Source organism: Ensifer sp. GW101-20A05 (assembly GCF_059424735.1).
On sequence record NZ_JBWKZT010000015.1, the window covers coordinates 56,408 to 146,943 of the forward strand.

Genomic DNA, 90,536 nt, shown 5'->3' on the forward strand with positions numbered 1-90,536 from the left:
ATGCCCGTACCGTCCGTGCCCAGACGATCGTCGAGCGCGGCAAAGAGTATGTCCAGGCCGCGCGTCTTTTGAAAACGCCGGCGCGGCGCATCATGCTGAAGCACATCCTGCCGAACACGCTGACGCCGATCCTGGTCGCGGCGACCTTGAACTTCGGCATGGCGATCCTGACGGAGGCGACGCTTTCCTTCCTCGGCATCGGCATGCCGCCGAGCCAGCCGAGCCTTGGAACGCTCATCCGCCTCGGCAACCAGTTCCTGTTTTCGGGCGTATGGTGGGTCGTGCTCTTCCCCGTCGTCCAGCTTTGCCTTCTCGTGGTCTCCGTCAACCTGCTCGGTGACTGGCTGCGCGATGCGCTCAATCCGAAATTGAGGTGAATGATGTCCAATCTCCTGATACGTAACGTCAGGCCCAACGCCGGCGAAGCGACCGACATCCTCGTGCGCGACGGCAAGATCGCGGCCTTCGGCAAAGGTCTTTCCGCTGAAGGCGTAGTAACCGAGGACGGCAACGGCCATATCGTGATCTCTGGTCTCATCGAAGCCCATACGCATCTCGACAAGTCGGTCTGGGGCATGCCCTGGCATGTCAATGCCAAGTCTGCGACGCTGCGCGAACGCATCGACTTCGAGCGCGAGCAGCGGCTTGAAATCGGCATCGAGCCGCACCGCCAGTCCATGCGTCAGGCAATCATGCTCGCCGCCAACGGTGCGAGCCACATCCGCAGCCACGTCGACATCGATACGACCCACGGGATTAGGCTGATGGAAGGCATCGTCGAGACCCGCAAGGCGCTTGAGGGCATCATCGACATCGAGATCGTCGCCTTCCCGCAGTCGGGCCTCGTTACCCGTCCGGGCACGGTCGAGCTCCTCGACCAGGCTCTGAGCAATGGCGCCGAAGTCCTTGGCGGCATTGATCCCTGCGGCATCGACCGGGACCCGAAGGGACACCTCGACGCGATCTTCGGCCTTGCCGACAAACATGCAAAGCCAATCGATATTCACCTGCACGAGCAGGGCGAACTCGGTGCCTTCAGCATGGAGATGATGTTCGAGCGCATCCGCGCGCTCGGCATGCAGGGCAAGGTGGCGATCAGTCACGCCTTCGCGCTCGGAGCACCGGACTATCTGCGCGTCGCCGGCCTGATCGAACAGATTGCCGAGCTCGATATCCGCATCGTCACGACCGGCTCACCGTCTTCGACCGTGCCGTCGATCCTCCGTTTGAAGGACGCCGGCGTCAAGGTCGCGGCCGGCTGCGACGGCATCCGCGATACCTGGGGTCCGTGGGGACAGCCCGACATGATGGACCGCGCCCGCATCCTCGGCATGAAGAATGGCCTGCGCCGTGACGTCGATCTCGAACATGCGCTGCATGTCTGCTCCAAGGGGGGCGCCGAGGTCATGGACATTAGGGGATACGGCCTGGACGTTGGCTGCGACGCCGATTTCACCCTGCTCACCGGCGAGACGCTGGCCCATGCCGTCGTCGACGTCGCGCCGCGGCCGCTGGTCGTCAAGCGCGGAAGTGTCGTCGCTCGAAACGGTATTGCGGAGGTAGCAATCCCATGAACACCATCAAGGATTTGACACTTGGCCAACGTCCCGAGGGACGCACGCTTCTGACGGCGCAATGGGTGCTCGGTCACCGGGACGGTTCGCACCGGCTGATCCCGAACGGTGAGGTCGTCATTGAAGGCGGCACGCTTCTCTATGTCGGGCCACACTTCGAAGGCGACGTAGCTCGGCGGATCGATCTCGGGGCCGCGATGATCAGCCCCGGCCTGATCGACCTCGATGCACTTTCGGATCTCGACACGACGATCCTTTCGATCGACCATCAGCCCGGTTGGGCCAAGGGTCGCGTCTGGCCGCGCTCCTATATCGAGCGCGGGCCCTATGAGATGTACACGCAGGAGGAACTGGCGTTCCAGAAGCGCTTTGCCTTCGCTCAGCTTCTCCTGAACGGCATCACCACGGCAGCCCCGATCGCCTCGCTCTTCTACCGCGAGTGGGGCGAGACCGTCGCGGAGTTCGCCGCCGCTTCCGACGCGGCCGGCGATCTGGGTTTGCGCGTCTATCTGAGCCCGGCCTATCGCGCCGGCGGCATGATGGTGACGGCGCCGGGCCAGCTCGAAGCGATCTTCGACGAAGCAAGGGGCCTGAAGGGCCTCGAGGATGCCATCGGCTTCATCCGTGAGCATGAAGGGCGCCACGGTGGACTGGTCAAGGGTTTGCTGGCTCCGGACCGGGTGGAAACCTGCACCGAGAAGCTTCTGATCCGCACTGCCGACGCGGCGCGCGACCTTGATTGTCCGATCCGCCTGCATGCGGCGCAGGGCACCATGGAAGTCGATACCGTTCGCCGCTTGCACGACAAGACGGCGCCGGAGTGGTTGGCAAGCTTCGGCTTCCTCAGCGACCGGCTGATTGCGCCGCATGCGACTCAGGCGACCGACAACGATTTGCGTCTTTATGCCGAAAACGGCGTCAGCATCGTCCATTGCCCGCTGGTTTCGGCTCGCGGCGGCAGCACGCTGAACTCGTTCCGCTCCGTCAAGGCCCGCGGCGTCAACATCGCCATGGGCACCGACACGACACCGCCGGACATGCTGATGAACCTTCTGGTCGGCTTGATCACCTGCCGCGTGGTCGAAAACGATCCGGGCGCCGTCAGCTGTGCCGATCTCTTCGACGCCGCGACACTTGGCGGCGCCAAAGCCCTCGGCCGGTCGGATCTCGGCCGCCTGGAATCGGGTGCTCGCGCCGACATCGCCGTCTTCGATCTCATGGACCACCACATGGCCCCGGCGGTCGATCCGATCACCACGCTGGTGGTCGGCGGTTCGGGACGCGTCACCAAGGCGGTCTTCGTCGATGGCCGTCTGTCGATGCGTGACGGCGAAGTGGCGGGCTTCGATATGAACGAGGCGCGCGCAAAGGCGCAGGCGCAGTTCGATGGTCTGATCGCCAAATATCCCGAAAGAAGCTGGGGTCACCCGCCGGTCAGCGAGATCTTCCCGCCGAGCTACCCTCTGGAGGTGCCGCGATGACAGAAACTGCTTCATCGGCCGTGCTTGACGTTCGCGGCCTCTGCGTTGAATTCCCCGGGCGCCATGGCACGGTTTCGGCACTCTCAGACGTTTCGCTCAGCATTCGCCCGGGCGAGATCCTTGGCGTCGTCGGCGAATCCGGCGCCGGCAAGTCAATGACCGGTCTTGCGGTCCAGGGACTGCTGGAGCCGCCCGGCCGTATCTCCGGCGGAGAGGTCTGGCTCGCCGGCCGCCGCATCGACCAACTCGGCGACAAGGAGATGCAGAACGTGCGTGGCCGCCAGATCGGCGCGATCTTCCAGGATCCGCTGACCTCGCTCAACCCGCTCTTCACGATCGGCGCGCAACTTGTCGAGACCATTCGCCTCCACCTGAAGCTCTCCAAGGCCGACGCCAAGGCGCGCGCCATCCAGCTTCTGAAGGAGGTCGGCATTCCGGCGCCTGAAGCGCGCTACGACCACTACCCGCATCAGTTCTCGGGCGGCATGCGCCAGCGCGTCGTCATTGCGCTCGCGCTCGCCGCCGAGCCGAAGCTGATCATTGCAGACGAGCCAACGACGGCACTCGACGTCTCGATCCAGGCGCAGATCACCTCGCTGCTCCGCCGTCTTTGCGACGATCATGGAACCGCGGTCATGCTGGTCACCCACGACATGGGCGTCATCGCAGAGACCGCCGACCGTGTCGCGGTCATGTATGCCGGACGGCTGGTTGAGATCGGTCCGGTCGGCGACGTGCTGAAGAATGCGCGTCATCCCTATACCCGCGGTCTGATGGGCTCGATCCCGGCACTCGGCCGTCGCGTCGAGCGCCTGAACCAGATCGACGGTTCGATGCCGCGGCTGAACGCAATCCCGACCGGCTGCGCCTTCAACCCGCGTTGCCCGGAGGCGGGGCCGCGCTGCCGCAAGGATCGTCCCGAGCCGGCCCCGGTCGGCAGCGGCGTTGCTGCTTGCTGGCTCAATGCAGGAGGAGTTCTATGAGTGATGCCCTGACGGTCAACGACCTGACCTGCAATTTCGATGTTTCCGCGCCCTGGCTCAACCGGGTGATCGAGCGCAAGCCGCAGCAGTTCGTGCGGGCGGTGGACGACATCAGTTTCAGCGTGCCGATGGGCGGCTGCCTCAGCCTCGTCGGCGAATCCGGCTGCGGCAAGTCGACGGTCGCGCGGCTCGTCACCGGTCTCTACCGGGCGAGCGAAGGCGAAGTACGGTTTGCGCCCGGCAAGAACGGGCAACCGCTTTCGGCGCAGATGATCTTCCAGGATCCTTATGCCAGCCTCAATCCGCGCTGGCGCGTGCGCAACATCATCGCCGAGCCGTTGCGCGAGCTGAAGCTTCGCAATTCGGAAGCGGAGATCATGGAGCGTGTCGGCGAACTGCTGACGATCGTCGGCCTCGCGCCTTCGGACGGAACCAAGTTTCCGCATGAATTCTCCGGCGGCCAGCGCCAACGCATATCGATCGCACGGGCGCTTGCCGGCGAGCCGGAGTTCCTCGTTTGCGACGAGCCGACCTCGGCCCTTGACGTGTCGGTCCAGGCCCAGATCCTGAACCTCATGCGCAAGCTGCAGGACGAGATGGGGCTGACCTATCTCTTCATCAGCCACGACATGAGCGTGGTGCGCCACATGTCGGACCGTATCGCGGTGATGTATCTCGGGCGCATCGTCGAAGAGGCGGACACCGAAACGCTCTTCGCCAATCCACGGCATCCCTATACGCAGCTGCTGCTTGAGACGATCCCGGACATTACCCATCCGAAGCGTGGGCGCAGTATCGCTGCCAGCGAGGTGCCGAGCCCGCTCAATCCGCCGTCCGGCTGCACGTTCCATCCACGCTGCCCCTTTGCGGACCAGCGCTGCAAGAGCGAACGGCCGGAAATGCGCAACTTCGCCGACGGTTCGCGTGCCGCCTGCCACCGCATCGAAGAGACGGCGAAGGCGATCCACGCGGCCTGACACATCGAGTTCCCTGAAGCCTTGGGCTCCGTGTCGTAACAGTCGCGGAGCCTCTTTTTTGGGGGCGATGTTCAGGCGAACCGTATTGCGAGCGAACGTGTTTCGTATCCCTGTCGTCAGGCGAATGCTACGGTGCTAACCGGAATTCAACGAAATAGACCGATGACCATTTCCGGGCTTCGACACTCACGTTAGGGTAGGGGCCGAAAGCCGGGCTGCACTCCGCTTGGGGGGCTCGGTTGGGATCGAATGCGTTGATTTGAAGAGTTGGCTTATGAACACGACCTCCGACACCGATTTCCCCGTCCTCAATGCCGTTGAAGCCCGCATTCTCGGCTGCCTGATCGAGAAGAAGGAAACGACGCCCGACGTCTACCCGCTGACGCTCAATTCGGCGCATGCAGCCGCCAACCAGAAGACGGCCCGCGATCCCGTCATGGCGGTCGAACAGGTGGACGTCCACCGCGCGCTCTCGTCGCTGGCGCAGAAGGGGTTGGTCCGCCAGGCGTTTGCGTCCAGGGTCGAGCGCTACGAGCACCTGGTAGCCAACCGCTTCTCGCTGACCTCGCCGCAGATCGTCATGCTGGGTCTTCTGCTTCTTCGCGGTCCGCAGACCGCTTACGAGCTCTGGGCACGCAGCGAGCGCATGGCGCGGTTCTCTTCGATCGAGGAGCTGAAGGACAATCTCGATCTGATGATGGGCCGCCGGCCGCCACTGATCGTTCAATTGAACCGAGGCGCCGGTCAGCGCGAGGACCGCTTCGCGCATCTGCTGTGCGGTGAAGTCGAGCAGCCGGCTGCCGAGAGGGCTGTGGTGTCTTCGGCTCCGAGTGGCTCGGCGCTATCCGCCCTCGAAGAACGACTGGAAGCGCTCGAGCAGAAGGTGGCGACGCTGCAGGAGCAGCTTGACGCCTTGATGCGCTGATCTAGCCAATCGGCACCAGCGCGAGAGCTACCGGACGGGGTGCCGCCCGGTGGCCCGTAAAGGCTTAAGATTTAGCCGGCGACGTCAGCCAGCCTGCAGGCCGGGTTTTCCTTGGCACGGGGATAGTCATAGGCGCCGACCTTTGAGGTGGCATAGCCGCCGCCGACCAGGGCTTCGGCTAGCTTCACCGCAGCGGTCACGCCGTCGATGACAGGCATGCCGGTGCGCGCCTTCAGGCGGTCGCAGAGCTCTGACATGCCAGCGCAGCCGAGAATGATTGCTTCAGCACCATCTTCCTGCCGCGCCTTGAGGATCTCCTGCATCAGCATCTCCTCGGTATGGGCGAGGTCCTCTTCCAGCGCCAGCACCGGCATGTCCACCGAACGGACCTTGCGGCAGCGATGACCGGCACCATAGGCGTCAGCCAGATCCTCGATGATCGGCACGGAACGGGGCAGGGTGGTGATGATCGTAAAGCGGGTCGCGATGTTCATCGCCACTTGCACGGCCGCCTGACAGATGCCGATCACCGGACCACGTGCGATCTCACGCGCAGCACCAAGGCCCGGGTCATCGAAGCAGGCGATGACATAGGCGTCGACGCCGCGCATCTCGCCCTTACGAATCTCTGCGAGCATCGCCGGTACGGCCATGGCTTCGTCGGCATGCCCTTCAATGCTGGCCGGGCTTGACGTAGGGTTAATGGACTCCAGTAAGGTATGAGGTGCTGCGACGCGCTCCGCACTGCGATGCGCCTGTTCGGTCATGGAGCGAGTGGAATTCGGGTTGATGAGCAGGAGACGCATGGATCAGCTCGTTTTCCGAAGGACGGTTGCGAAGGGGACGTCGGCCGTGGTGTCCAGAGTGCGCATCACGCCCCTCTCCTGGTCCGGCAGTTCAGTGAAATTAAGGTCCATCGGGGCTCTCAAGTGGCATCGCGCCCCGGCTTCGGGCCGGTCGCGCGGTCGTGTTTAAGCAGTTGCCATTGCACATCAAGTTGCGGTACACAATATTGTCTACAATTTTGTAGTCAATATCTAACTGCAGCTGATGGAATTGACTTTGAGCGCCGCACGGCGAGAGTAAGCGAACGGCTAAGGGAGATTTCATGTACAACGCGGACGAAGCCGCCGGTGCTCCGACGGCGATCATTTGCGAGAAGATCTGGCTTGCGATTGCAGAGCGGCGGCTACGGCCGGGAACGCGCTTGAAAGAAGAGCAACTTGCCGAAATATTCTCCGTCAGCAGGGCCCGCATCCGACAGGCACTGACCGCGCTGGAGCGCGACGGCCTGGTGACGATCATGCCGAACCGCGGCGCCTTCGTTTCCGAGCCCTCCGTCGATGAGGCGCGCGATGTCTTCGTTGCCCGCCGGGCCATCGAGCAGCGCGTCGTCGAGCGCCTGTGCGAACGCGCCAACCCCAAGGATATCGTCCGGCTACGAGGGCATATCGAGGAAGAGCGCATTGCCGGCCGATCCGGCAATCTCTCTGATATCGTTCGGCTTTCGGGCGGTTTTCACCTTTTGCTCGCGGAACTCTCGGGGTCGGCCTTTCTCTTCGGCATTCTGCGCGACCTGGTCTCCCGTACCTCCTTGATCACCGCGATGTACCGTTCGAACCACCTTCACAATTGCGGGCCGGACGAACATCTGGCCGTAGTCGAACACATCGCAGCGCGCGATGTCGCGAGCGCCATCAAGGAAATGGCCGAACACCTGAACCATGTGGAAGCGGAACTGGATCTGGACGAGGAGAAGGATCAGCCCCGCGATCTTCGCACCGCCTTGCTTTGACGCTCAAACGAACCAATTGCACCGCTGATAAGAGGAGGCGGTGCCTGCCAGCAGACTGAAGGAAGATATGACCAACCGTAGTTACTATGCGCCGCATGGCGGCAACCCGCCGCAAACCCAACTCCTTTCGGATCGCGCGGTCTTCACCGAAGCCTATGCCGTGATTCCAAAGGGGACGATGATGGATATCGTCACCAGCTATCTGCCGTTCTGGGATAAAACCCGGCTGTGGATATTGTCCCGTCCGCTCTCCGGTTTTGCTGAAACATTTTCACAATATATCATGGAAATCGCTCCGGGCGGTGGCAGCGACAAGCCCGAACTGGACGAGGGAGCCGAGGGCGCGATCTTCGTCGTCGAAGGCGAACTGACCGTTACGCTCGACGGCAAGGCGCACAAGATGCAGCCGGGCGGCTTCGCCTTCATTCCACCGGCCAGCAACTGGAGCGTTCGCAATGGAAGCGAAGCGCCGGTTCGCTTCCATTGGGTGCGCAAGGCCTATGAGTATGTCGATGGCTTGCCTGTGCCGGAAGCCATCTTCACCAATGAAGCCGAAATCACCCCGTCGCCGATGCCTGGCACCGACGGCAAGTGGGCGACGACGCGCTTCGTCGATCCGGCGGACCTGCGCCACGACATGCACATGACAATCGTCACGTTCGAGCCCGGCGCGATCATTCCCTTCGCCGAGACACACGTCATGGAGCATGGCCTTTACGTGCTCGAAGGCAAGGCGGTCTACCGGCTCAATCAGGATTGGGTCGAGGTCGAGGCCGGCGACTACATGTGGCTTCGCGCCTTCTGCCCGCAGGCCTGCTACGCCGGTGGTCCGGGCAAGTTCCGCTATCTGCTCTACAAGGACGTGAACCGCCATATGAAGCTGCGGGCGCGCTAAGGAAACTTACGCTAGGTAAGGCAAAACCGCGCATTCGACGAATGCGCGGTTTTCTATTTTCCTCAATGCGTTACTGGCGCTTCCGAATGGCTCGCTTGCTTCAATCCACCAATTGCGGATCGGCGGGCTGAAGGCTCCTTGGCTGCAGTCGCCGCAGCGTATTGCCTGCCGGGTTCTTGTCGAGGTGCAGCACGCGGGTGAAGAAGTCATTGCCGCGTTCGGTGCGTCCGATATTGACGATCGCGACACCTTGGAGTTCTTCGTCCATGAATTTCAGAACGCGCTGGTAGGCGTCGTCCTCAAGCGTGTCGAGCGCCTCGTCTATGATCAGCCACCGCGGCTTGTGCAAGCTGAGCCGGGCAATCGCCAAAAGGCGCTGTTCCGCTTCGCTGAGGTTCATCTGCTTTCGCGCATCCTGGTCAAGCCGGCCGCTGAGGCGACCAAGCCCGACCTTGGAGAGCACCGATGCAAGTTCACCCTTGCTGTAGCTATCGGCTGGACCTGGATAGGCGAGAACTTCGCCCAGGGTCCCGGGCGGGAAGTAAGGTGACTTCGGAACGAAGGCGAGGCCATCATCGACCGGCAGTGCAATGCGGCCGTGACCCCAGGGCCAAAGGCCAGCGATCGCCCGGAAGAACGGCGCCTTCTCCACCTCGGGCGCACCGGTGACAAGCACCCGTTCGCCCGGATCGATTGTTACGCTTTGCTCCCGCAGCGTGATGCAGCCCGTCGGCGAGACGATTTCGATATTGTCGAAACTCATCTGCGACGTTTCCGACGTCTTGAAGTCGATACGTTTGTCGCCCTCGTGCCTTTCGTCGGTCATCAGCAATGCGGAACGGAAGGCGGCAACGCGTAGCAGCGTGGCACGCCAGTCGGCGATCGCGCCGATGTTGTCGACGAACCAGCGCAACGACGCATGCACCTGGTTGAAGGCACCGACCGCCATCATCAGCCCGCCGAAGCTCAGGTCGCCGGCAAAGTAAACCGGCGCCGCAATGACGATCGGGGCAACGACCGTGATCCAGCCATAACCGCCCGTCACCCAGGTCAGGCGTGTCACCGCGCGCAACAGGCCGTAGCTGATCTCGAGCACCGAGGCGAGATCGCGCTGTAAGCGCTTCTTTTCATTGGCCTCGCCTGAAGATAGAGACACCGCCTCGATATGCTCGTTAACGCGCATCAGCGAGAAACGCAGCGCCGCCTCGCGGGCATAGTGTTCACCGTTCAGCGCCACCAGCGGACGGCCGACCAGCCAGCTTAGCCACGAGGCCGTGCCTGCATAGAGAATGGCGGCCCAGACCATATAGCCGGGAATGGCGAAGGCGTAGCCAGAGACATGAAAGACGAAGCCGTCGGACAGCGACCACAACACGCCGATGAAGCTCACCAGCAAAATACCCGATTGGAAAAGGCCGATTGAAAGCCCGGCTGACAGATCGGTCAGGTGGCGTGCATCCTCATGGATGCGTTGATCCGGGTTGATACCGATCGCGCCGGCGTTCGCCAGACGAAACGCGCGCGAGGGGCGCATCCATTCGGTTATGAGATCTTCTGTCAGGCCCTCGCGCAGGCGCAGCTTGATGACCTGTCCGAGCCAGGTTTGCAGGACGTTGAGGACGAGAAGCACGCCAGCGATCTGGGCGAAGACGACCAACTGATGAAGAAAGGCGGGCAGGTCGCGTCGCTCGAGCGTGTCGTAGAACGGTTTGTACCATCGATTGAGGATGATCTGGCCGAAGGCTGTCACAACGATGACAACGACGATGGTTATGCTGAGCCAAATGATCTTGTTGCGTAGCGGCGAGGCCATGAAAGCCCGATGCATCATCCGCAATTGATCACCGAGGGATTGTTCGTCGCTGGGCTCTATCCGGCCGCTATTCTTGACGTTCGTCCGGTTCGACATCGGTGCGAATCTCTCCTTCCCGGTATCTTCAATTGGAATATAGCGTGCCTTACGCTCTCACCCTAGAGCGGATTGTCTAAGCTCACATGTAACCGCGGTCACAAAGGCCCTCGTATCCCGGCGCAAAATTGATTTGTACCATTCGAAAGCGGGTTCATAGTTTCGCCAGACGAGGTCGAAAAACGGCGCCAAGGGAGGAACCTGTATGTCCGCGCATCTCGATCAAATCCGCGATCAGCAAAGAGAAACCTGGGACCGCTTTTCCGCCGGCTGGAAGAAATGGGACGCTCTCGTTCTCGGCTGGCTTGCCCCCTTCGGCCAGGCGATGATCCGCCAAGCAGCGATCAAAGACGGCGATCAGGTGCTTGACGTCGCTGCCGGGACAGGCGAGCCGGGACTGACCGTCGCCGCCTCGATTCCGAACGGGCGCGTCACCGTCACGGATCTATCCGAGCGCATGCTTCAGGTGGCGAGCGAAAACGCCAGGAACCGCGGTCTGACGAATTTTGAAACCAGGATCTGCGACGCCGGTGCATTGCCTTTCACGGACGCGACGTTCGACGCTGTTCTTTGCCGGTTCGGCTTCATGTTTTTCCCTGATGTTGCGGCAGCAGCCGAACAATTGAAGCGGGTCGCGAAACCGGGTGCACGTGTTTGTGCCGCCGTCTGGGCCTCGCCTGACAAGAACATCTGGGCAACGACGATCATGTCGACCATTGCGCGCCACGTGGAAATGCCGAAACCGCCGGCGGGAGCCCCCGGCCTGTTCCGCTGTGCGCCCGAGGGCCTGATGACTGCCGTCTTTACCGACGCGGGCCTGCGAGACGTCCGCGAGGAAGAGGTCACGACCACGATGGTTCACGACACGCCCGAAGACTATTGGACCTTCATGACCGAAATCGCCGCACCCGTGGTCGCGGGGTTGGGCCAGGCGGATATTGCAACACGGGAGCGTATCAAGGCTGAGGTTCTGGATCTTGCCCGGCAGTCGATCCGGGCGGGCAAAGTCGAATTGCGCGCCACCGCAACAGTCGTCGCCGGTACGTGTTAGCCGTCAGGGCGCTTTGACAGGAGGCCTAGGCGTCACACGCATGATCATTGGCCGGATTAGCGTGTCAACGCCGGATCGAGTGGCGCCGAGGTCCTTCCGTTTTTGCCGGCGGCAAGCATCCGAGCCATCTCGTTGACCGCCGCCTCCCGCTGTGGATCCCTTCCTGCCGCATAGGCAAGCGGCGACGTCACCGAAATATCCGGCTCGATGCCCACAGCTTCGAGCCGAAGGTCGTTGTCGATCACCGCATCGGAAACCGCGAGTTCGAGCAGACTGTCATCCGGCAAGACATAGGCGCGGCCTGCGAGCAGGGCGCCCGCCGTCCGTTCACCGACCAGCGGGATGGCATTCTGCCTGAGGGCGTAGGCGAAGAGCTCCAGGCCGCTGCGCGTACCTTTATCGATCAGCGCGATCACCGGCTTTCGCCAACGGAAGTTTGCGAGTGTCGCATCCCCGCGGCGCGGCACCAACCGGAAGGACGGCGTGTCGCCAACGAAAAGCTCCGCCGCATCGGCAGGGCCACCACCCCAGCGCCCGCGCAAGTCAACGACAACACCCTCGGCGTTCTTGAGGCGGCCGGTCGCAAGGGCTTCCGCGACAATATCGAGGCCATTGCGCGTTGAGAGCGTCCACATCCGCACGTAACCGATCTTGTGGCCATCGCGTTCGCTGAGTGCAAGACTTTTGTCGATCGCCCGCTCGAACATCGGCAGCGGCCGCAAGCGCTCCACCTGGACTTTCGCCGAAATCGATGCGGCATCGCGATGGCGTCGAAGCCGGATCTCGACGCTTCTACCTACCTTATCGGCGAAAGAGCCGATTTCCCGGTAGGGAAGCCCGTCCACCGACAGGATCTCGTCACCAACGAGCAGGCCGGCCCTCTCGGCCGGCGATCCATCGTAGACATCGGCAACGAAGCGACGATCACCGTCAACGGTCGTCACCATGCCGATGCCGGGATAGCGGACCTCGCCATCCGGCGGAAAGAGGCGGCGGATGTCATTCCGGATTGCGAAACGGAAAATGTCGGAGAGTTCGAAATAGTCGATCGTATCGGGCTTGTAGCGTCCGGTATGCGAGACCCGAAGGCTGGAAAGGACCGATGTGATCGCGTCGTCGACGTCGCTGGGCGAACTCGCGGCCGCGATCGAGTGCAACCTCCCGTCGATTTGTGCCCGGGCAGCAGCGTTGAAGCGGACCAGCGCCGTTGTGTCGTAGAATTCTTCATCCACCAGTTCGACGACGCGGTCAAACACAGGCTGGCCCGAACGCGTGACGTCGGCTGCATGGGGAGCAGTCGGCTCCGACAGGAGCAACGAGAAGGTCAGCAACGTACCTGCGAAGCCAGGGCGCATAGCTCGTCCTCCGGTTTCCGATCGCTCGATTATCGGCCAAACACGGCTTCTTGGGAGGCGGTCTGCTTGCAAAATCGCGTGATCTCGGCAGCGGCCGCCGTTCGCCCTGTCTGGTTCCGATTGGTTTTCAGGTCGGAGTTCCCGGAGGCAGGCAAGGCATCGCAACGATCGTAGACTATCTGGGTACAATTGGTAATTGCAATATTATCGCTCGTTAAACGCGATGCGATTAATCGACACCTGAATGGCGGTCATGTGGCGTACGAACCGGCGCTGGGCAGATCGGGCTTCTGATCACTTTGGGTCATCAAAAGGAGGCGGCCGAATTAGCTCGTAGGGGCTATAAAAACCAGTCAAACCAATCCGTTAATGGCGACAGATCTATTATGAAATTTCTGTAACGCAGTTGTCATATGCTTTCCGGTTTAAGTAAAAATCTAGCGGATTATGAAGATTTATTGACTGCGAAAGATTACGGCTTGTCTTTCCGCATTAGAGTTTGTTAACATTCGAATATAGGGGTTTCATTACAGCTTTGAACGCGGGAGGGTGGCATGCCGCTGTCGTCGATGCTTGATTCCAAGAATTCCCGACACCTCCGCCGAAAGTCAGCCGCACAGGATGGGCCACCTCCCCAGGAAACGGCGATGATCGAACGCCTTTTCCGGTGGTTCGGTGGCAGGAAGGCACGAAGCTTCACACCGCGCTCGGAAACCAGCCACCTACCCGGGCTCGCGCTCGAGACGCTTGAGCCCCGTTATCTGTTGTCTGCCGATATCATGCCCTTTGCGGTGGACATGGTCGGTGATGGCGGCGCTGACTACAGCCTGCGCTATGACAACCTGATCCAGGCGGTCCAGGTTTACGACAACAGGTCGAGCCTCCTCGTTGCGCAGCGGAATGCCGCGGAAATCGACTATATCCGGGTGACCGGTACTGCTGCGAACGACACGCTGACAATCGATTTTGGCACGGATTTCCTTCAGGCGCTCGATATCGATTTTCAAGGCGGCGACGGCGACGACAGGCTCTCGCTGACCGGCGGCGTGTTCGATCTCGTCGAGTTCGCGGTCGATGGTGCAGGCTCCGGTGTGTTTACTGCCGTAGACGGCGAGATCAGCCATCAGATCGGTATCGGTGGCGTCTCGACTGTGACCGATGCGACGACCGCGCAGGAGCGGATCTTTGCCGACATAACGGGCGAGGGACAGACTCTGCGTCTCGGCGATGCCGGCACGCCGGGAGACGGGTTCTCGACGCTTGACAGCATCAACGGCGGCGCGCTGGTGTCCTACACCTTCGCTTCGCCCAATCTGAAGCTGACGATCGACACCGGCGCTGGCGACGACACCTTCGTCCATAATGGTTTCGACAACGCCGTTTCGGGAAAGGTCCTGCTGAGCGGTGGGGCCGGCAGCGACGCAGTGATTGGACCGCCGGAAGATACCGACTGGAACATAACCGGACTGAATTCCGGCAACGTTTCAGGGGTGTCCTTCGTCGAGGTTGAGAATCTCAGAGGTTCGGCCGACAACGAGGACACCTTCTTCGTTTCAGCTGGCGGCGGACTGACCGGCGTCATGGACGGTGGGGCCGACGGCTTCGACAGTCTCGTTCTCGATGGCGGCGTCTTCCATTCCGTCACCTACGTTGCGACCGGTCCCGCATCCGGCACGATCACCCGCGATGGTCAGGTTCTGCGCTACGATGGCCTGGAGCCGATCACAGATAATACGGTCGTCGCCGATCGTATTATCGCGACCAGCGATTTCGACGACGAAGCAAGGCTGAAGGATAACGGTGACGGCACTCTGACGCTCGAGTCGCTGTCGCTTGTCCCGACCTTCGAGAAGGTCACCTTCGCCAAGCCCACCAACAGCCTGACAATCAAACTTGGCGCCGACCTCGGGATCCCGCTGCTGTCGAAGGATGTCCTAACGGTTACCGGTGTCAATCTAGGGGCTGCAAGCTTTACAGTTTTTGGCGAGAACGCTGCCGATACGGCTGGCGATGACGGCAAGGACGAAGTCTTTATCGAGGGGACGAACACATTCGGCGCCTTGGCGGTTCATGCCGAAAAAATCACGGTTTCAGGTGGTGTTTCGGCGACGACGGTCACGCTTGTGGCGCTCGCCGAAGACGACGGCAAAATCACCGGCGGCGCCTATTTCGCGACACCCGAGGCGATCATCGACCTCAGCGGCGCAACCATCACCGCCTCTGGCGCCGTGCAGATCTCGGCGACGGCGGATGCGACCGTTTCGGCTTCGACCGCGGAGGTAGGGCCGCTCGAAGGCGTCATCGTCACCGTTCTGCCGGAGGCGAGGATCAGATTTGACAACAGCACGTTGACGGCCGCGAGCCTGACGGCCGTCAGTTCGGTCAGCGTTTCGCTGACCGCGGCCGACGAAGGCGATGCAAGCGAGAACGACACGACCAAGGATGCCGCGGTTTCCGTGACGGTTGTTCTCAGTGATTCAATCACAGAAGTGCTGGGCGGCAGCGCCCTCAACGTATCCGGCGCCGTTTCGCTGACCGCCGACACCCAGCTGGCACTGACGACAACCGCGGATGGCGGCTCGGGCTCCAAGGGCGCGAGCGTTGCCGTTTCGGAAGTGAACGCGACGACGCGCGCCTATATGGCGGGTAACTCGTCGCTCAACGCTAATGGCGGTAACTTGCCCGATTCCGTCGCCTTCAGCGCGACTTTGACCAGCAATGTCAGCACCACGGCGATCTCCAGCGCCGGTGGTTCGAACCAGGGCGATGGCACGACCGAATCCGAAAAGCGGCTCGCCGACCCGAACCAGGACAGCAATACCTCGGACAAGGCGGCGACCAGCGGCGGCGACATCACCTTCGCAGGTGCCGTCACGGTTTCCGATTACCGGACAACGACGGAAGCCTATCTCGACAGTTCCACCCTCGTTTCCGCAAGCACACTTGCCTTGACGGCGACCTCCACCGAGAGCGTCACGGCAGCCGCCGACGGCTCGGCTACGGGCAGCGCCGGGACCGGCGTCGGCGTGGCTGTCGCGCTTGGCATCGCCGATGTAACCACCCGTGCCTATGTCGCTGGAACGTCGGATCTGACGGCGAGCGCCGTCAACCTCAATGCCACGCTGAATGCCGGCGACAGCTTTGTCGTGACGGCGGAAGCCGGTGCGGGCGGCGCCGAAACCAACGTCGCCGGGGCTCTCGCGATCAACATCATCATGACCGACGTCGAAGCCGTGATCGAGGCCGGTGCGACGGTCGATCTCAATGGCGCGGATCTCAGCCTCACGGCCTCGTCGACCACTCACGCCGAGACGGCCGCCACCCCCAATGGCGATGATCTCGGTGAAGCCGGCGAGACCGGCATCGGCGGCTCGGTGGCTCTTGTCGTCATCGACAACAATTCCATCGCGGAGCTCGAAAACGGTGCGACGATCACGGCCGCAGACGAGGTGACGCTTTCGGCAACCGGCAGCCATGAATCCGAGACGACGGCGGAAGCCGGCGGCACCGGCGGCAGCACCGGCATCGGTGGCGCAGTGGCGATCGACGTGATCGACAACACCACCCGCGCCTCGCTCGGGACGGACGATGTCGAGCTCGACATAACCGGTGATTTCTTGGCAACGGCGACCCATCATGGGCTGAGCACAACCACGGCTGACGGCACGGCGATCGGTTCGACCGCGGTCGGCGCCGCGATTGCGCTTGCCTTCGTCGACAACCGCGCGATTTCGACCACGAACCGCAATCTGCGTGCCGACGGTTCGGTCAGCCTGTCGGCGCTCGGCGATGGCTCCAGCAAGGCGGACGCGAAAGCCAGCGCCAAAGGCGCCGACAAGAACGACGAATCCGCCGATGGCAACACCAAGGCCGATCAGCAGAAGCAGAAGCAGGTAGACTTCGCCAACAGCAAATCCGGCGATGCCGATAACACGAGCCAGACCGCCAACACCGGCGGTGGCAGCGGTGGCGATGTCGGCGTCGCGGCCGCCCTTGCGATCAACATCTCCGACAGCGAAGCGCTGGCCAGCATCGCCATTGGCCGCACCGTGACGGCTGGCGACGGCGCCGGAACCGGCGGCGTGAGCCTGCAGGCGAAGAACAACATGGATGCTTCGGCCATCGCCGATGGCAGCGCGACGCTCGAAAGCGAAACCTCGGGCACGGCGGTCGGCGCCGCCGTGGCGATCAACGTCGCAGACATGAGCAACAGGGCGATCATCGGCAACGGTGCGGTCGTCAACGCCGACGGCGGCGTCATCCTGTCTGCCACCATGAAGAATGTCGGCGGCGACCAGAAGAACGTCTTCGAAGCGCATTCGACCTCCGGCGCCAGCGGCGGCGACACCGGCGTTGCCGGATCGTTTGCGCTCAACGTGTCGGATGCCACGGCAGAATCGGCGATCCGGCCTTCCGCCAGCGTCACGCTCAGCAGCGACGTCGCTTCGCTGACGGTCTCCAATACTTCGGAAAGCAGCGCGGTCGCCGAGGCGGATGCCGAGAGTGCCAGCACCGGCGTCGGAGCCTCCTTCGCCATCAACGCAGCCGACAACACGGCATCGGCCAAGGTCGAAAATTCCGTGGTCCTCACCGGCCTCGACGACCTGACGCTCAACGCCACCGGTAGCCACAAGACCACTACGACGGCGGAATCCGGCGCGACAGCCGAAGATGGTACCGGTGTTGGCGGCGCCATCGCGATCACTGTTGCCGACAATGTGACGGAGGCAAAGCTCGGCACCGGAGGCCTTATCGACCTTGACGGCGCTTTCGCCGCGACCGCGACCCACCATGGCGACAGCGCGACTTCCGCACTCGGCGACGCAATCGCCGGGAATACGGCGGTCGGCGCCGCTATTGCGCTTGCGTTCGTCGATGACAGCGCGACTGCGAGCACTGCCCGCAACATCACTGCGGATGGCAATGTCAGCTTCTCAGCCCATGGCGATGGCGCGAGCAAGGCCGAGGCTACAGCCAGTGCCGCGGGTGCGGACAAGGATAAGGAAAGCGACAGCGGCAACACCACCGCTGACGACCAGAAGAATAAACAAAAGCAACTTGCCAACGAGAAATCGGGCAAGACGAATACGGGTGACAAGTCCGCAACGAGCCAGGGCGGTACCGGCGGGGGCCAGGTAAGCGTCGCCGCAGCGCTCGCCCTCAACGTTTCCTCGTCGCTCGCCGTCGCCTCGATCGGTGATGGCGTCACGATCATTGCCGGGCAAGGCGCGGGCACCGGAGCGCTTCAGCTCCAGTCCTCCAACAACATGAATGCCAGTGCGACGGGCGACGGCAAGGCGACGACCACGAGCAGTGGCACCGGTGTCGGTGTCGCCGTTGCCATCAACGTCGCGACCATGCGCAACGAAGCTTCGGTCGGCGCCGGCGCGCACATCACGGCCGACGGCCTCACCGCTTCGGCGACGATGAAGACGGTCGGCGGCAACGCCGAGCACAATTTCGGTGCGAAATCCACGTCAGGTGCGAGCGGCGGCGAAACCGGCGTGGCGGGCTCGTTTGCGTTGAGCGTTGCAACCACCAATACGCTCGGCACGATTGGGCTCGACCACGGCGGTGGCGGCACGACGTCTGTGACGCTGACTGGCGGCAACGTCAGCCTGCAGGCAACCAACACAACCAAATCGACGACAGAAGCGACGGCCCATGGTGCCGGCAGCGGCTCAGGAAGCACTGGCGTCGGCGCATCGATAGCGCTTGGTATTTCGCTCAACACGACCTTCGCCGGGATCGAAAACGGCGAAACGATCAGCGGCAACACCGGCAACTTTCAGGCACTTGCCACCTCGAACGATACGGTCACCACCACGGCGAAGGCGGGCGCAGCCGGCAACACTGCTGTCGGTGGCGCAATTGCAGTCGCCTACGTGGATAATGACACGGATGCACATATCGGCTCGGGTGCTGGCGGTGCGATCACGCTGACCGGCAATCTCGCCGCGCAGGCGAGCCATGCCAGCACGATCCACACGCTCGGCGACGGCGAAGCGGCCGGCAGCAATGTCGGCGTCGGCGTTTCGCTCGCTTTGAACATCGCCGAAGTGACCAACGATGCCTTTGTCGGCAGGAACTTCTCCGGCGCCAACAATGTCAGTGTCACCGCCACGTCGACTTTCGACACGAAGGCAGAGTCCAAGGCGAGCGCCAAGGGCAATGATACCTCGAAGGCGAATTCCGACCAGGAGAGCAGCAACCAGACGAACATGGCGCAGAACCAGAGTGGCGGCTCGAAGGCGCCGACCCAATCTGGCAGCAGCAGTCTCGGCACCGCCGATAGCAAGAGCACGAATGAGACCGGTAAGTCGACACAGGGCGGGACCAGCGTCGCCGCAACGATCGCCGTCAACTTCCTCGACGCCGACAACACCGCGACGATCGCAAGCAATGTCGTGATCGGGTCTTCGGGCGCGATGGAAATCGAAGCGACGATGACCACCGATGCGCGTGCGCTCGGCACGGCGACGGCGACCAACACGAGCGCCAATACCGGCGTTGCCGCCGCTGTCGGCCTCAATATCGCCTTGCTCGACAATACCGCGCAGGTCAATTCCGGCGCCGATCTTACCGCCGGCTCAATCAAGGTACGGGCAGTCACGGCCGATGGCGAAAGGAATACCTTCCAGGCGCGGGCACTGGCAGGCGCCGTCTCGAAGAACACCGCCGTCGGCGGCTCCGTCGCGATCAACTATCTCGACGTCAATTCGAGTGCCATCATCGGCAACAATGCCGATCTGGACGCCAACGCCGGCGGGATCGCTATCAATGCGGTCAGCGTCAACGAGATGCAGAGCATCGCTGGCGGCGCGGCGCTGAGCCTCAATGGTGGCACCGGTGTCGGCGTCGCGGTTTCCATCAATATCGTCAATGATCTCAACACCAAGGCCGACGTCGGGACCGGCGTCGATGCCGAGGCGAGCGGCGCGATTGGTGTCACGGCCCATGCCGAACTGCTGCCGATTACGGAGAGCATTCCTGTCATCGGCAATCTGGCGGTGACCAGCTTTGCTGCCGGCGTTGCGGCAAGCAACGGAACGGCGGTGGGCGGTTCCTCAAGCGTCAACGTCGTCTTCATGGAGACGCATGCCTTCATCAATGACGGCTCCGACTTCGACGGCAATGGTGGGGTGACCGTCGAAGCGACCGACATCTTGACCATAGTCAGTGGTGCTGGCGGCATCGGACTGTCCGGCGGCAGCAATGCCGGTGTCGGCATCGGCCTCGACGTGAATGTCATCATCCGCAATACCAGCGCCTGGGTCGGCGGAACTGCGGATCTTGGTGCCGTTGCCGGCAATATCCTCGTCAACGCCGATTCATTCGACACCATCACTTCGATTGCAGCCACCTTCGGATTGAGCCTCAGCGGCTCCGGTGTGGCGGCCTCGGTGGGTGTCGTCGTGCTCGACACCTCAACCGAAGCCTATCTCGAGACGGGAACCGCACTCGACAAATCCGAGCTTCATGCCGGCGGAAATGTCTCCCTCAAGGCAACCGGTGACGCCAAGATCTTTGCGCTCGCCGGCGGCATCGCCTTCGGCCAGGGTGCCGGCATCGGCATCGGCGGCACGGTCTTCGTTCACATCGACGATGTGAAGGCCGAGATCCGCGGCCACGCCGACGTTGAAACCGGCGGCCCGGCAGGCCTCGACGTCTCGGCCATTTCGACCGAGGACGTGACCACCATAGCAGCCGCTGGCGGCGTTTCGACCAGCAGCGCGGCCGTGGCTGGTTCTGTCGCTGTCACGGTGCTGACGGAAACGACGATCGCACGCATCGGCTCGAATACGGCAGTCACGGCCCAGTCCGGTGCAAACGATCCGGGTGTTGCCGTCTACGCCTATGGCGAGACGGATCTCCTGACGGTTGCGGGATCGCTGGCCGCCTCCGGCGGCAGCGCCGCTGTCGGCGCGGGCGTGAATATCGCGACATTGATCAAGACCACGCAGGCATCGATCGATTCCGGCATGGATATGGATGCCGATGGCAACATCAAGGTCGAAGCGACCAGCAACGAGGACGTCGGCTCCTTCTCGGTCGCAGCCGGCGGGGCCTCCTCAGCCGCGATCACGGTCTCGGCGGATGTGTTCATCTTCGACGTGAAGACTCGCGCCTTCATCGGTGACGATCCGATCGACGGCATTGGCAATGCGGGCCTGACCGACGTTCGCGCCCTTGGCAGCGTGCTGGTGCAGGCGGTCGATGAAACGGAGCTCGATCTGATCGTCGGCGGCGTTGCCGTTGGCGGCAGCGCCGGCGTCGGTGTCGCAGCCGGTGTGGCCGTCGTCACCAAGACGACGGAATCGTTCATCGGTGAAGACGCGCGCGTGACCGGCGAGGGACAGCACAGCGTGGCTGCACGCACCGGCCGGTTCGACATCAGCTTTGCCGGATCGCAAAGCATGGGCGATGGCTATGACCCGCAGACCGACGGCCAGGTCAGTAAGGACAGTCTCGAAGCGGGCGTGCCGGTCAAGCAAGGCGGCGGCGGCCTCGGCCAGTTTAATGACCTCGACCAGGATGAGAGCGATGACGGTACCCCAACCGATCCGGGCTTGACCCAGCAGCGGACGGCGACGGCCGCCGTTGATGGCGGCTTCCGTGGCGTGGCGGTTTCGGCAAGCACCAAGGACGATATCGAAACGGCGGCCATCAGCGTTGGCGGCGGCGGGTCCGTCGGTGTCGCCGTGGGTGCGGCGGTCAACGTACTCAACACGACGACGACCGCGCTGATCGGGGAAGGCGCCCGCATCAATCAGGACATGAGCGGTGGCGGCAACGAAGCGCAGTCTGTCCTCGTCGCTGCGGCCAGCGACTTCAGCCACCTCGGCGTTGGCGCCGGTGCGGCCTTCGGCGGGTCGGGTGCAGCCGCTCCGGCAGTCGACGTGTCGGTCATTACCACGAAAACGAAAGCGACTATTGGCGACGACACGCTCGTAGACGCGAACAATGATGTAGCGGTCATCGCTACTGCGAAGGAAAAGGTACTCGTCGTCTCCGCCGGGCTTGCGGTAAGCGGCGCCGTCAGCCTCGCCGGCGGCGTCTCGGTTGTCTCGCTCGATGCCGATACGTTCGCGCGCATCGGGGATTCGACGGTTGAGGCCGGCGGCGATGTCGCCGTCATGGCCAAGGACGACTCGCAGTTCACCATCGTTTCCGGTGCGGTCGCCATCGGTCTCGCCGGCGGTGGTGCCGCCGGCTCCGTTGGCGTCGTCAACGTCACCAAGGATACCGAGGCAACGATCGGCGAAAACGCGACGATCGACGCGCGCGCCAACGGCGCGGGTATCTCGAACGTGCTCGACGGCCAGATCACGACCAGCGGCGGCGATCCAACCGGTTTCTCCACGCTTTCCGGTGAGGCGCACGGCGTGATCGTCCAGGCGCAATCGTCGGAAATCGTTACGCATATCGCCGTTGCCGGCGCCGGCGGGCTCTATGTCGGCATTGCCGGTGCGGTCAGTGTGACAATCATCGATTCCGACACTTTGGCCGCCATCGGCGCGGGTGCCGCGATCAACCAGGGCTTTGCAGACTATCAGTTGCATCCGGGCAATGTCGGCCTCGGGCAGGGCGTTTATGTCAACGCCGCCAATGATGTCCGCATCACGTCCTTTGCCGGCTCGGCTGCCGTCGGCTTCGTCGGCATCGGTGGTGGCATCGATTTCGGCAGCATCAAGAACGACACCACAGCCTCGATCGGCGCGAATGCTGACATCCTGGCCCGCAACGATGTCGCTGTCAGTGCAGACTCGATTCAGGTCCTCAAGGGCTTCGCCTTCAGCGGCGTCGGCGGCGTCGTGGGCCTCGGTGCGTCGGTCTCGGTCTGGTCGATCGGACAGGATTTCAAGGACGATTACGCCAACGAGAAGGAAGGCACGTCGGGCGATGCCACCACAGGTGGTGGCGACAACGCGGCCGCCGATGCGGGGGAAAAGACCGATGGCGGCGTCGGCGAATTGACCGGCCAGATGACCGGTTTCAGCGGCGACGGAAACTCCCGCACAGCGGACTCCCGTGTCAGGGACAACATGCAGGGCGCATCGGACCGGCTGAACGACCCGTCGTTCTTCTCGGGCGCGGACCTCGATGCCGCGTTGATCCCGACGAATGAGGAGCACGGTACCACCGCCACGATCGAAGCCGGTGCGGATGTCGAGGCCGGCCATGACATTCTGATCGTCTCGCGCCAGAACATGAAGGTCGATCTTCTGATCGGCAACGCTGCCGCGGGCCTCGTCGGCGCCGGCGCAGCCGTGACCGTGCTCAACGTCTCCGGACAGGTCAAGGCAAAGGCCGGCGGCAACCTCAGCGCCGGCAACCAGATCAAGGTCGAGGCTGAGCTTGACGAAGAGGTCGATGTGACGACCGTCGCCTTCCAGGGCGGGTTCGTCGGCCTCGGCGCATCGGTCATCGTCATCAACGATACCAGCCGCGTGCAGGCCCGCCTGCTCGATGGAACCGTGGTGGATAATGCCGCCCTGTTGTCGGTCAACGCTTCGAACACGCAGGACTTCGACGTCACGACGACAGGCATACAGGTCGGCGCAGTGGCGGCCGGCGCCTCCTATGTCGACCTCAATATCGGCGACACGGACGACAGCACGATCGAGTCTCTGGCGACCATCGGGGCTGGCAGCCAGATCGGCCAGACCGACACGGTCGGTGCGATCACTGTGCATGCGGACTCGACCGTCGACGCCAAGGCGGAGACCTTTGCGCTCGCCGGAGGTGCGCTCGGCCTCTCGTTCAATTTTGCGCTCATCGATGTCGAGACCAACATCGAAGCATCGATCCTTGGCGGCGCAAACATCGATGCCACCGGCACCGTGACGCTGGAAGCGCTTTCGAGTCACAATGCCAAGGGCGATGTTTTCGCGCTCACCATCGGTCTCGGCGCGGTCGGCACGAGCTTCGTGACGGTGAATGTCGTACCGACGACAAGTGCCCTGATCGGCGGCAATTCGACCATTACAGCCGGCGGCATCGTCATGCTCGCCTCCCACAATTTCGTCGGTGAAACAGCGACGGATCGTGGCGCCAAGGCCTTTGCTGAAGCCTCGGGTGGCGGCCTGTTCAGCGGCCAGGGCGCAGTGCCCACCGCCAAGGCCAACGCCATCGCCAATGCTACGATCGGCGCGGGCGGCAGCCTGACCATTACCAACGACATCGATATCAAGTCGCGCCTGCGCAACTACGCCGTCGCCAACACCGAGGCGAATTCCTTCGGTGCGGCCGCTGTCGGTGCAACCGATGCCGAAGCGACCGCCAACGGCCAGTCGAACGCGGCGATGAATGCCAATATCGTTTCGGTTCGCGACATCGGGGTCGACGCGCTTGCGGTCAACGGCGCGCTCGCCGTTGCGGAAGCGACAGGCGGCGGCGTCCTCGGGGCGCTGACGCTCAACAGCGCCACGGCAACCGCAAGCCCGTCCTCCGTTGCGGCGACCATCGGCAACAATACGTCCGTTCAGTCTGCACGCCATATCCGGCTGAAGGCACTCGCCAACACGGAAGGGGATTCGAAGGTCGTCGGTGTGACGATCGGCGGCGTTTTCGGCGCCGGCGATTCCGATGCCACGACCAATGTCAGCCCGACCGTCTCCAGTACCATTGGCACTGGCAGCGTCATCAATGCGACCGGCACGGTTTCGGTCGAGGCGATTGCAGCGCCCATTCCAGGAACGCAGCCCGATTATGCGGTCGTCGATGCTGACGGCGTCGCCAACACGATCACCGTCAACAACCACGGCCTCGTGACGGGCGATACCGTCGAATACGATGCCGGCAGCGGCGGCGCGGTAATCCCCGGTCTTAACTGGCCCGATCCGCAGGATCCGGCAGTCAATCGGCAGTACAATGTCATCAATGTCGTCGATGGCGGCAATGTCGACCCGAACAAGCTATACTTCGGCTCGACTTTCAATGCCGCAAGCATCGATTCCGAAACCGAGATTATTACTTTCCAGGGTGCGCATAACTTCATCAGCGGCGATGCCGTGCGTTACTATGCCGGGCCCGACGAAACGGTGAACAGCTTCGGCCTGACCGAGGGCAATCTCTACTACGTTCTGATTATCGACGAGTCCCATATCAAACTGGTCAATACGCATGACAAGGCGGTCAATCCGCAGAACTATTTCAAAAGCTTCCAGCCGGACGATATCGCTGGCAGTCAGATCACGATCTCCGGTCATGGGTTCACCAATGGCATGGCCGTCACCTATGACGCGCCCGACGCCAAGACTTTCGTCAGCCGGCAGGTCGATGTCCATCCGACGGCACTCAATCCCGATGGCTCACCGATTGACGACGGCACGCAGAACAACATTCGCTTCTTTGACGACAACGGCAACGCGCTGAACCATGGGTTCAGCGAGGGCGAGCACGTTGTCTACAACGTCGAAACGGAAACGGGAGCGCCCGGAACGCCGATCGGGGGGCTGTCCGATGGCCAGACCTACCGTGTCCACGTCGTCAATTCGACGACGATCCAACTGAAACGCAATGACGTGGTCACCGAACAGGTTCAGTTCGTCCGCAATGGGGCCGGCGACCGGATCATCCGTACCGATGGCGAGAACTGGGCCGATTTCGGTTTTGGAACTGGTACTCTGTTCATCAGCGGCGCCGGTGCCAACAGCGGTACCTACACCGTTACCGGCGTCAGCGGCAGCACGCTGATCCTGTCGGTCGTCAACAGCGTTACTGAAACGACGCTCACCAAGACCTTCGATCAGTCGATCATCACGCTCACGCCCAACAAGGCGAAGACTGCCGACGACATCCATTCGCTGATCAACGCCAAGAATCTGCCAATCGGCGGGCTCGAAGACGGCAAGACCTATTATGTCCGTGGCGTCAGCGGGCCCGGCGACGATACCTTCGAACTGTGGGACGCGCCTTCCGGCGGCACGCAGATGACGTTGACGCCGACCGGGCTTTCCGGCCCCTACGCCAACCATCGCATTGGCGCGCTGGCCGTCGACATATCGAGCGACACCACGAGCGAGCAACAGCTTCGGATCGACATCAACGATGCAGTGACGTCGGTAGCTGGCGGCCAGTTCCTGTTCGGCCCAGGCGAGGTCTCGCTCAGCGAAATCGCGCCGCAGTCAGGCGACGGCGTATCCTCGGCCTATTCAAAGGGTTCCGGCGGCGGCTTTGTTGGCGTCAACGGCAATGACGCCAATATCACCAGCAATCCGAACGTGACCGCCACGATATCGGCGACGCTTGTAACGACGAGCGGCGATGTCTCGATCACCACATCGGCCACCACCAATACGACGGCGCACGCGGTCAACGGCACCGGCGGCTTCGTCGCCGTCGGCGACGCGGATGCCAACAGCTACCAGGACATCAACAGTGTTGCCTCGGTTGGGGACGGCACGCGCATCGTCGCCGGCAAGAACGTCACCGTTGCATCCAGCACCAATGCCAATACCGGAGCCTCGTCGCATGCGAGCGCCGGCGGTGCCGTTGGCTTGGCTTCGCCGACGACCGTAGTCTGGATCGAGTACAACAGTGCCGCGACGATCGGCGCCGACGCGATCGTCGTCGCCGGCGAACTGGCACGGCTAACCGCCTATTCCGAAGCCGGCGTTTCCGCCAAGTCGACCGGTTCAGGCGTCGGCTTCGGCGGAGATGGCGATGCCGTCACCCATGTCTATATCGGTGTTGCGGATCCGAACCCCGATCCGGATCATGCCGACACGATCGCAACGCTCGGCGACCGGGCTGTTCTGAGCGCCAAGCGGGCCGTTGCCAGCGCGAAAGTCGGGCGCTTCGACGTCTTCGCCGGAAGCGACGGCCGCGGCGCCGGCTTCTATGGCGAAGGCCAGGCCGAAAGCACCATAACGGCCCGGCCGAAGGCGGAAGTGCACATCAATGCCGACGCCGAACTGACCGGCTGGGAGGGCGTCGACCTCGTCACCCGCTACGACAACGTCAAGACGCATGCCAAGTCCTATGCCCGTGCCACAGGCCTTTTCGGCTTCGTCGATTCCGATGCGCACAACGACACCGACGTGGCGTCGAAGATATTCGGCGCCGCCGGCGCACTGGTCACGGCCGGCCCGCGCGACAATGCGGATGGTGTTCTCGGCCATCCGGATTACCCGCAGGAGCCCGCGGCATCGAGCGAACACCTGGCGCTCTATGCTTCCACCGTCAACGGCTCGATCTCGCAGACGGATGACGCCGACCACAGCAAGCGTTCGCTTGCCGCCGGCGGCTCCGATGGCAGCAGCCCCGACGACCGGCCGCAACAGATCGATTTCAATTCGGATGTCCTCATTCTCTCCGGGCGCTCGCCAGAACTGGTTGTCAAACAGCTCGTCATCGGTGCTGACGGCCAGATCGACGTCGCGGTCGAGGTGACCGTCAACGACGGCGCAAGTGGTGGCGGTAGCAGCGAAGGAGAGGGCGATACGATCCAGAGCGCCGACATCGTCGTCAACGACATCGTCAATCCTGGCCCGGGCGACGTCGTCTTCGATTCCGACACGATGGTCGGTTCCGGCGGCACCTGGACGTTCCGCGATACGCTGCAGCGCGTCACGATCCGCAACGAGTCCGACAAGGACATCATCATCAACAACATCGACGTTGTAACCGACGAGCAACCGCTTGCCTGGCTGAACCCGTCGAAGACAGTGACCCTGACGTTCAACATCGAGCGCGAGGTGGCGCCGACGCTGATTGAGATCACCGACACGGGCGGCCGGTCGGATATCTATATCAACGGCACCATCGAAAACCCGATCGGGACCACCTCGATCGTCAATACCGACGGATCCGTTTTCGCGACCAACGATCGCGGTGTGCTCGGCAGCGACGGCCGGGAATCCCTGATCCGCACGCACATCCTCAATATTCGCGCGGATGAAAACGTCGGCACGACAGGAAACCGCGTCAACATCGACATCGTCGACAGCGCCGGCCTGCCGCAGCTTGTCAGCTTCGATACCGGCCGTGTCAGCGGCTTGACGGAGCAGATCTTCCTCGGGCACGAAAGCCGCTTCTATACCGGCCAACTCGTGCGCTATGACGCGGTCAGCACGGCGATCGGTGGGCTCGTCGATGGCGGCTACTACTATGTCATCGCTTCGTCCGATGGCCTGAGCGTTAAGCTGGCGAGCACGCTGGCGAATTCCCTCGCCGGTGTCGCGATCAATCTTTCGCCGAGCGGGCCGCTCACCAATCAGCACAGCCTGATTGCGGCGGAGACATTTACCGTCGATGCCGTCCAGAACATCAACCTCGACCTCAAGGCCCTGCTGCGCGAAGATCTCGGCGGCGGCTACTACATTGTCGAAATCGACCGGATAAGCGCCGGCGATAGCGCCAATGTGCTGCTACAGGCGAGCCTCGAGCAGAGCGGCGCAGGGGCCTCGGGCGGCGTGCTCGTCAAGGCGCCGAGCCAGGCAGCCGGGATCACCCATTACAACTTCTTCCGGCCGGACAGCGGCCTTCCTGAAGAGCTGAGCCGCGGCGTTTTCGGAACCGGCAACACGCCGATCGCTTCCACCTACGACTTCCGTGGCATCGATCCGGCTACCGGCAATCGGACTCTGCCCGGCCTCCAGGCCGGAGCGGTCACCAGCGGTGGCGATATCATCGTCGCTGCAGCAAATCCCGATCCCGGCGCAACGACGATCAATGTCCTCGGAATCACCGAAATCACCGGAAACGGCGATATCGATGTGGTGACCAACGGCTATATCGCCTTGAGCGAAAAGACCGGCGACATGCGCGTCGAGCGGATCAAGTCGACCGCGTCGGACGTGCTGCTCTATTCGCCGCGACGCATTCTCGATGCGCGCGGCCTGACGGAAGGCGATGTCGAAGCCGATGTCGCCGGCCGCAACATCACCATGGCCGCCGGTGTCGGTCTCTTTAACCCGAACCATGCACAGGTCGCTGCGCAGGTTCTCAACCCGACGCTGCTCGACATCAATTCGCCGCTCGGGGGCATCGGCCTGCCGACCGATTTCCTCGAGATCAACGTCGACATCCGCAACGGTCTTGGTGGCCTCGGTGTCCTCAGGGCATTCGATACGACCGCAGACAGCACGCTCGGCATCTTCCTCGATGAAGTCGTCGGCGATCTGCTCGTCCACACGGTCCATACGACGCGTGACATCTCGCTGCGCACCGTCTCTGGCTCGATCCTCGATGCGCGCAACAACGGCGCCGGCGATGATTTCGCCGACCTGCTTGGCCAGAGCATCGATCTCGACGCCAATGGCGGCGGCTCCATCGGTGCCTTCAACAATGACCTCGAGATCGATTCCTCACGCGGCTCGTCGAACGACGACGTCGCGCTGGAAGCCGACAACAACATCTATCTGGCGGAAGCACCCGTTAATCCCGGCGAGAGCGCCGGCAACCTCAGGCTCGTGCTCGCCCATACTTATGACGGCGACATTCGCATCACCGTTCGCGAGACGGGGGTCCAGGGTGAAAACCTCGATCTACTGCACAGCGGCAGCGCGCGCTTCTCCGAGGACGGCGCCACCTTCCCGACCTTCCAGGCGGATGCCGAGCGTCTCATCCCGCATGGCCAGATCTTCGCCGAGAAGGGCAATGTGCAATTGCGCGTCGGCGACAACGTCACACTCGACTCGAACAGCGAGATCTTGGCCGCCAAGCGGATCGACATCTATGGCGACGTCACCGCCTTCGACGAGGCCATCACTCTGCTCGCCAATGCCGATATCGGCTTCGGCTCGGTCATGCTGCTGCGTGGGCGCATCATCGCCAACGCCGCGGTGACCCCCGGCAACAAGACCAACGGGACGCCGGTCGGGACAGCCGCGCCGAAGACGACGGCACCGCACCCCACGAATCTGACCTGGATCTTCGGCAACACCGATGTCGATACCATCCAGTTCGGCGATCCCTCGGGCGCCGGCGGCACCAACAGCCAGGGCAGCCCCGGCTATATCTTCCTCGGCTCGAAGACGCGGGCCTATGGCAGCCAGAACCTCGACCCGACCAACGCCGACGGCGAAGATCGCTTCACGGTCTACTACCTGCAGGATACAGCGACGCAGACATCACCAAACATGACGACGGCAGCCGAACATACGCTGACGCTCGACGGTGTCTCCGGCAGCGACCTCTACGAGGTCTACACGCTCGGCTCGAACAATCCGGGCCTCGGTAGTGCCGGTACGGACTTCAACCGCAACTACGTCATCAACGTGCTCGACAGCGGGCGCTCCAACGACGGCGTCGATGCTCTGAACATCTATGGCTACAACTCGGCATTCAACGGCAAGGACGGCGACGGCAACAAGCCGATCGATGACATCTTCCTGCTGCGCGGCGCGAACTATCTGCCGAACGAAACGGCCGATCGCCCGGCCTATGTCGCGATGGTCTATGGCCAGCCGACCACCTATGCGGACACGATCGAAGACAACGAACCGTCGAATGAGAGCGCACGCATCAACTACGACACGGCCCTCAATGGTCGCGTCACCGTCGAAGGCCTCGGCGGTAACGACAACTTCTATTCCGATGATACGACGGCGATCGTGTCGCTTCAGGGCGGAGCGGGGGACGACTCCTTCCAGATCGGGCAGATCTTCGGCAACAAGCGCACCGACGATCCAGAAAACGGCGTCACGCCGTTCTTCGGCGGCGGCCTGCTCGCCCAGGACGTCTTCCCGGACATGGTTGCTACGACACGCGGCTGGCTGAGCCCCGGCATCAGTGCGCCGCTGGTCGCGCAGGGCGGAACCGGCAACGACGAGTTCCGTGTCTATTCGAACCAGGCTGAACTGAGGCTCGAAGGCGACGACAACAACGACCTGTTCATCGTGCGCGCCTTTGCGATCGCCGCTGTTGCCAACCAGGATTGGAACGGCGACGGCACGATCGACCAGGACGACCTGCCGGCTGTCACGCTCGACACCAATGGCGACGGCGTCATTAACTTTGCCGATGCCGATTCCACGCCCGACGACTACACCGACGACGTGATCGTGCGCGACGACCAGGGCGTTGCCATGCCGATCATCGGGCTCGGCTTCTCTGTTGCGCGGGCGCCCGACATCCGCGCCGGTGGTGGTGAGGACGAGGTCCAGTACAACGTCAATGCTCCGGTTTCCGTCGACGGCGGCACGGGCTTCGACAAGCTCGTCATCCTCGGCACGGAGTTCGCCGACGACTTTGCGATCACCGAACGTGGCATTTTCGGCGCCGGCCTTAATGTGCGCTACACCACGATCGAAGTGGTCGAAGTCGATGGTCTCGAAGGTGACGACGAATTCTTTGTCCAGTCGACCGCCTTCGGCGTTGCCTATCGCGTCATTGGCGGCCTGGGATCCGATACGATCAACGTCACCGGCGACGTGACCGAAGACATCGTGACCCGCGAGCTCGAAGGGGCCTCCGGTGCTGTCGATCATCTCGTCACGTCCGGTGACGCGCTCTACGACGGTGTGCTGGTCGACGGTTTCGACTACAACGTCGCTTCCGGAGAAGAGGGCATCATCCGCATTGACGAAACCGGCGGCTTTACTGCCGTGCGCGAAGGCGGCCCGGTCAATGTCGACAGCTACACGGTGAAGCTGGCAATCGCTCCGCTCGCCGGCCAGGTGGTCTATGTCACCGTGTCTGCGGCACGCTCGCCGCAGGAAGAGGAAGACGGCACACTGTTGAACCCAGCGCCTTTGCCAAACGGCCTCGGCGACACGATCTGGCTGTCCACCGTCAACCCCGGCGGAACCGTCACCGACAGCGATTTCCAGCATATTGTCATGGTCAACGGCGTACCGCAGATCATCAAGGATCGCGCGGTCGTGCTGCGGTTCGACAGCAGCAACTGGATGAATCCGCAGATGGTCTACGTCTATGCGCCGGACGACCCGCGGGCAGAAGGCGACCGCGTGGTCGTCATCCAGCACAGCGTGATTTCCGATCTGAGCGGCGTTGATACCAATGTCATCGACATCGATGCCGAATATCCCGACGGCGACCCCTTTGACGCGGCTGACGTCCGTAATGTTGAAGTGCTGGTCAGGGACAACGACACACCCGGAATCTATGTCACCGAGGTGGCGCCTGGCACGAACATCGAAGACGGCCGGTCGCTGGTCATCGAAGGCAGCCCGACGACCCAGTTGACGGACGAGATCCTCGTTCAGCTTTCGACGGCGCCGGAAGTGGGTGACATCATCGTCGTCAAGCTCTTCCTCAACGAGGCGAGCGACGAGGATATCCAGATCTTCGATGTCGACGATCCGACGAACATCTTCAACTCGGTCGGCGACCGCATGTACAAACATGCCGACGGCTACTGGCGGCTAACCTTCGACCATACCAACTGGGATGACCCGGTTCGCATCGGCGTTCAGGCGCGTGACGATATCCCGCGCGAAGATCCGCATACGGCGGTCATCTACTTCCAGCGCGACGACGTTCTGACGACTGACGCCGACCACGACTATGTCTTCCCGAATCTGCGCTCCGGCCCCGGCTATGTCGACATTGAAGTCATTGACAACGATACGGCCGGCGCCGTCGTGCTCGAAAGCGGCGGCACGACGCTGCTCAATGCCGATGGCAGCGACACGGACGACTACACGATCCGGCTGACGAAGGCGCCCAGCACCACCGTACAGGTCGCGATCGTCACCGATGGACTGGCGGATGTCGTCAGCGTCAACGGCGTCGCCGTCACACCCGGCTCGGGCTATACGGTGATCGGCGGGCTCCGGCCGACGCAGATTTTCGACGGCAACCTCGTCTTCAGCAATGACGGCCTCAACGGCAAGATTACCCGCGGCACGGGCGCCGATCTCGGCAGCTTCGTCGATGAAGGCTTCTTCGTCGGCCAGCAGATCCGCGTCGGCAACGCCGGCGGCAACAGCGGTGACTATTACATCACCGCAATCGACACGGTCGACGGCAAGTTCATCAAGGTTGACCGGACGTTCGGTACCGGCGGCCAGCTTGCCGATGTCATCCTCTCGGACCTCGCCAGCGATGGCGCCTTTTCGGGCAATATCCAGTTCCATACGGTCATCGAGGACGGCACGCCCACCTATCGGATGACGATCGCCGGCCTTGCCGACGATGCGGACGGCTGGCTCGCCTATGGCTTCCTGGAAGGCCAGTGGATCCGTGTCTTCGACGCCGCCGACAACGTTATCGGCAACTTCAAGATCGCGATCATTCGCGGCGAGAACGACACCAAGGATGCCACGATCCAGATCACCTCGGAGAACGCTGGACTGCTGCCGGTCGGCAGCACGCTTGCGGGCGTCAAGGTGCTGCGCACCGCGGCGGTCGCGACGTTCAATCCGGGGAACTACTATATCCAGCAGACGGTCGTCCTGCAGGCGGACGACAACTACGACATCCCCGTCACGCGCGAAGGCGTGAAGGTCTTCCCGGCTTCGGGACATTATCTCTCGAAGCTGCGCGGACCGCTGGCTGTTGAAGGCGGCCCGACGGGCGCTGACCGTTCGTTGGAAAACGGCCTGAAACTGCCGGGTGAAGCGGACGACTTCCTGATCGCCATCGGCGCCCAGCCGCCGGAATCGCAACAGATCGATGTCCTTAACATCTTCAACGACACCAGCAAGGAAGATGTCGACGGCGTCATGACGCAGACGACGCTCACCGGCTTCAACATGGCCGATGATCTGAGCCTCGGCCTCGGGGTCACCGGCGATCCGACCTTCGGCGAATCGGGCTTCTTCCCGGGCGGCATCAGCTTCGGCAAGATCAGCGTCGGTTCTGACGGCCAGTTCGGCACCAATGCGACGCAAAGCACCATCGAGGTCGTCAATCTGATGCTCGGCGAGGGCAATGATGGCCTCGTCATCCAGGGCACGCTCGATCCGGCGCCCTCCGTTCAGGTCACCAATAATTTCACGGTGACGCCGAACGGCAGCAACGGCGGCACGATCGCGCGCGCGGGCTTCGATTGGAAGGCCATGGGCTTCCTCGTCGGCCAGACCGTGAAGATTGCGGGGCAGGTGGGCACCTGGACCGTGGTCGCTATCAACGACGCCCTCATCGATCCGCTGCATCCGGAAGAAGGCGCCGACCCGAACGACAATTCGATCCTGGTACTCAGCGGCCCATCGCTCGCTGGCGTTGCCAGCGGCGCACTGACCATCACCGCGATCGACAAGGACGTGATCACCGTCAACAAGTCCGTCGACGTCCTCCAGACGATTGCCGGCGGGATCATCGTGCGTACCGATGGAGGCTCATGGACCGGCTTTGCGGTCGGCGATTTCATCACTATCGACGAGGACTTCGCGAAGGGTGAATACCAGATCGTCTCGATTGTCGGCTCGACGATGCGCGTCACCGGCGGTCAGCTCGCGCTCGTCAGCGACGCGCCCCGGACCATCAACCGCATCAACCCGGTCACCAACGCGATCCTGCAAACGGTGGTCACCGATGTCAGTATCGATCCGACCTATACAGGTGGCATCGTCACCCGTCAGGACGGCATCAAGTGGGCGGACGAGGGTTATCTTGCCGGTCACCTCATCACCATGGTCGATGAAAACGGCAAGCGCGACTTCCGCATCATCGAGATCTCCGATGACGGCTTCTCGCTGAAGCTAGAAGGCGCATTGCTCGCCACACAGAACGATGCGGTCAAGAGCTTCTATGTGCAGGGTGCGCATGGCGGCCTGACGCTCGTCCACGGCGGCGGCAACATGTACCTCGAAAGCGCCGGCAAGATGAACATTGCCAGTGGCGGCGGTGGCTCGATCGTCGTGACCCGCCTCGATGGGCGTGACTGGTCCGAAGACCGGTACCAGGTCGGCCAGGTCATCCAGCTTGAGGGCGAGACCTACACCCGGACGATCCTTGCCATCGTCGACGCGACCCTTCCGGCGCCGCCGAACTCGGCCCTGACCTGGGGCGATCTCAGCGCCCTGGTATTGAGCGCGCCGAACACCCACATGGGGCAGGGGGCCGGCGTCTCGCTGGCGGCCGATGCGTTCAACAGCTACGCCGAACGCTCTCTGCACGTCGCCGAAGCACGCACGATCACGGCTTCCGGCACGATGAACGTTGCCACCAACAGCCTGACGCGCAGCGCCGGGAGCTGGCAAGCAGACGGCTTCTATGTCGGCCAGAAGGTCTATGTCAGCGGCTATGCCGGACCGTTCACGATCCAGGCGCTGACCGCCGCGGTGATGACGTTGCAGAACGTGGCGTTGACACCGGCAACGGGCGTCCAACTGACCGTGTTCGGCTATGACACAACGCTCGATGGCGGCAAGCGCGTCGGCGGCGACTACATCAAGGTCAATGGCGGCGCAGGTCCGAACTCGCCGCTCGTCATCTATGGCGACACCAGCCAGGACGGCATCTGGTATTCCGGCCAGGCACACAATGTGCTCGGCATGGAATTCGGTGAAAAGCCGTTCGATCCCTTCCCGCAACTGCAGGATGGCGAGAACGAAGACGATGAATGGGTCTTCCCGCTCGCCAACCCCTACAAGCTCGCCGGCAACGACGTCATCGACGCCAGCGCACTGTTTGCGGGCGTTGGAGGGGGGAGTCTGCCCAGCGTCGGCCTGACGATCTATGGCGGCGCGGGCAACGACACGATTTATGGCAGCCAGGCCGGCGATCATCTGGCCGGTGGTTCCGGCGACGACCTGATCATCGGCAACCGCGGCGTCGATCATATCTATGGCGACAGCGGCGTGAACGTGAACATCTTCACCCGCCAGCTCTTCATCGACACGGTCGACAACAGCCCGTTGCCTTCCGCCAACCCGAACACCGACACCAACGGCACCACGATCAAGCCGGTGAAGTCGGCGGTTCGCGACCTCATGCAGGCAGGCCGTGACCTGATCTTCGGTGATGGCGCATCGCATCTCGGCTACGGACCGAGTGCCGTTGCCGCAGCCGGTGTGCTCGGCGACTTCGACGACATCATCTTCGCCGACCATGGCGTCATCGAGATGTTCGTGGACGATCCGAACCTGCCGTCCGGTCTCAAACAGCGAATCCAGACGACCGAGCTCGTGCTCGTGACGGCGATCAAGTCGGCCGAGCTGCAGAACGGCGCCGACGATATCGTGTTCGGCGGGCTTGACCGCGATGTGATCGTCGGCGGTGCCGGCCATGACATGCTGGACGGCGACCAGCAGGACGATCGCATCTTCGGCGACAACGTCTACCTCACCCGCCAGGGCGGCGCGGACGGCAACTTGCTGGACGACACATTCAGCAAGCGCTTCCAGACCTTGGCCGGCGCGCTGCTCTACAGCCGCACGGATCGGCCGATCCCGGCTGGCTTCGGCACCGTCACTGGCGACAACAGCGGTCTCCTCTTGGTCGACGGTATCGCACGCCGTTACCGCGACCCGGACGGCGCGCCGTGGTGGAGCGAGTATGCGGTCGACTATGCGACCCTTCACACCTTCGCCTTCGATCAGGGATCTGCCGGCGTTGGCAGTTTCGGCAACGACTACGTTGCCGGCAGCGAAGGTCATGACGAAATCTTCGGCCAACTGGGCAATGACGTCATCCAGGGCGACGGCGGTATCGAACTTGCCTTCGCCGGCACGTCGCATGTCGGTGCCTCCCGGACGTCGGGTGGTGTTGTCGATCCGATCGGTCCGTTGACGGTGATCGCATCCTTTGCTGCTGCGAGCGATGGCCAGGACTACATCGAAGGCGGTGGTGGCGATGACCAATTGTTCGGCGGCCTCGGCCAGGACGACCTGGTCGGCGGCTCGTCCTCGTTCTTCAGCCTGACCGATGCAAATGCACGGCCTGACGGCGACGACTACATCTTCGGCGGTACCGGCGGCGAAATCGACCGGAACGACCTCGACCTTCCGGGCGACGGCACCCTTGCGGCTGCGCGTTATGCCCGCGATGCCGACACCATGGTCGGCGACAACGGTAATATCGTCCGTATTGTCGGGATCAATGGCGTCGATATCAACCCCAACGGGCTGGCAAACCAGCAGCTCTACGTCCGGTACAATTACGATGTGAACGATCCGGCCCGCGCCGGCGCCGAACGCATCGTCGTCCGCGGCGTGCACCTTCTCGACTACACACCGGGCGGCCCGGATTTCCGTCCTGACCTGTTCTCGAAGACGAACCCGAACGACGCGGCCTATCGCAACGAATTCGGTCTGTGGGCGAAGAATGACATCGGCGGCCATGACGAATTCCACGGCGAAACCGGCGACGACATCGCCTATGGCGGCGGCGGCCACGACCGCATGTTCGGCGATGCCGAGAATGACGATCTGATCGGCGGTTGGGGCAATGACTGGATCTCTGGCGGTACCGGCCAGGACGGCATCCTCGGCGACGACGGACGGATCTTCACGAGCCGCAACAGCGCCACCTATGCCGAGCCGCTTTACGGCGTCCTGGCCCTCCTTGCCACCGACCCGGATACCCGCACCAGCCAGGGCGACGTGCTCAACGAATTCATCTACACGCCCGGGCAGGTGCAGACCGAGACGATCAATATCGGCGGCCAGCTGAAGAAATCGGTCGACCTCACGCCCTATAACCTGAAGCCGAATGCTCAGGGCGCGGATGATCCGCTGTTCGACGCCAATGTCGTCGACGACATCATCTTCGGCGGTCTCGGCGACGACTTCATCCATGGCGGCGCCGGCGACGATGCCGTCGGCGGCGGCGAAGCCCTGCCGCTCAGCTACACCCAGCGCTTCGAAAACGGCGTCGTGGTCGGGCTGGTGCGCACCGATTTCACACGGCCCTGGAACCCGGGAGACATCCTGCGCTTTGGTGCCGATACCGATCCGTGGAACGCACCGAAGCCGGTTCAGAGTAAGCTCGGCGAATTCTTCCTCTATGACGAATACGATCCGCGCCGCGCCATCCTGTTCAATGCCAACGGCTCGGTCTGGAAATCCGGCGCTGCGCCGACGCAGTTCCAATACTTCCTCAATCTCGTCGACAACGAAGGACCATTGGTCAACGGCGCGATCGCGTTCTCGCCCAACGGCACGCCGATCGCCTTCGCCGACCGCAATACGGACGGCAGTGACGCCATCTTCGGCGACCTCGGCAACGACTGGATCGTCGGCGGGACGGGCCGAGACCACATCTATGGCGGTTGGGGCAACGACCTCATGAATGCCGACGACGTGCTCAGCACCAACGGTTGGCTCAACGATCAGCCGGAAACGCACCCGGTTTACGAGGACCGCGTCTTTGGTGGCGCCGGGCTCGACATCCTGATCGGCAACACCGGCGGCGACCGCCTGATCGATTGGGTCGGCGAGTTCAACAGCTATCTCGTGCCGTTCGCTCCGTTCGGCATCGCGACGGTCAGCCGTCAGGTGCCGCCGCAGCTCTTCGACTTCCTCTATGCGCAAGCCTTCAGCGATGGTGTCGACATCACCCGCACGGCCGATACCGGAAGCGTCAATGGCAGTGACCAATACAGCCATGTGTCGCAGTTCCAGGGCGGGGTCGAAGGCGAAATCGGGCTCGTGACCCAGAAGGATCACGGCATCTGGCAAGACCAGACCGGCGGTCCGACCGACCCGCAGCCAGGCAACATCCCCGGTGGACGGCGCGACGTCCTGCGCACGGCCGACTTCAACGACGGCACGCTCGACGTGTTTGCGGCCGACCAGGGCAAGTTCGCAGTCTCGAGCGGCATGATGTCGGTCGAATCCGAGACCACATGGGGACAGGCGGCGGCGGTCTTCTATGCCGACCAGTACCTGCCGATCTATTTCGAGATCTCGGCCAAGATCACGGCGCAGAAGCCCGTCGGCGGCTGGAAGGCGAACTCCTATGTGATCTTCGACTACCGCTCGCCCACAGACTTCAAGTGGGCCGGTATCAACATTTCGACCGACAAGATCGAAATGGGCTACCGCGATGCCAGCGGCTGGCATCAGGTCGCTCAGTCGAACAAGCCCGTCCAGTTGAAGGCTGGCATAACCTATGACGTGCTCGTCGCCGTCAACGGCACGAACGTCACGGTGACGGTCGCGGGTGTGAACTGGTTCGGCTACACCTTCGCGCCGAAGATCGAGGATGGCGTGCCCGTGGGCCTCAACCGCGGCCTGGTCGGCGCCGGCAACGATGGCTCCAAGTCGAAGGTGGACAACTTCTCGGTTCAGATCCTGCCGCCAAACCTGTCGCTTGACTATACCGACAACTTCGACGCAACCAGCCGGTTCCCGATGAGTGGTACGGCGGCCACGGGCTGGACCGTCGCAGGTGGTCGCTTCGTCGGCGCCGCCGGCGCTTCCATTAGCACGTTCAACCTTGGCACCAAGCTCCGGGCGGACTCCTACCTCGAACTCGAAGCCAAGCTGCTGACGGCAGGCACGGGCGGCATCGTCTTCGACAGCTATGGTCCGAACGACTACAAGTTCGTCGCCCTCGATGTGGTCAACGACAAGGTCCTTGTTGGCCACGTCAGTGCCAAGGGCGGCTACAAGGTCGATCAGTCCTTCAGTCGCGTCCTTGATGTCGGCGTCGACTATTCTTTGAAGGTGATCTTCAAGGGGGCGGCGGTGAGCATTCAGGTGAACGGCGGCCTCGTCGGCACCTATGGATTCAATGCTGCACTGGTCGATGGCGGCTTCGGCACGATGTCACGTGTCGGATCAAGCTCGTTCGATCGCTTCCTGATCCGTACCAACGATCCCGCCTTCAACACGTCGACCAATCTGCTGGCGGCGACCGGCGACACGACCGTGGCCGGTGGCGAGATCACGAGAGGACAGGCACTCTCGGTGCTCGACGATGCCGTCGCCCTCTGGGCGAAATCGGGACTGCTCGATGCATCAACCTTGGCGCGCCTCGGCACGATCGATCTGCAGATCGTCGATCTCGAGGGCGACCGACTGGCCGAAGCCGTGTTCGGCGCAATCAGGATCGACCGCAACGCCGCGGGACGGGGCTGGTTCGTCGATCTCACGCCGCAGGATAACGAGGAGTACAGCCTTGTCGACGGTAAGTGGCAGGCGATCGGTGCCAGCCCTGCCGCGGGACGCTTCGATCTGCTCTCGGTCCTGCTCCATGAAATGGGTCACGAGGCCGGATTGGTCCACTCTGCCGACGATGCTGTCGGCGGCGTTATGGCCGAAACGCTTGAGGTCGGCGAGCGCCGGTTGCCGCTGCCGGCAACCCAGTCCGAAACGCGAAACGACGCCCAGGTGTTCGATGAGGAGCTGGGTCTGTTCGTAACCCCGACTGAGCGACGGCTGATGCAACTTGCCGGCATCAGCGCCTCGGATCTCCATGTCTCAGGGGTTAGCGAGGCGAACGAGACAGCCGCGGCATCCGGCTGGGCCGGAAGCGGCAGAGGCGCTCTGGCGGTCGCCTGGCAAACGGCAACAGGTGGGGGCGATGGCATAGCGCGCTTCGGCAGTAGCGACGAGAAGTCATGGGTCTTCGACGAGGCAACCGGCACGTTTGTCGACCCAACGGCCTGGACGCAGGTCCAAGATCACGCCGCCAAGACGTCTGGCGCCGGTGAGAATGATGCGGATGCGAGTGAGCAAGAAGTGTTGAACGGCATAATCGAGTGGGAGGCCCGAAAGGGACTGCTTTCTCGACTGGTCAGTCTCTTTGGAGGGCGCTAGCGTGCGAGTAAACTGTCTGGCCACCGCGTGCCGGCATGACTGATCACATTGCCAGGGAATATGCACCACCGCCCCCGGTCGAAGGCCCGGGGGCGGTGAAGTATGCTATTTTGGATCAAGCACTCTGGCAAAAATTCCGCAATGCGACCGAGCCAGACGAATTCATGGAGACGTGGCTGGCCATACTCTGCCGGCAGATTTCTGGCGTCGCCAGCGGCATGGTCATGCTCGGGGAACCGGACACCGGGCCCTACACGCCGATCGCCTTCTGGCCGGAAAGGGCCGCCGACGAGGGATTGACGGCCGCCGCCGAGAGGGCGCTGAGCCAACGCCAGGGCATCTCCACCGGAACGATCGGTAGCCGCATGGTGCAACTGATCGCTTCGCCGTTGATCGTCAACGAGCGCTTGTATGGCGCCTGCGCGCTTTCGCTTTCCGTCGAGCCTGCTGCCATCAACGCGGTGATGCGCAAGGTGCAATGGGCCTCCGGCTGGGTCGAGGTCCTGCTCAGGCGCCAGCTCCAAGTCGAAAACGAAGAAATCAGCGAACGCAACAGGCTGGCCTTTGACATGCTTGCCGCGGTGATCGAGGCAAAAGGTTTCACCGAAGCCGCCACCGCGCTCGTGACGGAACTCGCCATGCGGCTTGCCTGCGACCCCGTCAGCGTCGGTTTCGTCCGCGGACGGCGATGTCGTGTCGCGACGGTCTCGCATGCGGCAGGCTTCGGCAACAAGGTAAACATCATTCGCGACATCGGCGCGGCGATGGACGAGGCTGTCGATCAGCGCGCCATCGTTCTCTACCCGCCGCAGGAGCACTGGGAGTATCGTGTCCTTCGGGCGCACGAAGAGCTGGTCGAGACGCACAAGTGCGGAGGCGTGCTGACGATCCCCCTGCAATCTGGGCATCAGATCGTGGGCGCCCTGACGCTGCAGCGCCCACGCGGCAGTGCCTTCGACGAGACGACCGTCGACCTGTGCGATGCAGTGGCAGCGGTCGTCGGACCGGTACTTGAGGAAAAACGCCGCAACGACAGGAACGTCTTGGTGAAGCTTTGGGAGGCCGCCGGCAACCAGTTGCGGCGCCTGCTGGGCCCAGGCTATTTCGGCCGCAAGCTCGCGACGCTGATTGCCGTCATCCTGGCCGCCTATTTCAGCGTGGCCACGACCGAATACTCCGTCACGTCTTCGGCCGTCGTTCGCGGTACAATCCAGCGAACCGTCGTGGCGCCATTCAACGGCTATGTATCCAGCCAGTCGGCAAGGGCCGGCGAAGTGGTCAAACAGGGGCAGATCCTGGCGCAGCTCGACGACCAGGATCTGACACTGGAACGGCTTCGGCTGACGACCACCCGACAGCAGAAGACGACCGAATATGACCGGGCGCTGATGCAGCACGAACGGGCCGAGGCGCTCATCGTCAAGTCGCAGATCGATCAGGCCGACGCCCAGCTCGCTTTGATCGACGAACAGCTCAAGCGCACCCGGCTGCTCGCTCCCTTTGACGGCTATGTCGTCAACGGCGACCTCAGCCAGTCGATCGGCGCTGCGGTCGAGCGCGGGCAGGAGCTCTTTACGATCGCACCGCTCAAGTCCTATCGCGTCATCCTCGAAGTCGATGAAAGCGACATTGACGATGTCGAGATCGGCCGCCAGGGAGTCCTGCGAGTTTCCGCGCTTCCGCAGGAGCCGCTCACCTATCGGATCGAGCAGATCACCGCGATTTCCACCCAGAAGGAGGGACACAATTTCTTCAAGGTCGAAGCAGCTCTGGATCATCTGAGCGATCGGCTTCGGCCTGGCATGGAGGGCATTGCCAAGACCTCCGTCGACGAACGGCTCCTGATCCGCGTTTACACCGACAAGATGGTGCAATGGGCCTATCTCGCCGCGTGGCGCTGGATGCCGTGAGGGCGCGGACATGGAACGGTCCTACTTCAGCTCATCCTGGTACCGCGTCGCGCAACTGAAGCTGAAGCTGCGCGGCCATGTACGCATCCATCGCACGGTCTTTCGTGATCAGCTCTGGTACGTGCTGCAGGACCGGACATCCGGGCGTTTCCATCGCTTCACGCCCGAGACCTATCTCATCATCAGCCTGATGGATGGCCACCGGACGATGCAGGCGATCTGGGACATCGCCTGCGACAAGCTCACCGACAAGGTCGTGACCCAGGATGAGGTCATCCAGCTTCTCGGGCAGTTGCACGCGGCGGACGTCCTGTTCGGCAATGTTCCGCCCGACATCAATGAAATCGCCGAGCGCGGCAAGAAGGCGCGCAATCGCAAGCTCTTGATGAGTTTCGGCAATCCGCTCGCCATTCGCTTCGGCCTTCTCGACCCGAACGAGTTTCTGAACGCCACCGCCATTGTCGGCCGGGTGCTGTTCTCATGGTTCGGCGCGCTCGTCTTCATCAGTCTTGTCGCCTATGCAGCCGTTCTTGCCGGCATGAATTGGAACGCGCTGACCGCCAATGTGACCGACCGCGTTCTGTCAACGTCGAATCTCTTCCTGATGCTGATCGCCTATCCGCTCATCAAAACCCTGCATGAGCTAGGACACGCCTACGCAGTCAAGCGATGGGGCGGCGATGTCCACGAGGTCGGTGCGATGATGCTGGTCTTCATGCCGGTCCCGTATGTCGATGCATCCGACAGCCTGGCTTTTGCCAGCAAGTGGCAGCGCGCCCTCGTCGGTGCCGCCGGCATTTTCGTGGAAATGACGCTCGCCGCGGTCGCCCTCATCGTATGGGTCAATGCGGAGGAGGGGCTCGTGCGGGCCTTCGCCTTCAACGTCATGCTGATCGGCGGCGTGTCAACCGTGCTCTTCAACGGCAACCCGCTTCTGCGCTTTGACGGTTACTACGTCCTGAGCGATCTTCTGGAGATACCCAACCTCGCGAGCCGGGCCAATAAATATCTCGCCTATCTCGTTCAGCGCTACGCCTTCAAGATCGGCTCGGTCAACTCGCCGGCGACGGCGCCTGGGGAGGAGTTCTGGTTCGTTCTCTACGGCGTCTCGGCGTTCTTCTACCGCCTTGTGGTCACTGGCGCGATCATCGCGCTCGTCAGTCAGAAGTTTTTCATCGTCGGTACCTTGCTCGCCATCTGGGCGCTCATTCTGATGTTTGCAGTGCCGCTGGCAAAGGCTTTCTGGTTCCTGCTGACGAGCCCGCTCCTGCGGCGAAGCCGGGGCCGCGCATTCGCGGTGGTCGGCTCCGTCCTCGCCGCAGTCGCGCTGGTGCTCTTCGTGCTGCCCATTCCGCACGCGACTGTCGTGCAGGGGATCGTATGGTTGCCAGGCGATGCGATCGTCCATGTTCAGACCGATGGTACGGTCGATGAAATCGCCGCCGCACCCGCCGCCGAGGTCAAGGCTGGCGATCCACTGATCCGGCAGGAGGATCCCCTGCTGGCGGCGCGCGTCGAACTGCTGCAACTGCGTGTCGCCGAGCTCCAACGGCGTCTTACCAAGCAGGATCTGTCGGATCTTGCCCATGCGAGCATGGTCAAGGAGGAACTGCGGCTTGCGCGTGCCGATCTCGACCTGGCACGGCAAAGGCAGGAGAATTTGATCGTCCGAGCACCATCGAGCGGCACGCTGATCCTGCCCGACGATCGCGACCTGCCGGGCAAGTTCGTGCAACGTGGCAAGGTGATCGCCTACGTTGCGCACTTCGACAAGCCAACCATTCGGGTCATCGTCCCGGAGGAGGACGCCGACCTTGTCCGCTCGCAAACACGGGACGTAAGTCTGCGCTTCGTTGAGGATTTTTCGAAGATCTACAGGGCGGTTGTTGTCCGCGAGGTTCCGGCGCTAACCGACACATTGCCCAATGCGGCGCTCAGCACCGCCGGCGGCGGCGCCATTGCGCTCGACCCCCGCGACACGTCACAGCGGCGGGTGCTTGCCAATCTTTTGCATCTCGACCTGATGCTGACCGAGAGCCCGACCGTGCCTCGAATAGGTGGACGTGTCTTTGTGAGGTTCTCTCACGGGTCTTCCCCCGTCGCCAGTAGAATTTATCGTTCAACGCGGCAGATATTCCTGCGTTTATTTAAAGTTTGACTGGACACGAAGTCTAATAAAGTGTTCGATCAAATTAGCCTGAGTAAAAATCTGGCGATTGTCTTTTAGAATACCTGAGTGGCACTTACAAGATACTAGAGGGAAACCACCATGACAGCGCAACTTCTTTTCTATCAAGACGTGCATCCTGTCTCGGCCGATCGCCATAAGGATGTGTCAATTAAAAGCGGAACTTCATACAAGTTCGCAAAAGAAGTGAACTCGGTTCCGGTGACGGCCATCGAATTTGCTCAGGCCGCCGCCGAATATCCGATCGTCTTTGCCGGCACGGACGACACGGTGACACCTGCGGTGGTTCTCGGCGCCCAGCAGACGCAAAACCTCTTCGTCGGCGACGACGGTGCCTGGCTCGGCAAATATGTGCCGGCGTTCGTGCGCCGCTATCCGTTCGTGTTCTCAACGGACCGCAGCGGCAAGACGTTCATCCTTCACATCGACGAAAGTTTCGACGGCTTCAATCGCGAAGGCCGCGGCGAGCGCCTGTTCGACAGCGAGGGACAGCAAACCCAATACCTGAAGAGCGTGCTTGGCTTCCTGCAGGACTATCAGGCAAGGCACCAGCGAACCCGCCAGTATTGTGAGCGGTTGAAATCACTGGGGCTGCTGCAGCCGATGCAGGCCCAGTTCAACCTCAACAGCGGCGAACGCCGGTCGCTTTCCGGGTTCATGACGGTCAACCGTGAAAAGCTGAAAGCGCTGGCAAGCGAAGACCTGCAGGCCATGTTCACCAATGACGAGCTGGAATGCACGTACCTGCATCTTCACTCGCTCAGGCATTTCGCGAGCATGCTGGAGCGCATGCCCGAAGCCATGGATGCTGCCGGTAAGGGAGACGCTCCGCCCGCCGTACCGAAACAGCCGAAGAACTACCGGAACGGCCAAGATGCGCCCGTCGAGGAAGCGAGCGCCTAAGGCGGATTGGGCAAGCGACCATGAATATTCTCGTCCCGAGCTGGTCGCCGCCTCCACTGGTCGTCTACCCCGAACGCCAGGACCGACCCGAGCACTGGCTTGACGGCATCGAGAAGATGGTGACCAGCGTTCCGCAGATGGTTGCCGGTCGTTTGCACCGGCGCCATCTGAGGGAACTTGTCCAGAAGATCAACGCGGCGGGAGCAGCCCTGGGCGACGAAACCGGGCAGGGGCTCGCTGCGCGCATCGGCGAAGTCCGTGCGGCCCTGCGGTGCCATGGCCTCACCGATGCCAATATTTGTCTCGGCTTTGCGATCGTGCGCGAAGTGTCTCAGCGCACCATCGGATTGCGCCACCTCGACGTGCAGATACTTGCCGGCCTTGCCATGCTGAAGGGGCGCGTGGCGGAGATGGACACGGGCGAGGGCAAGACCTTGACCGCCGGCCTGCCGGCGTCGATCGCGGCGCTTGCGGGGCTTTCAGTCCACGTCATCACCGTCAATGATTACTTGGCGGCGCGCGATCGGGATATACTTCGCCCCATCTACGATTTTCTTGGGCTGACGACTGGCCTCGTCAACAGTACTGTGCCAAGACCGGATCGGCCGGCCGCCTACGCGTGCGATATCGTCTATGCCAGCAACAAGGAAATCGCCTTCGATTATCTGCGCGACCGCATCACTTTCGGCGGCCAGCCACGCCCCGTTCACGCGAAGGTGAACCGCATGCTGGACGAGCGCCGGGGCCAATCGCCACCTTTTGTCATGCGTGGACTGCATTTCGCCATCGTCGACGAAGCCGACAGCGTACTGGTGGACGAGGCGAGAACGCCGCTCATCATTTCCCAGGAAACGGACGCGGACGGCGAGCGGCAATGGGTGGAGCAGACCTTCGCGCTGATCGACGGCTTCAAGGAGCCGACCCATTATCTGCTGCTGCTCGACGAGCGCAGGCTGGAATTGACCGAAGCCGGAAAGGCCAAGCTTGCAGAACGTGCCGAGGCGATCGGCGGCATCTGGCGCAATCGCATCCGGCGTGAGGAGGCTGCAAGCCAGGCGCTTGTCGCGCTGCTGCTCTTCAGGAAGGGCGAGCACTATCTCGTCAGCGACGGCAAGGTGCAGATCATCGACGAGTATACCGGCCGCGTGATGCCTGATCGCTCCTGGAGCGACGGGCTGCACCAACTGGTCGAAGGAAAGGAAGGCTGCGTGATCACCAGCCGCAAGCTGACAATGGCGAGGATGACCTATCAGCGGTTTTTCCGCCGATACCTCCACCTGGCGGGAATGACCGGAACCGCACGCGAAATTACCGAAGAACTCCGGCATGTCTACGGGCTGCAGGTCATGCGCATTCCCCCGAACGCGCCCTCGCGGCGCACGAAACTGCCGACGACGATTTGCCCCACGCTCGACGACAAATGGCTTACGATCGTGCGACGGGTCCAGGAACTGCAAGCCGCTGGCCGCCCGGTCCTGATTGCGACGCGCTCGGTCTCGGCCTCCGAGGCAGTGAGTGTCGTACTGCAGGGGCAAGGGATCGAGCATCGGGTGCTCAATGCGGAACAGAGTTCGCAGGAGGCCGAGATCATTGCGCAGGCCGGCGGCGTCGGTCGGGTGACGGTCGCCACCAACATGGCGGGACGCGGCGTCGACATCGCCGTGGTCCCGCAGGCCCTCGCGCTGGGTGGCCTTCACGTTTTGCTCAGCGAACGACATGACGCGGGGCGCATCGACAGGCAGATGGAGGGACGAACCGCCCGCAAGGGAGACCGGGGAAGCACGGAAGCGATCCTGTCTCTGGAAGACCCGCTGCTTGATCTCATTCCCTGGCAGCCGCTGCGTCTGCTCGGTCGATGCGGAAAGCGTGCCCGGCTATTGCTTTTCGATCTGGCCCAGCAGCGGGCGGAACGAACGCATGCCAAGGACCGAAAGAACCTTCTGGCCCAGGATCGACGCCTGGGCACATTGCTGGCCTTTTCAGGCTTGCCGGAGTGACAAGATGACAAGTGACGCAATGTCAGAAGACGGAATGGTAAAACCCCTGGCGGACAGGCGCGCGAAGGCGCGGCAGATGCTCGCCGTTCTCTTTCCGCTTTGCTCCATCGCGCCGGCTTCGGCACAAGCTTTCGATTGCGTCATCGACCCTTCTGTCGTCGTACGCATCGGCAGTCCGGTTCCCGGCCTTTTGAAAGAGGTTCTGATCGCTCGCGGTGACCAGGTGAACGAAAACCAGATTATCGCCAGGCTACATTCCGATGCGGAGCAGGCGACCGTGGAGCTGATGTCCGAGCAGGCCGCGAGTACCTCCGAGATCGAGGCGCAGAAGGCGCGGCTCGATCTTGCTCGCAACCGCATGAAACGGGCGGAGGCGCTGCTTGCGCGCAATGTCACCTCGACCGACAAGCTCGAAGAGGCCGTTGCCGAAATGGAGGTTATCCAGAAGGAGCTTGCGACCGCCGAAACCCGCAAGCGCAGCGCTGAGCTGGAACTGCAAAGGGCGCAGACGGTGGTTGAGCAAAGGACGATCCGCAGTCCGATCAGCGGCGTCGTGCTCGAGCGTTCACTCTTCAACGGAGAATACCTGGATCAGGACGGCAAGCTGGCGACAATTGCCAAGCTTGACCCGCTCTTTGTCGAGGCCTTCATCCCGGTCAGCGAGTTCGGCAAGTTACATGTGGGAATGGATGCGCAGGTAGTCCCGAATGCTCCGATCCAGGGCCGCTTTACCGGTAAGATCAAGGTGGTTGATCAGGTCTTCGACGCAGCGAGCGGCACATTCGGCTTGCGAATAGAGCTTCCCAATCCCAACAACCACATACCGGCCGGGCATCGCTGCTCCGTGACTTTTGACGACGGAGCCGACGATCTCGAATAGTCGGCATCCGGACGGCCGGCAAGTTCATAAAATCAGAGCGTTACATTGGCACTGTTGGAGTGTCGTGTGCGTTGGTGCCGCCATTCAGGTTCATGTCAGGTTTCGATGGCCCTCTAGCCCGCAAATTGGCCCCTGCCGCAACGAAGGCAAGGGTCCGCGTAGTGCTTTGGACGGACAAAGGAACCTGCGAATGGCTAGCAAGGTACCGCACCTACAGGTGCACGAGAACAACAACAGGCGAGACGAGGTTTTCGCGAGACCAGATCAGCCGGTCGGCGACTTCGCGTTCAACGCGACGGTGGCCGCTGTCTTCGACGACATGGTCAGCCGCTCGGTTCCCTATTACGGCGAGATCCAGCGCATGGTCTGCGAACTAGCCGGAGACTTCGCTGAACGGGGTAGCTGTCTCTACGATATTGGCTGTTCGACGGCGACGACATTGCTCGGCCTCGACGCCATGGTTGATCCCTCCGTCCGCTTCGTTGGCATCGACAACGCTCGCGACATGATCGAGAAGGCGAGGGAGAAGATCGTCGAAGCCAACACCAACCGGTCGATAGACCTGAGGGTCGGCGACCTTCACCAGGGCATCGACATTCACGACGCAAGTGTCGTGATGATGCTGCTGACGTTGCAGTTCGTCCGTCCGCTCTATCGCGAGCGGATCATGCGCACGATCTATGACGGGCTCAATGAACGCGGCGCTCTGCTGCTTGTCGAAAAGCTCACCAGCGAAGATTCGACGTTCAATCGTCTCTTCATCGAGCACTATTACGATTTCAAGCGCCGCAACGGCTACTCCGATATCGAGATCGCCAAGAAGCGCGAAGCACTCGAAAACGTGCTCATTCCCTACCGTCTGGAGGAAAACCTCGAGCTCCTGAAGGAAGCCGGCTTCCGCAGCGTCGAGGTCTTTTTCCGCTGGTACAATTTCTGCGGCATCATCGCGATCAAGTAGGAACGTTGGGCCATGATCGCGATCGGCAATTTTCTCTTCCGTTTCCGGAACCAACTGTTTCCGGCCATCATCATTGTTCTGTTCCTGCTGGCGCCGCCTCCGGCCCTGGTGCTCGATAGCCCGGCGCTAACGCTCGCCAAGGACTTCGCGGCCGTACTGGTCATCCTGGCTGGCCTCACCTTGCGTGCGACCGTGGTCGGGTACAAATACATTCAGCGCGGCGGCCTGAAGAAAAAGGTCTACGCCAAGGATCTCGTTACGGAAGGCATGTTCGGCGTCTGTCGCAACCCGCTCTACGTTGGAAACATGCTGCTCTATTCAGGCGTCTTTCTGCTGCACGGCAACCCGCTTCTCGTCGTCTTCGGCATCGGGCTCTTTGCCTTCATGTACCAGTGCATTGTTTATGCCGAAGAAGCCTTCCTCGACAGAACATTCGGCGAAGCCTACCAGGCCTATTGCCGCGACGTGCCGCGATGGGCATTGCGAATGAGGAACTTTGCGCAGTCTACCGAAGGAATGTCGTTCAACGTCAAGCGCGTGATCGGCAAGGACTACTCGACCGTCTCGGCCGCGATGATCGCAATCCTCGCGACCGAAATGTACAAGTTCGCGAGCACCGCCCCCGTGGAACACAATGCCGGTATACTCGCGGCGCTCGGTGTTCTGATGGCGCTCGTCGGCATCGCTACGGCGATCGTCAGTTACATGAAGAGGCGCGGCGCGTTTCGTGAACGCGCCGCATCCTAGCAGCCCGCTGGCGCCCATTGCTCCACGATCGCGACCATCCATGCGTCGGCGGTGCCGCTGCCGCAAAGTGATGCGCAATGCTTCAGGGGCTTGACGCCCATCCCCCATCGAACATAGGCAAGGACGAACAAGTGTCCGGTGATATCTTGAGAGTCCTACTAGTCGAAGACGATCAGGTTCTGGGGGAGGCGCTGCGCGACCATGTCGCGGCGGCCGGCCACGCCGTCGACTGGTTTACGCGCACTGCCGATGCCACGGCCGCGACGGAGACGGTTCTCTATGGTCTGATACTGCTCGACCTTCGATTGCCTGACGGTTCGGGGTCGTCGCTCCTGCGCTCGCTGCGGATGCGGGGCGACGGCACGCCCGTCATCATCCTGACGGCACACGACCAGATCTCCGATCGCATCGAAGGATTGAACAGCGGAGCCGACGACTATCTGGTCAAGCCGTTCGATCTCGGTGAGCTGAGTGCCCGCATGCTGGCCGTTTCCAGGCGATATGTCGGCAAGGCGACGCCAACGGTCCGCCTTCCCGGCATCGAGATCGATCAGGTCCATCGCAAGGTGCTGGTCGAAGGTGAAAGCCAGAGCCTCAGCGCAAGGGAATGGGCCGTGCTCGACAAGCTCGTCGCCCACCCCGGCGCGCTGGTGTCGAAAGAGCAACTCCACGACGCGCTCTACGCCTTTGGCGCTGAGATCGAAAGCAATACGGTCGAGGTCTATATCAGCCGCCTGCGCAAGAAGATCGGCTCCGACCGGATCGAGACCGTGCGGGGCCTCGGCTACAGCATCAGGTGACCCGATGTCGCGCGTCGCAAGCATGACCCGCAGGCTGACCATCGCGCTGACGAGCGTCGTCGCCATCTTCTGGTTCGTCGCGCTCGGCCTTGGCGTTTATGTCATGCAGGACGAATTCACTGAGATTTTCGACAGCGGTGTCCAGGAAACGGCCGAACGGCTGCTGCAAATCGTAGTCGACGACATCGCCCGCGACCGTGCCGATGGCACACCCGCCGTCGGCCTGGTCGCGCCAGCGCTGAATTCACAATATCTAGCCTATCAGGTCCGCGATCGCAGCGGCAGGGTCTTGTTTGAGGACGGCGCGCCGGAACCCTTGGCCGTTCCGCTTGAGGTCGGTTTCTCGGAAACGGCAACGCAACGGATCTACACCGCCGGAACAGCCGACGGCTCCCTCTTCGTGCAGGTGGCTGACGCATTCGAGCATCGCACCGAAGCCCTCTTCGAGGGCGGCACGGCGCTTCTCTTGCCGCTGCTGGCCCTGATTCCGACCAGCATCATCGCCATCATCCTTGTCGCGCGCCGCGCGCTTGCGCCGGTCGAACGGTTGCGCGAAGAAATCCTTACCAAGGACAGCGGCAACATGGCCCCGCTCGACGAAGCGGCCCTGCCGAAAGAACTGCGGGCAATTGCCCGTTCGGTGAACCTTCTGCTGACGAGACTCAAGGCCGCGCTCGACGCTGAGCGGGAGTTCACTTCCAACAGCGCCCATGAACTGAGGACCCCGATCGCCGGTGCACTCGCGCAGACACAGCGGCTTGCGAGCGAAGTGCCTCCCGCTTTTCGGCAACGAACCAGCCAGATCGAACGCGCGCTGCTTCACCTCGGTCGACTGGCGGAGAAGCTGTTGCAGATGTCGCGGGCGGAAGCCGGGATCGCCATCTCGGACGAAAACACGGACCTGTTGCCGGTGCTGGCTCTTGTGCTGGAGGACATGGAGCGGTCGGCGCTCGGCGCAAGCCGTCTCAAGGTTCATGTCGCCGAAGGCGCCGAACTCGTGCGTCCGATTCCCCCCGATGCCTTTGCGATCGTCCTGCGCAATCTCCTGGAAAATGCGCTCATCCATAGCCCTTCCGGCAGCCCGGTCAGGATCGACGTCGATACGCAAGGCGTGCGCGTCACCAACGACAGTGTCGTCATCGACGCGGATACCTTGAATGGCCTGACCAAGCGTTTCAATCGCGGGCCGACGGAAGCTTCCGGCTCCGGCCTCGGCCTTGCGATCGTGCAGCGACTGGTGGAACAAATGCACGGACGACTGCTGATCGCTTCGCCGGCCCCGGGGATGGACCGGGGCTTCCATGTTGAAGTTCGTCTCTGACGATTGTCAGGCTGGGCGTCGCGGCCCCGACATGCCCTTACTGCTGATCGAGCGCGCGGGTCAGGCTGAGCGCGGTGATCGTGCAGATCGCACCTGAAATCAGATATCCGCCGATGAAGATGATGCCGAAGCTGCTGGCAAGGCCGAGCGCGACGAGCGGCGCAAAGGCCGCGCCAACGAGCCAGGCGAGGTCGGATGTCAGCGCCGCACCGGTGTAGCGATAGTACTGGGTGAAGCGCGACGAAACGGCGCCGGAGGACTGGCCGAAAGAAAGGCCGAGGATGGCGAAGCCGATCAGGATATAGGCATCCTGGCCCTTGCCGCCGGCATCGAGCAGGAACGGCGCGGAGAAGCTGAAGATCGCGATCAGGATGGCGCCGATCATCAGCTGGTTTCGCCGACCGACCCGGTCGGCGATCACGCCCGACAGCACGATGCCGATGGCGCCGAGGGCGGCACCTGCAACCTGGACCCACAGGAATTCGGCTGCAGACTGACCGCCATTGAGCGTCACCCAGCTCAAGGGGAAAATGGTCACGAGGTGGAACATCGCGAAGCTCGCAAGCGGCACGAAGGCCCCGAGCACGACATCGATGCTGTGCTTGCTCAGCATCTCGAAGATCGGCCTGGCTTCAAGCTCCTTGGCCTCCATGGCTGCGCCGAACTCCTTGCTGGCAACAATGCGCAGACGCGCAAAGAGCGCCACAACGTTGATCGCGAAGGCGACAAAGAAAGGATAGCGCCAACCCCAGGCGAGGAAGTCCGCCTCCGAAAGGTTGCTGACGAAATAGCCGAAAAGAATGCTCGCCAGCGCAAAGCCGATCGGCGCGCCGAGCTGCGGGATCATCGCATACCAGCCGCGGTGATTCTGTGGCGCATTGAGGTTCAACAGCGTGGCGAGACCGTCCCAGGCGCCGCCAAGGGCAAAACCCTGTCCAAGGCGGAACAACGCCAAGAGGGCCACAGCCCAGTAGCCGATCGTATCGTAGCCGGGCAGGAAGGCGATCGATGCCGTTGAGCCGCCGAGGATGACGAGCGCGATGGTGAGTTTCGTGCCGCGTCCGTAGTTCCGGTCGATCCACATGAAGACGAAGGAACCGACGGGGCGCGCGAGGAAGGCGAGCGGGAACAGCGCGAAGGACATCAGCGTCGCGGTCACCGCATTGGACGCGAACGGAAAGATCAACTTCGGGAAGACAAGGATCGAACCGAGCCCGTAGACGAAGAAATCGAAGAATTCGGAGGTTCGCCCGATGACCACCCCAATGGCGATGCTACCCGGCGACAAAGGCTTGTCGTCTTCATGAATGCGACGTGCATCCCGCTCGAGACCAGACGATGTGGGGTGAGAGACCGAAACCATGAATTTCTCCGACGAACGAACGTCTTGTCGTTAGAGTGTTGACCAATTGGCGTCTGATATCAAGAATGCCGCGCACGTACATGCGCACATGCCTCATTTGAGTTCGTGCCTAACGTTCGCTGGAACAGCTGGCATCGGACCGACAATGAGACTTTGCGCCCGTACAAACGCGCATAGAGCGATAAGGCTGTCACTGCACTGCGGCAAAATGCTGCGCTGCGACGATGGACCTCACTTCCATGCGCGATCATGCCCGAGTAATGCCGACTAGACAAAACGCAAGTTGAGGCCGCAATGCCGAAGCCATTCAGTTTAGCCGGACGATCGATGATATCCGTCCTGTTGCTCTCGACACTCACGGGATGCAACATGGTTGTGATGTCGCCATCCGGCGATATTGCCGCGCAGCAGAGGGATCTGATCGTCATTTCGACGGTCCTGATGCTGCTGATTATCGTACCCGTCATTTTCCTGACGCTTTTCTTCGCCTGGCGCTATCGCCAGTCGAACACTGCCGCCAAATATGATCCGGAATGGCACCATTCCACCGGTCTTGAAGTCATCATCTGGTCGGCGCCGCTGGCGATCATCATCGCGCTCGGGGCGATCACCTGGGTAAGCACACACAAGCTCGATCCCTACCGGCCGCTCGACCGCATCGATGCGGCACGTCCGGTGACGGAAGAGGTGAAACCGATCACGGTCGAGGTCGTAGCCCTCGACTGGAAATGGCTGTTTTTCTATCCGGACTATGGCATCGCGACGGTCAACGAGATGGCTGCACCCGTGGACGTGCCGATCAACTTCAAGATCACAGCATCCTCCGTGATGAACTCCTTCTATGTTCCGGCGCTCGCCGGCATGATCTATGCCATGCCCGGCATGGAGACCAAGCTGCACGCCGTCATCAACAAGGCGGGCGAATACGAAGGGCTTTCATCCAACTATAGCGGTGACGGCTTCTCGCATATGCGCTTCAAGTTCCACGGTGTGGACCAGGCGGGCTTTGACCAGTGGGTCGCCCGGGCGAAGCAGAATGGCACGATGCTCAACCGCGATGCCTACCTGAAGCTCGAAAAGCCGAGCATCAAGGAGCCGGTGCGCTACTACGCCTCCGTTGACGACGGCCTCTATGAGGCGGTGCTCAACATGTGCGTGCGGGAAGGGCAAATGTGCATGAAGGACATGATGCACATCGACATGATGGGCGGCGCCGGCGTCGAAAGCCATGAGAACCGCGCCAAGCTCGAGCATGACAACCGTCATGCCGGCGGCGCGGCGGAAGCCTCCGCGCCTGCCGCGACCTTCCCCGAAACCGGCAATCCCGCCAAAAGCGAGGAACCGGCCGAGGGCGTCAAGGAGGAGCAGCCTGCGCCGATGAACCACGATATGCACAAGACGCAGTAGGATTTCGCGCGCCCGCCGGCTCCGATCCAGCGAGCGCCAAGGTCCCTTTGGGCCGCAATTCGAGACATATTGGAAGACCCATGTTTGGTGACACCAGCCTCACGCAATTCATCTTCGGGCGGCTTACCTGGGAAGCGATCCCCTATCATGAACCCATCCTCGTCGTGACCTTCGCGGTTGTGGCGGTGGTCGGTCTAGCGATCCTCGGCCTGATCACGAAATACAAGCTCTGGGGCTATCTCTGGCACGAGTGGTTCACGAGCGTCGATCACAAGAAGATCGGCATCATGTATATCATCCTGGCGATCATCATGCTTTTGCGCGGCTTTGCCGATGCGCTGATGATGCGCCTGCAGCAGGCGATCGCCTTCAACGGCAATGAGGGCTACCTCAACCCGCATCACTACGACCAGATCTTCACCGCCCATGGCGTGATCATGATCTTCTTCGTGGCTATGCCCTTCGTCACCGGCTTCATGAACTATGTCGTGCCGCTGCAGATCGGCGCACGCGACGTCTCCTTCCCCTTCCTCAACAACTTCTCGTTCTGGATGACCACCGGCGGCGCCGTCATCATCATGATGTCGCTGTTCGTCGGCGAGTTCGCGCGCACCGGCTGGCTTGCCTATCCGCCGCTCTCGGGCGCCGACTACAGTCCCGGCGTCGGGGTCGACTATTACATCTGGGGGCTACAGGTGGCGGGCGTCGGCACGACGTTATCGGGCATCAACCTGATTGCGACCATCGTGAAGATGCGCGCCCCGGGCATGACCTTCATGAAGATGCCGGTCTTCACCTGGACCTCGCTCTGCACCAACATCCTGATCGTCGCGACCTTCCCGATCCTGACGGCGACGCTGGCACTCCTGTCGCTCGACCGCTACCTCGGCATGAACTTCTTCACCAATGACCTTGGTGGCAATCCGATGATGTACATCAACCTCATCTGGATCTGGGGCCACCCGGAGGTCTACATCCTCGTCCTGCCGGCCTTCGGCATCTTCTCCGAGGTTGTTGCGACCTTCTGCGGCAAGCGTCTCTTCGGCTACACCTCGATGGTCTACGCCACCTGCGTGATCATGATCCTGTCGTACCTGGTGTGGCTGCACCACTTCTTCACGATGGGGTCTGGCGCGTCGGTCAACGCCTTCTTCGGCATCACCACGATGATCATCTCGATCCCGACGGGTGCCAAGATGTTCAATTGGCTCTTCACCATGTATCGCGGCCGCATCCGCTACGAACTGCCGATGCTGTGGACCATCGGTTTCATGGTCACTTTCGTCATTGGCGGCATGACCGGCGTCATGCTGGCGATCCCGCCAGCCGACTTCGTGCTGCACAACTCGCTGTTCCTCATCGCCCACTTCCACAACGTCATCATCGGCGGCGTGCTGTTCGGGCTGATGGCCGGGCTCGTCTACTGGTGGCCAAAGGCCTTCGGCTACAAGCTCGATCCGTTCTGGGGCAAGATGAGCTTCTGGTTCTGGCAGATCGGTTTCTTCTTCGCCTTCATGCCGCTCTATGTGCTTGGCCTGATGGGGGTGACCCGCCGTGTCAGCCAGTTCGAAGATCCGTCGCTGCAGATCTGGTTCATCATCGCCGCTTTCGGCGCCGTCCTGATCGCAATCGGCATCGCTTCCTTCATCATGCAGCTGATCGTCAGCTTTCTGCGCCGCGAGCAACTGCGCGAGACGTCCGGTGACGCCTGGGATGCCAGAACGCTTGAATGGTCGACCTCGTCGCCGCCGCCGGACTACAACTTCGCCTTCACCCCGGTCGTGCATGACCACGACAGCTGGTACGATATGAAGAACCGCGGCTATGAGCGTCCGCTCACCGGTTTCAAACCGATCCATATGCCGAAGAACACCGGCACGGGCGTCATTCTCGCCGGTATTAGCGTCGTGCTTGGTTTGGCGCTGATCTGGTACATCTGGTGGCTGGTGGCCGTGTCCTTCATTACCCTGCTTGCGGTCGCAATCGGCCATACCTTCAACTATCAGCGAGATTTCTTCATCCCCGCAGAGACTGTAGCGGCGACTGAAGATGCACGCTCCAAGCTGCTCGCGGAACGGACCTGAGACGATGAGCGAAACCCAAGTCCAAGAAAACGAGAAGCCCCAGTTCTACATCACGGAAGAACATCACCCGGAACACAGCACCATGCTGGGCTTCTGGCTCTACCTGATGAGCGACTGCCTGATCTTCGCCGTACTGTTTGCCACGCACGGCGTCGTCGGCCGCAACTACGCGGCGGGACCGTCACCGGCCGACCTGTTCGACCTTAGCCTCGTTGCCTTCAACACGGCGATGCTGCTTCTGTCGTCGATCACCTATGGCTTTGCCATGCTCCAGATGGAGCGCAACGCCAAGATGGAGACGCTCTTCTGGCTCGGCGTCACCGGCGTGTTCGGCGCAACCTTCCTGGCTGTGGAGCTCTATGAGTTCTATCACCTGCTTCACGAGGGCGCCGGCCCGACACGTTCGGCCTTCCTGTCGTCGTTCTTCACGCTGGTCGGCACGCACGGCCTGCACGTCACCTTCGGAATCATCTGGCTGATCACCCTGATGGTGCAGGTCAGCAAACACGGGCTGATCCCAGACAACCGTCGCCGTTTGATGTGCCTGTCGATGTTCTGGCACTTCCTCGACGTGATCTGGATCGGCGTCTTCTCCTTCGTCTATCTCCTGGGAGCTCTCGGATGAGCGCACAATCCGACCACGAAAGCGCGTTCGAACCTCACCACGCGCACAGCCATCACGGCGATGCCGCCGGTCACGGTTCGTTCAAGAGCTACATGACGGGCTTCATCCTGTCGGTGATCCTGACGGCTATCCCGTTCTGGCTGGTCATGAGCGGCGTGCTGGACAGCAAGCTTTTGACCGCCGTCATCGTCATGGGCATCGGCGTCGTCCAGATCGTCGTGCACGTCATCTACTTCCTGCACATGAACGCCCGTTCCGAAGGGGGCTGGACGCTGATGGCGCTGATCTTCACGATCGTCATCGTCGGCATCGCGCTCGCAGGTTCGCTCTGGGTCATGCATCATCTCAACACCAACATGATGCCGATGACCCACGAGATGATGAAGAACATGCCCTGAGCGCGGGACGGGGCAGGCGGATACGACGATGATCACCGACGACAAGGCGACGGGGAGGGTCCGCCTATCCTCTCTCGCTCGCCTGATGATGACGGGTGCCTTGCTCATCCTCGTTGCGGTGTTCCTGGCGCTCGGCACCTGGCAGGTGCAACGGCTCTATTGGAAGCTCGATCTCATCGCCCGGGTAGAGGCGCGTGTCGGGGCGCCCGCGGTGTCGGCGCCGGCACAATCCGATTGGGGTGCCGTCAGCCGGGAAAAGGACGAATACCGCCGCGTCAGCGCGACCGGTACCTTCAGGCACGACCAAACCGCGCTGGTACAGGCGGTGACGGAGCTTGGCGCCGGATTTTGGGTCTTGACGCCGATGCGGCTTGAGGATGGCTCAACCGTGCTGATCAATCGCGGCTTCGTGCCGGCCGATCGCCGCGATGTTGCCGGACGCGGTGAGGGCGAGCTCGACGGAACCGCTACGGTAACCGGGCTTCTCCGCATCACCGAACTCGGCGGCGCCTTCCTGCGGTCCAATGACCCGGCAAGCGATCGGTGGTTTTCGCGAGACGTCGCCGCGATCGCCGCAGCGAAGGGCCTGCACAACGTCGCGCCTTACTTTATTGATGCGGATTCAACACCCAATCCCGGTGGACTGCCGATCGGCGGCCTCACGATCGTCCGCTTTCGCAACAGCCACCTGGTCTATGCGCTGACGTGGTTCGCACTCGCGACGATGAGCGCCGCAGGTGCGTATCTCGTCTACCGCCAGCGGATCAAAGCAGACTGAGAACGCCGGGTATGCTCGGTTCCGGCTGGGACGGCTGATGCCGCTCAACTACGACAGTACTCCGCTCGCCCGAGTTCAACGAAACAGGGCGCTCGACCCGTGTTCCGGGGAGCGCCCTGTTCGGACCCGGAGTGCCGTCATTGCATGCTGATAGCATCGCTGATGACAAGCTCTCGAAACGGGTGATGTCCCTTAAATGGAGTGGGCGGCTGCAATTTCAAGGGACCAGTGCGGGGCCGGTTTCGAGTAGGCTTCAGATGATCGCCGGCGCAGCGGAGCATTTGGGACCGAGGGTCCGCAAAGACCTTGCCCGAGGCGTGAGATCCGGCACGATATCCGTCGGCAACATGAAGCCCACGCAGGACTGACGGTGCATGCAGGCGCTTCGGCCCTGCGAAAGTTTCCGTTGGATCGGTTCCGATGCGCAGAGCCTCCAATCGAAAGTGGCCCTCTTGGGAGGGCCACTTCTGATGTCCAGCGGATTACTTGGCGCCGATTGCCTGAAGGCCGGTAGTGGCGCAGTTCGCGTCGATATCGCCCGACGGCGCACCGCCTACGCCGATGCCGCCAACCAGGACCTTGCCGAACTTGATCGGCACGCCGCCAGCCTGGATCACCATCCGGGCGTCCATGTCGCGAAGACCTTCATTCGCCGGCTTGGAGGCGATGAAGTCGCCGAGGCCAGCCGTGTCACGACCCATGGCAGCGGACGTGAAGGCCTTGCCCTGCGCGCTGTTACCGGTGTGCGGACCGGAATTGTCGGCCTTCAGCAGCACCTTGGTTGCGCCATCGCGACCAACCACGGCAACGCTGACATTGTGGCCTTCCGCGGCGCAAGCCTTCACTGCGGCTTCGGCAGCCTTGACGGCCATGTCGAGCGGCAGGTAGGCCGCGGTCGGGAGTTCCTGCGCCGTGGCGGCGACGGGAGCGAGAAGCGCAGCTGCGAGCACGATATTGCGGATCATCATAGGTTCCTTTCCTGTTGATGTGGAAAGGCTATCCCGCCTCGGCTGTCGCCGGTATTCGTAGACCTGGCGCGAGCAACCGTAGTTCTACGGAGTTTTCGTTCCGTCGAGCCAGATGCGCGTCATCTCCGCCTGCGACGTGCTGCCGAGCTTGGCACCGATTGCGGCCCGATGGCTTTCGACGGTACGCGGCGAAAGGCCGAGACCTTCGGCGATCTGGCGGGTGGTGAAACCCGCAGCGATACGGTCAAGAACTTCGCGCTCACGTTGCGTGAGCATCGCCAGCAAAGCGAGCGTCTCTGCCTTCTCGGCATGCACGCGCAATGTACGCTCCAGCAGCTCGTGGCCTTTGTGGATCGCATCGATCAAGTCCTGCTCGTCCACCGGCTTCGAGAGAAAATCGATCGCGCCATTGCGGAAGGCACGGCGGCAGGCTTCGATATCGCCGTGACCGGAGATAACGATTGTCGGCCAGTCTACCCCATGCTCTCTTAGTCTTTCCTGCAGCTTCAGCCCGGAGATGGCGGGCATGCGGATATCGAGCACCAGGCAGCCGGGCTCGAGGCGTGAAACCTGCGTCAGAAAGGCTTGCGGATCAGAAAAGCCCGTGACCTTGATGCCGACCGTCGAGAGCAACAGGCTGAGCGCGCGACGCACCGCATCGTCATCGTCAACGAGATAGACGGGGAGGGTCATCGCATCGGCTCCTCGGTTCGGCTCGCACGGGGCAGCGTCACCCTGAAGATGGCACCGTGGTCGCTCTCGACCAGCGCGATTTCGCCGCCGGCGCGTTCCACCAGCCGCTGGCTCAGCGCCAGTCCGAGCCCGGTGCCACCGGCGCGGGTCGTCACGAATGGCGTAAACAGCCGCGGGCGAAGTGTTTCCGGAACGCCGGGGCCGTTGTCGGCGACCTCGAAGACCACCGTGGTATCGTTCGCGCTCAAGGTAACGGTCACGCGTCCTGTATCGCCCGCCTGTTGAGCCAATGCCTCAAAGGCGTTGCGGACCAGATTGAATGCGACCTGTTCAATCTCGACCGGATCGGCAACGACCGAAACCGGTGTTTCTGGAACTTGAAAATCAAGCTGAATTCCGCGTGATATCGCGTCTGGTTCAAGTAACGCTTCAACATTTGCGAGCGCCTGACGCAGATCGAAGGCAGCAACCGGCACCGCATGGGGCTGCGACCAGTTGCGGAACCTTTCCAATATGGCGGATGCCCGGCGCGCTTGGTTCACTGTATCCTCCAGTACCGGAGCAAGCGCTGCGTCTTGCCCTTGGCTGAGCAGCCGGCGCCCGGCCTGCGCCTGCGCAAGGATTGCAGTCAGGGGCTGGGTCAGTTCATGCGCCATGCCGCTCGCCATTTCGCCAAGCGCGTTGACGCGCGAGGCGTGCGTGAGGCGCGATTCGAGCGCGCTGAGCGTTGCCTGCTGTTCTGCAGCGCGCGTGCGCGCACGCTGGCGCAATGCGGCCAATCCTGCGAGATAGGCGAGGCTGACCACCAGAAGCGTCAAGCCGGTCTGTACGGGCGGGAACATGTCCGCGAGCCCGATCTCCATGCCTGTTTCCAGCAGCAATGGCTGCGATACGCTACTCAGCGCCTTCGAAAAGCGGATTGCCTCGGGCAGGGCGGCCGGCTGGAGCAGAAGGTGTCCGTCCGGCAAAGATAACCGCACCGCGACCCCCGGGCGAGACCAGAATGGCCCGCCGTCTCCGATCAACTTTGCTGCGTCAATACCGAGCATCAAACCATAGCGCGCCTCGTCGGTGTTCGGGCTGCGCTTGACCATGATGTAGTGGTCGGGGCGTTGCGGATGGGGCAGGAGAGCGATGCGCCCGTCCGAAGCTCTGGCAGCTGCCCGGATGACCTCTGCGGCCTTGGCGTCGAGTGGATCGGTCCCGACCGTCTCCGCATTTGGATCCAGGGGGACGAGCTGAACCTCGTCGATCCGCGGATAAAAGCGCGCAATCGTGCGGGCGACCTCCAGGAACAGGTCGTGCCTACGCCCTTCGGAGGCGACGGCGACGGCTGACAGCGCGGTCAGGTGCGCATCGTGCTGATCGGCCCGCTGGGAGGCCAGGCTATGGAGAAGCGTGCTCTCTTGCTCAAGTTCGGCAACCAGCGCCTGGCGTTCCCAGACCGCCAGCATGCCTCCACCGACAAGCAGGAGCAGACACCAAAGGACGACCAGATAGAAGGGGCGTTCGAAGATCGAGCGATTGCTGTGCATCATCGGTTCGGCGGTCTTGTTGTTATGCGCTGCCTTCAGCAGAGAGCGATCGCAGGTTCGGCGCGATCGTGTTCGCCTCGATCATCTCGCCGGTGAAATGCGCGCTGTCAATCCATCGAGCTGCAAGCATTGCCCAGGCATCGATGCAACAGCAAGCTTCGCGCCGACTGCGAATCCACGCAGTGCGCCGTCTCGATCGACGCACCCGCGCGGGTGTCGCTGCCCCACACCGACCTCTACCCGTCCGCTACCAGAGCCGTCCGAGCCCAATCCGATCCCGGGCCGCAATGTCCCCGCAACACAGCGCCGCACCACGCTCTCCGCCTGTAGTGATCGAAGGAGACTGATAATGCGTGGCTTGGCTTGCGGTAGAATTCCCGGCCTGATTTCCATCCTTGGGGCGGCCGTACTGGCAGCGCCGCCGATCGTCCTGGCGGACGATTAGTTGATGGGCGCCAAGGACGATACGCTAGCCGACGCCATCCTGGCGCAGAAAGCGGCGGAACGCAGTTATCAAAGGGCTCTGCAATCGCTGCAGGACTGGAATGCAATTTGGACGAAGAAGTTTGGCTGGCAGGAAGGGCCGATCCAGGCGCGACGAGGATGATGCGCTCCTACCAACCCACGCAAGCTCGGGCGTGGTGCGCCACATCGCGCATGCTCTGCTCGATTGCTGCATTCCCCGCAATCAGTTGGCACTACAGTTCCTCCGCCAAAACAGTGAATGCATCAAGCACTTGGCCAGGTTTTCTAAAACCCGACCATCACTCTCGCCTGACGACCCGCCAGGAGAAGCGTCTCGTGCGGCTGGAGCTGCCGCCAAGCGCGACCGCGTGTAGATCTCTAAACATGAACAATTTTTAATTGTTTTTCAGCGTGTTGCGCCATTGAAGCGGCCAGATTCGCGCCCAATTTCGGAAGCGTTGGCACGACGCGCGCTCTTTCCCACGATGCGCCTCCGCCGCCCCAATTGGCCGAACAGATCAGCAGGGATCCGCTGCATGTGCGTTCACCCGCAAACGGACCACGCTGGCTGTGCGGATACCGTCTTCTGGCTCTAACGTCGCGGTCCCTCTTGAAGCGGACGTCCGGAGCATATCAAGGATCGCGGAGGCGCTGATGGCCAGTCGATCAAGTATCGCGATCCTCGCCGCGGGTTTCCTCTGTGTGGCCGCCGTCGGGGTCAGTGTGACCAGGACTGCCGTACTGAGCGAGGCAAAGCCCGAAAGTGGTGTTGCAGCCAACTCCAGACATGGAGGCAGCGTGCCCGTCGAAACGGCCACCGTCACGCTTCAGGACGTTCCCGTCATTGTCCATGCCTTGGGCAATGTCCAGGCGCCCGATACCGTGGAAGTGGGTGCCCGCGTCGCAAGCCAGATCACCGCCATCCACGTGAAGGACGGCCAGATGGTCAAGGCGGGGGATCTGCTTTTCACTCTGGATGACCGGGTGATGCAGGCGCAGCTCGCGCGTGACACGGCGATCCTTGCCAAGGACGCTGCGCAGCTCTCGGACGCGAAAATAGAGATGGAGCGCGCAAGAACCCTGCGCGACGACAAGACGGGTACGCAGCAGACCTATGACACCGCTCTCTCGCTGCAACAGTCGGCGCAAGCAACGCTTGATGCTGACCGAGCATCGGTCGACGCCGATCAGGTCGCGCTGAGCCTGACCCAGATCACCGCGCCTATCGGTGGTCGCCTCGGGGTCGTTCAGGTCGCTCTCGGTGATCTTGTCGGTCAGACGGGCGCTACCTCCAACAATCTGGTGACGATTACGGCGATAGACCCGATCGACGTTGCCTTCCATTTGCCGGAACAGCAATTGCAGACGTTCAAGGCGCTGCTCGATCAGGGCAAACCGCCGCGTGTGCGGGCCAAGCTGAGCGGTTCTGAAACGGCCATAGGCGAGGGCGTGCTCGATTTCATCGACTCCTCGGTCGACGCCGCCTCAGGCACGATCGCCATGCGGGCGACCTTCCCCAATGGCGCGCAAAAGCTATGGCCAGGTCAGTTCGTCGATGTCGATATCGAACAGGAGCAATTGCATCAGGTGCCGGTGATCCCGAGCGTTGCCGTGCAACCAGGCCAGAACGGCCCCTTCGTCTTCCATGTGAAGGATGACAACACGGTGGAAACACTGGCCGTGAAGCCTCTGTTCGATAACGGCAAAGTGACCGTGATCGCTTCGGGGCTCGCCCCGGGCGAAAGGGTCGTGGTCGAGGGACAAGCCCGCCTGAAACCGGGCGATGCCGTAAAGGCGGTGCCTCCTGGCGCACAACCGCTGACGGATTGAGTTCCTGCGATATACCGGGAGCGAACGAAGATGCCACTGTCCGAGTTCAGCATTCGCCGTCCGATCGCCACTGCGCTGCTGTCGGTCGCACTTATTCTTGCGGGTGTCTTCAGCTATCTCGTCCTGCCGATTGCGGCCCTGCCGCGCACCGACTTCCCGGTCATCAACGTCTCGGCCTCGCTCCCGGGCGCGTCACCGGATACCATGGCGACCTCGGTTGCAACGCCCCTTATCAAGCAGTTTGCGACGATAGCGGGGATCGACACGATCTCGACGACCAACGCGCTTGGCTCCACGTCGATCTCCATCGAGTTCGTGCTCGGGCGCAACATCGATGCCGCCGCCGCCGATGTGCAGGCGGCCATCACCAGAACGCTGCGGCTCCTGCCGCAGGATATGCCGGCGCCGCCAAGCTATCGTAAGGTCAACCCGGCCGATGCCCCGGTTCTGCTGCTGGCGCTGAAGAGCGATACGGTGCCTCTCACCGACCTCGATGCAATCGCACAACAGGTGATTTCTCCCACCTTGTCGGTGCTCAACGGGGTGGCCGAAGTGTCCATCTTCGGCAGCCAACAATTCGCCGTGCGCATTCAGATGCACCCGGATGCGCTCACGGCGCGTGGTATCTCCGTGGATGCGCTGAAAACCGCGGTCGTTGCGGCCAACGACAATTCCCCGCTCGGCACGGCGCAGACGAAAGATCGCCAGGTGGCGATCGTTGCCGATACCCAGCGGATGAACGCTGCGAGCTTCTCGAACGTCATCATCAAGAGCGACAACGGCAGGCCTGTGCGGCTTGGCGATGTCGCGACGGTGGTCGATTCCATCGCCAACGATCAGACGGCGAGCTGGCATGACGGGTCGCGCGCCATAATCCTGGCAATCCAGCGCCAGCCGGATGCAAACACGGTAGAAGTCGTCGACCGGGTGCAGGCGCTCCTACCGTCGCTGCGCCAGTCGCTTCCCGCATCCGCTTCCATCGAAACGCTCAACGATCGGTCGAGCTCGGTGCGCGGCGCGGTGCGCGACGTTCAATTTACCCTCGCGCTGACCGTCGGCCTGGTGATCCTCGTAATCTTCGTGTTTGTCCGCCGTCTTTGGGCAACGCTTATCCCGGCGTTAGCCGTGCCGATCTCCATCATCGCCACGTTTGCCGCGATGTATCCACTCGGCTTCTCGATCGACAACATCTCGCTGATGGCGCTCACGCTGTCTGTCGGGCTCGTGGTGGATGATGCGATCGTGATGTTGGAGAACATCGTTCGTCACATGGAGGAAGAGGGCATTGACGCGTTTTCCGCCGCGCTTGCCGGTTCGAAAGAAATCGGCTTCACCATCGTCGCAATCTCCCTTTCGCTGGTCGCAGTGTTCATCCCGGTCCTGTTGATGGGCGGCGTCATCGGCCGCATTCTCCACGAGTTCGCGGTTGTCGTCACCGTGGCGATACTCGCCTCCGCCTTCGTTTCGCTCACGCTGACGCCGATGCTCGCCGCGCGACTGCCTGCCAACAAGGACAACGCGCCAGCGACCGGCGTGCTTGCGCGGCTGGACATTGCGTTCGAGCGCGGCTTCGCTCGCGTCCTGAATACCTATGAACGGCTGCTTTCCATCTGCATCCGGCAGCGTGGCCTGGTGCTTCTTCTCTTCCTGTTCACCATCGCGATCACGGCCTATCAGATCACGACGATCCCCAAGGGCTTCTTCCCTCAGGAGGATATCGGCCAGCTCCAGGTCACCACCCAGGCGCGCGAGGATATCTCCTTTGCAGCGATGACGGATCTTCAGTCCAAGGTAGAGGCGGTCTTTGCCACGTCGCCCTATGTCGCCCATGTGGCAAGCACGATCGGTTCGGGTGGTGCATCGACGGCGCTCAACACCGGGCGTCTGTTTGTGGAACTCAAGCCCAAGCGCGACCGCCCTCCGCTCGAAACCGTTCTTGCCGATTTACGCCGGGAGCTTGCGGCCATCCCCGGCATCCGGGCGTATATGTCGCCGATCCAAAACCTCTCCGTAGGGTCCCGCGCCTCTGCCAGTCAATATCAGCTGGTCTTCCAGAGCCTCGATCAGCCGCTGATGAACGAGTGGGCACAAAAGCTCTGCAATGCGATGATCTCTGATCGCGCCTTCTTCACCGACGTCAACAGCGACCTTCAGATCAACGCGCCGCAAACGCGCCTAGTCGTCGACCTCGACAAGGCGGCAACGCTGGGAGTCGATGCCAGTCAAGTGCGTACGACACTCTATGGCGGCTTCGGCGCCGAGCAGATCTCAACGATCTACACGGCAGGCGACAGCTACGAAGTCATCATGGAACTCGATCCGAGCATCGAGTGGTCTGCGGACAAGTTCGCCGAACTGCGCGTCGGTGGCGCGAATGGTGCGCTTGTGCCCCTCGGCGCCTTCGCCCGCGTCGAAACGGTGTCCGGGCCACTCACCATCAATCAGCTGGGGCAACTGCCGGCAGTCACGATCTCCTTCAACCTGCCGGCCCAGGTCGCTCTTGGCAACGCACTCGCGGAGGTCGCGCGCCTCAAGACGGAGATTGGTATGCCCTCGGCGATCGCCACCCGAAATTACGGCACCACGCAGCTGTTCGAGGATGCCGCCGCCAATCAGGGGCTGCTGATCCTCGCGGCGATTGTGACGATCTATCTGGTGCTCGGCGTCCTCTACGAAAGCCTTATCCATCCGCTGACCGTGCTCTCCGGCCTGCCGTCGGCGATTTCCGGGGCGCTTCTTGCGATCTACTTCTGCGGCTTCGACCTCTCGATCATCGCGATCGTCGGGGTGCTGATGCTGATCGGCATTGTTAAGAAAAACGCGATCATGATGATCGATGTGGCGCTGGCGCTGCAGCGTTCTGGCAGTTCGGCCCGCGAGGCAATCCACCGCGCCTGCCTTATGCGCTTCCGCCCGATCATGATGACCTCCGCCGAGGCGATCATGAGCACGCTTCCGATCGCGGTCGGCAGCGGGGCGAGCGCGGAACTGCGCCAGCCGCTTGGTGTCGCGGTGGTCGGCGGCCTCATGGTATCGCAGTTCGTGACCCTCTTCGTGACGCCCGTGATCTACCTCTACATGGAGGACCTGACGCGGTGGATCTCAAATCTGCTTCGCGCGACCGTGAAGCTTGAACGACCCCCAGCAGGTGTCAGCCAAGCTGTCGTTGATCCGGCGGGCTCCCCAACTGACAAATGACGGTGCGAAAGCGTTCTGGCTTCTATCCCTGTGGCCAGCCGAAAGACTTTTCTAGTTGAGGCGGCTTCATTCCTGAGAGCTGGATTGATCGCCGCGCGGCTCACTTCTCGCAGAGTCGCCGTCCGCCATAATAGGGCTGATAGGTGCAGTCCGACGGCCTGAAGGAACGATAGCTGCGGGAGCAGGCCGTGATGTTGCAGGACTGCGGCGCGGCCGGGCTTTCGACAAGCGCTCCTGCCGCAGGCGCCGCCATCGCTTCCCGCATGAAGTCGCGCCAAATATGCGCTGGCAAGGCGCCACCCGTGACCCCCTTCATCGGCGTATCGTCGTCATTGCCAACCCATACGCCGGCGACGAGTGGCTCTGTGAAGCCGACGAACCAGGCGTCGCGATTGTTTTGGCTGGTGCCGGTCTTGCCGGCCGCGAACGCGCCGGGAGCGGCCCCGCGTCCGGTTCCGCGCTCGACCACCAACTGCAAAAGGCCAACGAGATCCGGCTGGTACGCGGAGAGATCAATGGTCGGCGCGACCTGTGAGCCGACACGGAAGGCCTCCGGCTGCCCGGCCGCCTGAAAGTCGATGATGCCCCAGGGTTCTACGGGCGCCTTTCCGAGATGGACGGAGGCATAGGCGCTGGTGAGGTCAAGCAAGCTGACCTCCGAAGTGCCGAGGGCCAAGGACGGCGTATTGGCAAGCGGCGCGTTTATACCGAGCTCGCGCGCAGCGGCGATCACATTGTCGAGCCCGACCTCCTGGGCAAGCGCCACCGTTGGCGCATTCAGCGAGCGGGCAAAGGCCTCGGCAAGCGTGACCCAGCCGCGATAGCGGCCACCGGAATTCTCGGGCGACCAGCCGTTAATGTCGATCGGCGCATCCAGGACCTGGTCGGACAGAGTGAACCCGGCTTTCAGGGCCGCATAGTAGACGAACAGCTTGAAGGTGGAACCCGGTTGCCGCATGGCGGTCACGGCGCGATTGAATTGGCTTTGCTTATAGTCGCGACCGCCGACCATGGCGACGACCGCTCCGTCGGGCGTCATCGCAACCAACGCGGCCTGGGATACCCCGGCCGCCTTTCCTTCCGTATCCAACGCGTTTGCCAGAACCCTTTCGGCGATCCGTTGCAGCTGTGGGGACAGTGTCGTGCGCACCGTGGTCGAACCCGGCGACGCGCCGGCGATTTCGCTCGCCTGCGGCGAGATCCAGTCGGCGAACCAGCTTCCGGATCGTGGCGTCGGCGTCGTCGGATGGAGCGTGGCGAAGCTCGCCTTGACTTGTGCAGCCTCGGGTGCGGTGATCTTGCCATTGGCTACCATCGTGTCGAGGACGACCGATGTGCGTTGCCGCGCACCTTCAAAATTGTCGATCGGGTTCCACTGGCTCGGCGCCCGCAACAATCCAGCCAGCATCGCCGATTCCGGCAAATTGAGTGCGCCGATGTCCTTGTTGAAATAGATCCTTGCGGCTGCGGGCATGCCGGTCGCGCCGGCGCCGAGATAGGCGCTGTTGAGGTAACGCGTCAGAATTTCCCGCTTGCCAAGCTTCCACTCCAGCCACAGGGCGATCACGAACTCCTGGATCTTTCGTTTCATTGTTCGGTCGCTATCGAGATATTGCAGCTTGATGAGCTGTTGGGTGATGGTGCTGCCGCCCTCGACCACCGAGCCCGCTTCGAAGTTCCGCACGAGTGCCCGTCCGATCCCTCTGACATCGATGCCGAAATGGTCCATGAACCGGCGGTCCTCGATTGACAGCACGGCATCGATCAGCTGCGGCGGGAATTGGTCGTACTGTGCGTAGGGTCCCTGATAGGGGCCTTGTCTGACCAGCGGTCCTCCATCCGCCGTTTCCAGCACCACGACAGGCTTCAAAGTTCCGTCCCTGATCTCGCTCCAGGGAACATCCTTCAGCGCCCACACGAGTACAGTACCGGGAAGAAGGAGGCAGGCGAGGAGAGCCAAGCCTATAGCAACCTTCCACCAGCTTGGCCTGACGAAGGTTCTCCCGTGATCTTCGGAGGGCTTACGCAGCGCGCCGAGCCGGTTCCCGACTTTCGCCAGAGCAGCCACGAACCACCCACGGGGATCGTCGACAGTTGATGCGGCTTCGTCTGCATTCGAAGGGCTGAATTTCGTTTTCAGGTAGGAAGCCGCATGCTTGGCCTTCGCACCGACCAAGGTTGCACCCACCTTCAAATCGTGGCCGAGCGCAACCAACAGATGGCGAGCTGCCTGTCCGCTTTGGCCGAAGGGTGTCGGGGAGGGCGGTGTTGGCGTGGATTGATCCGGCCCGTCGGATGGGTTTGAAGCGCAGGTCTGGCGCACGACATGCTCGACAGTCGATTCCGAGCTTTCCGGGCGATCGGCACCCTTGCTGGAGGTGTTGGCAATCTGGGTCGAGGTCTTGGGAGGGCGTGGCATCGGCTACCGCTAAAAGGATCTTTCGGAATCTAGCGCGACCTTGTGACCTGACAATGTTCATGATGCAATGAACAGTTGGTCTTCAGGCTGGCGTGTCCGCTACTTACGCCCTGTCAGCGCTTAGGACCGGTCTCGGAACAGGTCCTCTTAGTGCCGGTAGATAGGCGATAAGGAACAGCCCCCATGCCAACATCCAGCATGCGGCCGCGGCGACGATGGGATCGAAATACGCGCTACCGATCCATTCGGCCAGGATGCGAATCATTGCGGCGAGGCAGATAAGAGCGAAAGCGCATGCCATCTTCCGGCTGAGCGTGAGCACACCTTCGTTGCGCGCCATCGCAGCGCGCATCATGAGGGCCGCCATCATTGTTCCCATGGCCCCCATGGTCGCTGCATGCAAAGCGGTCGCGGGTGACATTTGGTCTGGAAGCATGGTGGCGAAGCCAACAAGCAGGAGAGCCGTCGGCGTCCAGGAAAATGCAAGATGCAGAATGAAGAGCGCCGGGTAGCGCCGGGTTCTCAGGCATTGCCAGCCGCTCATTCGTAACACGAGTGCCAAGCCGGACAGTACGAGGGCGAGACCCTCCGCGATCGATTGTTCGGAAGCGTTGAACCAGGCGGCCGCAACTATGCTGCCGATCGCCAAGTAGGAAAGCCCGGGCTGGTCCCGAACGAGACCTGCTTCACCAGTTCGTCCGAGCCAGGAGCGTGTGAAAGCGGGCACGGCACGCCCGCCGATCAGGGTGATCAGGGCGAGGAAGATCCGCGGCACTGCCTCTGCCACGAGATAGCTTGCCTCTCCGTCAAGCCATAGCGAGCTGAGCATGCCAATCAGCGCCATGGCGAACGGTGCCCAGAAGCGGCGTCCCGCTCTGCTCGATACAACCCGCTGGGCGAGAACGACCGCAAGAAAGACGAAGTAGGCTAACATCCCGCCTGCGGCAGCAACGACCGGGAGGTGCGCCGAAAAAGCCATCGTCAGGCGGGCCACGCACCAGAGAATGGTCGCGAACACGGTAACGTTACGCGAGACCGAGCCCTTCTTTGTCCAGGCGGGCAGGGCGGTCAGCAGGTAGCCTCCTGCCGCCGCACCGGCCATGCCGAAGAAAAGCTCATGGCTATGCCAGGCGGCTTTGTCCGGTCCAATACCCTCGGGCAGAAGCCAGACCGCAGGCGCGACAAGCGCCCATAGACCCGCCAGAAAGAACAGGGGCCGGTGCGGCGCCTGCCAGATCGATGTCCACGGCTTTGGCGCAGCGATCATCAAATCGTCTGGAGGCCGGCCTCGAAGCGCGGAAACAGCACGGCATTTTCGAGATGCATGTGCGTGACGAGGTCGTCGGTGAGCTTACGCAACCCGGTATAGAGTGCGGTCCATGAACCGCAGGCGCCGTCCGGCAAGGAAAGCCCGTGGGTGACGTGCTCGATCGTTCGTAGATGCTCCACCTCGTCGTCGTGCTCGCGCCGCATCTGGGCGATAGGATAGGAAATCGCCGCGCCATCATCGCGCTGCATCATCGGAAACAGAACGAGCTCTTCCTTCATCATGTGGCTTTCGAGCTCGTCGCGCAGCGCTTCCAGGGCTTGGAAAAGCCCGACGGGGGCCGACGGATGGCCGCCGTGTACCCGTTCCACCTTCTGAGCAAGCGGGATCAACCATGCGAGCTCAGCACGGTGCGTTTGGTGGTACCTGTGGAGGAGGTGAGCGATGAGATCGGCGGTCTCCTCCGGGGCATCTCGACTTGCGGAACGCTTGAGCGTTTCTAGTTCTGTAAGCAATGCCGAAGGGGCGATACCGGCCTTGAGCGCAGCTTCCGACAACAACATCTTGCCGCCGCAACAGAAGCTGATGCCGTAACGGCGAAAGAGTTCCGCGGCCCCCGGCAATTCGGCTGCGATGGTTGCGACTGTGCTTTCGAGGCTGAGATCGGTCATCATCTGTTCCTTGTTGGGTGCTTGCAGACGGATTCCGAGCAACGCTTGGACGTATCGGACGCATCGAAGCCGTCTGGGGTTGAGGCAATGTGTATCGGCCCCTCCGGCGCCGGGGACTTCCGGGCTGCCGTGCGGCGCAGAGAGCATCCTTGGCTACGCGAGGTGAGGATCTTCGTCTTTGTGCCTGCGCAAACGCCAGAAACGCGCGTACGTCTCGTCGTTGACCTACCCGTTCCTCTTAGGTACGGGGCGTCGTCCGCCCAGGAATCGACTTCGACAGCGAGCCGTTTTTTGACCGGTAATATGTCCCGAGCCAGGAAAGCGTCACACGCATCCGCGAGGTCGACACGCCGATCCCACCTTGTCCGTCGAGCACGGTGAAGCTGACGATGCTTAACGTAGAGTAAATGTCACGCTCGGGTCACGCGACAAGGAGACGATGTCGCGATAGGTTGCAGGGTCATTTCAAACCCTGCAATGCCGCTCATAGCGCTTTCGGTTCCTTCAGCATGGCCAGCGCCGAAGCGGCATCCCGTATGGAGTGGAATATCATGCGCCGCTATCTGTTCAATATCTATGCAGCAGGCGTCGTCAGCCGCGACGAAGTTGGCCGGAAATACCCATCGGATGGACCCGCAGTTGCCTATGGTCAAAGGATTGTCGATGAATTGACCAAGGACGACGACTATTGCGACGCAGTCATCGATGTGGTTACGGCGTCAGGGCGTCTGGTTGCGCGACTGATATCGAGCGAAACACCGCTCGTGCATCACGTGAGGCAACCGACGCGACAGATTTCGCTGCACTGAGCCTGTTGATCTCGCCAATCTGACGACGGGCACAGTGGATTGATCCGGGTGGACAACCGAAGGCAAATCCTATGCAGCCTGTTCGCGACCTGAGTTGTGATCGAATAACGTCCGCGCTGCTGCCGCCAGCAGATCCGTTTGTGAAATCAGTCCCAGCACATGATGGTCGTCATCGACGATGATGACCGCGTGAATTGTTCCGCTGGTGAGCGCCGGAAGCAAGCTCATCGCCCGGTCGTCCTGGCGCGCGACCACTGGCGTTGCAACGTTGCTGCCGACGGTGGCGCCGGGCTCGGTCAGTTCCCTGAGTCCGACTGTACCGACAAGTCGCTCGTTTCCATCCTTTACGGGTATGGTCCGGATATTGTGTTTGAGAAGCAACGAGCGCGCCGCCTCGCTGCTGTCGTCTTGATGGACGCAGATGACGTCCCTCGACATGATATCCCGGCACAGGATGTGGGGTGTCGCCCGAATTGCCGCCTGTAATTCCACCTGGCGCAGCACCCGATCAAGATCTTCCCGGCTGATGTCAAACGTTTCATCCAGCGCCTCGAGCGCGGCATCGACATCGACGCCGGTAAAGCCGACCCGGCGACTGGCGGGCGGATCAATGGTCGCGTGCGTATTTGCGGGCGGAGCGACGACGTGCGGGTAGTTGCGTCTGGCCAGCTTGTGAAACAGGATCCCGAGAGCCACCAGCAGACACGAGTTGAGCGCGACGGGCACCAGCGGGAACAGGAGACCCCAGCTCGCCACGACAGGGCCGCCAAGCACTGCCGTCAACGCAGCGGCGCCGCCGGGCGGATGCAGGCAGCGCGTAAACGACATCGCCGCGATCGCGATCCCCACGGCAATACCTGTTGCGATCAGCGGATCCGGCACGAACATCGCTGACAGAACACCCACGAAGGCGGAGATCGTGTTGCCGCCGACGATTGACCACGGCTGGGCAAGCGGGCTTGCGGGAACCGCAAACAGCAGAACCGCGGATGCGCCCATCGGCGCCACGATCAACGGAAGGCTGGCACCGCCACCAAAGATACTGCCGCTGATCATTCCGGTCAGGAGGATACCAACCAGCGCTCCGAGACACGCAATCAGGCGCTCCCTCAACGTCGCTCCCGCCAGGATCGGCGCGAAGAAACGACGGCCCAGCGGTTGCGAGGGCGTCTGGTTGGGCGAATTGGTCATGCAGTCACCTGTAAATAGCAGCGCGTAGGTTGAATATTTCAGTGGGAGCCAGCGTCTGTATGCAATGCGCGGCGCAGGATTTCGATCGCAGGGGAGCTGGCCTCCCTACGATAGATGAGCAGTGTCTGAATTTCACGCAATGAATGGGTTCGAGCCTCGCCTGGCCAGTCCATCAGTTCGAATACGGATCGTGGCACTACACCGATCGCGTCACCGGCTGCAACGCTCGCCAGGATGGCGTGATAGGAGGAAACCTCCTTGGTCGCAATCGTCGGCGACGGACGCGCCCATTGTTCCGCGACACGGCGGTACGTGCATCCGGGTTCGAGCGCCGCCAACCAGTTCACGCGCACGTCCAGGGCGGTTTTGATCGGAGGATGCGACGCGGGCAAGACGATCAATACGTCTTCGCGGTAGATCGGATCGCCATCGAGGTCCTCGAGCAAGTCAGGTCTCGGCATCGCGATATCGCTTGGCAAACGTGCGATCAGCGCACAGTCGATTTCTTCAGCGAGCACGGCTCGGGTCAGTTCCTCCGTCGAGCCCATGGTGAGCCTCAGCGCCAAATCCGGGTGCGTTCGGTTGATCGACTGCAGAACCGGCGGCAGGCGGCTGGCAGCGGTACTCTCCATGCTGCCCAGCCGCAAGACGTCCGGCATCATCGTCGGCTTCAGCGCGTTGCGCGCCTCGTCACCGAGCGCCACCAGCCGTGTGGCGTAGGAGCGAAAAAGACGCCCCTCGCGCGTCAGCGTCATCTTCTTGCCGTCGCGGCTAAACAGGCCGACGCCCAATTCTTCCTCGAGTGCGCGAATACGGTTGGTGACGTTGGATGGCGCACGGCCAATCTCGGTGGCGGCACGGCTCACGCTGGTGCGCTCGGCTACCAGCAGGAAAATCTTAAGGGTCGTGAAGTCCATTTTATCTACGAAGGGAATGAAGCTGCTTTATTGTTCTCGAATGGGAAATGATAATCAAGGTGATCTCGTGAAACTGCGTTCGAAACATTCCCGGAAACGGAGAAAGGGCATCGACCATGTGCACGCCTGATGAGGACGATCTTCCGCCGCGCTTTTCATCACCGCCTTGCCTGATGCACGAGGTGGATCCGGCCTATATGGGCATGGAGTCTCCAGAGGCGATCTCGATTGTGCAATGGCGGGAGCAGGAGAGAAAAAGGCTGATATCCGCGCGACAGGGCATTCCGATTGCAGAACGGACCGCACGGACAGACGCGATCGTTTCTGCGCTCGACCAACTTCTGCCCAACGTTCGAGGCGAAACGATTTCGCTGTATTGGCCGTTCCGTGGTGAACCGGATCTGCGCTCTTGGATGAACACGCTCATTGCCCGCGGCGCCAAGTGCGCATTACCGGTGGTGCTCGCCAAGGCAAAACCTCTCGGCTTTCGATCCTGGCGCGCTGGCGAGGCGCTCGAGAGGGGTGTTTGGGGGATCCCAATTCCGACCGAGGGGCGGGATGTTCAGCCGACCATCGTCATCGCACCGGTCGTCGGTTTCGACGAGAGCGGTTATCGCTTGGGCTATGGTGGGGGCTATTTCGATCGTACACTCGCCGTGCTTCAACCGAAGCCATTCGTGATCGGCATTGGGTTCGAACAGCAGAGAATGGAGAGCATCAGGCCACAATGGCACGACATCGCGATGGATGCGATCGTGACCGAAGGGCGAACGCTTTCATGCACCGTCGGTCAAGGGCGCAAGGGTGCGAGTTCCGCGAACTGCAGATAGAAGCCGAGCGACAGGATAGCGACGGCGAGCGCAACGGTTCGTGAGGCGAACCGCGCCGCCAGCCATGAGAGCGCTATTCCCGCGATGACTGCCATTACCCCCAATGATGGCCCCCGATGACTGAAAGCCAATCCCAAAGCGGTCAATCCAGCGGACATCGCGAGCGTTGTTCGCACCGCATCGCCGCGCGATTGCTGGCCGCGGCCATTGCGCACGAAACTCAACTCCGTCAGGCTGAAGGCCATTGAAACGCTCAGCAGCAGCGACAGCAGCAACCCACTCCACATCATCCGACAATCCCTTGGTTGGATGTTTCAGACAGAGTGAAGCAAGAGTTGGGCCACCTGAACGGTGTTGCATTTGCACGACCGCGCGCCCGATTTGCGGGAAAAACCGGCCAGTGCCAGGCAAACTGCACGTTCCTTGTGCAAATCAAGCGCTTGCGATGGCAGGGGCATGATCCGCTTTGTGGCGACGCTCGCCTTCCTGGCTGGCGGACAGACGAAGCAAGCCGTGCGATGTCCTCACGTAGTGCGTCGCGCTCGATGCGTGGGGTAGGTGCTGTTTTCGTGATTTGCCTGTAGGCTTGTTGTTCGCTTCTAGAGGCAACCGGGAGGGTGTCATGAGTGACCATGTCTACAAGAAGGTAGAACTTGTCGGCAGTTCGAAGTCTTCCGTTACGGAGGCGATCGAAACGGCGATCGCGCGGGCGTCGAAAACCATGAGAAATCTCGAGTGGTTCGAGGTCGATCAGATCCGGGGCCACATCAAGGATGGCGAAGTGGCACACTACCAGGTGGTCATGAAGGTCGGTTTTCGGATCGACGACTGACGCGCGGCCGGGCTGGCCTTCGGCACTTGCCGGTTACTAGATTCTGTCGACTCTGCTAGTCACGTTGAAGAGCCTGTAGACGCTCGCGTGAAAGCGAGGTCGTTGCCGGTGCACTCAATTGTTGCCCGGTCGAAAAGGATGACGGAACGGCAGGCGTTCGCCGTCTAACCGAGCTCAATGGATGGATGACGATGGCTGAACGACGATATGGCGAAGCGCCGCCGAAGGTAGATTTCACGATTGCCGGTGCGGACTGGTATGGCCGGCAGATCGATCGCGAGCGTCATCAGAACACTCTGTTCGTCGATCTCGACCTGACTGAGGCGCAGACCGTTGGTGTCGTCTTCCAAGAATGCACCTTCCGGCGTGCGCGCTTTAATGCCTCGTCGCATCAGGCGGGTGCCTTCATGAACTGCACTTTCGTGTCCTGCAAATTCTTCGACAGCCGGTTCACAGAGTGCAAGTTCGTCGGCAGCATGTTCGATACATGCGACTTCGACCAGATGCAGGTCTCAGGCGGCGACTGGTCCTTCGTCGGCTTGCCCGGCGCCGGTCTCGGCCGCGCATCCTTTAAGGAAACCCGCTTGCGGGAGGCAGACCTTACCGGTGCCTCCTGCAAGGGTGGCTCGCTGAGAGACGTCGATCTCTCCGGCGCGTGGCTGCACGGCATCGATTTCACAGCCTGTGATCTCAGGGGCAGCGACCTCAGTGCGATCGAACCGGAAAACGTGCACCTCAAGGACGCGATCATCACGATCGACCAAACCATCACAATCGCCGAGGCATTAGGCCTCGACGTGCGGCAGAAGTGAACCCTCCTCAAGAACTGGATGCGTTGATGAAGGACAGGCGCGCGCCATTGCGTTCTGGCTGGTGACAGGCGAACGGCGAGCCCTCCGGACCGCGAACCACAAGCCAGATGTGCGGCTGATCGCTACCCGCCACCCTCCATTTGGATATCCGACGCTCGCCCCTATCGCGCGAGACCGGTGTGCGTCCCGACGGCTCAGGTCACTCCGCGGTCAGGCCGTCAAAGACTTCGAGCATGGCATCGCTGATGGCTTTGCCGAGCGCGGCGGCAGTTTCCCCGAGCGTATCCTCATTCATGTCGCGAGCGGCCATAGCAAAGGCGGCGCCCTCGGCCGTGACGATTTCCTGGGCGCGCTGGATTGCCCAAAGTGCAAAGTCGCTGCGGCCGCTGATCTCGACGGTTTCCATGATTTCTCCTGATTGGTTTGAGCGAGTGGCTTATAGCCGATTTAGCAAATATTGGAGCCGCGCGGTGGGGCGCGTTCGAAAGATCCACACATGCGTCTCGGCTAGATCTGATCGTTTCGGATGAGCAAGGGCCCCGGACAGTCGGCACTCCATCGTCTCAAGGACGGCGAGCGGGCGCTCGCGCGCAGTTGAGCAACAGGCAAATACGACGCTGAGGTCAGCACCGCCTAGCCCAAATTGAGGGGTTCGCCATCCGTTTAATTCGTTGCCTTTAAAGGCCGTCGCTGTCACGTTGTCGCCCGTGAATGGCCACCGGACGGGCGGACCCGTGTTGCTCGCCGGATTTATTGCCGGTCACTCACGGCATTGTTTGTAGAGACATTTTTTTTAGGCCTGTCGTGAATTACGGGACGGAGGAGGAGCCGCCCCGTCTCACGCATGCGACATGTCGAATGCCCGCCAGCTTCGGTCAAAGCCGCCGCGCACTGCCGCGCCGCGTGGGTTACTTTCCGATTGTCTGCGGGATGTAGACGACAGCCCGATCACCACCGTCCGAAAATGCGCCGCCGACAGCGAGATAGGCGGTTATGGCGAGGGCTGAAAGGAGCATGATTCCGACCGGCAGTCCGGTCGAGGCCCTTTGTTCTGGCCAACGCTCCCTGTCGTACATCATCGGTTCCTTTCGTGGCGCTTCAGCATCGGGCAAGGGCGCCCGGCGGAATAGGAACGCCGAAAGACGGGGAGGGTTCCCCTATCAAGCGCTGAAAACAAGGCGCGCTTCGTCGGTTGTCGGCGGTGCACTCGCGTACTGAGAACAAAAGCGATCGACGACAGCCGGCGACCGCTTGGGAAGCGTTGCTGTGCGTGAGCCCGGTCGGTAAGGTGACATCCGGCATCGAATCGCTTCTTTTCGTCGGTGGCGGTTGACGGCGCGTTCAAGCCCGCGGGAGGGACCGGCAAGCTGCTTTCGGCGAACCGGATATCCCGTTTTGGAGCATTTTTCTTGGAAAGCCCGCATACTGCATAAAGTTGTAGGTACCCTGGAAATGGAATATCCATAAACTGGCGCTAGACCGATTGTCATTGGTGAATCGGGAGCGGTGGATGCGAAGAGAAGTACAGTTCAACGGGCAGAGGGACTGGCGAATCGCGCGATATGTCATCGGTGGCATTATTGGTTTCGCCGTACTCGCCCAGGTTTTGGTCTATCTCAGCCTGGTGGCTCTCGTCGATCGGCCCTATGCGGCCGCCGTGGTTGGCGCCGCGTTGATCTCCCTGTTGATGGGCGTGCCGCTGATCGTTCTCGCGGCGACGCAGTTTCGCCGGGCCCAGCGCCTTCGCAACCAGATCAATCATGTCGTCGCCCACGATGCCACGACGGGCTGCGTGACCGGCCGCGGGCTGGTCCAGCAGGTCAATGGCCTCGAGCGTCGCCGGCAACGCGCCGGCGAAGAGCTTCACGGAGCACTCATTCATCTCAGGATCAACAACCTCGACGATGTCGGTGCCGCTTTCGGTCCGGCCTGGAGCGAAGAACTGCTCCAGTTCGTCGCCTCCACCATCAGCACCTCGGTGCGGCGCGATGACATCGTCGCTCGAACCGGCCCGGCAAGCTTCGACGTTCTTTTGGTCGGCGCGAGCGAATCGGATGCCGAGCAGGTTTCCGTCCGCCTGACGAAGGCATTGGCTTCGGCACACTTCTCGGCAGACGGCAGCAAGGTCGATCTGGCACTCAGCGTCGGCGGCGCATTGTTCGACGGCAGCGTAGATCTCGAACGGTTGCGCCGTGCGGCGGCATCCGAAACGGTGTTGGTGGCCAGCGAGGGAACGCAAACCGTCGATTTCGTCCGGCTGCCTTCAGCGTGATTTACTGGGTGCCGGCGCCAGTGCCGGGAAAACAGGTAACCTCCGCTCGCAGCGGCTGAGGCCCTGGTAAGGAATTCGCGCTGCCGTTGCGTCGACGGCGGCGTTGCAGTGGGCCGAAGCGCCTTGCTAGTTTGGGCAGCCGCGGCTGATTTATTTTATTTCAATAGGTTAACGGTTACTCTCGTCGCCACACGAATGTTCCATTTTTGCAACATAGCCGTGCGAAAGCTTGGGGCGCCATAGAACCACCCCAAAATTGGTGGCCGCGTTATATTACCTCTGTATTATCTATCGGTAAATTTCGGCAGTTGTAACGCACGCTCGGATTCGCCAGCATGACGTACTGATTGCGAGGGGGATAATATTGAAAGTGGGGAAAACTTTTAAGGGCGGGCTTTTTTCCATTCTGCTAGCGTCAACCGTATTTGCAGGTGGCGCGGCCGAAGCGATGACGCTGAGGGAAGCGCTTCAGATCGCGATGGAATCGAACCCGGAAATCGGGCAGTCGATCGAGAACCGCGAGGCAATCGAGTTCGAACTGCGGCAGGCGCGCGGTCTCTATCTGCCGAGCGTCGACATGGAAGCTTCGACGGGCGTTCAACATCTTGAGGACGAAGCCCGTCGCCTTGGTTCCATTGAGAACGATCCGCTCTATCCTTCCGACGTCGGGCTGACCATTACGCAGAAGCTCTTCGATGGCGGTGGCCGTCGCGCCGAACTGGAGCGTCAGGCGGCGCGCGTCGACAGTGCCTCCTTCCGGGTCCTCGAACGGTCCGAGACGATCGGTCTGCAGATCGTCCGCGAATATTTCGAATATATTCTCCAGCAGCAGATCGTTGCGGAAGCGCGCAAGAACGTCGGCGTGCACCAGTCGATCCTGTCGGATATCAGCTCGCTGATTTCAGGTGGCGCCCTGACCGATGCGGATCGCCAGCAGGCGAGTGAACGCCTGTTGTCGGCCAAGGCCCGTCTGCAGGAAGCAGAGGAATCGCTCGAAACCGTCAAGATCAGCTTCAACCGCCTAGTTGGCCAGCCGCTCACGAAGCCGTCCATGCCGAAGTCGGTGGCCGGCGTTCTGCCAAAGACGTTGGAGACGGCAATCGGTATTGCCCGCGGCAGCAATCCGCGCATCAAGGCCGCCGATTCCGACATCAGCGCTGCGGATTCGCAGGTCAAAGCCGCACGCTCGAACATGCTTCCGGAAGTCTTCGCCGAAGGGCGTGTGCGCACCGGCAACGATATCGACGGCGCGACCGGCAACAGCTGGGATGCCCAGGCGCGGATCGTGGCGAAGTGGAACCTCTATCGTGGCGGCATTGATATCGCCAACGAGCAGGAGCAGATGCGCCGCGCAAGCGAACAGCGGCTGGTCTTCCACCAGGCACATCGCGAGGTCGAGGAAGCCGTTCGCATTTCCTGGGAACGCCGCAACAGCCAGTACGAGATCTCCCGCACGCTGAACGCGCAGGCTCAGATGAACGTACAGCTCGTCGAGTCCTATCGCGAACAGCTCAAGGTCGGGCAGCGCTCGCTGCTTGACGTGCTCGGCGCGCAGAATTCGCGTTTCAATGTCAGCGTTCTCGCGAAAACCTCGCAGTACGCCGCTCTGTTTGCCGAGTACCGCCTGCTTGCGGCGACCGGCCAGCTCCTGTCGACGATGCAGATCAAGGCGCCGGCCCAGGCCGAAGCCTATGCCCGCAACGAGTTCAATGTTCCGGATACGCCGCCCACGGAAACCTATCGCCGTGTTCCTTCGCGCCAGACGAACGACTTGCCGCTCGATTTGTTGGCGCCGATCCGGCAGAAATGATAGTCCTCGTCAAGGTGGACACAATCGGTGGTAGTGCAAAGCATTGACAGGCATGTGCAGATCGGCCCGTCTTTGACTGGCTTTTCCGAGGCGTTCAAGGAGATCTGTATCTTCTTGAACCGCCCCTCGTCCGACAGCGTGCTTTATTCCGACGTTCCTTTTGACGCGCGGTTGCCGAGCGCCGAGGACGTCTCACGTATTGCGGAGCGGGTCGGCCTGGAAACGGAAATCGTTTCCGGGCGCGCGATCGGCAATCGTGATTTCGTGTACCCGCTGCTGCTCGTCTTTCGTGACGGCAGCGCCATGGCGCTTTTGGAAGAGGCGCCTGACGGCACGTTGAACCTTTCGAACAGAGCTGTTGCCCCCGGCGAAGCGGCGGTGAAACTGTCTGAGTTGCAGCTCGGCGGTCTCTCCTATGCCTTGTCCTTCTCAGCCACCTATCTCAATACGGCGTCCGGCCGCGGCGTCGGTGAGGCCCGTAACATCGACCGCCGGCATTGGCTGACGGCCACGGTCAAGCCATTCTGGCAAGCCTATGTGCAGGTGGCGATCGCGGCCTTTTTCATCAACGTGCTGGCGCTGGCCGCGCCGCTCTTTACGATGAACGTCTATGACCGGATTCTGCCGAACAAGGCGATGGCGACGCTTTGGGTGCTGGCGCTTGGCATCAGCACCGCCATTCTGTTCGACTTCCTGCTCAAGACGGTTCGTGCCGCGCTGATCGACTTTGCCGGACGGAAGGCCGACCTGAAGCTCTCCTACATGCTGTTCGAGAAGATACTGCATGCGACGATGGCATCGCGGCCACCTTCGACGGGCGAATACGCCAACCGAGCGATGCAGTATGAATTCGTTCGCGAGTTCTTCACCTCGAATACGCTCAGCACCCTCATCGACAGCCTTTTCGTCTTCGTTTTCATCGCAGCGGTCTACGCGGTCGCAGGCTGGATCGCGCTCATCCCGGCGGTCGCGTTCCTCTTGAGCGTCTTGATCGGCTATATCGCGCAGTACAAGATCGGCAACCGCGTCGCCGCCGCCTCGAACGAATCTGCCCAGCGTCAGGCGCTGTTGGTGGAGACGATCAGCGCCATCGAGACGGTGAAGACGCTGCATTCGGAAAAGCAGCTTTTGCGCCGCTGGAACGAACTGGCCAAGCACTCTTCGAACACGGCCGAGCAGATCAAGGAGATCTCCTCCTGGGCCTCGCACGCGACACAATTCGTACAGCAATTGGTGACGGTCTGCATTGTCGTCGCCGGCGCTTACGAATTCACTGAAGGCAACATCTCCTCGGGGGCGATCATTGCGGCCAGCATGCTTTCCGGCCGTGCCGTCGCGCCGCTGGGGCAGATTGCGATGACGCTGGCACGGCTGCGTCAGGCGATTTTGTCGCTGCGCATCCTGAATGCGGTGATGGAGCAGCCGGAGGATCGGCCGGACACGATCGGTTTCGTCAACCGCGAGATCCGCAACGGCAGCATCACTTTCACCAATCTCGATTTCGCCTATCCGGGGACCGATTACAAAGTGGTCAGCGGGATGAACGTTACGATCAAGGCGGGCGAGCGTGTTGGCATCATAGGCCGCATCGGTTCGGGCAAGACCACTCTCGGCCGGCTTCTCGCAGGTCTCTACGCGCCCAGCGCCGGCCGTATTCTGCTCGATGGCGTCGATATCCGGCAGTTGCATCCCTCCGTCGTCCGCTCGGCCGTCTCCTTCGTGTCGCAGAATTCCGACCTGTTTTCCGGCACCATCAAGGAAAACCTGCTGATGGCGAACCCGACCGCCAGCGATGAAGAGGTGGTCGCGGCAGCGCGGCTTGCCGGCGTCGACGACTTCGTCTCCCATCATCCGCGTGGCTATGACATGCCGGTCGGTGAGCGCGGTTCCCAGCTTTCAGGCGGGCAGCGCCAGGCGGTCGCCATTGCCCGGCTGTTGTTGCGCAAGCCGAAGGTGGTGTTCCTGGATGAGCCTTCCGGGGCCATGGACCTCGCCAGCGAGCGCGAGCTGATCAACAAGCTCTCCAATGTCTTCAGCAGCGATGTCACCCTTCTAATCTCCACGCACCGTCACAGCATGCTGAGCCTTGTCGATCGCCTGCTTGTTCTCGACCGCGGTCGCCTTGTCGCCGATGGCCCGAAGGCCGCGGTCATCGAACAGCTGCAACGACGCTCGGGCCCTGCCGGACCGGCCGAAGGGGCGGGGCTATGATCCACGCTCTCGACGAATCAATGCCGGTCCGCAAGTGGCGGGAGGGGGCAGCATGACTGAGAAACCGCCGCTTGCCGCGCGCGCTGGACTGCTTGTCATCGGCCTGCTGATCAGCTGTTTCGTTACCTGGGCGGCGATTGCCGAAGTGGACGAAATCGCACGTGGCGAAGGCAAGGTCATTCCCGTCTCGAAGACGCAGATCATCCAGTCGAGCGAGCCCGGCATCGTGCGCGAGATCGCCGTGCAGCTCGGGCAGGTCGTCCGTCGCGGCGATCTGATCCTGCGGCTCGACGATACGGCAAGCGGCTCCTCGCTTGGCGAGCTCGAAGCCAAGGCACGGTCGCTGCGCGCGCAGATAGCGCGCCTGGAACTCGAAGAGAGTGGGGCCTACGACGCCAAGTACAATTGCCCCGAGAATATCGCCAAGGTCGCACCGGCTATCTGCGCCAACGAGGAGCAACTGCTCCAGGCGAAGGCTGGAAACTTTAACAACAAGCTGTCGGTCATGCAGGCGCGCGAGGGTCAGCGTCAGAAGGAACTGGCGGAGGCGCAAGCCAACATCACCCGGCTGACCGAGAGCCTGCAGGTCACGGAACGGGAACAGGGGCTCATCGAGCCGATGGCCAAACGCAAGCTCATCGCTCAAACAGAGCTACTGCGGGTCGAAAAGGAATTGACCGACACCCGGGGACAGCTCGCCCTGTGGAAGCAATCGGTCGGCAAGCTGGAGGCGGCGCTCGAGGAGGCGTCGCTGCAGGTCACCGAACTCTCCCTGCAACTGAAGCAGGAGGCGCTGGCCGAAAAAACGGAGGCCCTCTCGCAGCTTTCCGTGATCGACGAAACGATCCGCGGGGCGACCAGCCGGGTCGCCAACACCGATATCCGTTCTCCGGTCGACGGCATCATCAATACGTTGGATGTCAACACGGTCGGCGCCTATGTGACGCCGGGCGCAGTGATCGGCGGCGTCGTGCCGACATCGGAGACGCTGCTCGTCGAGGCGCGGCTTTCGCCGCGCGACGTCGCCTTCGTGCGCCCGGGCCAACCGGCCTTGATCAAGGTCTCCGCCTATGACTTCTCGATTTATGGCGGCCTCGGCGGCATCGTCGAAACCGTCAGCGCCGACAGTCTCGTCGACCAGAACAATGGCGAGACCTATTATCTCGTGCGCGTTAAAACCGACACGGCTGCGCTGGTGAAGGACGGGCGGGAATATGCCATCATGCCGGGCATGATCGCTTCGGTCGATATCATGACGGGCAAGAAGACGATCCTTGCCTATCTGATGAAGCCGATCAACAAGGCGCGTGAGGAAGCCCTGCGGGAGCGCTGATGAATGAACGAAACGCAGCCTCCACCGTCCGATGAGGACCTGAGCGCGCTGCGGTTCCGCGTCGTCACTGTCGGCGGTCAGCGCCGCGGGATCAAGCTCGAGGAAATCTATTGGCAGTGTCTTGGCGAGCTTGCTGCGCGGCAGGGACGAAGACTTGCGGATATCGTTGCAGCTTGTGAACGAGAGCTTGAAGGCGAGGGGAATTTGACGGCGCGACTGCGCTATGTCGCCACGCGCTACATGCGCGACGAGCTTATCGGTGCCAGGCAACGCAGCAATCTGGCGATCGTCGCCGGTCAGGTGCGCGCCAGCCCAACGCCTGCCTTTGCGCTCACGGGAAACAAGAACATCGTCGCCTTCAACCCCGCGTTCCTCTCCTTTGTCCAGTCGCGGGTTCTGCGGTCGCAGCAGCCGCAGCCGGCGCGCGGCTTGAGGCTCGCCTTCGATGTTCAGTTCGTCGATCTTGTCCGCCGTTTGAAGGCAGCTCCAGGCGAGCCGCAGCCCGCGGGCTTCACCATCGGCGTGCAGGGGCAGGTGACGCGCGGCAAACTTAACGCCGCTCTGGCCCCGCTTGCCGACCAGGACGTGATCATCGGCTTCATTCTGGCCTGAGAGCTCGGAGGTGCCGCCTGCCGCGAGGACGGCTACATTTGGCGGCGTTCATGAATAGGTCTGATCAGTGAAGACGTCGACGTTGGAGCCGAGGTTCAGCGAACCGCAACGCCTTCGCCGGGCATGACATCCGCGAAAGGTGCGGCAGACGCGACCTTATCTCCGGTGGTCTTGATGCCATGGATCCAGGAGCGATCAGCGCTGACCGAAAAGAGCGCCTGATAGCTCGGAAGCGCGCGGTCAAGCTTCACCTCGTCACTCAGGTTGTCGAGAATGAAGTGCCCCTGGCTCGTCGTGATTGCGAGCACCGCGTGATAGAGGTTGCGCCGGACATCGCGAAGTACAACGATCGACATGGCCTCTGACGGCAGACCGGCCGCCTTCAGGGCAGCCATCTTCAGGATGGCATAGTCTTCACAGTCACCCTTGCCGCGGGCAAGAATTTCATCCGGCGTTGCCCAGTAGTCCTTTGAACCGTAGTTCTCCGCATCCGGCTGGTAGCGCACGATCCGGTTCACCGTGCGGTTGATGCCGCTGATTTTCTGGCGGAATGCAAGACCGCTGGCGTTTTCGATCGCCTTGCCGAGAATGCCGCGGGCGGCACAACCGCTGTCCTGTGCGCAGTGGTTGAAGTCCGCCGCCACGACTGCCGGATAGACGGTCTTCCATTTGCGCGCCACTGGGATTGAAGAGACGCGGAAGGCGACCGAATGGAACACGGCGGAGGGGTCCGACTCTGGCGCTGCCCGGCCGTCGAGGCTCGGGCGCGCAGTCACCGCCACCTTCTGCACCTGCCGGTTCTTCAGAGCCTCTGAGGCCTGCTTCGACAGGGTGTTGATCGTCTCCGTGGCGACGGCTGCCAGAGGGCTTGCCATGCTCAGCATCTGCTGGAAGAGACCGGGGTGGAGCATAACGGACTGACCCGCCTGAACGGATGATGTCGCAGATAGCGACACCAGGCCGATCGCGAACACCGAAGTCTTCAGGTATTTTCCGCAGTGCTTCCAGGTGTTCTTGTTCATTGCCGTGTCTCTCGGTTTCGTGAGGACACTGTACGAATGAAAAGAAAAATGCCGGTAAAGCGGTATGTATTATTTAGTGTGCTTCGGAACAATACGTTTTGTGTAAAATTTTATTCAAATTTTATACTTGTGTATTCTTTCGGATCAGGTCGCCAGCCATCGTTGTAGACACACCAGTAACATCGTCATTGGCGGCATGTCGCGTGGATTGCAAACCGCGACCGTTTGTTTCGCAGTTCTTCTTGAGGTTCCCTAAGCGATAAGCCTGCACGTCGAACCAATGGAAGGCTCAGGTGTCGTCGAGCACGATTTCGGGGCCCTTTTTTTCGGGTCGCCGTGCATCCGCGCGGAGGATGGTTACGGACCAATGACCAGAAATACTAAATTTGTACTAAGCTCACCAATTTTGGGTATTGGCATAACATATTATGCTGTTTTTCGCTAATCTCTCAGCCCCCGATTGCGCTCCAAAAAGCTTGGTGTTTTCTTGCTCGCAAAGGTCGAGGGGTATTTCTATGGCAACCGAAGGCACCACAATTTCGAACGAAGCCGCCGCTACGCAGGCAGAGGCAATCGAGTTCCGCAACGCGCCGGATGGCAAGGCTGACCGACTGGTGGCGCAGGCGGCAACGGGAGCTGAGGGAGAACCCCAGCTCGTCGACCCGGCAACCGGAGCGCCGGTGAAAGGCGCCGAGACAGCGCCACAGACGCAGCCCATGCCCGCGACGGTCACAGCCGATGCTTCGAACGTGGTGCACCTGCCCGCAGGCGCGTCGATCGAGAAAATAAAGGTCGTCGGTACCGATATCGTTTTGGAACAGCCGGACGGCTCGACGATCACCATTCACAACGCCGCATTGAAGGTTCCGACCTTCGTCATCGGCGATGCTGAAATCCCGCGCGAAACCCTGGTGGCCGTGCTCGGCGAAAATGGCATCAACGTTGCAGCGGGTCCGGACGGCAGCATCAGCGTCGTCTCGAACCAGAGCAGCGGCGGCGGCTTTGGTGACGCCAACGCGGACATTGGCCAGGCCGGACCGGTCATCGGTCTGTTGCCCCCGACCGCCCTGGAATTTCCGACACTTGAGGCGACTGAGCTTCTTCCCTTCACGCTTGACCCCAATGACAACCCGTCGATCATCCCCGATGGCGGCAGCAGCGATCCCGGCGGCATCCTCGTGAGCGACCGGCAGGTCGACGAAGCTGGCCTCGCCAGCGGATCGCGCGCCGGCGATGGCAGCGCTTCGGTCAACGGCATCTTCACGATCTCCGATCCGGACGGCCTGGGCGATGTCGCCAGCCTGACGATCAACGGCCAGACTTTCGCAATCGGCGGTCTCGTCGGCCAATCGGTCGCGGGCCTGTTCGGCGTGCTGACCATCACCGCGTACGACCCCGCCACTGGCGCCGCGCAGTATACCTATGAACTGACGAGCCCCGTTACTGGCTCCGGCCCGGGCGCAAATGTCGAGCAGGACCGCGATACCTTCAATCTGACGGTCACCGACGGTGACGGCGCGACCGGTACGGCGACGCTGCGCGTGGATATCGTCGACGACGTTCCCTCGATCGGCATCACGGATCCGGCCTCGTCCAACGTGGTCGAGGGCCAGGCGCTTGCCGGCAACTGGACGCTTTCGGCCGGCGCTGACGGTGTCAGCACCGTGGATGTGACGGTCGGCAACACCACGCAGACCCTGGCGCTGACGGCAGGTCAGTCGGTGGTGTTCGCGCTTGCCGAAGGCACGCTGACGGTCAATGCCGACAAGACCTGGTCGTTCGCTGCGGCCAGCAACCTCAACAATGCCGGTGGCGCCAACGTCACCTTCTCGCTGTCGGCCACGGACGCCGACGGTGACACGACGAGCGACAGCCAGACGATCACGGTCACCGATGGTAGTGGTCCGTCGATCGAAGCGGGGGCGGGAACCGCATCGCTGACACTCGACGACCAGACCCTTGCCGACGGCTCGACACCGGGTTCGACTACGAGCACCGGCACGATCGGCTTCACGGCCGGTACGGATGCGATCGCGACGATCGCGTTCGGCAACACCAGCGGTCTGACCGGGGCACTGACCTGGGATCGCGTCTCCGATACGCAGATCGTCGGCCGCGCCGGCGGCGTTGCGATCGTCACGCTCGACCTGGTGCGCAGCGGCGACAGCGCCACGGTGACGGCGACGCTGAACGACAACTACGCCAGCCATCCCGGCATCAACGCCGACGACCTCGCAAGCCTCGGCTCGGTCAAGGTGATCGCCTCCGATACAGATGGCGACACGGCCGAAGGCACGGTGAACGTATCGGTCTCCGACGACGTTCCCTCGATCGGCATCACGGATCCGGCCTCGTCCAACGTGGTCGAAGGCCAGGCGCTTGCCGGCAACTGGACGCTTTCGGCCGGCGCTGACGGTGTCAGCACCGTGGACGTCACGGTCGGCAACACCACGCAGACGCTGGCGCTGACGGCAGGTCAGTCGGTGGTGTTCGCGCTTGCCGAAGGCACGCTGACGGTCAATGCCGACAAGACCTGGTCGTTCGCTGCGGCCAGTAACCTCAACAATGCCGGTGGCGCCAACGTCACCTTCTCGCTGTCGGCCACGGACGCCGACGGTGACACGACGAGCGACAGCCAGACGATCACCATCACCGACGGTGCTGGTCCGACGGTCGATCCGCTTGCGGCCTCCGCATCGCTGACGCTCGACGACCAGACCCTTGCCGACGGTTCGACGCCAGGTTCAAACACGAGCGTCGGCACGATCGGCTTTGCTGCCGGTTCGGATGCGATCGCTACGATCGCGTTCGGCGACACCAGCGGCCTGACCGGGGCACTGACCTGGGACCGCGTCTCCGATACGCAGATCGTCGGCCGCGCCGGCGGTGTGGCGATCGTGACGCTCGACCTGGTGCGCAGCGGCGACAGCGCCACGGTGACGGCGACGCTGAACGACAACTACGCCAGCCATCCCGGCATCAACGCCGACGACCTTGCGAGCCTCGGCTCGGTCAAGGTGATCGCCTCCGATACAGATGGCGATACGGCCGAAGGCACTGTCTCGGTCTCCGTCTCCGACGACGTTCCGGTGATCGGCATTACGGATCCGGAATCGGCGCAGGTTGTCGAGGGCCAGACGCTTTCCGGCAACTGGACGCTTTCGACTGGCGCTGACGGTGTCAGCGCGGTGGACGTCACGGTCGGCAACACCACGCAGACGCTGGCGCTGACGGCAGGTCAGTCGGTGGTGTTCGCGCTTGCCGAAGGCACGCTGACGGTCAATGCCGACAAGACCTGGTCGTTCGCTGCGGCCAGCAACCTCAACAATGCCGGTGGCGTCAACGTCACCTTCTCGCTGTCGGCCACGGACGCCGACGGTGACACGACGAGCGACAGCCAGACGATCACCATCACCGACGGTGCTGGTCCGACGGTCGATCCGCTTGCGGCCTCCGCATCGCTGACGCTCGACGACCAGACCCTTGCCGACGGTTCGACGCCAGGTTCAAACATGAGCGTCGGTACGATCGGCTTTGCTGCCGGTTCGGATGCGATCGCTACGATCGCGTTCGGCGACACCAGCGGCCTGACCGGGGCACTGACCTGGGACCGCGTCTCCGATACGCAGATCGTCGGCCGCGCCGGCGGTGTGGCGATCGTGACGCTCGACCTGGTGCGCAGCGGCGACAGCGCCACGGTGACGGCGACGCTGAACGACAACTACGCCAGCCATCCCGGCATCAACGCCGACGACCTCGCAAGCCTCGGCTCGGTCAAGGTGATCGCCTCCGACACGGACGGCGACACGGCCGAGGGCACGGTGAACGTGTCGGTCTCCGACGACGTGCCTCTGGCCGCTGCGGATGCAGACAGTGTCTCGGAAGATGGTGTCCTGGTTGCCGACGGCAACGTGC

52 protein-coding genes (1 of these 52 cut by a window edge) are annotated in these 90,536 nt (G+C 62.0%); 37 read left to right on the forward strand and 15 right to left on the reverse strand.

The window, feature by feature from the left end; translation table 11 throughout:
- The 6 genes from AC070A_RS27860 to AC070A_RS27885 all read left to right on the forward strand — a co-directional run.
- Window positions 1-377, forward strand: the 3' end of a protein-coding gene (locus AC070A_RS27860) for an ABC transporter permease (RefSeq protein WP_057249545.1). It extends 574 nt beyond the left edge of the window; only the last 377 of its 951 coding nucleotides appear in the window; its start codon lies beyond the left edge, outside the window; the stop codon is at window positions 375-377.
- Window positions 378-380: 3 nt separating this feature from the next.
- Window positions 381-1,574 (forward strand): amidohydrolase family protein, encoded by a 1,194-nt coding sequence (locus AC070A_RS27865; RefSeq protein ID WP_492384100.1) that lies wholly within the window; start codon window positions 381-383, stop codon window positions 1,572-1,574.
- Window positions 1,571-3,055, forward strand: coding sequence for an amidohydrolase family protein (locus tag AC070A_RS27870; RefSeq protein WP_492384099.1), 1,485 nt, complete (start codon window positions 1,571-1,573; stop codon window positions 3,053-3,055). Before AC070A_RS27865 ends, AC070A_RS27870 begins: the two co-directional genes overlap by 4 nt.
- Window positions 3,052-4,038, forward strand: a complete 987-nt coding sequence (locus AC070A_RS27875; RefSeq protein WP_058320910.1) for an ABC transporter ATP-binding protein — start codon at window positions 3,052-3,054, stop codon at window positions 4,036-4,038. Before AC070A_RS27870 ends, AC070A_RS27875 begins: the two co-directional genes overlap by 4 nt.
- A complete protein-coding gene (locus AC070A_RS27880) occupies window positions 4,035-5,015 on the forward strand; it encodes an ABC transporter ATP-binding protein (RefSeq protein WP_492384098.1) in 981 nt (326 codons plus the stop codon). The genes AC070A_RS27875 and AC070A_RS27880 overlap by 4 nt, the downstream gene beginning before the upstream one ends.
- Before the next feature lie 274 nt (window positions 5,016-5,289).
- The gene (locus tag AC070A_RS27885; protein WP_492384097.1) at window positions 5,290-5,940 is read left to right on the forward strand and encodes a YceH family protein; all 651 of its coding nucleotides are present in this window, start codon (window positions 5,290-5,292) and stop codon (window positions 5,938-5,940) included.
- A gap of 71 nt (window positions 5,941-6,011) precedes the next feature.
- Here the strand turns inward: AC070A_RS27885 and AC070A_RS27890 are convergent, their stop codons facing one another.
- Window positions 6,012-6,746 (reverse strand): aspartate/glutamate racemase family protein, encoded by a 735-nt coding sequence (locus tag AC070A_RS27890; protein ID WP_492384096.1) that lies wholly within the window; start codon window positions 6,744-6,746, stop codon window positions 6,012-6,014.
- 302 nt (window positions 6,747-7,048) lie between these two features.
- On the opposite strand from AC070A_RS27890, the gene AC070A_RS27895 reads away from it, so the two are divergent.
- Together AC070A_RS27895 and AC070A_RS27900 are read left to right on the forward strand one after the other, a co-directional pair.
- On the forward strand, window positions 7,049-7,735 hold the full coding sequence (locus AC070A_RS27895; RefSeq protein ID WP_058320906.1) for a GntR family transcriptional regulator: 687 nt from the start codon (window positions 7,049-7,051) through the stop codon (window positions 7,733-7,735).
- 67 nt (window positions 7,736-7,802) lie between these two features.
- Window positions 7,803-8,630 (forward strand): bifunctional allantoicase/(S)-ureidoglycine aminohydrolase, encoded by an 828-nt coding sequence (locus AC070A_RS27900; protein WP_057249556.1) that lies wholly within the window; start codon window positions 7,803-7,805, stop codon window positions 8,628-8,630.
- Between the two features lie 100 nt (window positions 8,631-8,730).
- Here AC070A_RS27900 and AC070A_RS27905 read toward each other — a convergent pair whose 3' ends face one another.
- Window positions 8,731-10,539 (reverse strand): ABC transporter ATP-binding protein/permease, encoded by a 1,809-nt coding sequence (locus AC070A_RS27905; RefSeq protein WP_492384095.1) that lies wholly within the window; start codon window positions 10,537-10,539, stop codon window positions 8,731-8,733.
- A 205-nt stretch (window positions 10,540-10,744) separates the two neighbouring features.
- Between AC070A_RS27905 and AC070A_RS27910 the strand changes: the two genes are divergently transcribed.
- Window positions 10,745-11,590, forward strand: coding sequence for a class I SAM-dependent methyltransferase (locus tag AC070A_RS27910; RefSeq protein ID WP_492384094.1), 846 nt, complete (start codon window positions 10,745-10,747; stop codon window positions 11,588-11,590).
- Window positions 11,591-11,646: 56 nt separating this feature from the next.
- Here the strand turns inward: AC070A_RS27910 and AC070A_RS27915 are convergent, their stop codons facing one another.
- The gene (locus AC070A_RS27915; RefSeq protein WP_492384093.1) at window positions 11,647-12,945 is read right to left on the reverse strand and encodes a S41 family peptidase; all 1,299 of its coding nucleotides are present in this window, start codon (window positions 12,943-12,945) and stop codon (window positions 11,647-11,649) included.
- A gap of 647 nt (window positions 12,946-13,592) precedes the next feature.
- Between AC070A_RS27915 and AC070A_RS27920 the strand changes: the two genes are divergently transcribed.
- From AC070A_RS27920 to AC070A_RS27965, 10 genes are all read left to right on the forward strand, one after another.
- Complete coding sequence (locus AC070A_RS27920) at window positions 13,593-40,565, forward strand: LEPR-XLL domain-containing protein (RefSeq protein ID WP_494773606.1); 26,973 nt, start codon at window positions 13,593-13,595, stop codon at window positions 40,563-40,565.
- Window positions 40,566-40,729: 164 nt separating this feature from the next.
- A complete protein-coding gene (locus tag AC070A_RS27925; protein ID WP_492384091.1) occupies window positions 40,730-42,475 on the forward strand; it encodes a GAF domain-containing protein in 1,746 nt (581 codons plus the stop codon).
- A 10-nt stretch (window positions 42,476-42,485) separates the two neighbouring features.
- Window positions 42,486-44,633: a peptidase M50 gene (locus AC070A_RS27930; protein ID WP_492384090.1), complete on the forward strand. Its 2,148-nt coding sequence runs from the start codon at window positions 42,486-42,488 to the stop codon at window positions 44,631-44,633.
- A gap of 111 nt (window positions 44,634-44,744) precedes the next feature.
- Window positions 44,745-45,566: a SapC family protein gene (locus AC070A_RS27935; protein ID WP_492384089.1), complete on the forward strand. Its 822-nt coding sequence runs from the start codon at window positions 44,745-44,747 to the stop codon at window positions 45,564-45,566.
- 20 nt (window positions 45,567-45,586) lie between these two features.
- A complete protein-coding gene (locus AC070A_RS27940) occupies window positions 45,587-47,563 on the forward strand; it encodes a preprotein translocase subunit SecA (RefSeq protein WP_492384088.1) in 1,977 nt (658 codons plus the stop codon).
- A 34-nt stretch (window positions 47,564-47,597) separates the two neighbouring features.
- Entirely contained in the window at window positions 47,598-48,443 is an 846-nt protein-coding gene (locus AC070A_RS27945; protein WP_492384087.1) for an efflux RND transporter periplasmic adaptor subunit, read from the forward strand.
- A gap of 190 nt (window positions 48,444-48,633) precedes the next feature.
- Window positions 48,634-49,401, forward strand: a complete 768-nt coding sequence (cmoA, locus tag AC070A_RS27950) for a carboxy-S-adenosyl-L-methionine synthase CmoA (protein WP_492384086.1) — start codon at window positions 48,634-48,636, stop codon at window positions 49,399-49,401.
- Between the two features lie 12 nt (window positions 49,402-49,413).
- On the forward strand, window positions 49,414-50,148 hold the full coding sequence (locus tag AC070A_RS27955) for a methyltransferase family protein (RefSeq protein ID WP_492384085.1): 735 nt from the start codon (window positions 49,414-49,416) through the stop codon (window positions 50,146-50,148).
- Between the two features lie 146 nt (window positions 50,149-50,294).
- Window positions 50,295-50,948 (forward strand): response regulator, encoded by a 654-nt coding sequence (locus tag AC070A_RS27960; protein ID WP_113479684.1) that lies wholly within the window; start codon window positions 50,295-50,297, stop codon window positions 50,946-50,948.
- Window positions 50,949-50,952: 4 nt separating this feature from the next.
- Window positions 50,953-52,269, forward strand: coding sequence for a sensor histidine kinase (locus AC070A_RS27965; RefSeq protein WP_492384084.1), 1,317 nt, complete (start codon window positions 50,953-50,955; stop codon window positions 52,267-52,269).
- Window positions 52,270-52,306: 37 nt separating this feature from the next.
- Here AC070A_RS27965 and AC070A_RS27970 read toward each other — a convergent pair whose 3' ends face one another.
- Complete coding sequence (locus tag AC070A_RS27970; RefSeq protein WP_218374132.1) at window positions 52,307-53,632, reverse strand: MFS transporter; 1,326 nt, start codon at window positions 53,630-53,632, stop codon at window positions 52,307-52,309.
- A gap of 327 nt (window positions 53,633-53,959) precedes the next feature.
- Here AC070A_RS27970 and cyoA point away from each other — a divergent pair, with 327 nt between their 5' ends.
- The 5 genes from cyoA (at window position 53,960) to AC070A_RS27995 (ending at window position 58,924) form a co-directional block, all read left to right on the forward strand.
- On the forward strand, window positions 53,960-55,039 hold the full coding sequence (cyoA, locus tag AC070A_RS27975) for a ubiquinol oxidase subunit II (protein WP_492384083.1): 1,080 nt from the start codon (window positions 53,960-53,962) through the stop codon (window positions 55,037-55,039).
- Between the two features lie 80 nt (window positions 55,040-55,119).
- A complete protein-coding gene (cyoB, locus tag AC070A_RS27980) occupies window positions 55,120-57,123 on the forward strand; it encodes a cytochrome o ubiquinol oxidase subunit I (RefSeq protein ID WP_113479680.1) in 2,004 nt (667 codons plus the stop codon).
- Window positions 57,124-57,127: 4 nt separating this feature from the next.
- Window positions 57,128-57,748, forward strand: a complete 621-nt coding sequence (gene cyoC / locus AC070A_RS27985) for a cytochrome o ubiquinol oxidase subunit III (RefSeq protein WP_058326970.1) — start codon at window positions 57,128-57,130, stop codon at window positions 57,746-57,748.
- The gene (gene cyoD, locus AC070A_RS27990; RefSeq protein ID WP_113479681.1) at window positions 57,745-58,146 is read left to right on the forward strand and encodes a cytochrome o ubiquinol oxidase subunit IV; all 402 of its coding nucleotides are present in this window, start codon (window positions 57,745-57,747) and stop codon (window positions 58,144-58,146) included. Before cyoC ends, cyoD begins: the two co-directional genes overlap by 4 nt.
- Window positions 58,147-58,174: 28 nt before the next feature.
- Complete coding sequence (locus AC070A_RS27995; RefSeq protein ID WP_492384082.1) at window positions 58,175-58,924, forward strand: SURF1 family protein; 750 nt, start codon at window positions 58,175-58,177, stop codon at window positions 58,922-58,924.
- A 482-nt stretch (window positions 58,925-59,406) separates the two neighbouring features.
- Here AC070A_RS27995 and AC070A_RS28000 read toward each other — a convergent pair whose 3' ends face one another.
- The 3 genes from AC070A_RS28000 to AC070A_RS28010 all read right to left on the reverse strand — a co-directional run bounded on the left by AC070A_RS28000 (window position 59,407) and on the right by AC070A_RS28010 (window position 62,039).
- Window positions 59,407-59,889, reverse strand: coding sequence for a heme-binding protein (locus AC070A_RS28000; protein WP_110879240.1), 483 nt, complete (start codon window positions 59,887-59,889; stop codon window positions 59,407-59,409).
- An 87-nt stretch (window positions 59,890-59,976) separates the two neighbouring features.
- Window positions 59,977-60,585 carry a response regulator transcription factor gene (locus AC070A_RS28005; protein ID WP_110879159.1) on the reverse strand — a complete coding sequence of 203 codons (609 nt, stop codon included), beginning with the start codon at window positions 60,583-60,585 and terminating at the stop codon, window positions 59,977-59,979.
- Window positions 60,582-62,039, reverse strand: coding sequence for a sensor histidine kinase (locus AC070A_RS28010; RefSeq protein WP_492384081.1), 1,458 nt, complete (start codon window positions 62,037-62,039; stop codon window positions 60,582-60,584). The genes AC070A_RS28005 and AC070A_RS28010 overlap by 4 nt, the downstream gene beginning before the upstream one ends.
- Before the next feature lie 529 nt (window positions 62,040-62,568).
- On the opposite strand from AC070A_RS28010, the gene AC070A_RS28015 reads away from it, so the two are divergent.
- The 3 genes from AC070A_RS28015 (at window position 62,569) to AC070A_RS28025 (ending at window position 67,613) form a co-directional block, all read left to right on the forward strand.
- Window positions 62,569-62,727: a hypothetical protein gene (locus AC070A_RS28015; protein WP_218374127.1), complete on the forward strand. Its 159-nt coding sequence runs from the start codon at window positions 62,569-62,571 to the stop codon at window positions 62,725-62,727.
- Window positions 62,728-63,239: 512 nt separating this feature from the next.
- A complete protein-coding gene (locus AC070A_RS28020; protein WP_218374126.1) occupies window positions 63,240-64,415 on the forward strand; it encodes an efflux RND transporter periplasmic adaptor subunit in 1,176 nt (391 codons plus the stop codon).
- Between the two features lie 30 nt (window positions 64,416-64,445).
- Entirely contained in the window at window positions 64,446-67,613 is a 3,168-nt protein-coding gene (locus AC070A_RS28025; RefSeq protein WP_494773607.1) for an efflux RND transporter permease subunit, read from the forward strand.
- A 100-nt stretch (window positions 67,614-67,713) separates the two neighbouring features.
- Here AC070A_RS28025 and AC070A_RS28030 read toward each other — a convergent pair whose 3' ends face one another.
- From AC070A_RS28030 to ric, 3 genes are all read right to left on the reverse strand, one after another.
- On the reverse strand, window positions 67,714-70,032 hold the full coding sequence (locus AC070A_RS28030) for a PBP1A family penicillin-binding protein (protein ID WP_492384078.1): 2,319 nt from the start codon (window positions 70,030-70,032) through the stop codon (window positions 67,714-67,716).
- Between the two features lie 103 nt (window positions 70,033-70,135).
- Window positions 70,136-71,299: an NnrS family protein gene (locus tag AC070A_RS28035; protein WP_492384077.1), complete on the reverse strand. Its 1,164-nt coding sequence runs from the start codon at window positions 71,297-71,299 to the stop codon at window positions 70,136-70,138.
- The gene (gene ric / locus AC070A_RS28040; RefSeq protein WP_218374122.1) at window positions 71,299-71,970 is read right to left on the reverse strand and encodes an iron-sulfur cluster repair di-iron protein; all 672 of its coding nucleotides are present in this window, start codon (window positions 71,968-71,970) and stop codon (window positions 71,299-71,301) included. Before ric ends, AC070A_RS28035 begins: the two co-directional genes overlap by 1 nt.
- A 509-nt stretch (window positions 71,971-72,479) precedes the next feature.
- Between ric and AC070A_RS28045 the strand changes: the two genes are divergently transcribed.
- The gene (locus AC070A_RS28045) at window positions 72,480-72,779 is read left to right on the forward strand and encodes a DUF6894 family protein (protein ID WP_156414616.1); all 300 of its coding nucleotides are present in this window, start codon (window positions 72,480-72,482) and stop codon (window positions 72,777-72,779) included.
- A gap of 69 nt (window positions 72,780-72,848) precedes the next feature.
- Here AC070A_RS28045 and AC070A_RS28050 read toward each other — a convergent pair whose 3' ends face one another.
- Window positions 72,849-73,970 (reverse strand): HPP family protein, encoded by a 1,122-nt coding sequence (locus AC070A_RS28050; protein ID WP_492384076.1) that lies wholly within the window; start codon window positions 73,968-73,970, stop codon window positions 72,849-72,851.
- 38 nt (window positions 73,971-74,008) lie between these two features.
- Entirely contained in the window at window positions 74,009-74,887 is an 879-nt protein-coding gene (locus AC070A_RS28055) for a LysR family transcriptional regulator (protein WP_093233279.1), read from the reverse strand.
- A 116-nt stretch (window positions 74,888-75,003) separates the two neighbouring features.
- On the opposite strand from AC070A_RS28055, the gene AC070A_RS28060 reads away from it, so the two are divergent.
- Entirely contained in the window at window positions 75,004-75,717 is a 714-nt protein-coding gene (locus AC070A_RS28060; RefSeq protein ID WP_492384075.1) for a 5-formyltetrahydrofolate cyclo-ligase, read from the forward strand.
- Here the strand turns inward: AC070A_RS28060 and AC070A_RS28065 are convergent.
- Window positions 75,678-75,992, reverse strand: coding sequence for a hypothetical protein (locus tag AC070A_RS28065; RefSeq protein WP_492384074.1), 315 nt, complete (start codon window positions 75,990-75,992; stop codon window positions 75,678-75,680). The genes AC070A_RS28060 and AC070A_RS28065 overlap by 40 nt on opposite strands.
- Before the next feature lie 347 nt (window positions 75,993-76,339).
- Here AC070A_RS28065 and AC070A_RS28070 point away from each other — a divergent pair, with 347 nt between their 5' ends.
- Complete coding sequence (locus AC070A_RS28070; protein WP_057249612.1) at window positions 76,340-76,549, forward strand: dodecin; 210 nt, start codon at window positions 76,340-76,342, stop codon at window positions 76,547-76,549.
- A 191-nt stretch (window positions 76,550-76,740) separates the two neighbouring features.
- Window positions 76,741-77,361 carry a pentapeptide repeat-containing protein gene (locus AC070A_RS28075; protein WP_492384073.1) on the forward strand — a complete coding sequence of 207 codons (621 nt, stop codon included), beginning with the start codon at window positions 76,741-76,743 and terminating at the stop codon, window positions 77,359-77,361.
- A gap of 199 nt (window positions 77,362-77,560) precedes the next feature.
- Here AC070A_RS28075 and AC070A_RS28080 read toward each other — a convergent pair whose 3' ends face one another.
- Complete coding sequence (locus AC070A_RS28080) at window positions 77,561-77,767, reverse strand: hypothetical protein (RefSeq protein WP_057249614.1); 207 nt, start codon at window positions 77,765-77,767, stop codon at window positions 77,561-77,563.
- 1,104 nt (window positions 77,768-78,871) lie between these two features.
- Here AC070A_RS28080 and AC070A_RS28085 point away from each other — a divergent pair.
- The 5 genes from AC070A_RS28085 to AC070A_RS28105 all read left to right on the forward strand — a co-directional run bounded on the left by AC070A_RS28085 (window position 78,872) and on the right by AC070A_RS28105 (window position 85,599).
- Window positions 78,872-79,633, forward strand: a complete 762-nt coding sequence (locus AC070A_RS28085) for a GGDEF domain-containing protein (RefSeq protein ID WP_057249616.1) — start codon at window positions 78,872-78,874, stop codon at window positions 79,631-79,633.
- A 448-nt stretch (window positions 79,634-80,081) separates the two neighbouring features.
- On the forward strand, window positions 80,082-81,443 hold the full coding sequence (locus tag AC070A_RS28090; RefSeq protein ID WP_082615788.1) for a TolC family outer membrane protein: 1,362 nt from the start codon (window positions 80,082-80,084) through the stop codon (window positions 81,441-81,443).
- 33 nt (window positions 81,444-81,476) lie between these two features.
- Window positions 81,477-83,654, forward strand: a complete 2,178-nt coding sequence (locus AC070A_RS28095; protein ID WP_494773609.1) for a type I secretion system permease/ATPase — start codon at window positions 81,477-81,479, stop codon at window positions 83,652-83,654.
- A gap of 52 nt (window positions 83,655-83,706) precedes the next feature.
- Window positions 83,707-84,987 (forward strand): HlyD family type I secretion periplasmic adaptor subunit, encoded by a 1,281-nt coding sequence (locus AC070A_RS28100; protein WP_093233287.1) that lies wholly within the window; start codon window positions 83,707-83,709, stop codon window positions 84,985-84,987.
- A gap of 3 nt (window positions 84,988-84,990) precedes the next feature.
- On the forward strand, window positions 84,991-85,599 hold the full coding sequence (locus tag AC070A_RS28105) for a ribbon-helix-helix domain-containing protein (RefSeq protein WP_093233288.1): 609 nt from the start codon (window positions 84,991-84,993) through the stop codon (window positions 85,597-85,599).
- Between the two features lie 95 nt (window positions 85,600-85,694).
- Here AC070A_RS28105 and AC070A_RS28110 read toward each other — a convergent pair whose 3' ends face one another.
- A complete protein-coding gene (locus AC070A_RS28110) occupies window positions 85,695-86,621 on the reverse strand; it encodes a transglutaminase-like cysteine peptidase (protein WP_492384072.1) in 927 nt (308 codons plus the stop codon).
- Window positions 86,622-87,136: 515 nt separating this feature from the next.
- On the opposite strand from AC070A_RS28110, the gene AC070A_RS28115 reads away from it, so the two are divergent.
- The coding region (locus AC070A_RS28115; protein ID WP_494773608.1) for a beta strand repeat-containing protein at window positions 87,137-90,536 on the forward strand (3,400 nt) is incomplete at its 3' end.

Bases quoted from the DNA above. Each gene is read 5' to 3' on its own strand.
- AC070A_RS27865 (WP_492384100.1), top strand. From the start codon at position 381: ATGTCCAATCTCCTGATACGTAACGTCAGGCCCAACGCCGGCGAAGCG.
- AC070A_RS27870 (WP_492384099.1), top strand. From the start codon at position 1,571: ATGAACACCATCAAGGATTTGACACTTGGCCAACGTCCCGAGGGACGC.
- AC070A_RS27875 (WP_058320910.1), top strand. From the start codon at position 3,052: ATGACAGAAACTGCTTCATCGGCCGTGCTTGACGTTCGCGGCCTCTGC.
- AC070A_RS27880 (WP_492384098.1), top strand. From the start codon at position 4,035: ATGAGTGATGCCCTGACGGTCAACGACCTGACCTGCAATTTCGATGTT.
- AC070A_RS27885 (WP_492384097.1), top strand. From the start codon at position 5,290: ATGAACACGACCTCCGACACCGATTTCCCCGTCCTCAATGCCGTTGAA.
- AC070A_RS27890 (WP_492384096.1), bottom strand. From the start codon at position 6,746: ATGCGTCTCCTGCTCATCAACCCGAATTCCACTCGCTCCATGACCGAA.
- AC070A_RS27895 (WP_058320906.1), top strand. From the start codon at position 7,049: ATGTACAACGCGGACGAAGCCGCCGGTGCTCCGACGGCGATCATTTGC.
- AC070A_RS27900 (WP_057249556.1), top strand. From the start codon at position 7,803: ATGACCAACCGTAGTTACTATGCGCCGCATGGCGGCAACCCGCCGCAA.
- AC070A_RS27905 (WP_492384095.1), bottom strand. From the start codon at position 10,539: ATGTCGAACCGGACGAACGTCAAGAATAGCGGCCGGATAGAGCCCAGC.
- AC070A_RS27910 (WP_492384094.1), top strand. From the start codon at position 10,745: ATGTCCGCGCATCTCGATCAAATCCGCGATCAGCAAAGAGAAACCTGG.
- AC070A_RS27915 (WP_492384093.1), bottom strand. From the start codon at position 12,945: ATGCGCCCTGGCTTCGCAGGTACGTTGCTGACCTTCTCGTTGCTCCTG.
- AC070A_RS27920 (WP_494773606.1), top strand. From the start codon at position 13,593: ATGATCGAACGCCTTTTCCGGTGGTTCGGTGGCAGGAAGGCACGAAGC.
- AC070A_RS27925 (WP_492384091.1), top strand. From the start codon at position 40,730: ATGGAGACGTGGCTGGCCATACTCTGCCGGCAGATTTCTGGCGTCGCC.
- AC070A_RS27930 (WP_492384090.1), top strand. From the start codon at position 42,486: ATGGAACGGTCCTACTTCAGCTCATCCTGGTACCGCGTCGCGCAACTG.
- AC070A_RS27935 (WP_492384089.1), top strand. From the start codon at position 44,745: ATGACAGCGCAACTTCTTTTCTATCAAGACGTGCATCCTGTCTCGGCC.
- AC070A_RS27940 (WP_492384088.1), top strand. From the start codon at position 45,587: ATGAATATTCTCGTCCCGAGCTGGTCGCCGCCTCCACTGGTCGTCTAC.
- AC070A_RS27945 (WP_492384087.1), top strand. From the start codon at position 47,598: ATGGTAAAACCCCTGGCGGACAGGCGCGCGAAGGCGCGGCAGATGCTC.
- cmoA (WP_492384086.1), top strand. From the start codon at position 48,634: ATGGCTAGCAAGGTACCGCACCTACAGGTGCACGAGAACAACAACAGG.
- AC070A_RS27955 (WP_492384085.1), top strand. From the start codon at position 49,414: ATGATCGCGATCGGCAATTTTCTCTTCCGTTTCCGGAACCAACTGTTT.
- AC070A_RS27965 (WP_492384084.1), top strand. From the start codon at position 50,953: ATGTCGCGCGTCGCAAGCATGACCCGCAGGCTGACCATCGCGCTGACG.
- AC070A_RS27970 (WP_218374132.1), bottom strand. From the start codon at position 53,632: ATGGTTTCGGTCTCTCACCCCACATCGTCTGGTCTCGAGCGGGATGCA.
- cyoA (WP_492384083.1), top strand. From the start codon at position 53,960: ATGATATCCGTCCTGTTGCTCTCGACACTCACGGGATGCAACATGGTT.
- cyoB (WP_113479680.1), top strand. From the start codon at position 55,120: ATGTTTGGTGACACCAGCCTCACGCAATTCATCTTCGGGCGGCTTACC.
- cyoC (WP_058326970.1), top strand. From the start codon at position 57,128: ATGAGCGAAACCCAAGTCCAAGAAAACGAGAAGCCCCAGTTCTACATC.
- cyoD (WP_113479681.1), top strand. From the start codon at position 57,745: ATGAGCGCACAATCCGACCACGAAAGCGCGTTCGAACCTCACCACGCG.
- AC070A_RS27995 (WP_492384082.1), top strand. From the start codon at position 58,175: ATGATCACCGACGACAAGGCGACGGGGAGGGTCCGCCTATCCTCTCTC.
- AC070A_RS28000 (WP_110879240.1), bottom strand. From the start codon at position 59,889: ATGATCCGCAATATCGTGCTCGCAGCTGCGCTTCTCGCTCCCGTCGCC.
- AC070A_RS28005 (WP_110879159.1), bottom strand. From the start codon at position 60,585: ATGACCCTCCCCGTCTATCTCGTTGACGATGACGATGCGGTGCGTCGC.
- AC070A_RS28010 (WP_492384081.1), bottom strand. From the start codon at position 62,039: ATGCTGGCGGTCTGGGAACGCCAGGCGCTGGTTGCCGAACTTGAGCAA.
- AC070A_RS28015 (WP_218374127.1), top strand. From the start codon at position 62,569: ATGGGCGCCAAGGACGATACGCTAGCCGACGCCATCCTGGCGCAGAAA.
- AC070A_RS28020 (WP_218374126.1), top strand. From the start codon at position 63,240: ATGGCCAGTCGATCAAGTATCGCGATCCTCGCCGCGGGTTTCCTCTGT.
- AC070A_RS28025 (WP_494773607.1), top strand. From the start codon at position 64,446: ATGCCACTGTCCGAGTTCAGCATTCGCCGTCCGATCGCCACTGCGCTG.
- AC070A_RS28030 (WP_492384078.1), bottom strand. From the start codon at position 70,032: ATGCCACGCCCTCCCAAGACCTCGACCCAGATTGCCAACACCTCCAGC.
- AC070A_RS28035 (WP_492384077.1), bottom strand. From the start codon at position 71,299: ATGATCGCTGCGCCAAAGCCGTGGACATCGATCTGGCAGGCGCCGCAC.
- ric (WP_218374122.1), bottom strand. From the start codon at position 71,970: ATGACCGATCTCAGCCTCGAAAGCACAGTCGCAACCATCGCAGCCGAA.
- AC070A_RS28045 (WP_156414616.1), top strand. From the start codon at position 72,480: ATGGCCAGCGCCGAAGCGGCATCCCGTATGGAGTGGAATATCATGCGC.
- AC070A_RS28050 (WP_492384076.1), bottom strand. From the start codon at position 73,970: ATGACCAATTCGCCCAACCAGACGCCCTCGCAACCGCTGGGCCGTCGT.
- AC070A_RS28055 (WP_093233279.1), bottom strand. From the start codon at position 74,887: ATGGACTTCACGACCCTTAAGATTTTCCTGCTGGTAGCCGAGCGCACC.
- AC070A_RS28060 (WP_492384075.1), top strand. From the start codon at position 75,004: ATGTGCACGCCTGATGAGGACGATCTTCCGCCGCGCTTTTCATCACCG.
- AC070A_RS28070 (WP_057249612.1), top strand. From the start codon at position 76,340: ATGAGTGACCATGTCTACAAGAAGGTAGAACTTGTCGGCAGTTCGAAG.
- AC070A_RS28075 (WP_492384073.1), top strand. From the start codon at position 76,741: ATGGCTGAACGACGATATGGCGAAGCGCCGCCGAAGGTAGATTTCACG.
- AC070A_RS28080 (WP_057249614.1), bottom strand. From the start codon at position 77,767: ATGGAAACCGTCGAGATCAGCGGCCGCAGCGACTTTGCACTTTGGGCA.
- AC070A_RS28085 (WP_057249616.1), top strand. From the start codon at position 78,872: ATGCGAAGAGAAGTACAGTTCAACGGGCAGAGGGACTGGCGAATCGCG.
- AC070A_RS28090 (WP_082615788.1), top strand. From the start codon at position 80,082: ATGACGCTGAGGGAAGCGCTTCAGATCGCGATGGAATCGAACCCGGAA.
- AC070A_RS28100 (WP_093233287.1), top strand. From the start codon at position 83,707: ATGACTGAGAAACCGCCGCTTGCCGCGCGCGCTGGACTGCTTGTCATC.
- AC070A_RS28105 (WP_093233288.1), top strand. From the start codon at position 84,991: ATGAACGAAACGCAGCCTCCACCGTCCGATGAGGACCTGAGCGCGCTG.
- AC070A_RS28110 (WP_492384072.1), bottom strand. From the start codon at position 86,621: ATGAACAAGAACACCTGGAAGCACTGCGGAAAATACCTGAAGACTTCG.